The organism is Streptomyces sp. DSM 42067, assembly GCF_055792885.1.
In genome coordinates, this window is record NZ_CM147706.1 from 4,953,100 (window position 1) to 5,066,614 (window position 113,515).

Genomic DNA, 113,515 nt, shown 5'->3' on the forward strand with positions numbered 1-113,515 from the left:
TTCGCGCCGGGCGAGCCTGCCCTGAGGTGGTGGAGGAGGGCGGCGAGGCCGGCGGGTGTGGTGTGGAGGACGACGTCTGGGGTGTCGCTTTCGCGGAGGTGGATGGTGCTGTCGGGGGCAGCGGCGACGTATACGCAGTTCGCCTGGTCCTCGCTGAACGACGACTTTATCCAGGCGAGTTCGGGGCGCATGGTCAGTCCTCCTGAAGGCTGTAGAGCAGGTGTTGGATCAGGGCGAGGGAGTCGCGTGACTCATGTGAGGAAGCGGGCACTCCCGGGTCCACGGGGGGTAGGGATGCGGCGCGAAGGCGGTCGAAGCGCGTGCGGTATCTGAGTACCGCGTCGCGTTCGTGGACGTAGTGCGAGGCCGCTGGGTTTTCCACGAGGACCGTCTCGAGTGCCGATTTGTGGGAGACGGCGAACAGGAACGGGGTGCTGAAGGCCGACAGCCCTTCGGCAGTGAAGGGCAGCACCTGAATCGTGACGTGCGGTAGCTCCGCCATGCGGATCAGGTGCAGCAGTTGCCTGCGCATGACGGCTGCACCGCCGAACCGCACATGGAGCGCGGCCTCGTGGATGACGGCGTGCAACGTTGGGGGCTGCTCCTGGGCGAGGATCCGTTGCCGTTCCATCCGGAACCGGACAGCCTTGTCAAGGTCGTACTCGGAGCGCTCACTCTGACTGGAGCGGAAGATGGACCGCGTGTAGTCCGCGATCTGAAGGATTCCCGGGATGAACAGGGATTCGTAAGAGAGCAGGGCATCGGCAGCTGCTTCAAGTTCGGCGAGATCCAGGGCAGCTGGCGCGACTACGTGCCGGTAATCGGTCCACCAGCCCTTCCCGCTGTCCTCGCCCATGGCTACCAGGGCCTCGATGAGCGGTTCCCGTGTGCACCCATATGCCCGGCACAGGGTGCGTAGCTTTTCCGGCGGGATGGCGGTGCGGCCGGCCTCGACGTGACCAAGGTGGGCGCGCGCCATGCCGATGAACTCACCGCCCTCCGTCACGGAGTAGCCCGCCTCTTCACGCAGCTTCCGCAATTCCGCGCCGAGGCGGCGCTGCCGTTCTGTGGTGCTGGTGCGGAGTGCCAACGTGCGTCCTCTTCCGGCTGGGTTGGCGTCAGTGTGCCCCGACTGAGCTGCGCGGTCTACTCAATCTGACGAACGGGTTGCACGCGGTAACCCTTCTTCCCTACTGTGAGTGTGGCGCCGATAACGCTACGGAGCCGCTCAACTCCCCTTGCCTGTAAGCCGACAGAGCACCCGCTCCTCTCGCCAGGAGTGTGCGGGCAACGCCATCGCTCGGCACGGGAAGGCCCTGCTCACGCCTGTCGATGGGAGTCGTCATTCATGCACCCCGCCCGAAGCGCTCCGCACCGCCCCGTCCAACCCTCGTACGAGTACAGCCTCTTCGCCCCCGGCGACGCCACCGCCCCCAAGGTGTGCCGCGACTTCGTACGCGGCGTCCTGCTCGCCCTCGGTAGAGACCCGTTCGCCGACGCGGCAACGCTCTGCACGTCGGAACTCGTCACGAACGTCCACCTGCATACCAAGGGCTCCGCGATGGTGAGGGTCTGGCTCACCCCGGCGCGCCTCCGGGTCAGCGTCTTCGACGAGAGCCCGGACCCGCCGGTGGTGACGCGCCCCGCCGCAGGGGCCGCCGCCTGCTGGGGCCGCGGACTCGCGCTCGTCGCCGAGGTCGCGGACACCTGGGGCGTCGCGGACGAACGCGCGGGGCGGTACGCGAAGGGCGTTTGGTTCGAGCTCGGCCCCGGTTAGTTGTTTCTGCTTGCCCGGTTCGGGTGAACCGGGGACATTTCCGCAGGTGAGGCCGTGTGCCGCCTATCGTGGCGGCGTTGCTTGTGCCCCACGGACGCCAAGCCCACACTGGAAAGGAGGTGCGCCACCGTGACCGCTCTTGCTGCTGAGAGGCCAAGGACCATCACCGGTCCCGCACGAGCCTGACCTCGTACGGGCCTGCGGGAGCGCCCCGAACCCATGGACCCGTGGCGGAGGCGCCCCCACCCGCCCTCACGCCACCCGCGTGAACTCCACCAACACCTCCGGCGGACCACCCGCCACTCCCCGGTACACCCCCTTGTGCGGCGTCACGTCGTCGTAGTCCCGGCCCCGGCCCACGATCACGTGGGACTCGCCCGCGCGGGTGCGGTTCGTCGGGTCGTAGCCGGACCAGTCGCCCGCCCAGTACTCGACCCAGGCGTGGCTCTGACCCGCGACCGGGCGGTGGAGTTCCGCGTCGCGTTCCGGGTGGAGGTAGCCGGAGACATAGCGGGTGGGGAGGCCGAGGGCGCGGAGCAGGCCCGCCGTGAGGTGGGCGATGTCCTGGCAGACGCCGGCGCCCTGCTCCCACGCCTCGGTGGCGACGGTCTGGACGCCCGTCGCGCCGGGGACGTACGCGACCCGGTCCGCCACGAGGTCCGACACGGCGACCGCCGTCTCGTGCGCGTCCAGGCCGTGGGCCGCAGCGCGGGCCAGGTCGGTCAGCTCCTCTGTCACGGCGGTACGCCGGGTGGCAACCGCGTACTCCAACAGGCGCGAGTCAGCGCTCCGTTCGGCCACCTCCGCCCAGGTGGGCGGGGACGCGAGGGGTTCCGGAGGGGCGGTCTCCACCAGGCTCAGCGCCGTGATCGTCAGGTCCTCGTGCGGCTCCATCAGATCGAAGCCGGTGACCTGGGTGCCCCAGTAGTCCCAGTACGCCCATGTCGCCGTCGCCGGGCTGATGGTCACGCGCGCGTCCAGCGTGGTCTGGCCCGGCAGGGTCAGCGGGGTCATCCGGACCTCGTTGTGCGAGGAGACCGCCGCCTGCGCGTACGAGACACGCGTCTCGTGCCTGATCCGGAGCCTGCTCGTCTGCCGCATCGTGCTCACTGTGTCCACGGTCGTCGTCCTTCTTGTCATCCCGCTCACGCGCCTTCCTGGGCCCACTCGACCGGGCCTTGGTACGGAAAGAACCTCTCCGCCACCGCCTCCGCGGAGGCCATGCAGGCCTGCTGCAGATCGCGCAGCAGGTGCGGCAGTCCGTCCTCCAGCGCGGCCGAGTCCAGGTATTCCAGGCGCGTCCGCGTCCGGCCTATCGGTCGGCGCGCCGGGTCCTGGCGCGGACGGCCGAGCGCGGCCAGGCACTCCTCCGCAGTCGTGAGCGCATGCAGCGCCGAGCGCGGGAAGTCCCTGTCCAGCAACAGGAATTCGGCTACCCGCGGGGTGTCGCCGAAACCGCCGTACACGCGCGCGTACGCCTCGTCCGCACCGCTCGCGCTCAGCAGCGTCGGCCAGTCGGGGGCGTGGGCGGCGTCCAGCACACGCACGGACAGCAGGCGGACCGTCATGTCCACCCGCTCGAGGCTGCGGCCGAGCACCACGAACCGCCAGCTGTCGTCCCGGCTCATCGTTGAGTCCGCGAGCCCGAAGAAGAGCGCTGCCCGGCGGCGTACCAGCTCCAGATACGCGTACGGGCCGGTGCGGCGTGCCGCCGTGCGCTGGTCGGCGAGCGCGTGCCAGGTGGAGTTGAGGCACTCCCACATCTCGGAGGAGACGGCCTCGCGGGCGCTGCGGGCGTTGAGCCGGGCGGCGCCGAGCGCGCCCTCGATGGCGCCGGTGGAACGTGCGTCGAAGGCCAGCTGGTCGAGCACCTGCTGCATGTCGACGGGCTCGCCGCCCGCGTCCAGGCCGAGGATCGCGTACAGCGAGCGGCACGCGGTGTCCTCGTCGCGCCACGGGTCCTCCAGCAGGCGGTGCAGATACGCGTCGAGGATGCGGGCGGTCGCGTCGGCCCGTTCGACGTAGCGGCCGGTCCAGGTGAGGGCTTCGGCGATGCGGGAGAGGATCACGTCGTTCACAGCGGTACCTCCTGCGCCGGAGGGCTGTCCGGAAGTCTGTCCCGGCTGGCTTGGCTGGCCTGGGTGTCCTGGCTGTGCTTGCTGTCCTTGCTGTCCTGCAGGGGTGGTCCTCACTGCTGCTGCGCTCCTTCCTGTACGCCCTGGAGGGTGGCACCGTCGGGGCCCAGCTGGCGCGGCGCGACCGGCGGCGGGGTACCGGCCGGTTCGTCCGCCACGGCGGACGCAGGCTGGCCGTTCGTGAGGACCCAGGTGTCCTTGGAGCCGCCGCCCTGGCTGGAGTTCACGATGAGGTTCCCCTCCTGCAGGGCCACCCGGGTGAGTCCGCCGGGCAGCACCCACACCTCGTCGCCGTCGTTCACGGCGAACGGGCGGAGGTCTATATGGCGCGGCGCCATGCCGTCGCCCGCCAGTGTGGGCGAGGTCGACAGGGCGACGGGACGCTGGGCGATCCACCCGCGCGGATCGGCCACGACCTCCTTGCGGACCCGGTCCAGCGTGGCCTTGTCGGCGTGCGGACCTATGACGATGCCCTGGCCGCCGGCCCCGTCCACGGGCTTGATGACCAGCCGGTCGAGCTGGTCGAGCACGGCTTCCAGCTGCCCCGGCTCGTCCGGACGGAACGACTCCACGTTCGGCAGAATCGGTTCCTCAGAAAGGTAGTAGCGGATCAGATCCGGCACATACGTGTAGAGGAGCTTGTCGTCCGCGATGCCGTTGCCGACCGCGTTCGCCAGCGTGACCGTGCCCGCCTGCGCGGCGCCGAGGATGCCCGGGCAGCCGATCACCGAGTCCGGCCGGAAGTGCAGCGGATCGAGGAAGTCGTCGTCGAGCCGCCGGTATACGACATGGACCGGCATCTCACCGCGCGTCGTACGCATCCACACCCGGTTGTTCCGGCAGACCAGATCGTGCCCCTCGACCAGCTGCACACCCATCAGCCGGGCGAGCAGAGCGTGTTCGAAGTAGGCGGCGTTGCTCGGGCCCGGCGTCAGCACGACCACGCGCGGGTCTGCGACTCCGTCCGGCGCGGCGGCCCGTAGCGCGGCCAGCAGCCGCTGGCAGTAGCCGTCGACTGGCAGCACATGCTGCTCGGCGAAGAGCGACGGGAAGATCCGCGTCATCGCGCGCCGGTTCTCGATGACGTACGAAACGCCGGACGGCACCCGCACGTTGTCCTCGAGCACCCGGAAATCGCCCTGCACATCCCGTACGAGATCGATCCCGGCGACGTGGATACGCACCCCGCCCGGTGGCTCGACGGGCCCCGCCGCTCTGTGGAAGTGCGGCGAGTTCAGCAGCAGCCGCCAAGGCACCACACCGTCCTCGAAGGCCCGGCACGGCCCGTAGGCATCGGCGAGATACGCCTCCAGCGCCTTCACGCGCTGGGCGACCCCGCGCGAGATCAGGTCCCACTCGAGCGCGTCGAGTATCCGCGGCACGAGATCCAGCGGCCAGGGCCGCTCCTCGCCCGCGAAGGCGTAGGTCACACCCCGGTCCGTGAACGACCTCGCCATCTGGTCCGCCCTGAACCGCAGTTCGGCCGGATCCATGGGCTGCAGCGCCGCCAGCACCGGCTCATAGGCGGTCCTGACTTCACCCGGCCGCTCAAACATTTCGTCCCATGCATCGGCCAACGCGTATGCGTCGAATATGTCCGCCATGGCGCGACGTTAGATGCGATACGTAACATCCCGGTCTCCCGGTGGTTTCCGGCAGCTCACGGGGGTTCGGGCCGGCCGCTGACGGCTCAGTGGTCCTGTTCCAGGATCCCCGACTGGGCGATGAGGTAGCCGAGTTGTGCGCGGCTGCCGCTGCCGAGGGCGGCGGCGAGTTTCGCGATGTGGGCGCGGCAGGTGCGTACGTTCATGCCGAGGCGGCGGGCTATGGCCTCGTCGACGTGGCCCTCGACGAGGAGCTTGGCTATGGAGCGCTGGACGCCGCTGATGCCGTCCGTGGCGGGGGCGTAGGGAGGCTCGTCGAGCAGGGGGACCGCGCGGCGCCAGAGTTGTTCGAAGACCTTCACGAGATATTCGACCAGGCCGGGGTGGCGCAGCTCCAGGGCGACGCGGCGGTCATCGCGGGCCGGTATGAAGGCGACGGTCCGGTCGAAGATCATGAGGCGCTCTATGAGTTCCTCGAGGGTGCGTATCTCCACCTTGCCCTTGGCCATGATCTCGGCGTAGGCGAGGGTTCCCTGGCTGTGCCGCACGGTGTGCTGGTAGAGCGTGCGCATCGAGATGCCGCGCTCTATGACGGCCTGGCCGCGCTTCAGCGCCGCGCCGAGCACGTTCTCGCTGCGTCCGCCGCCGGGCTGCACGGTGAGCACCTCGGAGTGGCATTCGGCCGTGGCGAGGTCGATGGCCGCGTTGATCCGCTCGATGCCCTCAAGCACCGTCACCGCATGGTTGGCCTGGAGGTTCTGAGCGCTGATGCCCATGAATGGCTCAAAGGAGTCGGTCAGTTCGATGGCGAAGGCCCTGCGCTCCTGGATCTCGCGCTCTATGGGATGGAGTCGCTGCGCCAGCGCCGCCGTCGGCGGAACAGGGTGAAGCCAGCTGGGGTCGTCCGGGTCGGGGTGCAGGAGCGCGAACTCGAGGAGGCAGGGAGCGGGTGCCACCTCCGCGCGCCCTATGCGCCCCAGGCGCAAAGCGTCGGCGTACAAACGCTTCCCTGCATCGCACAGTTCGGTCACACCGTGGGGATGCGTCCGTTGTGTATTTGTTTGAGGCAAATCTCCACCCCCCAGGGTCCTGAACGTGCAGGAACATGATGCATCGCTTCTGTGGCTTTGACGTGGCTTGATGAGCCATCGTCTTGAAAGCGGGGGAGAGACATCTGGGAAGTGAGGACGAAGCCCACTATGTGCAAGAAAATGCTTCGCACGGTGCTTGCCGTTGCCTTCTCCGCCGGGTTGGTCTTCGGCGCAGTGAGCCCTCTGGATCTCGGTTGGGACAGCGTGCCGGGCTCGAGTGTCGCCAGTGCACCGCCGGACCTCGGCTGGGACACGGCCCCGGTGGGCGCGGACGCATGACCATCCCACCCGACGACCGGTCCTTCCGTCGCGAAATGGCGACCGCCTATCGATCGGGCTGGCACTTCATCGATCTCGTCACGGCGATCCCCCACCGCGGTGACTCGTTGATGGTGACGCTGGTCGGTGAACCGATCGTCGTGGTGCGCGAGGAGGACGAGGACGTACGGGCCTACCGGTGCCTGCGCCGGCCGAGGGGCGCCCCACAGCCCGTGCGGTGTGCGGTCCGGTACGGAATGATCTTTGTGAACCTCGACCAGCGTGACCATCAGCCGGCCGAGCAGGAAGCTCCAGAAACTTTTTCCGCCACCCCCCGCAGTGCCTGACGCGATTCCCCCGTCGTAACAGATCGCTCAGGTGCTTCCCCCACAGCGGCGCCACCGTGACCTGAACACGGTGGCGCCGCTGCAGTTTGCGCCGGCGCGCGGCCCCGCAGTGTTGTGGGCAGTCGTTCCGCCCCTAGCGGAACGTATGCCCGCAGGGGTGCGGCGGCCAGCCGCAGCGGGTTCAGCCGCGCCCCATTGCCGCCGTAAGCGCGATCTCGATCGCCACGCGGTTCGGGTTCGGGGACGGTACGCGGCCGTACCGCTCCGCGTACCGCCGCTCGGCCTCCGCTATCCGCTCCGGCTCCGTGCACACGGTCGCGCGGCCCTCGAGGGTCGCCCAGCGGCGGCCGTCGACCTGGCAGACCGCGACCCGCGCCCCCTCGGGCCCGGCGGCCAGCACGTGCCCGACCTTCGCGCTCGACTTGTTCGTGATCACGCGTGCGAGGCCCGCCTCCGGGTCGTACGTCACCCCCACCGGTACCACGTGCGGCGTGCCGTCGGACCGGAGCGTCGTCAACGTGCACAGATGCCGCTCGCGCCAGAAGCTGAGGTAGACGGGGTCGGGTCGGAGCGGATCGACGGGGTACGCAGCCATGGGTGCGAATCTACTTCCCCGGGCGCCCTTGAGTGGAATAGACTCAACTTTGTGTACGTTGGCCAGGTCAGCTTGAGGATGGCCTGACGCAAGGAGGAGACAGCGAACGTGGACGCCGAGCTGACGAACAGGAGCCGGGACGCGCTCGGCGCGGCGAGCAACCGGGCCGTGACCGAGGGGCATCCGGATCTGACCCCCGCCCACCTGCTTCTCGCGCTGCTCGAGGGGCAGGACAACGAGAACATCACCGACCTGCTCGCGGCGGTCGAGGCCGACATGGCCGCCGTGCGCGCGGGTACCGAACGCCTGCTCTCCGCGCTGCCCAGCGTCACCGGCTCCACCGTCGCACCGCCGCAGCCCAACCGCGATCTGCTGGCCGTCATCGCCGACGCCACGGAGCGCGCGAAGGAGCTGGGCGACGACTACATCTCCACGGAGCACCTGCTCATCGGCATCGCCGCCAAGGGCGGCCAGGCCGGGGACGTACTCTCCCAGCAGGGCGCAAGCGCCAAGAAACTGCTGGACGCGTTCCAGAAGACCAGGGGAGGGCGCCGCGTGACCACACCGGACCCGGAGGGCCAGTACAAGGCCCTGGAGAAGTTCGGCACCGACTTCACCGCGGCCGCGCGCGAGGGCAAGCTCGACCCCGTCATCGGGCGGGACCAGGAGATCCGGCGCGTGGTGCAGGTGCTGTCCCGCCGTACGAAGAACAACCCCGTGCTCATCGGCGAGCCCGGCGTCGGCAAGACGGCCGTCGTCGAGGGGCTGGCCCAGCGCATCGTGAAGGGCGACGTGCCGGAGTCCCTCAAGAACAAGCGGCTCGTCGCGCTCGACCTCGGCGCCATGGTGGCCGGGGCGAAGTACCGCGGCGAGTTCGAGGAACGCCTGAAGACCGTCCTCGCCGAGATCAAGGACTCCGACGGGCAGATCATCACGTTCATCGACGAGCTGCACACCGTCGTGGGCGCGGGCGCCGGAGGCGACTCGTCCATGGACGCGGGCAACATGCTCAAGCCCATGCTGGCGCGCGGCGAGCTGCGCATGGTGGGCGCCACGACGCTCGACGAGTACCGCGAACGCATCGAGAAGGACCCGGCCCTGGAACGCCGCTTCCAGCAGGTCCTGGTCGCCGAGCCCACCGTCGAGGACACCATCGCGATCCTCCGCGGCCTCAAGGGGCGGTACGAGGCCCACCACAAGGTGCAGATCGCGGACAGCGCCCTCGTGGCCGCCGCGACCCTGTCCGACCGGTACATCACCTCGCGGTACCTGCCCGACAAGGCCATCGACCTGGTCGACGAGTCCGCGTCCCGGCTGCGTATGGAGATCGACTCCTCACCCGTCGAGATCGACGAGCTTCAGCGCGCCGTCGACCGGCTGAAAATGGAGGAGCTCGCGCTGGAGAAGGAGACCGATCCGGCCTCCCGCGAGCGCCTCGAGAAGCTGCGCCGCGACCTCGCCGACAAGGAGGAGGAGCTGCGCGGGCTGACCGCACGCTGGGAGAAGGAGAAGCAGTCCCTCAACCGCGTCGGCGAGCTGAAGGAGAAGCTCGACGAGCTGCGCGGCCAGGCCGAACGCGCCCAGCGCGACGGCGACTTCGACACCGCGTCCAAGCTGCTGTACGGCGAGATCCCCGCCCTCGAGCGCGACCTGGAGGCGGCATCCGCCGCCGAGGAGGAGGTCGCCAAGGACACGATGGTCAAGGAGGAGGTCGGTCCCGACGACATCGCGGACGTGGTCGCCGCCTGGACCGGCATCCCCGCGGGCCGTCTCCTCGAGGGCGAGACGCAGAAGCTGCTGCGCATGGAGGAGGAGATCGGCAAGCGCCTCATCGGCCAGACCGAGGCCGTCCGGGCGGTCTCCGACGCTGTACGCCGCACCCGCGCCGGCATCGCCGACCCGGACCGGCCCACGGGCTCGTTCCTCTTCCTCGGCCCGACGGGCGTCGGCAAGACGGAGCTGGCCAAGGCGCTCGCGGACTTCCTGTTCGACGACGAGCGGGCCATGGTCCGCATCGACATGAGCGAGTACGGCGAGAAGCACAGCGTCGCCCGGCTCGTCGGCGCGCCTCCCGGCTACGTCGGCTACGAGGAGGGCGGCCAGCTCACCGAGGCGGTGCGCCGACGCCCGTACTCGGTGATCCTCCTGGACGAGGTCGAGAAGGCGCACCCCGAGGTCTTCGACATCCTGCTGCAGGTACTCGACGACGGACGGCTGACCGACGGCCAGGGGCGGACGGTGGACTTCCGCAACACCATCCTCGTCCTGACCTCGAACCTCGGCAGCCAGTTCCTCGTCGATCCGACGACCGGCGAGCAGGAGAAGAAAGAGCAGGTCCTGGAGATCGTCCGCGCGTCCTTCAAGCCGGAGTTCCTCAACCGGCTCGACGACATCGTGGTCTTCTCCGCCCTGGACAAGGACGAGCTGCAGCGCATCGCCAGGCTCCAGATCGACCGGCTCGCCAAGCGGCTCGCGGAACGGCGCCTCACGCTGGAGGTCACCCCCGAGGCACTGGCCTGGCTCGCGGACGAGGGCAACGACCCGGCGTACGGAGCACGGCCGCTGCGCCGCCTCGTGCAGACCGCCATCGGCGACCGGCTCGCGAAGGAGATCCTCGCCGGCGAGGTCAAGGACGGCGACACGGTCCGCGTGGACACTTTCGGCGACGGGCTGCTGGTCGGCCCGGCCACCGGCAAGACCCTCTGAGCGCAGGTCCGGCCGCCGCCCGGACGGTCTGAACACGGGTCCGGGCCACCGGCGGGACGCTCTCAGCGGAATCCGGCCACAGAACCCGAACCACCGGGGGCGGGGCTTGCCATGCCCCGCCCCTCCTGAGGGAGGATGGCGGGATCCGTACGAAGGGAAAAACACGGTGAGCATCGACCCGTCCTCGATTCCGAACTTCGGGGGCCAGCCAGAGCCGCAGCCCCAAGGGCCGGCCGGCCCCGTCGTCCCGGATCAGGACCTCGTGAAGCAGCTCCTCGAGCAGATGGAGCTGAAGTACGTCGTCGACGACGAGGGTGACCTCGCGGCGCCGTGGGAGCAGTTCCGTACGTATTTCATGTTCCGCGGCGAGGGTGACCAGCAGATCTTCTCTGTGCGTACGTTCTACGACCGTCCGCACCAGATCGACGAGAAGCCGCAGCTGCTCGAGTCCATCGACGACTGGAACCGCCGCACCCTGTGGCCCAAGGTGTACAGCCACACGCACGACGACGGCTCGGTCCGTCTCATCGGCGAGGCGCAGATGCTGGTCGGCACCGGCGTCAGCCTGGAGCACTTCGTGTCGTCGACCGTCAGCTGGGTGCGGGCCGCCATCGAGTTCGACCGCTGGCTCGTAGAGCAGCTCGGGCTCGAGAAGGAGATCGACAACACCGAGAAGCCCGAGGACGACGAGTAGGGCCAGCAGTCACAGAGGCGTATCCGCGATCGCTACCAGATACGTGCCGTACGCCATGGAGAGCCCGGCCAGGGCGCCGACCACCAGGACGGCGTGCAGAGGCCGGGCTCTCGCCGTTCGTGTGAGCGCGCACGCGAGCGGCAGCAGCAGCGGGAACGCCGGCAGCAGAAAGCGCGGCTTGGACTCGAAGAAGCCCGATCCTGCGACCGTGATGAGCAGCAGGGTGCCGCTGTGGACGAGCAGCGGAAGCGGCGCGTGGTCGGCGATCAGCAGCGCGTACAGGAGTACGGCGGCCGCGACGATCACCATCGTCATGGGGAAGACCATGCGGTCGCCTTCGAGCAGCACATGTCTGACGAAGTCGAGCGAGTCCGCGCCGAAGTCGAAGCGCGAGCCCCAGCCGCGCTGCACCGCGAAGTAGCCGTCGAGCGGATCGCCCTTGCGAAACCCCACCCACAGGACGAAGGCGCACCAGCCGAGCGGCGCGAGCGCGGCGCCCGTCCACAGGGTGTGGGGAACGCGCCCGCGGCGCTTCCAGGCCTCGCACCCGGCCGCGGCGATGACAGCGGCGGCCACCGCGAACCCGTTCGGCCGTGAGGCCCCGGCGAGCGCCGCCAGAGTCCCCGCCCACAGCCAGCGCCCGGTGAGCACCGCGTACAGCGACCAGGCGGCGAAGGCGGTGAGCACCGGTTCGGTGTACGCCATGGAGAGGACGACCGAGTGGGGGAGCAGGCCCCACAGAAGGACCAGCATGGTGGCCACGCCGTGTCCGTGGAGCAGCACCCCGACCCGGTACATGCCCCATGCGGCGGCCATGGCGGCCGCCCATGAGACCAGCAGTCCGGCGGCGCCTCCGCTCAGCGGGACGACGGCGGTGACGGTCCGTACGAGGGCGGGATAGAGCGGGAAGAACGCCAGGTCGCTGTGGATGACACCCGGCTCGAAGTGCAGGGTCCGGCCGTACCCGTGGGTGGCGATCCCGAGGTACCACAGGGAGTCCCAGGAGCGCCCCAGCAGCGCGAACGTGCTCTTTCCGGTGAGGTGCGCGGTGGCGGCGAGGACGAGCACGCCGCACAGCCGGGCCGCGACGAACAGCCCGAGAGCCGTGGCCGCCGTCGCCATGAGGCGTTCCGTCCGGGGCCCCACCAGGCGCTTGAGGCGCTGGGGGACGAACGGTTGGGCACAACTCGCGGTACCGGCCGCCTCGAGCGGAGCAGGGGCAACAGTGCGCGGGAAGGTCACATCCGCACCCTCCGTCGACCGACACGCCAGCGCGAGCGGAAATCCCCCAATAGGGTGCGCGGCCGCCTACGACCTCAGGCGCTTCACGGCCTCCTCGAGAACCTCCCTCTGCTTGCAGAACGCGAAGCGGACGAAGGGCGCTCCCGCGGCCCTGTGGTCGTAGAACACGGCATTCGGGATGGCGACGACCCCGGCGCGCTCAGGCAGCGCCCGGCAGAACGCGAAGCCGTCGGACTCGCCCAGCGGCCGGATGTCGGTCGTCACGAAGTACGTGCCGGCCGGCTGGTAGACGGCGAATCCCGCCTCCCTGAGCCCCTCGCTGAGCAGGTCGCGCTTGGCCTGCATGTCCTGACGGAAGCTCTCGAAGTACGTGTCGGGAAGCGCGAGCGCCTCGGCGACCGCGTACTGGAACGGGCCCGACGAGACGTACGTCAGGAACTGCTTGGCCGAGCGGACCGCCCCGACCAGCTCTGGCGACCCCGTCACCCAGCCGACCTTCCAGCCCGTGAACGAGAACGTCTTGCCCGCGGAACCGATGGTGACCGTGCGCTCACGCATCCCCGGGAACGTGGCGAGCGGGATGTGCTCCGCGTCGTCGAAGACCAGATGCTCGTAGACCTCGTCCGTGACCACGAGGAGATCGCGCTCCACGGCCAGCTCCGCGATCGCGGTGAGCTCCTCGCGGGTGAGGACCGTGCCGGTCGGGTTGTGAGGGGTGTTGATCAGCAGCACGCGCGTACGCTCCGTGATCGCGTCACGCAGCTCGTCGAGATCCAGCCGGAAGCTTCGGGCAGCGTCGCCCACGTCCCCGTCAGGGCCCTCGGGCGCCTCCTCGTGCGGGCGCAGCGTCACGGGCACGCGGGTGCCGCCCGCCATCGCGATGCACGCGGCGTACGAGTCGTAGTAGGGCTCGAGCGCCACCACCTCGTCGCCCGGCTCGAGGAGCGCCAGCAGCGAGGCCGCGATGGCCTCGGTCGCGCCAGCCGTGACGAGGACCTCGGTGTCGGGGTCGTACGACAGCCCGTACCGCCGCTGCTGGTGCGCGGCGACGGCCTGGCGGAGCTCCGGCACGCCCGGGCCCGGCGGGTACTGGTTGCCGCGCCCGTCGCGCAGCGCCCTGACCGCGGCCTCGCGGACCTCCTCCGGGCCGTCGGTGTCGGGGAAGCCCTGGCCGAGGTTGATCGAGCCGGTCCGTACGGCGAGAGCGGACATCTCAGCGAAGATCGTCGTACCGAACTCGGCAAGACGGCGGTTGAGCAGCGGGCGTCGTTCCGTGCCGGAAGCGGCGGGGGAGCCGGAAGAGGAGGTCATGGCGGCCATCCTGCGCCGAAGCTCTGGACTTGCTCAATTCTGCTTTGGCTTCGAGAGGCCCGGGGCATCCCCATGCCACGCAGAAAGCGGGGACCCACGGGGGCCTGCTTCGGGGGAATGAGAGGAGGGGTGAAGCCATGGCAGTAGGCATCATCCTGGTGGCAGTGATCGCGGTCGTGATCGTCCTCATGATCGGGGCGGCGAAACTGGGCGGCAGCAGCACGCACGTCCGGAAGGGTTCACGTTCGCGGGGTTCGTCGGACACCGCCTCGTGGGCCGGTGATTCCGGCGGGTCGTCGTCCTGCAGCAGCGGTTCGTCCTGCGGGGGCGGGTCCTCGTGCGGCGGTGGAGGCGGCTGCGGAGGCGGCAGCTGAGGCCGGTCGCTCATGGGGTCGTCTGACACGGGAGTGACCGGAACGCGCTACACAGCGTTGCGAACCCCCGGGTCGCGAAGGGGCGGTTCCCGGCGCGAATCGGGGCTGCCGGCGCGCGATACATCCGTACGTGACACACCCGTACGTGCGACGCCGGTTCGCCGTGTGAAGCGGTCCGGCCGTGGAGTGCAGAGCAGCGCCCGCAGGGCAAGTCCCCTGCGGGCGCTGCGCAGTTGAACAGGTGAACAGTGGAGCCCTCGCGCGGATGGAAAGCTTTCGAAGTTGGGTAAAAGCGCTGTGACACCGCTGTTGTTCATGATTTCCTTTTAACCGTCAACATAGTCGCTCTTAACCGTCAACACAGCTTTCCGTGACCGTCAACGCAGCCCTCGGGGGACCTTCTCGTGGGCACGAGCCGGCTCACCGGTCGCCCGGTTCCCGACCGGGCCGATCTCCTGATGCCTCCGGGGCGCGCCGGCCTCCCCCTCATTGCGTGTTATGCGGAGCCCCCATGCTCACCACCCTCAACACCGCCTATACCGACACGCGCGCGGCCGACCTGGCCTGGGCCCTCGGAAGGGAGCCGCTCCCCGCGCTCGCCACTCTCGACGTCGAACTTCCCGGCGCCGGCCTGCAGTTGCGGCTCCTCGGTGCCTCCCATCAAGTGCTTCTGGAGGAGGAGCACGGCACCTGCTCGGAGACGGTCGCCTGCATCCCCGGCAGCAGGACACCGCTTCCGCTGGGAGTCGCCAAGCGCGTCGGCGACTGGGAGTACGAGTTCGCGGCGCGCGTCGAGACGCTCTCACCCGGCTCGTTCGCCGGGCGCGCACAGGAGCTCCTGGCGCTGGTCGCCGATCATCCGAACGGCCTGGCAGGCGTCTTTCCCGGCAGTCCTTACGCGTTCACCGCGATGCTGGCGCAGCGCCACGAGGGGCAGGTGCACTGGCGTACGTGGCATGCGTATCCGCAGGAAGGGCAGCTTGTGGCGACGCGTACGCGCGTGGGTGTCAGGGTGCCGGTCGCGTTGTGACGGGCCGCGTCGAGGCCGCCCTGTTGTGAGCGCTTGTCCTCTCGTTCGGCGGCTCCCTCTGCCACGCAGGTCGTGACATTCGGCCTTTTGTGTCCGCTATGCCTTGTCGGCCTGTTGTGTCCTCGTATGGTGAACGCCCTTGTGAGGCTGCGGTGTTGAGGTGTTCCCGAGTATGCGTTCGCCGCACCAGTTTCCACGCGTGTGGGTGACTGGACGCGGCTGTGCGGTGACGTAGCGTTCGCAGGGTGGTCGAAACGTCAGCGCGCGCCGCACCGACGGGCGCCCCACCCTCCCGGAGAAGACGGAGACAGGCTCCCCTGCCCGTGCGGTCCGGGGCGGGCAGGTCCCTCGTTCTCCTCGGCGCCTTCATCTGCGCGGCCTGTGGTCTTGTATACGAACTCGAACTGGTCGCCATCGCGACCTACTTGACAGGCGACTCCGTCACCCAGACCTCCGTCGTCCTGTCCGTGATGGTCTTCGCCATGGGCATCGGCTCGCTCGCCGCCAAGCGGCTGCGATGCCGGGCGGCCGCCGGATTCGGCGCGATCGAGGCGCTCCTCGCGCTGGTCGGCGGGTGCAGCGCGATGGCGTTGTATGCGGTCTTCGTCTGGACCGGAGGCCTCGGGGGAGCCTGGGCCGGCGGGCCCCGCTATCTGCTGGTGGCGTTCGCGCTGCTGATCGGTGTGCTCATCGGCGCCGAAGTGCCGCTGCTGATGGTGCTGATCCAGCGCATCCGGCGGCAGGACGCGGGGGGCGCGGTCGCCGATCTCTTCGCCGCCGACTATGTGGGTGCGCTGATCGGGGGGCTCGCCTTCCCCTTTCTTCTCCTGCCGCTCTGCGGCCAGTTGACGGGTGCGCTGGTCACCGGCGCTGTCAACGCACTCACCGGCACCGCGCTGGTGTTCGGCCTCTTCCGGCGGGACCTCTCGGCGCGCAGCCGACGCGGGTTGATCGCCGTCAATGCGGCCGTGCTCGGTGTGCTCGCCACGGGCGTCGTCCTCGTCGACGACTTCGAGCAGGCGGCACGGGAGGCGCTGTACGGTCCGGACGTGCGGGCCGTCGTCCGGACCGACGAACAGGAGATCGTTCTCACCGGTGGCAGTAACGGTTCTCTGGATCTTTACTTCGACGGGCGCCTGCAGATGAGCAGCCGCGACGAGCGCCGCTATCACGAGGCGCTCGTCCACCCCGCGATGAACGGGCCGCACGCGCGCGTGCTCATCCTCGGCGGTGGCGACGGCCTCGCAGCCCGCGAAGTGCTCCGGCATCCAGGGGTGCAGCGGGTCGACGTGGTGGAACTCGACTCGGGCGTCGTGCGGTTGGCGCGCACCGACGCGGGGCTCAGCGCGCTGAACGGGCATGTGTACCGGGATCCGCGGGTGCATGTCATCGACGGCGGCGCCTTCCGCCGGCTGCGCGGCATGGACCGTACGTACGACGTGGTGATCTCGGACCTCCCCGACCCCGCGCTCACGAGGAGCGCGAAGCTCTACTCCCAGGAGTTCTACGGGCTGGCCTCCCGGCTGCTGGCCGAGGACGGACGGCTCGTGGTCCACGCGGGCTCGGCCGACTCCCGCCCGCGTGTCTTCTGGACGGTCGAGACGACCGTCCGCGCCGCCGGGCTGCGGACCGCGCCGTACCGCGTGGAGGGGCGGCTCACCCGCTCCGCGTCCGCGTTCGAGAGTGCGTCGGGCGGTTCGCCCGCGCCGCACGACTGGTCGTTCGTGCTGGCCGGGCGTACGCGGCCGGGCCTGGCGCTCGACCCGTCGGGGCCGCGGCCCGACTCGCTCACCCAGGCCGTGCTGGACGCGGGCGCGCGGGAGCTCGGCCGTACGCGGGTGGACGGACTGCGGCCTTCCACGTTGGTGCATCCGCGGTATGGGGCGGGGAGCTGAGGGGCTGAGTTCGGCGGGGTTGTGGGGGCCGAGGGCGGTGGGGCTGGCGTGGGCTCGGTGGGGGCCGGGTCGCTTGTGCCCTGGGTGAGTGCTTGGGTTCGGTGGGGGCCGGGTCGTTGTGCCGTGGGTGGTGCCTGGGTTCGGTGGGGGCCGGGGTGGGTGGGTTGCTGGGGTAGGTGAGTTGCTGGGTGGGCGGGCCGCCGGGTTCGCAATGTGCGGGACTTCTGCGCGGACGCAGGTACAGGGGGCGGTTGTCATGAGTAGGCTCGGCGGCATGGAGCATGAGGTGTTCGTTCCGGTTCCGGTAGAGCCTCTGCGGGAGGTGCTGGGAGACCCCGCGCGGGTCGCCCGCGCGGTCCCCGGGCTCCAACAGGACGCGGGGGAGCCGCCCGTGTCCGGCCGCCTCAAGGTCCGCATCGGCGGCCATACGATCACGTACCGCGGTGCCCTGCGGCTCAGCGGGCAGGCCGACGGTTCGTACGCGGTCGAGGGCGAGGCCACGGAGGCCCGTGGCACCGGCGGTGTCAAACTCGCGCTGATGCTCCGCCTCACCCCCACGGACGGGGGCACGACGCTCACCTTCACCACGAACGCGACCGTGGACGGCCGCGCCGCCGAACTCACTCCCGAGTCGGTGGAGTCGGCGGCGCGACGGCTGCTGAACCGGTTCGGGGAGGGATTGGGGGCCGGCGCCGCTGCCGGGGCGGGGGCCGCGGGGGCGGCTGGAGCCGCTTCAGAGGTGCCAGGGGCGTCAGAGGGTGCTGAGGGCGCCGACGACTCCGCGGGCGCGGAGTCCGCCGGGGCGCCCGGCCCCGCGGGTGGACTGCCCGAGGAGGCCCAGGAGCCCGAAGTCTCTGTCTTCGAGCCCGAGGTGCCGCCGTCGTCGCTGGATCCCTTCGTGGAGGACGAGGAGGTGGCGGGGGAGGAGCCTCCGGCGGAGGCCGCGCATGCGCGTCGGACGATGATCGGCCGCAGCGCGGAGGAGGTCGACCACGCTCCGCCGCGTGGTCGGTACGCGCCGGTGCCGGCGCCGGAGTCGGTCTCCACCACCGCCACACTGCGGTGGGTGGCCCCGGCCGCGGCGCTCGTCGTCGCCTCAGCGATCGTCGTGACCCGAGCCCTTCGCCGGCGCCGCTGACTCCGGCTCTCTTCCGGCCGGTGGCCTTTGGCCGGTTCCGCTGTACGGCTGGGGCCGCTGACCGTTGTGGGCAGTCGTTCCTCCCCCAGCCACCGCTGGGGGTGCCCCCAGCAGGTGCCCCCAGGCGCTGGGGGTACCTCCTGCGCGGACCTGCCCGCGGGGCGGCCCCCGGCCCGGGGGACCCGGGCGGCACAGACCCCCACGACGCGTAGGGTCGGCAACGTGAGTAGTGGAGACATCACGCTGACCGCGGGCAACGCGGAGGTGACCGTGCAGCCCTCCAACGGCTGCCGACTCGGAAGTCTGCGGACCGACGGCATCGAACTGCTGCGCCAGGGCAACCGCTACGGCTGCTTCCCCATGGTCCCGTGGTGCGGCCGGATCAGGAACGGCCGCTTCCGGGACGGCGCCGTCGTGCACCAGATGCCGCTCAACGCCCCGCCGCACGCCATCCACGGCACGGCCCGCGACGGCAAGTGGCGAGCGGCGCGAGTGGAGAAGTCGTCGGCCGTGTTCACATACGACCTCACGGACCCCTGGCCGTACCAGGGACGCGTCAGCCAGGTCGTCGAGCTGACCGAGGACGCGCTGACGCTGACCATGTCCATCGAGACGTACGAGTCCTCCTTCCCGGCCCAGGCCGGCTGGCACCCCTGGTTCAACCGCAACCTGGGCGGCGAGGACGTACGACTCGATTTCGCCGCGGAGTGGCAGGAGGAGCGTGGGAGTGATCATCTGCCGACCGGGCGGCGTATCGCGCCGCGGCCCGGTCCCTGGGACGACTGCTTCGGGATGCCCGACGGCGTCGATGTCACCCTGACCTGGCCCGGGCAGCTGGAGCTGAACGTCAAGAGCCGCGAGCAGTGGGTGGTCGTGTACGACGAGCAGAACGAGGCCGTGTGCGTGGAGCCGCAGACCGGGCCCCCCGACGGCCTCAACTCCACCCCGCGCTTCGTCACCCCTCTGGAGCCGCTGGAGACCGCGACGACCTGGAGCTGGCGGCGCCTCTAGCCGACAGCCTGCCCTGCTTTGGCGTGCCTTTAAGCTGACAGACATGAGTGACGTACGCGGCGCGCTGCTGCAGCAGATCAAGGACAAGGCCGTGGTGCACGGCAAGGTGACCCTCTCCTCGGGTCTGGAGGCCGACTACTACGTGGACCTGCGCCGGGTCACCCTTGACGGCGTCGCCGCACCCCTGGTCGGTCAGGTCATGCTCGACCTGACCGCCGAGCTCGACTACGACGCGGTCGGCGGCCTCACCATGGGCGCCGACCCGGTCGCCGCGTCGATGCTGCACGCGGCCGCCGCCCGCGGAAAGTCCCTCGACGCGTTCGTCGTACGCAAGGCCGCCAAGGCCCACGGCCTGCAGCGACAGGTCGAGGGTCCGGAGATCAAGGGCCGCCGTGTCCTCGTCGTCGAGGACACGTCGACGACCGGTGGCTCGCCGCTCACCGCCGTCGAGGCGGTCCGGGCGGCCGGTGCCGAGGTGGTCGCCGTGGCGACGATCGTCGACCGCGCGACCGGGGCCGCCGAGAAGATCACCGAGGGCGCCGGTGTGCCGTATCTCTTCGCCTTCTCCAAGGACGAGCTGGGGCTGGACTGAGGGCCGACCGAGCGGTGCTCACTGAGCGCATGCGGTCGACGTCAACTCGTGACGTGTCGCCATGGGGCGGTCACCAGGCTTCTGACCTGGGGTTTTAGTAGAGGGCGGAAGGTTTCACGTGGAACCTTCCGCCCTTTGCGCGTAGAAGGTCCCATCCGTGGCTGGAGGATTCCGCCAGGTCTGGAAAGATGTGGCACGACGATGACGTCGCCCCCTAGGTCAGGGCCAAGAAGACACCCGCACATCACAAGGAGCGGACAGATGCCCATCGCAACCCCCGAGGTCTACAACGAGATGCTCGACCGGGCGAAGGCAGGCAAGTTCGCCTACCCGGCCATCAACGTGACGTCCTCGCAGACCCTGCACGCGGCGCTGCGCGGCTTCGCGGAGGCGGAGAGCGACGGCATCATCCAGATCTCCACCGGTGGCGCGGAGTTCCTGGGCGGCCAGTACAAGAAGGACATGGTCACTGGCGCCGTGGCGCTCGCCGAGTTCGCGCACATCGTCGCCGCGAAGTACGACATCACCGTCGCGCTGCACACCGACCACTGCCCGAAGGACAAGCTCGACGGCTACGTCCGCCCGCTGCTCGACATCTCCGCCGAGCGCGTCAGGGCCGGTCAGAACCCTCTCTTCCAGTCGCACATGTGGGACGGCTCCGCCGAGACCCTCGCCGACAACCTGGCCATCGGCCAGGAGCTCCTCGCCAAGGCCGCGGCTGCCAAGATCATCCTCGAGGTGGAGATCACCCCGACCGGCGGCGAGGAGGACGGCGTCAGCCACGAGATCAACGACGAGCTGTACACCACCGTCGAGGACGCGATCCGCACCGCCGAGGCGCTCGGCCTGGGCGAGAAGGGCCGCTACCTGCTGGCCGCCTCCTTCGGCAACGTCCACGGCGTCTACAAGCCGGGCAACGTCGTGCTCCGCCCCGAGCTGCTCAAGGACCTGCAGGCCGGTGTCGCGGCGAAGTACGGCAAGGCCGACCCGTTCGACTTCGTCTTCCACGGCGGTTCCGGCTCCACGGCCGAGGAGATCGCCACCGCCCTGGAGAACGGCGTCGTGAAGATGAACCTCGACACCGACACCCAGTACGCCTTCACGCGGCCCGTCGCGGACCACATGTTCAAGAACTACGACGGTGTCCTGAAGGTCGACGGCGAGGTCGGCTCCAAGAAGACCTACGACCCGCGCACCTGGGGCAAGTCTGCCGAGGCCGGCATGGCCAAGCGCGTCAGCGAGGCCTGCGCCAACCTGCGCTCCGCCGGCACCAAGCTGAAGTAACAGCCTGCATGACCGGCTGATTCGTCGGCCGCCTGTGCGTATCCGGGCCCGGCACCCCCCAGGGGTGCCGGGCCCGTCTGCGCGGCAAGGCAGACTGGGGCCATGGCCATTCACGAGAACCTGCTCGGGGGACCGCCCCCGACCCATCTGCCCGACGACCCGGAGCCCCGTGAGCTCCTGGCGAGCGGTACCGCGCCGGCCGACGTCGCCGCGAAGCACCCGACATCGTCGCTGGCCTGGGCCCAGCTGGCCGACGACGCGTTCCAGGGCGGTCGTGTCGTCGAGTCGTACGCGTACGCACGCACCGGCTACCACCGGGGCCTGGACGCATTGCGCCGCAGCGGCTGGAAGGGCCACGGCCCCGTGCCGTGGGAGCACGAGCCGAACCGCGGCTTCCTGCGCGCCCTGCACGCCCTCGCCCGCGCCGCGCAGGCGATCGGCGAGCAGGAGGAGTACGAGCGCTGCAGCCAGTTCCTGAAGGACTCCTCGCCGACGGCGGCCCAGACGCTGAGCTGAGCCCCGCGGTGACCCTGAGACCCGCCTGGCCCCTGTGACCAGGCGGGCCTTGCCGTCTCCGGGGACGATTGCGTAAGAATGCGCGGTGGGGACCGGGGCCCCCGTGCCGTCACGGCAGGGGCGGACCGCTACCCGGAGTACGTAGGAGACAGCAATGTCCCACGAGGTCTTCGACGGGGCTCAGGAGCAGCCCGAGACCCCGAACCTCGACTTCGAAGGAACCACCCCTTACGAGGACTACGTCCAGGCGGACGTCCTCACCCACCTCCAGCACCCGCTCTCGGACGATCCGGGAGAGATGGTCTTCCTGGTGACCACCCAGGTCATGGAGCTGTGGTTCACGGTCATCGTCCACGAGTGGGAGACGGCGTCGCGGGCGCTGCGCGAGGACGACCTGCCGGTGGCGCTGGCGGCGCTCAAGAGGTCCGTACGCGAGCTGGAGGCGCTCAACGCCTCCTGGACGCCGCTCGCCGGGCTGACCCCCGCACAGTTCAACTCGTACCGGTCCGCTCTCGGCGAGGGCTCCGGTTTCCAGTCCGCGATGTACCGGCGGATGGAGTTCCTGCTCGGCGAGAAGTCCGCGTCCATGCTGGTCCCGCACCGGGGTGCGCCGCGCGTGCACGCCGAGCTGGAGAAGGCGCTGCAGCAGCCGAGCCTCTACGACGAGGTGCTGCGGCTGCTGGCACGTCGCGGGTACGCGATCCCGGCGGAGGTCCTTCAGCGGGACCTGGCGCTGCGCTACGAGCCGTCGGCCAGGGTCGAGGCCGTGTGGACGGAGCTGTACTGCGGCGACCAGGACGCCGAGCTCGTACGGCTCGGCGAGGCGCTCACCGACGTCGCCGAACTGGTGTGGCGCTGGCGCAACGACCATCTCGTCGCCACCCGCAGGGCGATGGGCGCCAAGACCGGCACCGGCGGCTCGGCGGGCGTGGCCTGGCTGGAGAAGCGCGCTTCGAAGAACGTGTTCCCCGAGCTGTGGACGGCGCGCAGCCATGTCTGAGACGTACGAGTTCGCGGAGAAGTACGAGGAGAAGGCGGCGCAGGCCGCGAAGCTGGATGCCGCCGACGGACTGGCGGCCCTGCGCGACCGGTTCGTGCTCGACACTGCGTCTGATCATGCGGGCGGCGCCGCGGGCGTCTATCTGGACGGCAACTCGCTGGGTGCGCTGCCGCGCGCGGTTCCCGGGCGCGTCGAGGACGTCGTACGCCGGCAGTGGGGCGAGCTGCGCATCCGGTCCTGGGACGAGAGCGGCTGGTGGACGGCGCCGGAGCGGATCGGCGACCGTATCGCGCCGCTGGTCGGGGCCGCGCCCGGGCAGATCGTGGTCGGCGACTCCACCAGCGTCAATGTGTTCAAGGCGCTGGTGGCCGCTGTGCGTATGGCGGGGGAGGGCGGTTCTGCCGGTGCCGCTCCGCGCGACGAGATCGTCGTGGACGCCTCGACGTTCCCGACGGACGGGTACATCGCGGAGTCCGCGGCACGGATGACGGGGTGCCGGATCGTTCCGGTCCTCCCCGCCGACGTGCCGGGCGCGCTCGGTCCGCGTACGGCCGCCGTGCTGCTCAACCACGTCGACTACCGGACGGGCCGCCTGCACGACCTGCCCGGGCTCACCGCCGCCGTGCACGCCGCGGGCGCCCTGGCCGTGTGGGACCTGTGCCACAGCGCGGGCGCGCTGCCCGTGGAACTCGACGCACACGGTGTGGACCTGGCGGTCGGCTGCACCTACAAGTACCTCAACGGCGGGCCGGGTTCACCTGCGTATCTGTACGTGCGCCGGGAGCTCCAGCCGCGCTTCGACTCGCCGCTGCCGGGCTGGAACTCGCACGCCGAGCCGTTCGGGATGCGTCCCGAGTACGAGGCCGGATCGGGCGCGGTACGGGGCCGGGTCGGCACGCCGGACATCCTGTCCATGCTCGCCCTGGAGGCGGCGCTCGAGGTCTGGGACGGCGTCTCGATCGAGGCGGTGCGGGCCAAGTCGCTCGCGCTGACGGACTTCTTCCTGGAGTGCGTGGACGCGTATGTCCCTCGGGGGCTCGTCGAGTCGGTCACGCCCTCGGCTCATGCGGAACGCGGCAGCCAGGTCGCGCTGCGCTGTGAGGGCGCGGGTGATGTGATGCGGCGTCTCATCGAGCGCGGAGTCGTCGGTGACTACCGTGCGCCGGACATCCTGCGTTTCGGCTTCACACCGCTGTACGTGAGCTTCACCGAGGCGGAGAGGGCGGCTCGGGTGCTGGGGGACGTGCTGGCCTGACCGGCGCCCGTTGTGGGCAGGCGTTCCGGCAGGGCGCCTGCACACAACGGGGGTGCCGCGGTTGTGTGCCGTGGCGCTGATAATGTCCCGGCCAACCGCCGGAGCGCTGAGAGGTTGGATCATGTCGGAGGACGCCGCGCGTAGCGCCGCCGAGGAAGAGTCGGCCTTCTCGCACCCCGCCGTCCCGCCGGACGCCACCGTCACCTACGGCGACCATCCCGACCAGGTGATCGACCTCTATGCGCCCCGCGACGGCGCCCAGTCGGCACCCCTCGTCGTCGTGCTGCACGGCGGCGCCTGGCGTGCCGCGTACGACCGGGCGCACATCACGCCGTTCGCGGACTTCCTGGGCCGCCGGGGCTTCGCCGTCGCCAACGTCGAGTACCGGCGGGGCAGTCTGATTCCGGCGCAGGGCGGCGAAGGGCCCGTCGCCGGGCGCTGGCCGGACACCTTCGACGACGTCGCCGCCGCGCTCGACGCGCTGCCCGCGCTCGTACGCGAGGCGCTGCCGCAGGCGGACCCGCGCCGCACCGTCGTCACGGGGCACTCCGCGGGCGGGCATCTCGCGCTGTGGGCGGCCGCGCGCCATCTCCTCCCCGAGGACGCGCCGTGGCACATCGCGCGGCCCGGGCCGCTGCGCGGTGTCGTCGCGCTCGCGCCGATCGCCGACTTCGCGGTCGCCCGCAAGCTCGACGTGTGCTCGGGCGCGGTGGAGCAACTCCTCGGTGGAGAGGAGACGTTCGCGGAGCGGCTGCCGTATGCCGATCCCGCCGCGCTGCTGCCCACGGGTATCGCCACCACGCTCGTCCAGGGCCGGGGCGACATCGACGTGCCGCAGCAGGTCGCCGAGGCGTACGCGGACGCGGCGGCGAAGGCGGGCGAAGTGGTGGGGCTGACGCTGCTTGAGGACGTGGGGCACTTCCCGCTCATCGATCCGGCGGCGGACGCGTGCGCGGTGGTGGCGGAGGAGATCGCGCAGCTCGCGTGGTGAACGCGCCTCCGGATGCCGCCGGTTGTGGGCGCGCGCCGTTCCCGAAACGCCTCCGTAGTACCTGAGACGGACCCTGCAGGACCCTTCTTTCTGCTGACGACTCCGGACGGGCGCGGCCCTACCTTGCTGTACGTGACCGAGACCCGTACCCAGCCCCTCACGGCGGCCAAGCCGAAGTCCCGCAGTCCCGAGTACCACCTCGCCGTCGGGGTGCTCAGTGGGCTGCGCACGGACCTGTTCCACGACGTGTTCGCGTATCGCCTGCTGCCTCCCATGAGCGCCGACGGCACGCTGTTGCGCCGGTTCCCGCGCCGGCTGCGCGGGTACACGCCCTGGACGCCGCACGCGTTCGTGGTGGCGAGCGCACTGCTGACGCTGCTGATCGGGGTCGAGACCACCCGGTACTACACCAGCGATTTCGTGGCCCTGCTGATCGGCCTCATACCCGTGGGCGCGCTTCTGATGACCCTGGTCCGGCCGGTCGCCGCGTTCTGGATGTCCCTCGCGGTGACGCCGTTCGTCAGCATCCTCGCCGGCAGGGGCGAATGGCCGTGGGCACCCAGCACGTTCGTCGCGCACCTCGTGGTGCTGACGGTCGTCGCGGCCCGGACGCGGCCGCGTACCGCCGGCTGGATGTGGGTGCTGACCGCGCTGTACGGGCTGCTGGCCGAGGCCGCGCTGCCGCCGAGTTACTACGGCGGCGACACCGTGCCGTTCCTCTTCGTCTCCGCGCTGGCCCTGCTGGTCGTCACCGTCCGGCACGTCCGCCGTGAGGCGGCGAGGGAGGTCACCGCGCAGCAGACCGTCACCGCACACGAACGCTCCAAGCGCACCCTCCTCGAGGAGCGCACCACCATCGCCCGCGAGCTGCACGACGTCGTCGCCCACCACATGTCGGTGGTCGCGATCCAGGCGGAGGCCGCACCGTACCGAGTCGAGAACCCGCCGCCCGAGCTGGCGCAGGCCTTCGCGACGATCCGCGAGAACGCGGTGGCCGCGCTCACCGAACTGCGCCGCGTCCTCGGTGTCGTACGGGCCGAGGACTACGAGGCGCCCGACGCGCCGCAGCCGACGCTTGCGGACCTCGACGGGCTGCTCGCCAATGTGCGGGATGCGGGGCTGCCCGTGGAGAAGGCGGTCACCGGAGCGGTCCGTGAACTGCCGCAGGGTGTCGAGCTGTCCGCGTACCGCATCGTGCAGGAAGCGCTCAGCAACGCGCTGCGGCATGCGCCGGGCTCGACCGCCCGCGTCGAGATCGGTTACGTCATCGGCGGCCTCGGACTGCGTATCGTCAACGGTCCCGCGTCCGCGCCTGTCATGGTGAAGTCCACGCACGGGGCGGGTCACGGCATCACCGGCATGCGGGAGCGCGTCGCGATGCTGGGCGGTGAGATGACGGCGGAGCCGGCGGCCGACGGGGGCTATGAGGTGACGGTGTTCCTTCCGGTTCCGGTGGTGGAGGAGCCCGCGTCGGAGAGGGGCGACCGGTGACCATCCGGGTCCTGATCGCCGACGACCAGATGATGGTGCGCGAGGGCTTCTCGGTCCTGCTGAACGCAATGCCGGACATCGAGGTCGCAGGAGAGGCCGTGAACGGCCGTGAAGCCGTCCAGCGGGTACGGGAGCTCGCGCCCGACGTCGTCCTGATGGACATCCGTATGCCGGAGATGAACGGCATCGAGGCGACGCGCGAGATCGTGGCGGCGGACGGCGCCGCCAAGGTGCTCGTGCTGACGACGTTCGACCTCGACGAGTACGTCTACCAGGCACTGCGCGCCGGGGCCTCCGGCTTTCTGCTCAAGGACGCCTCGGCCCGGCAGCTCGCCGACGGCGTACGCGTCGTGGCGGCCGGAGAGGCGCTGCTCGCGCCGAGCGTCACCAAGCGGCTGATCACCGAGTTCTCGAAGCTCGCGGACGCACCGACCCTGCCGGCGGTGAGCCGCGGCGCGTACGGGGAGCTCACCGAGCGTGAGACGGAGGTGCTGGTGCTGATCGCGCAGGGGCTCTCCAACGCGGAGATCGCCGAGCGGCTCGTGGTGGCCGAGTCGACGATCAAGACGCATGTGAGCAGGGTGCTGGTGAAACTGGGGCTGCGGGATCGTACGCAGGCAGCGGTCTTCGCATACGAGGCGCGGTTGGTCACCCCTGGGTGACGGGGGCTCTGCTTCTCGGCGCTTTCCACCTCGTGGGCAAGCGGCTAGCGTCCCCGCATGGACGCACTGTTCGACCCCTGGTCGCCCGCCTTCGTCGCCGACCCCTATCCCGCCTACGCGGAGCTGCGCGCCCGTGGCCGAGTGCACTACTACGAGCCCACCAACCAGTGGCTCGTCCCGCGCCACGCCGACGTCTCCGCTCTGCTGCGCGACCGGCGGCTCGGGCGCACGTACCAGCACCGCTTCTCGCACGAGGAGTTCGGCCGCCAGGCCCCGCCGGCCGAGCACGAGCCGTTCCACGTGCTCAACGACCACGGGATGCTCGATCTCGAGCCGCCGGACCACACCCGGATCCGCCGCCTGGTGTCGAAGGCGTTCACGCCGCGTACCGTCGAGCAGTTGCGTCCGTATGTGCACCGGCTGGCGTCCGAGCTGGTCGGCGGGCTGGTCGCGGAGGGCGGCGGTGATCTGCTGACCGCCGTCGCCGAACCGTTGCCGGTCGCCGTCATCGCGGAGATGCTCGGCATTCCGGAGGCGGACCGGCCGCTGCTGCGGCCCTGGTCGGCGGACATCTGCGGGATGTACGAGCTGAACCCGCCCGAGGAGACGGCCCGCCGCGCGGTGCAGGCGTCGGTCGAGTTCTCCGCGTATCTGAGGGACCTGATCGAGGCGCGGCGCAAGGAGCCGGATGAGGATCTGATCTCCGGGCTGATCGCCGCGTACGACGAGGGCGAAAGGCTCACCGAGCAGGAGATGATCTCTACCTGCGTGCTGCTGCTGAACGCGGGGCACGAGGCCACGGTCAACGCCACCGTCAACGGCTGGTGGGCCCTCTTCCGCCACCCCGACCAGCTCGCCGCCCTCCGCGCCGACCGCTCCCTGCTGCCCACGGCCGTGGAGGAGCTGCTGCGTTACGACACCCCGCTCCAGCTCTTCGAGCGCTGGGTGCTCGACGACATCGAGATAGGCGGTACGACGATCCCGCGCGGCTCCGAGATCGCCATGCTCTTCGGCTCCGCCAACCGCGACGCGGACGCCTTCGCCGCCCCCGACACCCTGGACCTGTCCCGCACGGACAACCCGCACATCTCCTTCAGCGCGGGCATCCACTACTGCATCGGCGCCCCGCTCGCCCGTATCGAACTGGCCGCGTCCATGGCGGCGTTGCTGGACCAGGCCCCGACGCTGGGCCCGGCCGCCGAACCGGAGCAGAAGCCGAACTTCGTGATCCGGGGGCTGAAGGAGCTGCGGGTCGAGCTCGGCTGATCACCTGATGGGCTGATCACATGCGGAATTCGGTCTGCGGTCTGCCGGGCCTCGGCAAGCTGGTGCCTGCCTGAAAAGGAGGGCACCATGACGGTCATGGCAGAGCGCACGCCGCAGACGTTGCAGATGTCGGTGGAGGACTTCGAGAGGATCGCCATCTTCGCGGCCAAGGAAACCGAAGACGCCGTCAGGTTCGAGTTCATCAACGGACGGATCGGGGTCAAGAGGGTGGCGGACGGAGATCACGACACCATCGTGATGTGGCTGGCCAGGCGATGCATGCAGGCCCGGCCGGATCTCGACCTGTATCAGGGACGGGGTCTCAGGGTGGAGAAGTATCGCGAGGGCCGGGCGCGTCCAGATGCGACCCTCGTGCCCGAGGCGCATTTCGCGGGGCACGGCGAGTGGGCTGACCCCGAGGGTGCGCTGATGGTCGTCGAGGTCACCTCGTACGACTCCGACACCAACCAGCGGGATCGGCACGAGAAGCCTGCTGCATACGGCGAGGCAGGGATCCCGGTGTTCCTGCTCATCGACCGGGACGCCTGCACGGTCACCGTGTACAGCCACCCGGACGGGAGCGTCGGTGGCTACCGTGACACCCACACGGTGAAGTTCGGCGAGAAGGTCACCATCCCCGACCCCGTGGGCATCGAGCTCGACACGGAGACCCTCAAGAACTACGTGCGCTGACGGGACGGCACCGTGTCCCGGCCCGTGAGGGACCGGGACACATTGCGGACACGGCGCCGGCCGTCAAGTCGACAGGTCCCTGCGTCGCAGCCCCGCCAGGCCCGCCGCTGCCAGCGCCACCGCGATCAAGGTCAGCACCACCACCGGCGTCCACGCCATCTCCGGCCCCGGCAGCTTCGGCAGATGGCCGAACGGCGACAGGTTCATCACCGACTGGGGGATGTCGAGCGCCGGGCCGATCCAGCCGAGGGCCAGGGCCAGGCCCGCGGCCGCCCAGCCCGCCACCGCCGCCCTCGGGAAGATGCCGTAGAGGAACAGGGCCAGCGCACCGAGTGTCCAGATCGCCGGGACCTGGACCAGAGAGGCGCCCAGTACGGGGCCGAACTCCTTGCCGTAGCCGAGCGCCAGGCCGAGGCCGCCGATCAGCGTGATCAGCGCCGCGCCGCCGAAGGCGATCAGCAGGTGGCCGCTCGCCCAGCGCAGTCGGCCGACCGCGTTCGCCAGTACCGGTTCGGCGCGCCCTGAGGTCTCCTCGGCGCTCAGCCGCAGCACAGACTGCACCACGTACAGCGCGGCGACCATGCCGAGCATGCCGACCATCGCGGCGAGGAACGCGTCGGTCAGGCCCGCCTGGCCGCCCATGCGCTCGAAGATCTGACGGGCGTCCTCGTTGTCGCCGACCAGATCGGCCGCGCCCTCCGTCATTCCGCCGAATACGAGCCCGGCGAGCAGGAAGCCGGTGCTCCAGCCGACGACGCTGCCGCGCTGCAGCCGCCAGGCCAGTCCGGTCGCGGTGGTGATCCGGCCCTCGGCCGGGCCCGGGCGGGTCGGCAGGAAGCTCATCCCGGCGTCGCGCCGCTCGGTGAGGACGTATCCGATGCCCAGCTGGACCACGACCGCCGCCGCGAGGAGCAGCAGGGCCCACCAGCGTTCGTCCGCGTACGGCCGGGCGTTCTCGGCCCAGCCGAGCGGCGAGAGCCAGGTCAGCACGGACGAACCGTCGTCATCCGCCGAGTCGCCCGTCGCCCTCAGCAGGAAGGCGGCGCCGAGCACCGCGGCCGTGAGGCCCCTGGCGAACCGGGCGCTCTCGGTGAGCTGCGCCATGATCGCCGCCATACCCGCGAAGAGCATGCCGATGCCGCCGATGGCGAGGCCGAGCGCGAGCGCACCGCCGATGCCCTGACCCGACAGTCCCGCGGCGATGAGCAGAGCCACCGCCGTGTTGGCGACCAGCGCCGCGAGCAGCGCAGCCGTCAGCGGTGCCCTGCGGCCCACCACGGCGGAGGCCAGCAGTTCGTGGCGGCCGGTCTCCTCTTCCTCCCGGGTGTGCCGGATGACGATCATCAGGCTCATCACCGCTGCCAGGACGGCCGCGAAGCCGCCGAACCGCCAGGCGACGATCGCCCCGAGCGAATCCCCGAACACCGGCCCGTACATCGCGCGCATCGAGCCGTTGGCGCTCATGTCCGCGGCAAGCTCCGCGCGCTTGGCGGTCGTGTCGTAGAGCTGCCCGATGGACGAGACGCCGCTGACGACCATCAGGACGACCACGGCCACCCACACCGGCATCATGACCCGGTCGCGGCGCAGCGCGAGCCTCAGCAGGGTGCCCGTGCCGGCCAGCGGACGCGTCCCGCCCGCGCGAGTCGCGAACCGTGGTGCGGTCACGGCGGTCATCGGGCCATCGCCCCTTCCGCGTCGGACCGTACGTCGTCCTGGTAGTGGCGCAGGAACAGCTCCTCCAGCGTGGGCGGCGTCGAGGTCAGCGACCGTACGCCCGACTCCGTCAGCGACCGCAGCACGGCGTCGAGCTTGTCGGTCTCGACCTGCAGCCTGACCCGATGGCCCTGGACGTCGAGGTCGTGCACGCCCGGCAGGTGCGAGAGCCCGTTCGGTGGACCGGCGAGTTCGGCCGTCACGCTCGTACGGGTCAGATGCCGCAGTTCGGCGAGCGAGCCCGACTCGACGGTCTGGCCCTTGCGGATGATGCTCACGCGGTCGCAGAGCGCCTCGACCTCGCTGAGCACATGGCTGGAGAGCAGGACGGTACGCCCGCGCTCGCGCTCCTCGGCGACGCAGTTCTGGAAGACCTCCTCCATGAGCGGGTCGAGCCCGGAGGTCGGCTCGTCCAGGATCAGCAGGTCCACGTCGGAGGCGAAGGCGGCGACCAGGGCGACCTTCTGCCGGTTGCCCTTGGAGTAGGTGCGGCCCTTCTTCGTCGGGTCGAGCTCGAACCGCTCGATGAGGTTCGCGCGCCGCGCCTTGTCGAGTCCTCCGCGCAGCCGCCCGTAGAGGTCGATGACCTCGCCACCGCTGAGGTTCCGCCACAGGGTGACATCGCCCGGGACGTAGGCGACGCGGCGGTGGAGCTCGACCGCGTCGGCCCAGGGGTCCATGCCGAGCATCTGCGCGGCGCCGGAGTCGGCGCGCAGCAGCCCGAGGAGGACGCGGATGGTGGTGGACTTCCCCGCGCCGTTGGGACCGAGGAAGCCGTGGACCTCACCGGTCTCGACCTCCAGGTCGAGGCCGTCCAGCGCGCGGGTCCTGCCGAACGCCTTGTGCAGGCCCGAGACAGTGATCGCCTTCGTCATGCTTCGAAGCTACGGTACTTTCACAAAGTTGTGAAGTTAAGAAACCGTATAAACTTCCGACGGGTGCGGGGAGCCAGGGAGATGATCAGGACATGACGGATACGGCTGGCGTGGAACGGGACCCGGAGACCGTCTCGCGGTTCGTGGAGCACTTCGCGGCGCAGCTCGTCGAGGCGGGCGTACCGCGCATGCCGGCCCGGGTCTTCGCCGCGCTGCTCGCCTCCGACACGGGCACGCTCACCTCCGCCGGGCTGGGCGAACGGCTGAAGGTCTCCCCGGCCGCGGTCTCCGGCGCGGTGCGCTACCTCGCGCAGGTGCACCTGGTGTCCCGCGAGCGCGAGCCCGGCTCCCGGCGGGAGCGGTACCGGGTGCACAGCGACCAGTGGTACGAGGCCCTCACCAATCGTGAAGCGCTCATCAAGCGCTGGGAGGACGCCCTGCGCGAGGGCGTCTCCAGCCTGGGTGCCGACACCCCGGCGGGCCGCCGCCTCGCCGAGACCCTCGCCTTCTTCGAGTTCATGGAGGGGGAGGTGGACGCCATGATGGAGCGCTGGCGCCTGCATCGCGACAGGACCTTCGGCAGCGGCTGATCCCGACAGGACCTTCGGCAGCGGCAGATCCCAGGACGGCTGATCCGGGACGACCCACCCTCACCTGGGCAACGCCTCACCCAGGCAACGTCAACCCCAGTGCCCCCGCCCGCACCGTCCACGTCCGGCTTCGTACCGGGCCCGAGACCAGGGCGTCCGCGCGGTAGCGGAAGTCCGTTCCCGAGACCGTCACGCTGTGGCCCGCTGCCCGCAGGGGGGCCGCCTCCGCGCCCACGGAGGACGGGTGGACCTCGACGTGGGCGGCGCCCGAGCCGTTCGGGGTCACGGACACCGCCTCCAGGGGCTGGTCCAGGTCGACCAGTGTCACGCCGTCCACCTCTACCCGCAGCCGGGCGGGCCGGGGCCCGGCGCCGGTGTCGGGCACGGCGACCCGGGACGGTCGCGCCGGCACCAGCGTCCGCACGAGCGACCGGCAGGTGTGCAGCCAGGGGCGTACCCTCGGCACCACTGTCGCCGCCGTCGCCCCCGCCTGGCCGTCATGCGCGGCGGCCTCCCGCAAGGTCAGCGGGGGGATCCGCAGCGCCCCGAGCACCACCCCGTCACTATCGTCGACCAGCAGATCCAGCCGCCGCTCGACGCCCTCCAGTACGGCCCGTGCCGCCGCCACCGTCCCCGTGGGCACCCCGAGCGCTTCCGCCAGCGACAGCGAGGCCCCCACCGGCACCAGCGAGAGCACGGCCGATGCCAGCTCCCGCTCCCGGTGCAGCAGGGCGACCGCGCTCGCCAGGGCCCGGTCGTCGCCGATCACCACGGGTCTCCGGGACCCTCTCCGGGCAAGAGCCCTGGCAAATTCCTCGGGCCCGTCCGGGAGGCAGATTTTCGTCGCCGCACCCGCGCTGAGCACGTCTTTCGCAATCCGTACCGACTCGCCATCGCTGCGCCGGGCCACTGGATCGATCACCACCAGCAGCTGGTCGGAAGCCGCCACCTCGGTCCTGCCTCGCTTCCTCGGGTAGCATCTTGGTGCAAGAGCCCCTTGCGCTATTGCGCCAGGGGCTTCGTCTATTCCGGGGCACACCGGTACGGGCGGCTTCGGCCCCCTGACCCTGGACATGCCCCGCCCGGAAGGGGTGTACGCCTGTGCCCGCACTTGTGCTGCTCGGTGCTCAGTGGGGTGACGAAGGCAAGGGAAAGGCCACCGACCTGCTCGGTGGATCCGTGGATTATGTGGTGCGCTACCAGGGTGGTAACAACGCCGGCCACACGGTGGTCGTCGGCGACCAGAAGTATGCACTCCACCTCCTCCCTTCCGGAATCCTCTCCCCGGGATGCGTCCCGGTCATCGGCAACGGCGTCGTCGTCGACCCGTCGGTCCTGCTCTCCGAGCTGAGCGGTCTGAACGAGCGCGGCGTGGACACGTCGAAGCTGCTGATCAGCGGCAACGCGCACATCATCACGCCGTACAACGTCACCGTCGACAAGGTGACGGAACGCTTCCTCGGGAAGCGGAAGATCGGCACCACCGGCCGCGGCATCGGCCCGACGTACGCCGACAAGATCAACCGTGTCGGCATCCGCGTCCAGGACCTGTACGACGAGTCGATCCTGCAGCAGAAGGTCGAGGCTGCCCTCGACGTCAAGAACCAGCTGCTCACCAAGCTCTACAACCGCCGCGCGATCTCCGCGGACCAGGTCGTCGAGGAGCTGCTCGGCTACGCCGCCCAGATCGAGAGCTACGTCGCCGACACGACCCTGATCCTCAACGACGCCCTCGACCAGGACAAGGTCGTCCTCTTCGAAGGCGGCCAGGGCACGCTGCTCGACATCGACCACGGCACCTATCCCTTCGTCACCTCCTCGAACCCGACCGCGGGCGGCGCCTGCACGGGCACGGGTGTGGGCCCGACGAAGATCAGCCGCGTCATCGGCATCCTCAAGGCCTACACGACGCGCGTCGGCGCTGGCCCCTTCCCGACCGAGCTCTTCGACGCGGACGGCGAGGCGCTGCGCCGCATCGGCGGCGAGCGGGGCGTGACCACCGGCCGCGACCGCCGCTGCGGCTGGTTCGACGCGGTGATCGCGCGTTACGCGACCCGCGTGAACGGCCTGACCGACTTCTTCCTCACCAAGCTGGACGTCCTGACCGGCTGGGAGGAGATCCCGGTCTGCGTCGCGTACGAGATCGACGGCAAGCGCGTCGAGGAGCTCCCGTACTCCCAGTCCGACTTCCACCACGCGAAGCCGGTCTACGAGACGCTCCCGGGCTGGTCCGAGGACATCACGGGCGCCAAGTCGTTCTCCGACCTCCCGAAGAACGCCCAGGCGTACGTCAAGGCGCTGGAGGAGATGTCCGGCGCCCCGATCTCCGCGATCGGGGTGGGCCCCGGCCGCGACGAGACGATCCAGATCAACTCGTTCCTCTAGGACAACCCCCAGTACGCGTCCGGCGGTCGGCCTTCCCCGAGAGCCGGCCGCCGGACGCGTACAAGGGCCGCGCATCCGACCCGCAGACCCGGCGGCGTGACTAATCTTTCCGCCATGAAGGAGCCAGGATGCTGCTGAGATTCCGGGTGGCGAACGTCCGGTCGCTGCGCGACGAGCAGGAATTGTCGTTCGTCGCGCCTGAGGAGGCCGAGGCGGAGCGCACCGTCGCCCGCGAGACGGTGCTCTCCGACGGCCGTCGGCTCCCCGTCCACACCGTGCTCGGTGTCTTCGGCGCCAACGCGTCCGGCAAGTCCAACGTCGTGGCCGCCCTGAAGAACATGCGCCACGCGGTGCTGCGCTCCTACGCCGACTGGACCTCCTACGACGGCATTCCGCGCGACGAGTTCGCCCTCGACCCGAAGGCCGCGTCGGAGACATCCCATTACGAGGCGGACATCCTCCTTGGAGACGGCGTCCGCTGGACCTACGGCTTCGAACTGGGTTCCCGCCGGGTTGAGGCGGAATGGCTCTACGCCTACCCCAAGGGCCGCCGTCAGGTCTGGTACGAGCGGGACGCGACCCGCGAGAACCCCTTCGATTTCCCTGGTGACCGGGTCCACGACCGCACCCGCCTGGCCCGCACCATGGCCCCGGACGCACTGCTGCTCACGCGTGCCGGAAACTCCGGCCACGAACAGCTCATGCCCGTCTTCGACTGGTTCAGAGAGAACCTCTGGGACGTTACCCCGGAGACGGAGCGCACCCAGCGCGAGGACTACACGGCCCTGCGTCTGCTGCGCAACCAGGACTTCCGGCGGCGGGCCGAGGAACTGCTGCGCGTGGCCGATCTCGGCATCGCCGGGGTGGAGGTCGAACAGACCTCGTCCGGTCGGCCACTGGTCCGGCTGGAGCATGCCGGAGGCGGCGGGAAGACCCTCATGGACTGGGAGGCGGAGTCCTGGGGCACCCGCTCGTGGTTCGCCCTGATCGGCCCGTTGCTGCTGGCCCTCGACACCGGCGCGGTGCTCCTGGTCGACGAGCTCGACTCCAGCCTGCATCCGCGCTTCGCGGCCGAGGTCGTGCGTCTCTTCCAGTCGTCCCGGGTGAACCGCAAGGGCGCGCAACTCGTCTTCACCGGTCATGATCCCTCCCTGCTGCGCGCGCCGGGCGGCGGCCGGCTGCTGCAACCGGGCCAGATCTGGCTCACGGAGAAGGACGAGCGCGGCGCCACCGCTCTGTCCTCCGTCGCCGACTGGGAGCCGACGGAGGAGGAGGACTTGATGACCTCCTACCTCGCGGGTTCGTTCGGAGCGGTGCCGAACGTGTCGGAGGGGCAGATCGGACGGCGGCTGCTGCGGGCGGACGAGTTGGCGCGGACGGAGGCGGAAGAGGGCTGATGGCGAGGACAAGGGGCGGGGACGGCATCAACCGGAGGAAGAGCGGAGGCGGGACGAAGGGCCGATCCAGCAGGCCCCGCCAGGTCTACGTCTTCACCGAGGGCGAGGTCACCGAGCCCGAGTACGTCGACATCATCGTGAAGAACGGCACCCCGGCCAAGGCAGGGGAGACCGTCCAGCACCACATCGGCAACCCCAACGCCGAGAGCAAGCTGCGCAAGCCCTTACGCCTGGTCCAGGAGGCCGTTCGCACCCTGCGCAGGGTGGAGCGGGAGGCGAAGGACGCCGGGCTGAAGCAGGAGAAGGACTGGAACTGGCCGCAGGTGTGGGTGCTCTTCGACCGCGACGACCACCCGTCCATTGCGGAGGCCAGACGCCTCGCCGACAAGGAGGGGGTCAAGATCGCATACTCGCACCCCTGCTTCGAACTGTGGCGGCTGCTCCACTACACGAACTACACCAGCAGCTTCGGCGGCGTCTGCGGTGACGCCAGCAGCCGCCTGCGGTCGCGTCCCGGTTTCGCGGCGACGTACGGGCGCAATGTGCGCGCCGTGAGCGAGGCGCAGGCCAAGCACGTGCGCGAGGAGCAGGTGCTCAGCGCGGACGGCAGCCGCTACCGCGACGCCAAGAGGTACGCGCAGGCGATCAACAAGCGCTGCGATTCGCCGAATCCGAACGACTGGGACCCCTATACCGACGTCTGGCGCTTCGTGGAGGAAGGACTGCTCCTCGGCGGCTACTAGGCTGAGGGGTCGTACTACTCCGTGGCGGAGCGGTGCACCGCTCTGCCCGCCCGCCTGCTCATACCTTTGGGAGCCCGTACGTGGCCAAGCTCACGCTCGACCAACTGGAGCGCCACCTCTTCGCGGCGGCGGACATCCTGCGCGGCACGATGGACGCCGCCGAGTACCGCGACTTCCTCCTGGTCCTGCTCTTCCTCAAGCGCGCCAACGACGAGTTCGAGGCCGCGCGCGAGGAGATCATCGAGAAGGAGATGGCTGCCGGAGCCTCGCGCGCGGAGGCGGAGGAGGAGGCCGACGAGCCGGCCAACTACACGGCCCGCCGGATCATGTACGTCCCGCCGGAGGCGCGTTGGCAAGGACTGGCCGACGCGGTGGACGACGTAGCCACGAAGCACCTCCAACCCGCGCTCGACGCGATGGAGGGTCAGAAGGGCAACGAGCGGCTGCGCGGACTGTTCAACCACATCAACTTCAACCGCATCGGCGGGGGCGGTGGCACCGGGGCGGCGGCCGCCAAGCTGGCGGACAAGCGGCTGGCCGCGCTCATCGGGCACTTCGGCACCCTGGGGCTGCGCGGCGACGACTTCGAGTTCCCCGACGTCATCGGTGCTGCGTACGAGTACCTGCTGAAGGACTTCGCCGACTCGGCGGGCGCCAAGGGCGGTGAGTTCTATACCCCGCGCGCGGTGGTGCGGATGATGGTCGAACTGGCCCGGCCCCGCCCCGGCCACAGCGTGTACGACCCGTGCGTCGGATCGGGCGGCATGCTCATCCACGCCAAGGAGTACGTCGAGGAGCACGGCGGCAACACCGAGGATCTGGCCCTGGCCGGGCAGGACGCCAACAACGGCTCCTGGGTCATGGCCACCATGAACATGCTGTTCCACGGCGCCCACGACTTCGACCTGAAGACCGGCGACACCCTGACGCAGCCGCTCCATCTGGACCGCTCGTTCGACGTGGTGCTCAGCAACCCGCCCTTCTCCATGGACTACCGGGCCGCGGACATCGACGACATCGACGACCGCATGCAGTACGGCCAGACGTCCGAGAAGGGCAAGGCCGACCTGATGTTCCTCCAGCACATGCTGCACATGGTGAAGGGGCGTGGCGGCTCCGTCTTCACCGTCATGCCGCACGGCGTGCTGTTCCGCGGCGGCGCCGAGGAGAAGATCCGGGCGAAGATCATCGAGGACGACCTGCTGGAGGCCGTGATCGGCTTGCCCTCCAACGTCTTCTACGGCACCGGCATCCCGGCCTGCGTACTGGTGCTGCGCTCGCGGGGCCGGAAGCGGGACGGCCGGGACGACAAGGTCCTCTTCATCAACGCGGACCGCGAGTTCCACTCCGAGCGGGCCCAGAACGTGCTGCTGCCCGAACACGTGGAGAAGATCGTCTCCACCTTCCACGCCAAGGCGGGAACGGACGTGCCGCGCTTCGCGCGGTGGGTGAAGCGGGACGAGATCCGGAAGAACAAGTACAACCTCAACATCCGCCGCTACGTCGACAACACCCCGCCGCCCGAGCCGCAGGACGTGCGGGCGCACCTGACGGGTGGCGTGCCGAGGGCGGAGATCGAGGCGCCGGAGAAGGCAGCGGTGCTGTCGGCGTACGAGGTCGAGCTCACGGACCTGTTCGCCGAGCGCGACGGTGACTCGTCCGAGTACGTCGACTTCCTGCCGGAAGACCGGCGCCCCGACGCCGACCGGCTGTCCGCACTGGCGGAGGACCGGGAACGGGAACTCCGGGAGACGTTCGCCAAGTGGTGGGCCACGGAGACGGAGAAGATCGCCAAGCTGGCGCCGTACGAGGGCGATGACCGCACGGAGTCCGAGAAGCGTGCACAACTCGCCCGGCTCCGCGCCGACTTGATCGATTCCTTCCGCGAACAGTTGCTGAACGTCGGCCTGCTGGACCAGTACGCGCTCGCCGGCGCGGTCGCCGGGTGGTGGCAGGAGGCCCGGAACGAACTGAAGGCGCTTGCGGAGAACGGCTTCAAGGGCGTCGTCGAGGGCTGGGTCGACACGGTCGAGACCCTGCTGGAGCCGGAACCCAACCCATGGACGGGTGGCGCGCGAAAGCGGACCGCTGCCGAGCGGCGACAGGCGTACGGGCACAAGGTCGTCGCCCGCATCGCGCCCAAGTTCCTGAAGGATCTGGCTGACGCTGACGCGGAGAAGGCGCGGCTGGACGCGAAGGTGAAGGCGGCCGAGGAGGCGGAGGCAGCGCGGGCGGCTGCGGCGCTGGGGGTCGCGGAGGACGACGAGTCCTCCGACTCCACCGAGGGCGCACCCGTACTTGACCCGGCGGTTGCCGAAGCGCTGCTCACCGAGGCCGACTTGAAGAGGGCGAAGCGGGATCGCACATCTGCGGGCAAGGCCGTGAAGGCGCTGGAGGAGGCGTTTTATCCGCTGGACGGCCTGGGCGCGGGGGCTGCGTCGAAGGCCGCTAAGTCGTCCAAGGCCGCTGAGTCCGCCGCCACCTCCGACGACGCGGCCGGCCAGACGACCCTCGACGTGACGCTCCCCGCCGAGCCCGACCGCCCCACGCCCGGTCTGCACGAGGCCCGCGACGCACTTGACGAGGCGGGCGCCCGCGACATCGTCCTCGGCATCCTCCGCGACGACCTGGCATCGAAGCTGGAGGGCCATGTCGTCCGCAGACGGCGCGAGTTGATCGACACGTACCTGGGCTGGGAGCGCAAATACCTGGTCTCGCTGCGCGACATCGAGGCGCGGCGCGAGGCTGCCGCCGAGCGGTTGAACGGGTTCCTGAAGGAGCTGGGCTATGCCGGATGAGCAGGCCGCATTGGTGCCTCTGGAGTATTACCTGGCCAGCCCGCCTCGAAATGGTTATTCGCCGGTTGAAAGCGCGGATTGGACCGGAGTGCAAATGCTCGGTCTTGGGTGCCTGACGCCGGATGGATTCGTCCCCAGGCAGCTCAAAAATGCGCCTAGTGGAATCACGGCGACACATCCGGCGATTCTCCGGGATGGTGACCTCTTGATGAGTCGGGCCAACACGCGGCAGTTGGTCGGGCTTGTCGGCAGGTACCGTGATGTGGGTTCAATCTGCATCTACCCCGACCTCATGATGCGGCTAGAGACGGCCGGAAATTGCATCCCTGAATTCATGGAGATCGTACTGCGCTCACCTGCTGTCCGCCGATCCTTGTCAGGTAAGGCTCAAGGAACATCGGAAAGCATGGTGAAGATCTCCGCAGAAGCTGTTCGATCTTTGCGCGTGCCGCTACTTTCGATGGCAGAGCAACGATGGATCGTTGAGACCTTGGATGCGGTTGCCCAAAGGGAGCGGGCTTCGGAGGTAGCGATCTCCAAGCTACGCTCTGTCCGGCTCGGTGTTGTGCTGAGTGGTATGAAAGCGATCGAGGCTACTGCCGTACCAGGAGGTTGGGAACGCGTTCCGCTGAAGGACGTCGTTCCGTCAGCCGACTACGGCATCTCTGTCGCCCTGAATGGTGACCCGAGCGGAATCCCTACTCTCCGCATGAACAACCTCCGTGACGGTCGACCCGATCTCAAGGAGTTGCGCTACTCGCCGCAAGAGGTGGAATCTCGTTATCTTCTGCGAGTAGGTGACGTGTTGTTCAACAGGACCAACAGTATCGAGCATGTAGGCCGCGCAGGGATCTGGCGAGGGGAACTCGAAAGGGCCACCTTCGCATCCTATTTGGTTCGCTTGAATCCTGATGTCAGGCGACTCGACCCGCGCTACCTGGTGGAATGGCTCCAGCATCCAGTGATCCGTCAACGAGTGCGTTCGATTGCAACGATCGCAGTCCAGCAGGTCAACGTGAACCCTTCACGACTCCGCGAGTTGGAAATCGACCTACCCGTCGACTTGTCGGACCAGGCCAAGCTGGTTTCCACCCTGGATACTTGCGATCAGCAAATCGCTGCGGAGATCGACAACCTTGAGAAGATTCGCACGATGAAGCAAGGCCTGGCTTCCCAGTTGCTCAGTGGAGAGCTCACCTCAGCAGCCGCGTAAGAACGGCGTCGGCGCGTACTACCGGGAGGCCCTTCGTGCCCGTCAGAAAGCCGTCTACCGAGCGCCAGCGCCGCCTCGGTGCCGAGCTACGCAGGATGCGCGAGCACATCGGGATGACGATCAACGAGGCGGCCACGCTGCACCGAACGGACCGGACGACGGTGAGCAACACGGAGTCGGCCCGCTCAGGGGTCAGCAGTGACCGGGTGAGGGTCTGGGCAGCCAACTACCGTTGTCCTGACTCACAGTACGTCGACGCCCTGGCCGACATGGCCAGGGAGCGTGGGCCGTACTGGTGGGATGAGTATCGGGAGTCGCTTCCCACGGGCCTGTTGGATATCGCCGAGTTGGAGCACTACGCGGCTCGGCTGCGGTCGGCTCAGATCATGCACATGCCTGGCATCCTCCAGATCCCCGACTACATGCGCGGTATCTTCGCCGAAGCGGTGCCGGCCATGAACCCAGCGGATCTGGAGCGGCACATCGAGTTCCGGGTCAGGCGTGCGGCGCTGCTCGACCGCCCCCAGCCGCCCTCGTGCGAGTTCCTGATCCATGAGACGGCGTTGCGTATGAGGTTCGGCGATCCGAAGGTTCTGCGCAGGCAGATCGACCACCTGCTGAAGCAGGCGGAGCGGCCCAACATCACTACCCGGGTCGTACCGTTCAGCGCCGGTGGCTTCGCGAACGCCGGCAGTTCGACGCTCTACGCGTGCGGGCCAGTGCCGCAACTGGACACGGTCCAGATCGATGTGCCGACCGGTGTCACCTTCCTCCATGCCGAGACCTACCTTGTGAACTACCGTGCGGTTCTTGACCGTATGAGGGAGCGGGCGCTTGAACCGCAGGCGTCGCTCGACTTCATTCGGCAGGCGGCCAGAGAGATTTGAGGGTTGGGGACCGGTGGAACTTCGCTGGCGTAAGTCGTCCTTCTCGGCGGATACCGGGGCCTGCATCGAGGTTGCGGAAGACGACGGCGTCGTTTTTCTCCGCGAGAGTGACGATCCTGACGTGATCGTCCGCACTACCCGCCGGAAGCTGCGCGCCTTCCTCGAAGGTGCCAAGGCTGGGGAGTTCGACGACTTCACGTAAGGCGCCCCCTGGGTGACCGTGACGGCATATGCCAATCTTTGTGAGACGAGACAACATGTTGTCTCGCGCATTCTGTGAGTCGTACTGTGTGTAGTGGAAGCGGCGCGCTGAGTGAGGGTGGCGTGCCGTCACGCAAAGCGCCCCGGCGGTGTGCGACCACCCCGGGGCATGGCCAACGCCTCGTAGGAGCGTCAGCATGTCCCACCGTATCCGGCCCGGTCTCGCGCGAACACTCGTGCGTGCGGCCGTCCTCGTCCTCGCGTGCCTTTTGCGCGTGCTCGTCCCTGTCCCTGCGCCCTTGCCGCATGGGGTCCGGCAACCGCCCGGGTACTGGGCCTTCGCCGTCGATGCGGAGATCCCCGTACTGCCGCCGTACCTTCTGCGGTACCGCAGGAGGACCACGACACCCACACCCAGCCCCGCCTCCCGCATCCGCCCCTACTTTGTCGCGCACGAGCAGCGCATGCGCTGCAGGGCACTGGTCCTCGCGACGTACGGGATCGATGTGGGGCCCCGGGTGATCCACGGGCACCGCATCGGCCGACCAGTCGCGCGCAAGATTGCTGCGCCCATGGGGGTGGCCGCCTGATGAGCGCACCCCAGTTGCAGATCAAGCGCGTGCCCAGCAAGCCCGTACGGCGAGGAGAGGACGGCGAACTCACGATCGACCTCTGGTTGACAAGGGACGGTGGGTTCGAGACAGACCTCGCTCTGCGCCTCACACCCGCCGAGGCGGAGGTCCTGCACGCTCAGCTCTGCTACGCGCTGGACGACGAGACGGCCTCGGTGATCACGCCGGTGTCCAAGCTCCCTGACTGCCGCAGGCCCGCCGTGGGCAGCCAGGGAGTCCACTGGCCGTAGGAACGCATTCTCCGCGTGGGGGCGGCACGCACATCACCGTGTCGCCCCCACGGGGCGTAGTCGACTCGTACCCTTCGGATGGCCGACGCCTGCGGGTACCGTCGAGAACACAGCGAACGTCCACCGACCGGGAGCACACCGTGACCGCCCTGCCCGCAGACCCGCAGGCCGACGAGCCGCTCATCCCGATGCCCGCGCTCACCCCTGGCGCCCTGCGTACCGCCGTCGAAAGCCTGACGCCGAGCCGGATGCCGACGTTCGTAAGCGATCTTGTCGACGCGACTACCAAAGCCCAGCAGCTCCAGTCGTTCGCACCGCTGCGTACGTTTGTCCATACGTGGGGTGTGTTCGTAGCGATCCAGAGGTATCCCTCGCGGGCTGCCCGCTTGCGCCATCTGGAGGAGATGGTGAGTACCGGGGTGGGGGACCCGACGGCCGCCATCGCCGAGATCAGGAAGATCCACGCGGATGCCGAGGCCGAGGCCGGGCTGTGACCGACTGGAAGTGGGACTACAACCCGAGCGAGGAGTATCTGACCGACGGACTTCCCGTCGGAGTGATCGCCGAGGTGGAACGGATCGCCACGGAACTCGCCGCGCTCGGGCGTGACGCCGAGACGGCGGGCAGCAGGCCTGAGGACAAGCCCGGAGGGCTGAGGAACTTTCCCCTCTTCAGTGGACGTGGCTTCATCCAGTTCCTCGCCGTTCCCCGGCATGAGTGCGTCTACATCTGCAACATCGTCTGGAACGGATGAAAGTGATCAGGACAGTGTCGAGGCCCCCTCCGCCTTGACCTGATCAAGTTACGGTAGGGCAGCCGGGCGGGCGTATGGACTTCGCTCTCGGGGTCTACGAACGGCGCTCGGCGCTGGGGCTGAGCAGCGCGGAACTCGTTGAATGGGCCGGGCTGACCGCAGAGGAGATCGAACGCATTGAGGAGAGTGGTGTCGACCCGACCCTCGAACTGATCGAGAGCCTGGCCGAGGCACTGCACTCCGGTGATCTCATCGATCCTCGCGCGACACCAGAGTTCCGCTTCGAGAGCCGCGCCGCGTAGTCGCACCTCGGAATCACGTGACCGGCTCGTCGAACGCGTCGCTGAGCAGCTCTGTCAGGAGCCCCAACCGGAACACTTCGTGCTTTGCGATCAGTTGCCTGTGAGCCTCAATCTGCGTGCTGATGTCGTTCATCGCGCCAGCGATGGCCCGCTGCCGTTCGAGCGGCGGGACGAAGATCGGTGCCGTGACCAGTGCCTGGGACGGGAGTGTCTCCACGGTCTTGCTGGGGTTCGACTGCGAGGTGATCCATTCATGGACGAGTGGATGCCCGAGGTAGTGGAGAAGGTAGTCGGGCAGGATCACATCTGCTCTGGGCCTGATCCGCAGGCATGCGGCGCCAAAGAGCCACGTCGCCTCCGATGGACCGACGACAGCCCGCCGCCCGAGCGTCCCCTGGCGTACATACACCAGGTCTCCCGTGCGCAACCGGAACCGCTCCAGACCTGCCGCGGTCCCGAAGCCGACGCGCTTGATGTTGCGCGGGTCGACCTTGTGCTCGGTCGTCAGGTCGGGGGGCGAGATGACGGGGACGCCCTCCAGGTTCGCCGAGAGCCCTTCCAATTGTTGCCCTGAGGGTCCGGAGGCGATATCGCAGAGGTCCGCAAGTCGGTGTGTATGGGTCGGGGGCATTTCGCTGGTCCTCACTGTTGCCTTTCCGGGGGCACACTCCTCGACGGAACCGGGTCCGTTCCGCAAACGGCCAGGGACCGACGGCAGCGACCGCCGGCCCCTGGACACGGAGCGTTGAAGTGGTCCGTCGATCGACCGGACGGGTCCTAGACGCGGACGATCTCACGGATCTGTCGCAGCCGGTCCTCCCGGGCCTCGGAGTCGCCCACGCCACGGAGGATCTCGTCACCCTTGGGGCTCGGGTCGAGGATCGCGTCGACGGCGTCCGCGATCGGGGTCCCGAGGAGGTAGAGGCGGACCGGGCTGTTCTGGTTGTTGGGCAGTAGCGCGGGGACGTGACCCATCCCGTGGGATCCCAGCCGCTGAGAGATCTTCCCGGGCACCTGGCTGCCGATCCGGCTCACCCCCTCGACGTCGCGCAAGTCGCGCATGGTCACGACGCGAAGCCCGCCGTCGGCCTCGACCTTCGCACGGAGTTCCTGGTAACTCTCGTCCATTCCAGCCCCCTTGAGTGTGTCTGCGCACAGCTATGCACGGAGCGGCAGGAACTCTGATTCCTGACCTCTCCCTTCCATCGTAGCGCTCAACTCTCTTCATAGGCCGCTATGGAGAGATTCTCTCGGAGTGGAGTGCAGCCGATCCGCGCGAGTTGACGGCGTGTCACTGCGCAGTGCCGAGGAGGCGACAGCGTCCCCCATTCGACCAGGGGCGCGCGAACCGCCCACGCGCCCTCCTTCGTGGACCACAATGGACCCTCACACGTTCACCGTGACGCAGGGGAGGGCTCGGGCGCATGGCTGCCGGAGTGGTCAGGGAAACCGGCGAGCAGGTCGAGGCGGAGCGGCCGTTATTGGAGCACCTCAAGGCGATGGGCTGGCAGCACATCGAGGGCGCCCGCCTGAAGGAGTTGGGGGAGCGCGGTGACTACCGGGAGGTGCTGCTGGAGCGGCGCCTGCGGGCTGCCCTGCGCCGCACCTCGGCCTGGATGCAGAGCGACGCGCACACGGATCCCGCTGTCTCCCAACTGCGTGCCGTCGCCCGCCATGTGTCCGCCCAGTCCCTGCCGGGGGCCAACCGTGACGCCACCACGCTTCTGCTGCACGGCGTCATGCAGCCGGGACCGGACGAGAAGGACGTGAAGACGCCGTTCTTCGACTGGTCGCGCGAGGCGCTGGAGGGGAGCCGCGAGGAGATCCTGACCCGCAACGACTACCTCGTTGTCGACCAGTTGCGCGTGTGTGACGCTGACGGGCGGCCGTCCGTGCTGGACCTCGTCCTGTTCGTGAACGGCGTTCCGCTGGTCGTCGTCGAGTGCAAGTCACCGGACGTACGCGACCCGCTCGGCAAGGCCATCAGCGACCTGCGCGCCTACACGGGGCGGCCGCTGAACGACGACACCCGGCACGGCGCGGGCGCCCCGCGCGGCATACCGCACCTGTTCGCCCCGGCGCAGTTGCTGGTGGCCGCCGACGGAACGCAGGCCGCGCTCGGTACGTACTCCTCGGCCGAGCAGCACTACGCGCTGTGGCGCAGCGTCAGCCCGGACTACGGAGATCCGGCGCGGCCGGGCGACGACGGTGTGGAGGAGCTGCGCCGTGAGCTGCGCGGCTGGGGGCTGCTCGGTCCGGAGGAGGCTCCCACCCTCCAGCAGAAGCTGACCGCGATCGTCCTCAGGCCTGGCAACCTGCTCAACATCATCAGGCACTACGTCTTCGAGAAGCCCGTCGACGAGGACAGTGGCGACGATACGGGTCGTCGTGCCCGCGCCGCCGGGCCGAAGACGGTCAAGGTGGTCTGCCGCCACCAGCAGTACCGCGCCACCGAAAAGATCATGGCCCGGCTGCGCACCCGCCCAAGTCGCCGCGTCACCGGCGGGGAGCGGGACGAAAGAGGCGGCGTCATCTGGCACACGCAGGGCGCGGGCAAGAGCTTCACCATGCAATTCCTGGCCCGGCGGCTGCACATGAGCCGGGACCCCGAGCTGAACGGGATCACACTGGTCGCGGTCACCGACCGCACCGATCTCCAGCGGCAGTTGCGGCGGGCCGTGGCCCTCAGTGACTCCGAGATCCGGCAGGCCACCTCCCGTACGGACCTGGAGAGCCTGCTCCGCCGGGCGGGCCGTTCCGGCGGGCGGGCGGTGATCTTCGCGACGATCCAGAAGTTCCTCGGCGACCTGGCGCCCGGCACGGGGGAGGGGAACGACACGGCCGACGGCGAGGACCGGGCGCTGGCCGAGGACTTCGAGCAGGCCCGGCGGCGGGTCGAGGCGGGCGAGAGCGCCGAGGAGGTCGCCGACCCCGCGCCGGACGACCGCACGCTTAGCCGGGCCGAGCGCATATTCCCCGAGTGCAGCGACTCTGACCGGGTCCTGGTGCTCGTCGACGAGGCGCACCGCTCGCACACCTCCGTCCTCCACGCCTGTCTGCGCAAGGCCCTGCCCAACGCGGCCCGGATCGGCTTCACCGGCACCCCGCTGATGCAGGGCCGACTCACCGACACCGGGCGCATCTTCGGCCTGGAGCCGAGCACCGAATCCGGCGGGAACCCCGAGTTCCTCGACACATACCGCATGACCGAGGCCGAACGCGACAGGGTCGTCGTGCCCGTCCGTTACGAAGGCCGCGCCACCACCGCCGAGGTGCGCGACAAGGAGCGAATGGACGAGTGCTTCGAGGACCTCATCGAGCCGCTGGACGAGGACCAGCAGGAGTGGGTGCGGAAGAAGTACGGCGCGCCTTCCGCGCGGGCCGTGGCCGAGTCGGCGCCGCTGATCCGGCGAAAAGCGATCGACATGCTGGAGCACTACGTCACCGGGCCGCTCACCGGCGGATTCAAGGCCCAGGTCGCCGCGGTGAGCCGGCGGGCAGCGGTCACCTACCGCAGTGCCCTGCGGGACGCCCGGGCCGATCTGCTGCGTCGCGTCGCGGCGTTCGACCGCAGCGGGCGGCGCGAAGCACTGCGAGGCAAGGCCCCTGAGACGTACACCGCTGAGGAATCGCTCCTGCTGCGCGCCTGGCAGTTCCAGGAGCTGCTACGCCGCATCGACTTCGTACCGGTGATCTCCGCGGGGGCCGAGCAGAAAGAGGGTGTGTGGCGCGAGTGGACGGACAGCGACAAGCAGGGTGAGCACATCGCGCGCTTCCTCCGGCCGTTCCCGCAGCTGCCGCCCGACAACCCTTGGGTGACCAGGCCAGCTGCCGAGCCCGACCCGGTGCCGGCCGGAGCCGTGGGCGGCATGAACCCGTGGAGCGACCTGGTCTTCGGCGGTGGTGCTCGCGGCGGCGACAGCCGAGGGGAGGAGGCTGAGCAGCCCATTGCGTTCCTCATCGTCAAGTCAATGCTGCTCACCGGCTTCGACGCGCCCATCGAGCAGGCGCTGTATCTGGACCGGCCCATCCGCGACGCCGAACTGCTCCAGGCGATCGCCCGCGTCAACCGTCCCGCCCGCCGTAAAAGGGAGGGGCTGGTTGTCGACTACTACGGCGTCCTGAACAACCTCGGCGTGACACTGGCCGCGTACCGGGGCAACCCGCCCGCGCTTGACTCGCTGCGCAGCATGGCAGCCGAGATTCCTGAGATGAAGCGGACGGCTGACGAGGTGCGGGAGTTCCTCGCGGGGGCGGGCGTCGACCCGGACGGGCTCATGACGCGCGCCGGGCTCGGCAGCGCCGTACTCGCGCTCGCGGACCCCACGGTACGAGCCGTTTTCGACACCAGGCTGAACGAGTTCCTGGGAGCCGTGGACCGGGTGCTGCCGCACGAGAAGGCGCTGGACCACCTGCACGACGTACGGGCTTGGAGCGTGCTCCAGATGCGTGTGCGTCGCCACTACCGCGACGACACCGGCGGCGGCTTCGTGATGCGTGGATACGGGCGGAAGGTACGCGCGCTGATCGCCGACCACCTTCAGGCACAGGAAGTCGAGCAGCGGATCCCACCCGTCTCCATCCTCGCTCCGGACTTCGACGAAGTGGTCGGCACCCTCCCCGTGCGTGAGGCCGCGGCCGAGCAGGTGCAGGCACTGCGCTACCACCTGGAGGAACGCCTGGCGGTGGAGGAGCGTCCGGTGTACCGGCAGCTCTCCGTCGAACTGGAACGGGTGCTGGAGGAGTTTGCCGGGAACTGGGAGGACATCTCCCGGGAGCTCAGGCCACTGGTCGACAGGGCCCGGCGCGCCGAGCAGGCCCATCCCACCGTCGCTGATCTGTCGCCGATGGAGCAGCGGCTGTACGTGCTCATCGACGAGAAGCTGACAGTGAGCGAGATCCTGGACGATGCGCCTTCGGAGCGGCTGCGTCATCTCGTCGCCGAGACGTACGACGAGATCACCAGCCAGGTGCGGCTGGCGTCGTTCGGCGGCCGGGAGCGTCATGTGACGCTGCTGGAAGCGCGGCTTTACGATCGGCTGAAGGCGGCCGGACTGAGGCGCGGGGGCCCGGGGCGGGAAGAGGTCAAGCGACTTGCCTCGGCACTCGCCGGGTACGCGGTGGAGCACCTGGAGGAGTTCCGGGCTGAGGCACGGAGAGAATAGGTCCATGCCTGCGCAGCCCGCTCACCCTAAGTCCCGCTCCGATGAGCCCGTGCTCACCGAGAGCGGGACGCTGGTCGTCGACGGGCGGGAACTGAAGGTGCGGATCAGCCCTCGCCGACGTCGGCTGGGGCTGACGGTCGAGCGGGACCGGTCTCTCACCCTGCACGCTCCCAAAGGTTGCGCGGTCGGGAGGGTAGAGGCCTTCGTGCGGGACAGCGAGGCCTGGATCGCCGCCAAGACCCGCCTCAGCGACGAGCGGCGCCAACTCCATCCCCTCCGTACCCTCCGGGACGGCGAGATTCACCGTTACCTGGGGCGGGACTACCGGCTCCTCGTCGTCGGCAAAGAGCCGGACGAGGGCTCCGCTTCGGTCGGCGTGGCCGCGGTACCCCCTGTTCGGCTTGTCGCGGGACGGCTGCGTCTAGACAGCTCGGTTGCTGCCGATCCAGCGCTCGCACGGAAGGCTCTGGCGGACTGGTACAGCCTTGCCGGACAGCGCTGGATGCGGGGGCGGCTCCAGCCGTGGGCTGCCCGGATGGATGTCCCCGAACCAGCCGTTCGGGTCCGTGACTTGGGACATCGGTGGGGAAGCTATCGCTCCTCAGGAGCCGACGCCGGAGTGATCTCACTGCACTGGGCCACCTTCCAATTGCCGATTCATCTTGTCGACTACGTCGTCGCACATGAGTTGGCGCATGTGCGCGTGTCCGGGCACGGACCTGAGTACTGGCGGCTGCTAGGCAGGTCGCTCCCGGAATGCCGTCGTCTGAAGGTCGAGCTGGACGAGCTGGGCCGAGGGGTATGGATGGGAGACCTGTTCTACTGATCGGTTTCAAGGAGCTGGGCTCGTCCGAATGAACGCCATTGGCTTCCATGGAGCAGGTCTCGGTCATCTGCGGCACGGGGAGCACCGGGCCGCGGGCTGCGGCTGCACAGGCACAGGCATGGGCTACGCCCGCCGCAGATCAGCAGCCCGGTCGTCAGGTGTCCTCGCCGCAGATCCGCAGGCCCTCCGGTGTCGCGCACGGCAGGTGGCCGTGGGTGCGGATGACGTCCTGGCCGCTGCCTCGGCGCATATAGGTCAGGAAGCTGGAGGCGAGGGAGTCGGCGGGGGGCTGGCCGTAGGTGTAGGCGTACTCGATCTCTCGGTACGGGTAGCCGTCGCGGTCGCCGTGTTCGAGGGCGTCCAGGGACGGCTGCCTGTTGTCGAGGTTCAGGCGGTGCAGGCCCTTGAGGCTGGTGGCGGCGCGGAGTTCGCTGTAGCCGATGGCGCCGGGGACCTTGGCCACGGTCTTGAGCACCTGTTCGGTGCTGTCGAGTTCGCAGCGGACCACCGGGGCGTCCGGGGTGTCCTTGTTGAGGCAGTCGAGCGAGGTGTTGGCGAGCTCGCCGGCCTCGAGTACGCGGCGCTGGAAGACCTGCCGGGTGCCGGAGTTGGCGTCGCGGCTGACCAGGCGTACGGGCAGGTCGGGGCCGCCGAGCTCGTTCCAGTTGCGGATCTCGCCGCGGTAGAGGCGGCGTACGTCGGAGAGTTCGAGGTTCTTCAGGGGCACCTCGTCGTTCAGGACGAGAGCAAAGAGGGAGACGGCGACCCGGCTTTCGCGCAGCTGCGCATAGCCGCTCGGCTTCGGGCCGTCGGAGAGCGTGATGACCGCCGGGGAGCCGCCCTGCGCGTCCGCGCCCGCCTCGGCCAGGGCGCGGATTCCCGCGGTGCTGCCGTGGGTGTCCACCGTGACGGTGGAACCCTCGCAGTCCTCCTCGTACTTGTCGGCGAGCTCCTCGACGACCGGGGCGAAGGCCGTGGATCCCGTGATCGTCAGCTCACCTTTGGCGCAGCCCATCGGGGGGCGTGAGTCGTCGCGTACGACGATGATGCCGGCCAGGACGACGACGCAGACGGTGAGCAGCACGGTGATCACGCGGGCGGCGCGGCTGAAGAGCGGCGGCTTGTCGTCCGGCGTGGTGGACCGGTTGGGCTTGATCTCGCCCTCCTTGATGCCGCCCTCGATCCTGACCTCGCGGCCGACGCGCCCACCCGAGAGCACGACGAGCAGTTTGTAGTGCTGGCCCCTGTTCAGCGGGACGCGGGGGATGCAGAGGGTCCCGCCGTGGTAGCGCAGGCCCGCGGTCTCCGTGAAATGGCCCATCAGATAGGCGGCGGCCCGGGGCACGCTGACGACGACGCCCCGGATGGTCCGGTCACTGAAGACGGCCTCCAGACCGTGCACTTCGCGGCGGGTGTAGTCACTCTCGTCGATGCTCTGTGAGCCGTCGTTCTCTATCCGCAGGAGGACGAGCGTGGCGTCCTCCATGCCGGGGGCCTCGGCGAACCAGCCGAGACGTACGTTCGCCCGCCCGCCGTGGCCGTCCCGGCCGATGGGGGTGTCGAGCTGCACCCGGTAGCCGATGCGTTTGCGGCGGGGCACGCGACGCTCGTACCAGAGCACGCCGGCCGAGGTCAGGATGCCGAGCACGGCGGTGCAGACGGCCACGACGTTCTCGGCGCTGAGCCACTCCACGACGTTCCCCCGCCCCCTCGCTGCCCGGTCACCGGCCCTCCGGTCCGGTCACCGTACGGCCCGCGGGCAGGGGGTGGAACGGTTCACCTGAATGGTCGTCAGATGTTCGTCCGGAGTTCAACGAGCGTGGTCAGTCGGCCTTCGTGTACGTCAACTGCTCGCCCGTTTCCGTGTTCACGCGCCGGAGGCGGCCGTCCGGCAGGACCGTGAGGGTGGTGGCGGCGCCCGGGGTGCAGGAGGACGCCGGTTCGCCGACCGTCACCGTCGACGGGCCGATACGGAGAGGTCCGTCGCCGGACGGGGCGGACGCGAGCTCGGCCCGGAACACGCAGTGATACGTTCCGCCTCCCTGGGCGGGCCCGTCCGCGGTCAGGGACAGCACGGTGTCACCGACCTCGCCCTGCTGGATGACCAGGCGGCGGGTGCTGTGGCCGGCGTCGCTGTCGATGCTGCCGGTCCAGGTGCCGAGGTACTTCTCCGGCACCCCGCCGCCGGCGGAGGCGGCCGGGGACGTCTGCGACGTCCCGGGGCTCCCGGACCCGGGCGTCCCGCTCGTCCCGGGCGCCTGCGAGCCCGGCTCCGCGGGGGCGCTGGAGGAAGCCGACGGCTTGGCGTCGCCCCCGGCGAGCGGTTCGCTGTCGCCCTTCATCACCGCATAGACGGACCCACCCGCACCGACCGCCACGACGAGCGCGGCGGCGACCAGGGCGATGGTCGAACGACGACTCCTGGGCGGGGGCTCGTACCCGATCGCCGCGGCGCCGACGACCGGGCCGTACGGGGGCGGGGTGCTGCCCGGTCCGTACGGGGGAGTGGGGCCGCCCGGATCGTACGGGGATGTGGCGTCGCCCGGTCCGTACGGGGGAGTGGCGCCGCCCGGCTCGTACGGGGATGTGGCGTCGCCCGGTCGGTACGGGGGAGTGGCGCCGCTCGGTTCGTACGGGGATGTGGCGTCGCCCGGTCCGTACGGGGGAGTGGCGCCGCTCGGTTCGTACGGGGATGTGGCGTCGCCCGGTCCGTACGGGGAGGTGGCGCCCGGCCCGTGCGGGGTCGGGGGTGTGGAGCCGCCGTACACGTCCGGCTGCGGGTAACCGTAGGCCGAGGGGTGGGGCTGGGCGTGGCCCTGTGGATAGCCGTAACCGGGCGCACCGGGGTGGCTCGCCGGCCGCGGGGCGGGGACCGGCGCGGAGCCGGAGATCTGCGTGGGGAGGTGGTCGACGGCCGTGGGGAGGTGGTCCACGGCCGCCTGCCCGGGCTCGCCGGGCGGCGGTGGGGTGTCCTCTCCGGCGACCTCGGACGGGCCACAGGCGTGGCCTGCAGGGCCGGAGCCGTCTTGGGCTCCGGGGGGTGTTGGCCCTTGTGCGCTGACGGGTCCGGCATTGTGCGCCGCTGCCGGGGCGGGCCCTCGTTGTCCGGCGGCGCCGTGTGGCTCGGCGGCGCCGTGTGGCTCGGCGGCGCCGTGTGGCCCGGCGGTGCCGTGTGGTCCGGCGGCTCCGGGACTGTGCGCGCTTGCGGGCGTAGAGGCCGGCTCTCGGGTGGGGCCGGGGCCCTTGTCTCCCGTCGGCGCGGCGCCCTGCGCCGCGGAGGGGCCACGCCCGTCCGCGGCTGCCGCCGCAGCGGTGCCGGGCGCCGCTGCGGAACCGTATCCTCGCGCCTCCGCGGCACCCGACCTCGGTGCCCCCGCCGAGTTCGCTCCGGGAGCCCCGTCGGGCCGCGCGGGCCCGATCGCCCCGGCCGTGGGGGCGGTGGACGCCCCGCCCGGTCCCCCGGCGGACGCCCCGCCCGCACCCGCGTGGGCGGCCGCGCCCGCGGCGGATGTTCCGGCCACGCCCGCGGCGGGTGTCCCGGCTGCGCCCGCGTGGGGTGCTCCGGCTGCGCCTGCGTGGGGTGCTCCGGCTGCGCCTGCGTGGGGTGCTCCGGCTGCGCCTGCGTGGGGTGCTCCGGCTGCGCCTGCGTGGGGTGCTCCGGCTGCGCCCGCGGCGGTTGCTCCGGCCGCGCCCGCGGCGGTGGACGCCCCGCCCGCGTGGGGTGCTCCGGCCGCGCCCGCGGCGGATGTTCCGGCCACGCCCGCGGCGGGTGTCCCGGCCGCACCCGCGTGGGGCGCTCCGGCAGTCCCGGCCGCACCCGCGGCGGGCGCTCCGGCCCCGCCAGAGCCGGTGGACGCCGCGCCCGGCGCGGTGGCCGCCGCGCTCACACCCGCGGCGGCCGCTCCCGCCCCGCCCCCGCCAGCGGCCCCCGCCCCCGCCACGCCCCCACCATCCGGATTCTCCGTATCCAGCAACCGCACCGCATGCCGCCCCAGTTGGGCGACCAGCGTGCTCGGCAGCCACGGATCGCGGGCGCGGCCGTCGCTGACCGTGTCGTTCGCGCCCGTGCGTTGCAGGATGTCGTCGAGCGAGGGGCGGGCGGCGGGGTCCTTGCGGAGGCAGTCGCGGACCAGGTCGGTGAGGCTTTCGGGGAGCCGGTCCAGGTCCGGTTCCTCCTGGGCGATACGGAACATCAGCGCGTGCACACCGCTGTTGGCCGTACCGAAGGGAAGCCGGCCCGTCGCCGCGTAGGCCAGCACCGAGCCGAGGCAGAACACGTCGCACGCCGGCGTGATCCGGTCGCCCCGCACCTGCTCGGGCGCCATGAAGCCGGGGGAACCGACCAGCGCGCCGGTCCGCGTCAGGCCTCCGTCCGTCACGGTCTCCAGCGCCCGCGCGATGCCGAAGTCGATGACGCGCGGCCCGTCGATGGTCACCAGGACGTTGGACGGTTTGAGGTCCCGGTGGATGAGGCCCGCCGCGTGAATGTCCTTCAGCGCGTGCGCCAGCCCGGCCGCGAGAATCCGAACGGAACGTTCCGGCAGCGCCCCGTGGTCCTGCGACACGACGGCCCCGAGGGACGGCCCGGCTACATACCCCGTGGCCACCCACGGAATCGCCGCCTCGGTGTCCGCGTCGAGCACCGGCGCCGTCCACTGCCCGCCGACCCGCCGCGCGGCCTGCACCTCGAGCCGGAAGCGGTTCCTGAACTCCTCCTGCTCGGCGAGCTCTTGGCGGACCAGCTTGACCGCGACCGTGCGCCCGCGGTCGGAGCGGGCCAGATAGACCTGCCCCATCCCGCCCGCACCGAGCCGCGCCAGCAGCCGGTACGCCCCGATTCCCCGCGGATCCCCCGACCCCAGTTTCTCCAGCGCCACGGCGCCCTCCCCCCGGGTACGTTCCCCCGTACCTGCACCAGACCGAGAATAGTGCGGCCCCGGGACAAGAGCGGACAAGCCGCTTCTACGGTTCCGTAACAGCGTCGAGCGCCGCCGAGAGCCGCCCCAGCACCCGTACGGTCTCGGCGAAAGCCTCCTCGCCGAGCTCGTCCGCGAGCCGGTCGGCCAGCTGGGCGTGGCGCGGCCCGATCCTTGCGACGGCGGCGCGGCCCTCATCCGTGGGGGCGAGGAGCTTGGCGCGGCGGTGGGCGGGGTTGGGGGCGTACGCGGCGAGGCCCTTGCCGACGAGCAGATCCGCGATGCGCTGCACGCTCTGCCGGGTGATGCCCATCGCGCGGGCGATCCCGGCGACGGGCAGCGGCTCGCGCAGCACCGCGCCGAGCACCTGCCACCAGGCGGCCGTCAGCCCGGCGGGGCGAGCCAACTCATCCGCGACTGCGAGGAGTTGGCCGTTGAGCCGGAAAGCGGTGAGCGCGGTGCTGCTGAGCAGGTCCTGATGGTGCCGGGTGGCCTCTTCCTCGTGCCGCCTGGCCGTCGGATTCGCGCTCACTTCCCGGCCTCCGCCGCTTGGAGCGTCTCGTACGCCGCAGGGTCCGAGTCGTGGAACAGCCGGTACCAGGCGTCCAGCACCTCGCCCTCGTAGACCCCGAGCAGTTTGAACACCTCGCGGGCGAACGCGACCGGTTCGGTGGGGCCGGCGGTGACCAGGTTCCCGTCGGTCACCGCGTCGGCTTCGACGTAGTGCTTGCCGCCCTGGTAGCCGGTGGCGGCGAGGTAGAAGGAGACCGCGCTGGTGTGGGCACGCTCGTCGAGCAGTCCCTCGCGGGCGAGTCCGGCCGTGGCGCCGCAGATCGCGGCGACGGGCACGTCGGCGTCGAGGAAGGCGCGGGCCTTGCGGGCGAAGGGTGCGAGGTCGTCGCCCAAGTCCCAGAGGTCGGCGCCGGTGAGGATCAGCAACGAGCTGTCCTCGGGGCGGATTTCGTCGAGTGCCAGATCGGGCAGGATGCGGAGGCCGCCGATGGTGGTCACCGGCTCGGTGGAGGGGCCGACGGTGCGGATCTCGTGGCCGGCCCGGGCGAGATACGCCGTGGTGTGGCCGGTCTCCCAGTCGGCGAAGGTGTCGTAGACGGCGAGATGAACGGGCTTGCGGACGGTTCCCTGGCTGGTCGTGCCGGTCATGGTGGCCTCCGGGAGGGATGGGGCTGGATGCCGTTCTCCAGCTGTGAGCATGCTGTCAAAACGACAGCTTGCTGTCAATGCTTCCCGGCGGCCCGGGCACGCGACACACTGTCGCGGAAAGCAGCGGACCGCAGACAGGACGCCCATACCGGGTAGCTGCCGGCCACACCTACGCTCGCCCGCATGACCTCTCAGCCCCTTTCCCAGGCCGGCGCCGCCGTGAAGGCCGCGGACCGCGCGCACGTCTTCCACTCCTGGTCCGCGCAGGACCTCATCGACCCGCTTGCCGTCGCCGGTGCCGAGGGGTCGTATTTCTGGGACTACGAAGGCAACCGCTACCTGGACTTCACCAGCGGCCTCGTCTTCACGAACATCGGGTACCAGCACCCGAAGGTCGTCGCGGCCATCCAGGAGCAGGCCGGGAAGCTCGTCACCTTCGCGCCCGGCTTCGCCGTCGAGGCCCGCTCGGAGGCCGCGCGCCTCATCGCCGAGCGGACCCCCGGCGATCTGGACAAGATCTTCTTCACCAACGGCGGCGCGGAGGCCGTCGAGAACGCCGTCCGTATGGCGCGGCTGCACACGGGCCGCCACAAGGTCCTCAGCGCGTACCGCTCGTACCACGGCGCCACCTCGACGGCGATCAACGTCACGGGCGACCCGCGCCGCTGGCCGTCCGACAACGGGTCGGCGGGCGTCGTGCACTTCTGGGCGCCGTTCCTCTACCGGTCGCCGTTCCACGCGGAGACCGAGGAGCAGGAATGCCAGCGCGCGCTGCAGCACCTCGAGGACACGATCGCCTTCGAGGGCCCGGCGACGATCGCCGCGATCATCCTCGAAACGGTGCCCGGCACGGCCGGGATCATGGTGCCGCCGCCGGGCTATCTCGCGGGCGTGCGCGAGATCTGCGACCGGTACGGCATCGTCTTCGTCCTGGACGAGGTGATGGCGGGCTTCGGCCGTACGGGCAGGTGGTTCGCGGCCGAGCACTCGGGTGTGGTGCCCGACCTCATGACGTTCGCCAAGGGCGTCAACTCCGGATACGTGCCGCTCGGCGGCGTCGCCATCTCGGGCGCCATCGCCGAGACCTTCGCGCGCCGGCCGTACCCGGGCGGGCTCACGTACTCCGGGCACCCACTGGCCTGCGCTGCCGCCGTCGCGACGATCAACGTCATGGCGGAGGAGGGCGTCGTGGAGCACGCGGCGCACCTCGGGGAGACGGTACTCGGACTCGGCCTGCGCGAGCTCGCCGAGCGCCACCCGAGCGTCGGGGAGGTGCGCGGTCTGGGTGCGTTCTGGGCCGTGGAGCTGGTACGGGACCGGGAGACGCGGGAGCCGCTGGTGCCGTACAACGCGGCGGGTGAGGCCAACGCGCCCATGGCGGCGTTCGCCGCCGCCGCGAAGAAGAACGGTCTGTGGCCCTTCGTGAACATGAACCGCACCCATGTCGTGCCTGCGTGCACCATTTCGGAGGCCGAGGCGAAGGAGGGGCTGGCGGCGCTGGACGAGGCGCTGTCTGTTGCCGACGAGCACACCGTCTGAGCTGCCGGCGGCTGCCGGGGCCCACCGACGGTGAGCCCCGGCAGCCGCCGAGCGGCCCCAGGCCGCCACAACCCACGACGGCGGGCGCGTTCGCGTACGGCCTGTGCGCAGCTTCCGAAGGCCTGCGGTCGGCACCGTTGTGGACAATCGTTCCTCCCTCAGCTACCGCTGGGAGGTGGGTGCGCGGCCCCGACCCGCCCACCGGCAGGTGGCGATCATCCACCCGACGGAGAGGTGCGCGCCCTCCGGCAAGGGGGCGCGGTCGCCGCAGGCGGCACAGGTCGCGTGGTCTGAACCACAAGTGGTCTGCACCACAACCGGTGCACACCGCACCGATCCGCGTAGGCTGGCGTGCCCGTAAAGCAACACCGAGAGGGACCTCACCATGCGCGGCAGCGCCGTCACCCGCAGCACTCTGCGACAGCAGATCGCCGATGCGCTCCGTGACGAGGTGCTGGCCGGACGTCTCGAGCCGGGGCAGGAGTTCACGGTCAAGGAGATCGCCGAGCAGTACGGCGTCTCGGCGACCCCTGTCCGCGAGGCCCTCGTCGACCTCTCCGCGCAGGGCATGCTGGACTCCGTCCAGCACCGCGGATTCTGCGTCCACGAGTTCTCGGCAGCGGACTACCGCAGCCTCGTCGAAGCCCGCCGCCTCATCGCGGAGGCGATGTTCCGGGACATCGACGCCCTCCGCCGCCGGCGCGAGACGCCCGCACCGCCCACGGCCAAGTCCGAGTCCGAGGCCACCGGGCACGGGCAGGCTCCCGGGGAAGGGCAGGCTCCCGGGGAAGGGCAGGCTCCCGGGCAAGGGCAGGCTCCCGGGCAAGGGCAGGCTCCCGGGCAAGGGCAGGCCCCCGGGCAAGGGCAGGCCGCCACCATCGCCGCCACGCTGCTCGCCGTACGCCGCCGAGGAGAGGAGGCCCGGCGCGCCGCGGTCGCCGGTGACCTGATCGTCCTCATCGGCTACGACATCCGCTTCTGGCGCGAGCTCGCCGTGCTCTTCGGCAACCCGTATCTCTCCGACTTCCTGCACCGCCTGCTCGTCCAGTCCTGGGCCTGCGCGGTCCGCTATCTGCGCCGTGTCGACGATCTCAAAGGCGTGCTGTGGTCCGGCCACACCGAACTCGTCGACGCATTCGTGCGCCGGGACAGAAACGCCGCGTTCTCGATCATCGCCGGGTACCACGCGCACTCCCTCGAGCTCATCGAGCGACTGGCTGCGGAATGACCGCTGCGTGTCTGGATATGGGATCTGCAGCAGGGCAGCTGAGGGACCGGCTCCGGCACTACGCTGCCCTGACCACCGTGAAGTGCTACGCGAGGAGCTCCCTTGGCATGTGACCTCTGGCTGGTCCCGCTCGTCGACGTGCTGTGCCACAGCCCCGACAATCCGTTCGCCGAGGAACTCGCGCTCTACGACAAGGCACTGGGAGAGGCCGGACTGCCGCCGGTCCCCGTCTACGCGTACATGCCCGGCCTGTCCGGGGACGTGGCGCCCGTGGCCGGCTTCGACTACGACGCGCTGCACTTTCTGCGCCGCGCGTATCTGCTGCAGATCTGCGGGCTGGCCGTCACGCCCGTCGACGAGCTGGGCGGCGACTACGAACAGCTCCTGGAGATGTTCGAGTCGACGGCCCAGCAGTCCCACCTGGTCTGGCACTACGACCACGCGGGGGCGTACGTCCCGGTGGACTTCCCGACGCCGCTCACCAACGACGAGCTCCTGGCCGGGGGCGGCCCGCTGGGCTCCTCACAGGCGCTCCTGCGGGAACTGGAGTACGTGGCCCCCTCGATAGGCATCGACCCGGCCAACCCTCCGGCGGCCCCCGCCCCGCCCGCGGCGCCCACGGCCCTGGAGGAACCGGCGGCGCAGCCTCCCCACGAAGACAGTCCCTTCGCGCGGGAACGCCATGTGTGGCTGGGGCTTCACGCGGCCGCGACCCGGAGCCTCGCCCAAGGCTCCATGATCATCTTTAGCTGATCCCCACAGGGGGAGCCCTCACCTCGGCTCCGGCGGCCGCTGCCGCGGCATATTGGGCCGAGCCCCCGGCGCGACGGGCGGCCCGAGGAGCCGCCCCGGCGGCGGCCCCTCGGGCATCCGCGCCCCGCCGTCCGCGCACCCGGCCCGCATCCCCAGCGGCACAGCCCCCGACCGGAACTGCACCATCCAGTCCGCGGTCTCGGCCCGGACCAGCTCTGTCAGATCCTCCGAGAACCGCCGCAGCACCCCAAGGCACCGCTCGGCGGCCTCACCGGCCGTGCCCTCGGTGGGCCCCAGCACCTCCCGTACGCACTCCGAAGCCCAGTCGAACTGCAGAACCTGTAGCCGCCGCTGCACGGCCTGCGCCGTGGCCACGTCGCGCATCCACCCGGCGGTCAGCCCGAAGTACCGGTCGCCCACGGCGCAGGCCACCGCGAGCAGCAGTGCCAGGCACCCCCAGGGCGCCACACCGCCGACCACCCGTGTCAGATCGAGTACGGGCAGTGCGGCCCCCACGACCGCGCCCAGCGCCGTCCCGGCCCGCAGCGCACGTGCACCCCGCCGCTTCCAGGTCCGGTCCCTCAGATACCACTCGGCGGTGGTCAGCGCGCCCCGCTCCACCCAGCGGTACAGCTCGTCGAGCCGCTCGGCCGGCTCGCCCCAGTCCCCGAGGGGGAACGGCCGCCCCGCCAGGTCGTCGTCCCGCCCGGCCCCTCCACGCTCGCCCCGCCCCACCTGGGGCGGCCCCTCGGGCTGCATCTCCGGCTGGCTCACCCGGCACTCCCTACCTGCTGCACCTGCTGCGGTACGTGATGAACGTGCGATGAATGTGCGGCGCCTGATGCTGAAGCGCGGCACCCTTCCTACCGCCCAATGGGTGGGCATGAGGGCTGTTTCGAGGTCTTTCCGCCCGGAAGGGGGTCTTGATCAGATATAGGGGTCCCCGCCGCGTCACTCGAAAGAGTGCTGGAGCGCGCGCCACCCTGACCACGTAGGCTCGTGCCAGGTGAAGAACCGCAGAAACACGGCGAGAATCCAGCCCCGGCGAGAACCCGGCCGGTCGGGAATCCAGCCGTACTTCCCAGTCCCAGCCAGTCCCAGGAGCTGATCGTGATCCCCGGTGGTGGCCAGCCCAACATGCAGCAGCTGCTGCAGCAGGCCCAGAAGATGCAGCAGGACCTCGCCCAGGCGCAGGAGGAGCTCGCGGCGACGGAGGTCGACGGCCAGGCGGGCGGCGGCCTCGTGAAGGCGACGGTGAACGGCTCAGGCGAGCTGCTCGCCCTGCAGATCGACCCGAAGGCCGTGGACCCGGAGGACACCGAGACCCTCGCCGACCTGATCGTCGCGGCGGTCCAGGCGGCGAACGAGAACGCACAGGCGCTGCAGCAGCAGAAGCTGGGCCCGCTCGCCCAGGGACTCGGCGGCGGCAGCGGCATTCCGGGCCTTCCCTTCTAGGAACAGGCGCGGCCAACTACCGTACGTGCCAAGGACGAAGAAGCACGGTACGTACCGAAGCAGCAGAAGGAAGGCAGTCCGTTGTACGAAGGCGTGGTCCAGGACCTCATCGACGAGTTGGGCAGGCTGCCCGGCGTCGGTCCCAAGAGCGCGCAGCGGATCGCCTTCCACATCCTGCAGGCGGAGCCCACGGATGTGCGCCGGCTGGCCCAGGCGCTCCTCGAGGTGAAGGCCAAGGTCCGCTTCTGCGCGGTCTGCGGCAACGTCGCCCAGGAGGAGAACTGCGGCATCTGCCGCGACCCGCGCCGCGACCCCGCGGTGATCTGCGTGGTCGAGGAGCCCAAGGACGTCGTGGCGATCGAGCGGACCCGGGAGTTCCGCGGCCGCTACCACGTCCTGGGCGGCGCGATCAGCCCGATCGAGGGCGTGGGCCCCGACGATCTCCGGATACGGGAACTGCTGGCCCGTCTCGCCGACGGCACGGTCACCGAGCTGATCCTGGCCACGGACCCGAATCTGGAGGGCGAGGCCACGGCCACGTACCTCGCGCGCATGATCAAGCCCATGGGCCTCAAGGTCACCCGTCTGGCCAGCGGACTCCCGGTGGGAGGCGATCTGGAATACGCGGACGAGGTCACTCTGGGCCGCGCTTTCGAGGGGAGACGACTCCTAGATGTCTGACGCCACGCTGAACACGGTCACGAACGATCCGGGCGACTTCGCCGTCCAGATCTCCGACCAGGTCGGCAGCTTCCTCGTCGCCGTCGAGGAGGTCGCGAAGGGCGACGAGCCGGACTCGGCCGTGCCCTTCCTGCTCCTCGAGGTGTCGCAGCTGCTGCTGGCGGGAGGCAGGCTGGGCGCGCACGAGGACTTCGTGCCGGAGGAGCGCTACGAGCCGGACCTGGGCCCCGAGCAGGACGTGGACGAGCTGCGCGAGCGCCTCGCCGTCATCCTCGACCCGGTCGACGTCTACTCCGAGGTCTTCGACCCGTACGAGCCGCGGAAGGCGCCGGTCGCCTGCCGGATCTCGGACGACCTGGCCGATGTCGTCGCGGACCTGCGCCACGGCATGGCCCACTACCGCGAGGGCCGCACCGTCGAGGCCCTGTGGTGGTGGCAGTTCTCGTACTTCTCCAACTGGGGCTCCACGGCCTCGGCCGCCCTGCGCGCGCTGCAGTCCCTGGTCGCCCATGTCCGCCTGAACCAGCCCCTGGAGGAGCTGGACGGTCTCGACACGGACCAGGACCTCGGCGACGAGGCGCTCGCGGAGGAGGCGGGGAAGGTCATGGCCCGGGAGATCGCGGGGCCGCTGGGGATGCGGGAGCGAACGGTCAAGTAATCACCGGAGTCCGGCCAGAGCTTCTTCCGGAGCTGCCGGAATTTTCGTACGCATGTGTGATTGGTCCGTCGTGAGCGTGGCCCGTACCGGCTGTCATCATGTCGCCGTCAACCCTGCGTGACACGCTGTCAATATATGTCCGAAAAGTCACTGAATGGCCGCATGGGGTATTGAAACCTCTTCCATACCCCATTCACCTCTGCAGGGGACGGGACATATTGATCAGGTACCAAGACCGCGTGCTCCGGCTGTGCCGGTCGCTCGCGAAGACGGCCATGCGTACGGTGGTCTTTGGTGTGGCTGGCGTGCTCGTAGCCCTGGCCAACTCCACGGCCGCGTTTGCGGAGTTCCAGCCCACCCCCGTGTTCAACGATCCGGCGGGCCTGTTCACGGAGGCCACGATCACCGGTGTCGGCAGCGGGTCCACCGTCAACGGCTCCACGGCGCCCGACAGTTTCGACCCGCTCGACGGATACCCGGCCACCATCCCCGACGGATCAACCGTGCACGCCGCGGCGTTCGCCGGGGCGATCGTGATCGAGGACCCGGTCAGCGGGCGAACCGGCCTTACGTACTGCATCGACCTGCACACCGACACCGAGGTCGGGGTGCACTATGAGCTCGGTGAGTGGAGCGAGGCGCACGTCACGAACCTCGGCTACGTCGAGTACATCCTGCAGAACTACTACCCGACCACCGGCGAACCCGCGGGCATCACCGCAGCCCAGCGAGCGGCCGCAGTGCAGGCGGCCATCTGGTTCTTCACGGACAACTACGTGCTGTCCCCCGCCGAGCTCGCCAATTCACCCATCCGACAGTCCACCGCGGCCATCGTCGCGGACGCACTGGCGAACGGGCCGAGCCCGGAGCCGCAGGAACCGGAGCTGTCCGTCACTCCCGAGCAGATGCCGGCGCCGGCAACCGGCGAGATCGTAGGCCCGTTCACGGTCACCGCTGACGGCCCGTCGACGATCCAGATCACCGGGGTCGAGGTGTTCACCGACGCCGCGGGCGAGAACCAGCTCCAGGACGGCAACACCGTGCAGCCCGGCGCGCGACTGTGGGCCCGCAGCGTTTCGGACGACGACCCGCAGGGCTTCGTCCTCGAACGCGTCGCCAACGTGCTGGAGGGCAATGTCCTGCTCTATGACGGGACGAACCCCGCCCTGGAGGACGCCCAGACACTCGTACTGGCGCAGGAGACCGAACTGGTGGTGCGGGCCGGCGCCGTGCTCCAGCCGTTCCCCGCCGGCGCCGTGCAGTTCGGGCTCGCGATCGGCGGTGAAGCGGCAGGGCTCCAGGCCGAGAAGGTGATCCAGGTCGACTGCGAGGACCCGGACTCGGACCTCGACCAGCAGCGCACGGTGACCTTCGCAGCGGGCACGCCCGCTGGTGACCACTCCCGGTCGCTCACCGGCATCCCGGCCGGCAGCGTGTGCACGATCACCGAGAGCTCGGACGGCGACAACGGCCTCGTCAGTGCCACGACCGTCATCGACCCCACCACCATCACGATCGCCTCCGAGGAGACCCAGCAGGTATCCATCACCAACACCTATGCGCGGGCGCTCGGTTCCCTGCAGGTCGTCAAGACCATCGCGGGTCCGCGAGCCGGCTTGCAGGGAATCGCGGTCATCGAACTCGACTGCGACGATCCGGACGGCACCTTCGACCGCCAGTTCGCCATCGCCGCGGGCGCGGCGGCCGGCACCTATCCGCAGCCGGTGGTCAACGGCATCCCGACTGGCACGCGGTGCACCGTGAGGGAGACCGCGACGGGCGAGAACGAGCGGGCCGTCCTCGGCGCCGATGTCGTGATCGACCCGGCTGTCACCACGATCAGTGAGGGGGTCACCAGTCGCGTCTCCGTGACGGACAGCTACAGATGCCCAGGCGCTGGTGGCACGGGCGGCGGTGGTGGCACTGGAGGTGCCGATGGGAACGGCGGCACCTGCCCCGGTGGCGCCCTGCCCGAAACCGGTGCGCCCGTTCCCGTGGCCAGGCTGGCCGCGACCAGCGTTGGGCTGGTGCTGGCGGGCGCCGCGATCACGGCAACCACCGGAATGCGAGTCCGGCGCCGGTACGCCGGCTAGTGCGGCACGAAGCCGCACGCAGCCTCCCCCGGCAGCGCCTTACGCGCAGCCGGGCGGGGAGGCTTCCCCGTACCACCGCAGCGGCTGCGGACGGGAAGGCCCGATGAGCCAGTACAGCAGCTGGGCAGAGGTCAAGCGCCGGATGCGGGAGAACCAACCCGAGGTGTCCGACGCCGAATGGGAGTCCCGCAAGCAGGCGGCGCGTACGGCGACCGAAGCGCACGTGGTGGGCTACCACCTGCGAGAGATCCGTGAGGAGCAGGGGCTGACGCAGGCTCAGGTCGCCGAGTCGCTGGGGATCTCCCAGGCCCGCGTCTCACAGATCGAGCGGGGTGATCATGGCCTGCGACACCTGCGACACCTGCGACGCGGACGAGCGGACGGCGGAGATCATCGACGGTCTGTGCCGCGAGTGCCGTGTGGAGCTCGGGCTGGAGACGCCGGACGGGACGCCGATTCGCCCGTGCCGGAGACCTTCCTGGCAGGCCCGCGACCTGACGTGGACGTGGTGGACGTCGCCCGCTGGGCGGCGGAGGTGCGTGCGGCGGGCGGCCTGCGGTCGAAGGCCGGGAGGAGGATGTGACCGGGCCGGATGAGGCTGGGGGCCTGTCCGTGGATCTCGGCGCCGATCTGGCCGCCCGCCTGACGGCATACGCCGCGGCTGACCGGCGACCGATCGATGCCGTGGTGGCGGACGCGGTGGAGGAGTACCTCGGCACGCATCCGAACCACGAGCAACTGCGCGCCGCCGGGCTCGCGGCCATGCGGGAGTACGAGGCGGAGTACGGGCCCTTCACCGAGGTGGAACGCGCGGAGGTCGATGCACGGATCGATCGGATCACGGGTCCCGCCGACGACGACCAGGGCGGTCCTCACGAGGGCGGCCCGCTGGACGGGAGCGACGTATGAGCGTGCAGGAGACGCCGGTCAGGGCACCATGGAGTCGAGGAGGCGACGCCATGACCCCCAGGACCGCAGACCGGCCCCAGATGTCCGTCGAGGAGTTCGAGGAGCTGAAGCGCCACGCGCCCGAAACCGTGTGGCTGGAGTTCGTCAACGGGAAGGTCGTGAACATCGACCGCGACGACTGCTCGGTCACCGTATTCACGAACCCGGAAGACGGCCGCTACCGCCGCCAGGTGAAGGAGTCCTACGGCGCGGCCGTCAAGATTCCGGACCCCGTGGGTCTCACCCTGGAGACCGAGGCACTCAAGGAGTTCGTGGACTGAGAAGCCGTATGTGGGCCGTCGCCTTTCGTGAATTGGACGAGGCTTGTACGAGGGCTGGACGTGCGCTGGACGGGCCCTAACCGGTGAAACGCGAGTCTGGAGTCACTTCCACCGCAGAGGAAAGCGGAGGGAGCAAACCCCCAGACCTGCAACGGAGACTGCGATGACCCGTCGTTCCATAAGCAAGCGTGCCGCCATCGTCACCGCCACCGCCCTCGTTGCCGCCGGCACCATCACCGCCGGTGTCGGCGTCGCAGGGGGCGAGTACTACGGGAAGCCCGGCAAGACCGAGATCGCCGGCCTGTTCGACGACTGGAACGCCGCGCTGGGGACCGGCGACGCCGAGAAGGTGGCGGACCTGTACGCGAGCGACGCCGTCCTCCTCCCCACGGTGTCCAACGAGGTCCGTGTCGACCGCGCCGGGATCGTCGACTACTTCGAGCACTTCCTGCAGAACAAGCCGGTCGGCACGAAGGTCAAGACGCACGTCGACGTCCTCGACTCGAACTCGGCGATCGACACCGGCGTGTACGAGTTCGCGCTCACCGACCACGAGACCGGCGAGAAGCGCACCGTCGAGGCCCGCTACACGTACGCGTACGAGAAGGTGGACGGGGAGTGGAAGATCGTCAACCACCACTCCTCTGCGATGCCCGAAGGCTGATCGCCACGCACAGGCCACCGCCGGGAGCGTCCCGCAGCGCCACGGTCCCGGCGTCGTCCGTCACCAACTGCTTGACGACGGCGAGGCCGAGGCCGGAGCCGGAGCGCCCGGTGAGGCCCTGGCCCCGCCAGAAGCGGTCGAAGGCGCGGCACTTCTCGGCGTCGGACATGCCGGGGCCCTCGTCGAGCACCGCCAGCTCCACCTCGTCGCCCCGCGGCTCCACCCGGACGGTGATCGTGGCGCCGTCCGGTGAGACCTCCAGGGCGTTGGACAGCACGTTGTCCAGGACCTGGTCCAGGTGGCCGGGGGTGGCCATCACCAGCAGCCGGCCGTCGGCAACCCCCCCGAGCGCGATGGTGACTCCGCGCTCCTCGGCGGCCGGCCTCCACACGTCGAGGCGTTCCTGCACGATGTCCCGCAGCGGTAGCGGCTCCGCCGCCGACACCTTCGCCTCCGCTCTGGCCAGTACCAGCAGGCCGTTGACGAGGCGGCTCATCCGCACCACCTCGGCGGTGGCCTGCTCCACGTCCTCGCGTACGAACTCGTCGTCGACGCCGTCCGCGATGTTGTCCAGGGACAGCCGGAGCGCCGTCAGCGGGGTGCGCAGCTGGTGCGAGGCGTCCGCGACGAAGATGCGCTGGGCGGCCATCAGGGTGTCGAGCCGCTCGGCGCCCTGGTTGAGGGTGCGGGCCAGCGTCTGGGTCTCCTGCGGTCCCGTCACCGGTGAACGCGCGGTCAGGTCGCCGTCGCTGAACCGGCTCGCCATGTCGTTCAGTTGGCGCAGCGGACGGGTCAGACGGCGTGCCGCGACGGCGCCGAGTCCGGCGGCGAAGGCCAGTACGGCGACGGCGAGGATCGCCCGGAAGCCCCAGATCGTCCACAGCCGCTCGGTGAGTTCGGACGTCTTGTAGCGGATGCGGACCGCGCCCACGGTCTCGTCCTCGTCCGTCCGCGAAACCGCCGGGACGGTGATCACCAGGTACGGCCCCCAGACGAACGAGGAGCCCCAGTCGACGGTGGGCCGGCCGTCCTCCAGAGCCCGGGTCACGGCGGGGTCGTCCAGGGAGAGCCGGGAGATCGTGCCCACGCCGGAGCCGTCGGCGGTGATCGCCTGGACGGTGCTGGGCGTCTGCAGCTCGTAGGCCTCGGCCATCTCGGCCAGCGCGTCACGCGAGGGATCGTTCTCGGCACCCAGCAGCAGGGCCATGGTTTTGGCCTCACGGCGTACGGACAGCTCGGTGTCCCCGCGCAGCTGGTCGGTGAGCGTGAAGGCGACCGGAACGGTGAAGGCCGCGACGGCGACGGCGACGAGCAGCACATAGCTGACGATCAGCTGCCGGATCATGCCGGCTGTCCGTCTTCGTTCACGACCAGGCGGAAGCCGACTCCGCGCACTGCCTCGATCGTGACCGCCCCCGCCAGCTTCCGCCGCAGCGCCGCCACATGGACGTCCAGCGTCTTGGTCGGCCCGAACCAGTTGGCGTCCCAGACGGCTTCCATGATCTGCTCGCGGGACATCAGCGCGCCCGGCTCCTCGGTGAGGAACGCCAGCAGGTCGTACTCCTTGGGCGTGAGCGTCACCTCGGTCCCGTCCAGATGGACGCGGGCGGCCTTGCGGTCGACGGTCAGCCGAGGACCGTAGCGGTCGGGCGCGGTCCCCGCCTGCTGCGCCCGCGGCTGTACGCGGCGCAGAACCGCTCGTATCCGTGCGATGACCTCGCGGACGCCGAAAGGCTTGGAGACGTAGTCGTCGGCGCCTATCTCGAGACCCACCACGCGGTCGGTCTCCTCGCTGCGGGCGCTGATCACGATGATCGGCACATCGCTGTCCGCCCGTAGCGCCTTGCACACGTCGAGCCCGTCGGTGTCGGGCAGTCCGAGATCGAGCAGCACGACGTCGTACGGGTCATGAGGGGCGCCGGCCGCTGTCAGGGCCGCCCGGCCCGTGGTGACCCACTCGACCTCGAAGCCGTAGCGCAGCAGGCCGCGCCGGAGCGACTCGGCGACCGGTTCGTCGTCTTCCACCAGGAGTACGCGCACGGGCGAACCCTAGTATTTGAACTTTAACGATTCACCCGCGGGGGTGTGACCCGCCCCACTTTCCGAGTGCTCGGTGCGGGATGGGGCATGCGCCAGTCCGAGCGGCCGGAGCGTCACCCCGCGATCGACTGTCGATACGCGCCGTGGGCGGGACATCTCACGATGCGATATCACAGGGGCTGATTTCGGCCGCTCGTTAAACTGAGTCGACCGCAGTCATGCGGATCGCCCGCACATGTGCGGAACGAAACGGATTGAGCGAGGAGCGCACGTGGGCCTTGTCGTGCAGAAGTACGGAGGCTCCTCCGTAGCCGATGCCGAAGGCATCAAGCGCGTCGCCAAGCGGATCGTGGAAGCGAAGAAGAACGGCAACCAGGTGGTTGTGGTCGTTTCCGCGATGGGCGACACGACGGACGAGCTGATCGATCTCGCCGAGCAGGTATCTCCGATGCCTACCGGGCGTGAATTCGACATGCTGCTGACCGCAGGAGAGCGGATCTCCATGGCCCTGCTGGCGATGGCGATCAAAAACCTGGGCCACGAGGCCCAGTCGTTCACCGGCAGCCAGGCAGGCGTCATCACCGACTCGGTCCACAACAAAGCGCGGATCATCGATGTCACGCCGGGCCGCATCAGGACGGCGCTCGACGAGGGCAACATCGCCATCGTCGCCGGCTTCCAGGGCGTGTCCCAGGACAGCAAGGACATCACCACGCTGGGCCGCGGCGGCTCGGACACGACCGCCGTCGCCCTGGCCGCCGCCCTCGATGCCGAGGTCTGCGAGATCTACACCGACGTGGACGGCGTCTTCACCGCCGACCCGCGCGTCGTGAAGAAGGCTCGCAAGATCGACTGGATCTCGTTCGAGGACATGCTGGAGCTCGCTGCCTCGGGCTCGAAGGTGCTGCTGCACCGCTGCGTCGAGTACGCACGCCGTTACAACATCCCGATCCACGTCCGCTCGTCCTTCTCCGGACTGCAGGGCACCTGGGTCAGCAACGAACCGCAAGGGGACCAGAAGGTGGAGCAGGCCATCATTTCCGGTGTCGCTCATGACACCTCCGAGGCCAAGGTCACGGTCGTCGGCGTGCCGGACAAGCCCGGTGAGGCGGCCTCGATCTTCCGCGCGATCGCCGACGCGGAGATCAACATCGACATGGTCGTGCAGAACGTGTCGGCCGCGGCCACGGGCCTGACCGACATCTCCTTCACGCTGCCGAAGACCGAGGGCCGCAAGGCCATCGACGCGCTGGAGAAGGCCAAGTCGGTCATCGGCTTCGAGTCCCTGCGCTACGACGACCAGATCGGCAAGATCTCCCTGGTCGGCGCGGGCATGAAGACCAACCCGGGTGTCACGGCCGCCTTCTTCGAGGCGCTCAGCGATGCGCGCGTCAACATCGAGCTGATCTCGACCTCCGAGATCCGCATCTCGGTCGTGACCCGCGCCGACGACGTCCCCGAGGCCGTGCGCGCGGTGCACACCGCGTTCGGGCTCGACTCCGACAGCGACGAGGCCGTCGTCTACGGCGGCACCGGTCGCTGACCGCGCCGTCTGCCACAGAGAGGCGTACGACGATGACCGCTGGTCAGGGAGGCGTACGGAGATGACCGGACGACCGACGCTCGCTGTCGTGGGAGCGACCGGGGCCGTCGGCACCGTCATGCTCCAGATCCTGTCCCAGCACGCGGACATCTGGGGCGAGATCCGACTCGTCGCCTCGCCGCGCTCGGCCGGCCGCAAGCTGACCGTGCGCGGCGAGGAGGTCGAGGTCGTGGCCCTGAGCGAGGAGGCCTTCGACGGCGTCGACATCGCCATGTTCGACGTACCCGACGAGGTCTCCGCGCAGTGGGCGCCCGTCGCCGCCGCCAAGGGCGCGGTCGTCGTGGACAACTCGGCCGCCTTCCGGATGGACCCGGACGTGCCCCTGGTGGTGCCCGAGGTCAATCCGCACGCCGCGCGCGTGCGCCCGCGCGGCATCATCGCCAACCCCAACTGCACGACGCTCTCGATGATCGTGGCCGTGGGCGCGCTGCACGCGGAGTTCGGGCTGCGCGAGCTGGTCGTCTCCTCGTACCAGGCGGTGAGCGGCGCCGGGCGCGCGGGCGTCGACACCCTGCGGGAGCAGCTGAAGCTCGTCGCCGGTACGGAACTCGGGACGTCACCCGGCGACGTACGGCGGGCCGTGGGGGACGCCACCGGACCGTTCCCCGAGCCGGTCGCGCTGAACGTCGTGCCGTGGGCGGGTTCCCTGCGGGACGACGGCTGGTCGTCGGAGGAGATGAAGGTGCGGGACGAGTCCCGCAAGATCCTCGGACTGCCGGAGCTGAAGGTCGCCGCGACCTGCGTGCGCGTCCCCGTCGTCACCACGCACTCCCTGACCGTCCACGCCCGCTTCGAGGGCGAGGTCACCGTCGACCGGGCGCGCGAGATCCTCGCGACGGCGCCCGGCGTCGTCCTCTTCGACGACCCGGCCGCCGGTGAGTTCCCCACGCCCGCCGATGTGGTGGGGACCGATCCGACGTGGGTGGGCCGGGTGCGGCGTGCGCTCGACGATCCGACGGCTCTCGAACTCTTTGTCTGCGGCGACAACCTGCGCAAGGGCGCGGCGCTGAACACGGCACAGATCGCCGAGCTCGTGGCTGCCGAGTTCATGGCGGCGTGAGGGCCGGTTGCCCTGTGTGCGGGGGTGCCGACGGTTTGCCGGCTCGTCACCTTCCCGTCCGGTATCCGGAAACGGCCTGGCCATAGTCGGGATCCTTTGTAGAATCCGTGAAGGTTCAACGGTCTGTGAAAAAAGTCCAGACCACTTGAACTGAGCCCTGCCGACGTTCGAAGATTTCGCTCCCCGCCCCGTGCAACCGCGCACGGGGCGGGGAGCGTCTTTAGCGGTCGCCCGTCAGGGCCCCTGGATGCTGTGACAAGTGGGGCATAAAGGAAGAGCTGGTACCCATGAGGGCAAGTGACGCACCGCCAAAAGTGGTGCCCCGGGCAAATGTGATGCCCGACGCGTACAACCCTCTCAAGGGGAGCCGTGTCCAACTGGCGTGGCAGAGGTACTCGAATTCACAGCGGTACGGGCGAGGGGCGCGACCCTTCGGCCGCCCCGCCGCACCCGCATGCCCGGCCCGGCCGGCGGCGGCATGCCGGTGATCGCCCCCATGCCCCATGCGCGGCCCGCCCGCATTCCGTCTCAGCGCGAGGGCGCTGAGGAGACCCTGGCCGCGGGCACGACGGTCGACCATCTCACCGAGACCTATCGCGCCCACTACCGGTCGCTCCTCGGGCTGGCGGCGCTCCTCCTCGACGACACCGCCTCCTGCGAGGACGTCGTCCAGGAGGCCTTCATCCGCGTGCACTCCGCGCGGAAGCGCGTCCGGGATCCGGAGAAGACCCTCGCGTATCTGCGGCAGACGGTGGTCAACCTCTCGCGGTCCGCGCTGCGCCGCCGCATCCTCGGGCTGAAGCTGCTCTCCAAGCCGATGCCCGACATGGCGAGCGCCGAGGAGGGTGCGTACGACCAGCTGGAGCGCGACGCGCTGATCAAGGCCATGCGCGGCCTGCAGCGGCGCCAGCGCGAGGTGCTGGTCCTGCGTTACTTCGCGGACATGACCGAGGCACAGGTCGCCGAGACCCTCGGCATATCGCTCGGCTCGGTGAAGGCGTACGGCTCGCGCGGCATCGCGGCCCTGCGCGTCGCCATGGAGGCGCCCGCATGAGCGATCAGCACTGGGGGCCTGAACGGCCCGAGCGGCAGGGCGGCGGTGAGACCGGGCGGGGGCGGCCTGAGCGGCCCGAGTGGTACGAGCACGAACAGCAAGCTGGGAACGGAACTGTGAATCACGGCCCCGAAAGCTCCTACGACGGGCCCGACAGCTCCCCTTGGCCGGGTTCGGACGGGACGGGTTCTGACTGGCCGGGTTTGGACGGGACGGGTGCTGACGGGGCCGGTCCTGATGGGGCCCATCCGGGCGAGCTGGGCTCCGACGAACTGGCCCTGCGCAGGATGCTGCACCAGGCGGTCGATGACATCGAGCCGACCGACGGTGCCCTCAACCATCTGCGGCGTGCCGTGCCCGCGCGCCGTGCGCGCAAGCACCAGGCCGCCGTCGGCATGGCCGCCGCCGCGCTCTTCGTCGGCACCGCCATCCCGGCGCTCGTCCATGTCTCGAACTCCACAGGTTCCGCGGACACGTCCTCCGTCGTCGGACACGCCGGACAGGCTCAGGGCGGCCAGGACGCCAAGAGCACGGACGGCGGCGAGAAGAGCGACAGCAGCACCTCGAGCGCATCCAAGTCCACGGGCAAGGACAGCGGCAAGGGCAAGAAGAACGACCAGGGGAAGGGCGCGACCGGCAGCCCCACCGGCGGCCCGAACCCTGAGGGCACGGCGGCCGCGAGCTCGCCCCCCTGCGGCGTGAACGAACTGGGCAACGCCACGCCGAGCGTCGAACCGGCGGACGCCGAGGGCAAGGTCTACGGGACCTTCACGATCTCGAACGTCTCCAGCGCCAACTGCACGGTCGAAGCCGCCGGAAGCATGGCCTTCGCGGCGCAGGGCGCGGCCGACGCCACGAAGATCAACCTCGTGGACCACACCGCCGGGGACGACTCCGGGCTTCCCGATCCGTCCCAGGAGGCAAGCCAGCTGATCCTCAAGCCGGGCATGTCGTACCAGGTGCGGTTCGCCTGGGTGCCGTCGGAGACCTGTCCGACGACGGGTGGCCCAGAGGAACCCTCACCAGACCCGACGCCTTCGGCGGACAGCGCCAGCGGTGGTACCGGTGGCACGTCCGAGCAGAGCGGGACGACGACCCAGCTCGTCACGGAGGACGGCGGCACGGCCGACGGCAGCGTGCTCGTCACCCTCACCGCGGAACCCGGCACCCCGACGGTGTCGGCGACGATCTCGAACGCGTGCGCAGGGACGATCTACCACACGGGAGTGCTCCCGGCGCAGTAGGACCGGCGGTCGGACCGAGCGGTCGCCAGGGGCCTCGCCACAGACCTCGGGTGGGGGAGGAGAGGCCGGGGCGGGCTGGGTACTGCTGCCCCTTTCAGGCAACGGCACCGCGGCCCGCCCCGGCGGGATCCGCGTTCAGGTGGTGGGGACCCGGCCCGCCCCGGTGGGGTCCGCGTTCAGGCGGTGGGACCGGGCCGCTCCGGCGTGGGCCGCGTTCAGGCGGTGGGGACCCGGCCCGCCCCGGCGGGGTCCGCGTCAGCGGTGCCGCTGCCGTCCGGGTTCTGATCGGCGTTCGGGCCCTTGTCCTCGTCCTTGGGGTTCAGCTCGTTGCCCTCGGGGGCCAGCCCGAGGGCGGCGTCCCTGGCGAACTCCGCCTCCCGGCGCAGCAGCCGGAACCACATGAAGACGACGAACCCCGCGAAGACGAACCACTCCCCGGTGTAGCCGAGGTTCTGGAACGCCTTGAGGTCGAGCCCGCCTCCCTGCGGTTCCGTCGCGGGCACCGCCTTCATGCCCGCGTCGGCCTTGTCGAGGGTGATCCACGCGTCGTACACGTCGTACGGCACGAGGTTCACCAGCGATGCGGCGCTGATCATGCCTAGCTGTCCCGCGGGCAGCCCGCCCGTCGCGCTCACCCCGTCGGAGTCCGCGTTCTCCGAGGCCTGCAGGGCGCCGGTCACGGTGACCTCGCCGGCGGGCGCCGCCGGCGCCTTCGCGGCGGACGCATCGCCGGGCAGCCACCCACGTAGGACGGGCAGGGCCTTGCCGCTGTCCGTGCGCAGCATCGTCACCACGTAGAAACCGCGCTTGCCGTCCAGCTCCCGGTCCGGGACGAGGAGCTGTTTGCCGTACCGGCCGGTCGCCGTGGCGCGGTCGCCCGACGTCTCCTTGTCGACGGGCAGGAGCGAGTCGAGCGGCCGGGCCGCGGCGTGCTTGTCCTGAGTGGACTGCTCGGCGGCGGACCGGTGGTCCTGCATACGGTCCTCGAACCGGCCCAGCTGCCACGACCCCATGAAAACGCAGAAGGGGATGGACAGCAGGACGAAGACGTTGATCCCCCACCAGCGAGGGGTCAGCAGGAACCGGTACACACCTCCACGGTACGGGGGCCGCGCGGGCGGCCCGGCGTGGGGGTGCCCACCGTTCCGCTTCACCGTCGCGAGCAGCCCCCTCAGCCGTCGGGCATCACGGATGCATCAGCTGTCGGGCGTCATGGTCGCCTCAGTCGTTGAGGTGCCGCTCCGCGAAGTCCAGCTCCAGCCGCACCTGCTTGATCCGCTCGTCCACCACCAGCGACCCGTGCCCCGCGTCGTAGCGATAGACCTCGTGGACCGCACCACGGGCCGCGAGCCGGTCCACATAGTTGTCGATCTGGCGGATCGGGCAGCGCGGGTCGTTGACGCCGGCCGAGATGTACACGGGCGCCTTCACCGCGTCCACATAGGTCAGCGGGGACGACGCCTCGAAGCGCTCCGGCACCTCCTCCGGCGTACCGCCCAGAAGGGTGCGGTCCATCGCCTTCAGGGCCTCCATCTCGTCGTGGTACGCCGTGACGTAGTCCGCGACCGGGACCGCCGCCAGCCCTATCGCCCAGGCATCGGGCTGGGTGCCGAGGCCCAGCAGGGTCAGATAGCCGCCCCACGAACCGCCGGCGAGCACGAGCTTCGCCGGGTCCGCGAGGCCGGACGCCACCGCCCACTCCCGGACCGCCGCGATGTCCTCGAGCTCGATCAGGCCCACCCGGTGCTTGAGCGCGTCCGTCCACTCCCGCCCGTACCCCGTCGAGCCGCGGTAGTTCACCCGGACCACCGCATAGCCGTGATCCACCCAGGCCGCCGGGCCCGCCGCGAAGGAGTCGCTGTCGTGCCAGGTCGGGCCGCCGTGGATCTCGAACACGGTGGGAAGCGGGCCGGTCGCACCGGCGGGCTTCTGGACGAGGGCGTGAATACGGCCCCCCGGGCCCTCCACCCACACGTCCTCGACGGGCACCGAACCCGGCGACTTCGTCCCGGGCGGATCCAGCACCACATCACCGGACGTCGACCGCACCACCGGGGGCTCCGCCGCGGAGGACCACAGGAACTCGACGTTGCCGTCGGGCCGCGCCGTCGCTCCGGACACCGAACCGGCGGGCGTGTCCAGACGGACAAGCGCGCGCGTGGCCGGCTCGAAGCGCCACAGCTCGCTGCGTGCCTCGAAGCTGTGCGCGATCAGGAGCGCCGATCCATCCGGATACCACTCCGCCGAGACATCGCCGGGCAGCTCCAGCGCCAGATCCGTCTCCTCTCCCGAGTCGACGTCCCACACCATCGGCTCCCAGCGCCCGCGCCGCTGATGCCCGACGAGCAGCCGCGTGTCCCCGTCGACCGGTGCGAACCCGAGCACCTCGAGGCCGAGCTCGACCGTGCCGCCCTTGGTGTCGTCCAGCTCGGCGACCACCGAGCCGTCCGGCCGGAGCACCCGGATCGCGGAGTGCATGGCGTCACCGTGCTCCGTGTGCTCGATCGCGATCAGCGAGCCGTCGTGGGAGAGGTCTCCGACGCCCGCCGACTCGGGGTGCCGATAGACCTCGGACGGCCCGCCCGCCCCCAGTACGACATGGATCGTCGAGCCCTCCTCGTCGGTCGAACGGCCGACGACCACCGTGCGCCCGTCCCGGCCGATGGCCAGGCCTGCCGGATACGACGCCTTGAGGCCCGGCACCGCGGCTTCGTCGGGACCGCCGTGAAAGGGCTGCCGCTGCCAGACGCCGAACTCGTCGCCGTCCGTGTCGTCGAACCACCAGATCCACTCGCCGTCCGGTGAGAGCACGCCGTCCGTGGTGCCGTTCGGCCGGTCGGTGACCTGGCGCTGCTCGCCCGTGGCCCGGTCCCACGCATACAGCTCGTACGTCCCCGAAGCGTTCGACACGAACAGCGACCGCTCCGGCGCGTCCTGTGCCCAGTCCGGCAGGGACACTCTCGGCGCACGGAAGCGCTTCTCCCAGTCGGGCATGTCCGCGCCGTCGGGTGCGGTCGCGACACGTGGGACGGCCGCCGCATCGCGCGGGACAACTGTGCTGTCCGGGGTGGCCCCGTTGGTCTCAGTCATGGCCCCATAGTGCCTGGACGCGCCGACAACGCGCCGACGGGCTCCTCAGCCTGTGGATAACTTTCTGTGGACAACGCCCGGGCGAGGGATGCCGGGCGATGAGTTCCATACCGCCGACCCGTCTACACAAGTGCCGGTATCCACAAGTGGGGGACAAGCAGCGACCCGCCCGGAGGCGATCATGTTCGGCACGACGAAGGCGTACAGCGGTTTCTCGGTGGACGACATCGACGCGGCCAGGAAGTTCTACGGCGAGACGCTCGGACTCAGGGTGTCGGAGGAGAACGGGCTGCTGACGCTGCACATCGCGGGTGACCGGGACATCCTGGTCTACCCCAAGCCGGACCACACGCCGGCGACGTACACGATCCTCAACTTCCCCGTGGACGACATCGACGCGGCGGTCGACGAACTGAGCAGAAGGGGTGTGAAGTTCGAGCGCTACGACCATATCGAGACGGACGAGAAGGGCGTCTTCCGCGGTGATGGCCCGGTGATCGCGTGGTTCACCGACCCTGCCGGGAACGTGCTGTCCGTCATCGAGGAACCTTCGTGATCCCAGAGCGATGCACCGATGCACGGGACCGGTCAGATATCAGATGGCTGACCGGTCCCGTGGAGGCCGAGCAGAACAAGGCCGAGCAGAACAAGGCCAAGCAGAACAAGGCCAAGCAGAACAAGGCCAAGCAGAACAAGGCCAAGCAGAAGCCGAGCAGAAAACGTCCTCAGGCAGTCGGATACGGAAGCAACTCCGCAGCCGTCGTCTCCCAGGCCCCCTTGAGCTCCGCGAGCAGCTCCGGCCGGTCGGGGGCCAGGTCGGCCTGCTCGCGGGAGTCCTGGGCGAGGTTGTACAGATGGTCCTTGCCCGCGGCGTCCCGGTAGTACTTCCAGCCGCCACGCCGCAGCGCCCTGTTGGCCCGTACGCGCCAGAACAGGTCGCGTTCGGGCATCTCCTCGCCGCGCAGCAGGTAGCCGGCGAGGCTGGTGCCGTCCAGCGGGTACGCGGGGTCGGGCCGGGCGCCGCCCAGCTCCAGAAGGGTGGCGGTCCAGTCGGGCGAGAAGGCGGGCTCGTGGCTGACCTGGTGCCCGTCGATCCGGGCCGGCCAGCGCACGATGGTCGGCACGCGGATGCCGCCCTCCAGCAGCTGGGACTTGTTCCCGCTGAGTGGCCAGTTGTAGGAGAAGCGCTCGCCTCCGTTGTCGCTGGCGAACAACACCAGCGTGTTGTCCTCCTGTCCGGAACGCCGCAGCGCCGCCAGCACTTCGCCGACCGCGGCATCGAGGCTCTCGACCATCTCCGTGTACTTCTCGACCGAACCGCCGTCGTTGTGGAGCAGCGCGCTGAGGACCTGCCCCTGGTTGCTCGCCGCGCGTACCTTCGCGGCGATCTCGGCCCCGGTCTCCGCGTCGTCCTCGGCGAGCCAGGGCCAGTGCGGGGTGGTGAAGTTGAGGTTGAGCAGCCAGGGCTTGTCGTGGTCCCGGCTGACGTACTCGACGGCCCGCTCGGTCAGCACCGTCGTGTAGTAGCGCAGATCCTGGTAGGTCGCGTCGCCTTCGTAGAGGTCGTACTCGCCGAGCTGGCCGAGCTTGGAGAAGTACTCCAGTACGCCACCGAAGTTGCCGAAGAACTCGTCCCAACCGGACTTGGTGGGGCTGTAGTCGGGCAGCCAGCCGCAGTGCCACTTGCCGATGAGCGCGGTCGAGTAGCCCACGCCCTTCAACAGGGAGGCGAGCGTGGGGTGATTGGGGCCGAGCCCCTGGCTCTTGTCGCCGACGGGTTCGGCGAGCCCGCCCTTCGTACGGCCCGGATACCGGCCGGTGTACAGGCTGAACCGGGTCGGAGAGCAGGTCGCCGAACCGGAGTACGCGTCGGTGAAACGGACGCCCTCACGGGCGAGGCGGTCCAGGTTGGGCGTCTTGATGTGCGGTGCGCCGTAGGACGACAGGTCGGCCCAGCCGAGGTCGTCGCCGAGGATGACGAGCAGGTTCGGACGCCGGCCGCTACGGGCGCCGGGGCGGGCACGGAAGGGCTTCTCCACGGTTCTGTCCGCCGCGGTCGTGCCGGACGTGTTCGTTGCTGATGTGTTCGTGTCTGATGTGGTCGCGTCTGACGCGGCGGCAGCCGGCCCGGCCACAGCTGTCAGGGCGCCGCCGCCGATCAGCCCGCCGAACAGCCGCCGGGAGATGCCGTCACGGGCGTCGGCGGTCGGCGCGGGCTCGGAGGGCACAGAAGAGTCATCGGACATGCGTGGCATACGTCTTCCTTAGGGCCAAGGAGGAGCGCGCGCGGAACCAAGGCGGTGCGCGCGCGGGAGTGCAGGGAGAAGGCGCGCGAGAGCGCGACGAAGGGAGAAGGAAAGAGAAAGAAAGAGAAGCAGGGCGACCCGTGGGATCAGCGACAGATGGCGCTGGACTGCCGGCACAGATCGACATGGCGCCGCTCCACCAGCGCGAGGGACGCGCACAGGTGATCAGCAGAAGCCTTCATGATCGCGACAGTGCCAGCGCCGCACTCCGAGCGTCAAGGGGGCGTCCACAGGCTGAACGCGGGCTAAGCGGTGCCGGGGAAGTGCGGGTGCGTTCCCGGCACCGCTGAGTAGCGGGTCAGCGACCGGACACCTCAGCGATCGGGCCTCAGGCGATCGACCACCGTTGCACGTACGACAGAGGGCCTGGTCCAACTCCTGCACCAGGCCCTCCGCCGAGACATATCCCTTTGCGTACGCCTTTCACCCCGCGATGGCCTCCGCCTCCACCAGTCGGCGAGGGGATTCGGGGGCGGTGCCTGCGATACGGAACCGGGGGGCCAAGCGCAGGATCACCCACCCGTACAGCGGCCACACGATGGCTCCGGCCGCCAGCACAGGCCAGGGGGCGACCGCGGCGCCGGCGCCGCCGGCATCGCCGAGTCCGTCCGCGTAGGTGGCGGCGAGGAGGAAGAAGAAGAGGTTGTTGACCACATGGAGGGCGATGGCCGCCTCCAGGCCACCGGTACGGAGCACCAGCACGCCCAGGACGAGGCTGAACAGGAACAGCTCCGCGAAGCCCCATGGCGTGCCGAGCCCGTGGGCCAGGGCGAACAGCGCACCGCCGACGACGATCCCGACCCAAGGGGTACGCAGATAGCAGCCGAAGACCTGCGGGATCCAGCCGCGGAAGACGTACTCCTCTGCGGCGGCCTGGAACGGCACCAGCAACACGAGCACCGCGGCGGCGGTCAGGAATGTCGGCCAGTCCGCCCAGACGCCGGCCGGCAAGGCGAACATCCCGTCCCAGGGCACGTCCCCGGATGCGGCGGTGAAGACCGCTATCAGGTTGAACAGGAGCACCACCGCGGCAACGGCCGCCACCATGCAGACCAGCAGCCAACGCCAGCGCAGCCGACCGGTCACCGAGGACAGGGATCCGGCTGGTCGGCGTTGCACCAGGCGCGCCGCGATCAGCACCCCTGGGATCAGGAGCGCGAGTGTGAGCAGCAGAGCAGCGTTGTCCCAGAGGGGATCGGCGAAGATCAGGCCGCCCGTGCCCGGCTCGACCCCGGTCAGCCCGGCCGCCACGCCCAGTCCGATTCCCACGTTGAGCTGGAGCAGAAACCAGACGACCACGGCGACAAGCGTGGCCACCAGCGGACGCCACCAGCGGTGCAGGTCGGTTCGCGCCAACCGGTGGTAGGGCGTTCCGGCCGATGCGGCGATCACGCGTGATTTCGGTGGGGGTACTTGGCCGACATCACGGGGCGCTTCTATTACCGGTGCATGGTTGAGAGTGCTCATGGAATCCACCTCGACTCGATCTCAAAGACCTGACTGAGGACTGCACCCTTTTGATGCGGCCCTGAGGTCAGCAGACAGGATCGGAAGATGACCGTCATGCCCCAAAAAAACGGGACTTGACGTGGTGGGGTGATGTGGTTAAGCGAGTGAGGGAGTGAGGACAGCTCAACCCGCCGCTGCAATGAGTCGCTGCAATGAGCGGCGTCGTACGGCCTGGCCACCGGCGACGGCCACGGACGCCGCCGCCTGCACCGGGGTGACATGAGTCACAGAAAAAGTACGGACGTCGTGCGCAACGATCCTTGTCCGTCCGATTTATTCCGGTGAAGCCTCCAGGGGTAAACGGTGGAGCCGAAGAGGCGCTAAACGGCTCCTTTACGTGAGCTATACACTCATCGAAATTCAGGCTGCTGCATGCTTTTCGGTGGCCGTTCTCCTTTCTCTCTCATTAGGAAAGGTCCCCCCAGTGAAGCTTCGCCGTTCCCTCGCTGTGGCCGTCGCCGTCGCGGCAGCCACGCCCGTCGTGCTGTTCACCGCTACTCCCGCACTCGCCGTCGGGCCGTCCGCGGCACAGACACAGAACCAGCCGACGTACGCGGAGCTGGAAAAGGCTGCCGCCGACGCGAAGAAGGCATACGAGGAAGCCGTCATCGCCAAGGAAGAGGGGCAGAAGGAGCTCGAGGCCACCCTGGCCGCCCTGGACTCCGACGAGCACCCGCTCAAGGCGGCCACGATCGCGGCGGACAAGGCGGCCGAGGAAGCAGCCGACGCCGTTGCCGCTGCCGAGGAGGCCGTCGCGGACGCCAAGGCCCAGCTCGAAACGGCCGAGAGCGACGCCGAGAAGGCCGCGGCGCAGGAGGCCCTGGAAGCCGCCGAAGCCGATCTGGAGAAGGCGGTCACGGCCAAGAAGGAGGCCGACGCCGAGGCCAAGGAGGCCCACACCGCGCTGGACGACGCCAGGGTGGAGGCGTTCCGCAAGTACAGCCTGGTCCAGAACGCCCCCGAGAAGGCCCTCGAGGCCAAGGAGGCCGCCGAAGAGGCGCTCGCCGCCGCCAAGGAATGCGTCCGCGAGGACGGGCTGACCTCGCTCGCGGTAGGGCTGCCGTCGAAGGTCGTCGCGGGGACCACCGTCGACTTCACCCTGCGCGTGACCAACGGCACCGAGCGCACGCTGACGGTGGACCCGCTGGTGTTCCTCCACGCGGACGGCGAGAGCAGCGGTGAGAAGAGCCGGCTGAAGGTGGAGTGGTCCAACGGCTCTGACTGGCAGACCCTCAATGGCAACGAGCCCGAGCACATCGCGCACATCGACACCATGAAGCCGGGCGGCCACAGCGACGTGAAGTTGCGTATGAAGGTCGACTCCGCGGCCCAGGCCGCCGACGCCTTCGCCCTGTTCGCCAGTGACGCCGCCGACGCGTACAACCCCTGCATCCTGGGCCCGATGAAGCGCTACGACTTCGAGTTGCTGCCCGCGGGCAGCGATCCCGGTCCGGTCGACGACGCCGAGCCCGGCCAGCCCGGCGAGGACGACGACACGCGGCCAGGTGCCGCGAAGCCCGGCGCGGGTACGGGCCCGTCGGCGCAGGGCGGCACGTCCGAGCAGGCGACGGCCAGCGGGGACCTCGCCAAGACCGGTACGTCCTCCGCGACGATGCCACTCGCCCTCGCGGCCACCGCCACCGTCGTACTCGGCGCCGGAGCGGTTCTCGCCGTACGCCGCCGCCGGGCCGCAGACAACAACTGACGCGGGATCGCCGACGGCCCGCACCTCGCTGTGCGGGCCGTCCGCGGGCACCCGGTCCCGCGGTGCCCTCGTCGCCCGTCTTCGACGCACCGTGTTGCCTGACGTCGTCGCCTTCCGCAGGTGGGCAAGAACGGGTCCGCTCTGGCCCACCACGGAATGCCCGACTCCGGGCAGCAGGAGCACCGCTGCGTGCGGGATGGCACCGGCCAGGAGCACCACTGCGTGCGGGACGGCACCGGCCAGACGCCGAGCGGTGTCTCGCGAGTCGAGCATGGCGTCACGTTCGCCATTTCGGTCCGACGCCGTGTCAGACGGATGAAGTACCGTGCGAGGTGATCACCGGGACGATTGCGACCGTCGGCGCGGCAGCGCCGAACGGAGTCGGAGGTGGCGGTGCTGGAAATCGGCGGACTGACGTGGGGCCTCACGATCGGCCTGGTCGTCGCGCTGCTCGCACTGGACCTGGTCCTGGCGGCCGTGCGCCCGCACCGGGTCGGGTTCCGCGAGGCCACCTTCTGGTCGGTGTTCTACGTCCTCGTCGCGATCGCCTTCGGCGTGTGGTTCACCCTCCGGTACGGAGGCGAGTTCGGCACCGAGTACTTCGCGGGCTACATCATCGAAAAGAGCCTCTCGGTCGACAACCTGTTCGTCTTCGTGATCATCATGACGACCTTCGCGGTGCCGGAGGAATACCAGCACAAGGTGCTGACCTTCGGCATCATGCTCGCGCTCGTCTTGCGCGCGATCTTCATCGCACTCGGCGCCGCGTTGCTGTCGCTGTTCTCCTTCGTGTTCCTGCTGTTCGGGCTGTTGCTGATCTACACCGCCGTCCAGCTGTTCCGGCACCGCAACGAGGACCCCGACGTCGAGGACAACGCCGTGGTCAGGACGGCGCGCCGCATCCTGCCGATCACCGACCACTACGTGGACGGAAGGCTCCTCACCCGGATCGACGGCCGCCGGATGGTCACGCCGCTGTTCCTCGTCCTGCTCGCGATCGGCAGCGTCGACCTGCTGTTCGCGCTCGACTCCATCCCCGCGGTCTTCGGCGTCACCAGGGAGGCCTACATCGTCTTCGTGGCCAACGCGTTCGCGCTGCTCGGCCTGCGTGCGCTGTACTTCCTGGTCAAGGGGCTCCTGGACCGGCTGGTGTACCTCTCGACCGGGCTGTCGATCATTCTGGCGTTCATCGGTGTCAAGCTGATCCTGCACTGGGCCCACGTGGACATCGACGAGCGCGTCCCGGAGATTCCCACACCGGTCAGCCTCCTGGTGATCGCGGTGGTGCTGTTGGTCGTGACCATCGCGAGTCTGATCAAGACCCGACGCGATCCGTCGGCCAAGGCCCACGCGGGTTCCCTGCGCGCCCACGCCACCGTCTCCGAACACCGGGACCGTGAAGGCGGCCCAGGCCGGCCGGGCGTCAGGTGAGAGCAGCCGCAGCCGCCCTCGGGCCGCATTCGCGGGTGCCCCGCCCCGCGGCGCCTGGCACGCTCCCCCACTGCCTTAAGGGCGTGGGAGGTGCCCCCACCGCGTCGCCTCCCTCCTCCGCCTTGGTTATCCGGTGGGCGCCCTTGGTTACAGCCCGCAGGAGCCGCTGTCGACGTGGAGGTATCGGGCGTTGGCCCAGCGGCACAGCCGGATACCGACGACGACGCCGGCGATCGTGACCACGGCGGGCAGGTACCCGCTGGCGACCTGGATGATCGGGATTGCCGGGCATCCACCTGAGATCGCCCAGCCCGTACCGAACAACACCGCGCCGGGGATCACGCCGGCGTGGATGCGCCCATGGGTGCGGCGGACCCGCAGCAGAGCGAACACGCACACGATGATCACGACGGCGCCGGCGAAGGCGAGGAACATGCGCAGGTCCTGGAAGGTGAACATGCGGTTCAGTTCGGCATAGTCGCCGAAGCCGATGTTGGTGACGGTGTAGCCGAGAGCCAGTCCGGTGATGATGTTGGCCAGCAGAATTGCGCCTCGGGTACGCATCAGATCACCTTCCACAGGAGAAACGACACCGCGACGGCGGTGCCGAAGAACACGGCGGTCGCGACGATGCTGACCGGACTCAGCCTGCCGCAGCCGCTGAGTCCGTGGCCGGAGCTGCACCCGCCGGCCAGTCGAGTGCCAAAGCCGACCAGCACGCCCCCCACGAACAACAGGGCGATCATGGTCGTCGGATTGGCGGTGACCAGGTTCCGAAAACCCGGGCCCATATCGAAGCGGAGCTGGAACCGCCCGGAAGTGACCGCGGCGATCAGTCCGCCGAGGAAAATCGACACCAGCAGGGCAGCCTGGGTGACCACCGGAACCGGGCGCAGGGTCGTGACCGAGGGGCTCTCGGCCGCGGTCGGCTCGACGTTCGGATCCTGCGGCTGCGTCTGCTCATACGGACTGTGCGGCGAGGTGGGCGCGCTGGGGCTGGTTCCAAAGTGCTCGGCGGTGGCTGCGGCGAGCGCGTCGGCGAGAGCACGTTCGTCGGTGAACTCCTCCTCGAGCCGCTCGAGGTCGCGTTCTCTGCGCCAGTGCAACACGCGATCCCACGCCGACGACACCCCGAAAGACCGATCGGTGGCGAGGGTGTAGGCGATGGTGACCAGAGCGAGCCCTATAGCGCCCGCCCACCAGGGCCAGTAGGTACTCATGCGGGGCCTTTCATCCAATCGACGAGCCGAGCCCACCAGCCGCGCTTCGAGCTGGGTGCTTGCCGCCTGCGTCCAGCGAGGCGGTCTTGCGGCTGGGGAGTCTGTGTGAGTGGTGACGGCTGGTCATACCCGTCCAGTGTCGGCGGGGGAGCTGGTTCAAACCGGGCCGTGGTCTGCGGCGACCACGGATCGGGCCGTGACGGCGGGTCCTGCCCAGGTGCCTGCCCTGGGTCGGCCGCGCCGGACGAGCCCACGTCGGCCGGCTGTCCGAGGTGATGCGCGTGGTGTCCGTTGGGCAGCAGGCTGATCGGCACGCGCTCGCCGGTGAGTGACAACTTGTAGCGCGCACAGTCGCGCCACCGATCCTCGCTGTCGCAGTAGTAGTCGCGCCAACCCTGCAAGCTCGCCCTGAGTAGGGGGAACAGGGGACATCCTGCGGCGTGCGAGCAACCCACGTTGCTCCCTTCTGACCGGCGCACACTGTCCGTCCGGGATAGACGGTTGCCGTTCTCGGTTCTTGTTCTTGCCGCGCCTCGGGTCGACGATCTCAAAACGTCGACCACAGCACCGTGTTGTGACTCCCGTCACCGCCTTCATGCGTGATCCAATTCTTGGTTGGGAGCCGCGAGCAACCCTACGACCTCGTGCATGGTTGGCCGTGGCCGCCGCATGTGCATCAAGTGGAGGACTTGCGGACAGAGTTAGTCGAGTTCGCGGCGGATGTGTTCGCCTCGGTGTCACGGCGGGATCAGCGGGCGAAGGGGGACTGCTACCTGCGGGGACTGATGCCTGGGCGGCCGGCGCAAGCCGATCCTTGACTCCCGGGATCGTGGTCCGGAGTTCGACCTTGCGGGAAAAGGGGGCGTGGGCCGGTCCGGTCGTCCCGTGACGCCACCGTGCCGGGCCTCCGAGGGCCGCTGCCGTCCGCCGCCGTTGCCGTCAACATTGCCGTCACCGCCGCCCACAGCAGTGAACACCAGAGCCCGGTGTGCCGGTCGAGCGCAGTCTCCGTCGGCACGGCATCACCCGGATGGATTGTTGAGGTCGCAGCGTGAAGAGAGCCAGGCGAGGCTGAGGATCGCAGGAGAGCGCGGCCTTGGCGGTCCTGTGGTCGACGATGTCCGCGCTGTTTCAGGAGGGTGACGGCCATGGCAGAGAATCGCAGCGGTACGGGACGGGTCGGCACCAGCAGAGAGACGGCCGCCAACGTCTCCTTCTTTGCCGGCGTTGCTTTGCTGCTGAGCGGCGTCCTTAGCGTCCTCCTGGGCGTCACAGGCATCGCACGTGATGCTCTGTTCGGCACCCCTCCGCACTACGAGTACCGATTCGGCCTGACCGCCTGGGGCTGGATCCATCTGGTGATCGGGCTGGCGCTGCTGGCCGCATCCGTGGGGATCCTGACCACCAGGAGCTGGGGCCGTGGCGCCGGTGTGGCACTGGGCGCCTGCAGCCTGGTCACCCAGTTCATGTTCATCCCGTACTACCCCGTGTGGTCCATCAGCGTGATGGTGCTCGATCTGCTGGCCATCTGGGCGCTGGCCAGAATCGCACCTGACCTCGCGTGACACACCAGGCGCGCCACCCCGGCGCCCTAGTCGAAGAAGTGACGCGCCGGGTCTCTGACCTGCGGTCGCCTAACCGATCAACGCGCTGTGACCTGTGGCTGAGCCGTCAACGGTTGTCAGCGTTGGTCGCCGTTGAGCACCCTCGCACGGCCCAGAGACGGCCCGAGCGGGGGTGCTGTCAGACGAAACAGGTCAGGCACCTACTCACGTGAGTAGGTGCCTGACCTGCTGTTTCTCTGTCGGGGTGGCGGGATTTGAACCCACGACCTCTTCGTCCCGAACGAAGCGCGCTGCCAAGCTGCGCCACACCCCGATGTCGCTGTTGCAACGTTCACGTCGCGGCGACATCGATTACTTTAGCGGACCGGCGGCCGGAGACGAAATCCGGTTTTCCGACGCCTGCGGGGCCGGCTGACCTGGGGCGCGTCCTGCCGCCGGCACGCGCCCTCGCAAGCCCGGCGTCCCAGACCCTGCGTCTCGGCCCCGGCGGCTCAGGACCTGCGACCCAGACCCTGCGCCTTGGACCCTGCGTCCCAGACCCTGAGCCTAAGACCGTGCGTCCCAGACCCTGCGGCTCAGACCTGCGGCGTCAAGGTCAGCAACGTAGCCTCCGGCGGGCAAGCGAACCGTACCGGTGTGTAGCGGTTGGTGCCGCAGCCTGCTGAGACGTGGAGGTAGGAGACGTTGCCGGCCGCCGAGTGCGTGGAGAGGCCCTTCACGCGGTCCGTGTCCAGGTCGCAGTTGGTGACCAGCGCGCCGTAGAAGGGGATGCACAGCTGGCCGCCGTGGGTGTGGCCCGCGAGGATCAGCGGATAGCCGTCCTCGGTGAAGGCGTCGAGGCTGCGCAGATACGGGGCGTGCACGATGCCCATCGCGAAGTCGGCGCCCGCCGGGGGGCCGCCCGCCACGCGCGCGTACCGGTCCCGTTTGATGTGCGGGTCGTCCACGCCCGTCAGTGCGATCTCGAAGCCGTCTATCTTCAGCGAACCGCGGGTGTTGGTCAGGTTCACCCAGCCCGCCTCGTCGAAGCCGTCGCGCAGGTCCTCCCACGGGTTGTGGACGGCGCCGACGGCGGGCGGGTTGCCGTTGAGCCCGTGCCGGCCGCGCACCTTGTCGACCAGGTAGCGGGCAGGGTTGCGCAGCTTGGGGCCGTAGTAGTCGTTCGAGCCGAAGACGTACGCGCCCGGGTACTCCATCAGCGGGCCCAGCGCGTCCAGTACCTCCGGTACGCCCTCCGGGTCGGAGAGGTTGTCCCCGGTGTTGATCACGAAGTCGGGGCGCAGCCCGGCCAGGGCGCGCAGCCAGCGCTGCTTCTTGCGCTGGCCGGAGACCATGTGGATGTCGGAGACCTGGAGGACTCGCAGGGGACGCATGCCCTGCGGCAGTACGGGCACGGTGACCCGTCGGAGCCGGAAGGAGCGGGCCTCGAAGCCCGCCGCGTAGACGAGTCCCGCCGCCGCGGTCGCCGTGATGCCCAGGGGTACTCCGTATCGCGCGCGCATACGCCCATCGTGTCAGACCCTTGGGACGCCGGAAATCAGCGGGCGTCCGGCTGGACGTACCTGCGAGAATCACTGCATGACCACGCTCAAGTCGAAGCTGCAGGAAGACCTCACCGCGGCGATCAAGGAGCGCGATGAGCTGCGCTCCTCGACGCTCCGGCTCACCTTGGCCGCCATCACGAAGGAGGAGGTCGCGGGCAAGACGGCCCGTGAGCTCTCCGACGACGACGTGCTGAAGGTGATCACCAAGGAGGCGAAGAAGCGGCGTGAGGCCGCGGACGCCTTCGCGCAGGGCGGCCGTCCCGAGCAGGCCGAGCGGGAGAAGGCGGAGGGCGAGGTCCTCGCCGCGTACCTCCCGAAGCAGCTGTCCGACGACGAGCTCCAGCAGATCGTCGCGCAGGCGGTCGAGGAGGCGAAGGCGGCCGGCGCCGAGGGGCCGCGGGCCATGGGGCAGGTCATGAAGATCGTGAACCCCAAGGTCGCGGGTCAGGCGGAGGGCGGTCGCGTCGCGGCCGTCGTCAAGAAGCTCCTCGCGGGCTGACCGCGTCTGCAGCACCCATTCGCACATCCGCATACGTCGGTGAGGGCGCCCCCTTCCTCAGGGGGCGCCCTCACCACGTAACAGCCTCGGTCACCGACACGACGAGGTCGGGCTCGGGCACAGCGTCAGGCCCAGGGGGCCTCAGGGCCAGTTGCCGCCGTTGCCGTTCCCATTGGTCGTCCCGCCGTTGCCCGTGCCGCCGAGGAAGTCCGGCGGGATGGAGATGCTGGGCAGGGGGGTCTGGGTGGCGCCGCCGTTGTCCCCCTTGTCGTCGCGGTTCTTGCCCTTGTCCTTGTCCTTGACCGGGTCGGGGATGTGGATGAGGTTGAAGTCCGGCGCGGGCTTGCCCGCGAGCGCTCCGGTCATCGCGTCCTTCCAGATCGGTCCGGGGACCTGCCCGCCGTAGACCTTGTCGTGGTAGACGCCGCCGATGGTGATGTCGACCATCCGCCGCTTGTGCTGCGGGTCGCCGACCCAGACGGCGCCCGACATGTTCGGCGTGTAGCCGACGAACCAGGCGGCGTAGCGGGAGTCCGTCGTACCGGTCTTGCCCGCGCTCGGACGGCTGTCCAGGCCGGCCTGCTGGCCCGTACCGTCCTCGACGACGCCCCTCAGTATCGTGTTGATCGTGTCGGCGGTCTTCTCCGACATCGCGCGCGTGCAGGTCGACTTCGGCACGGCCAGCGGCTTCTCCTCCTCGCCGCCGAGCTTCTGCGTGATCGACTCGATCGCGATCGGCGTGCAGTACGTGCCGCGCGAGGCGAACGTCGCGTACGCGTTCGCCATCGTCAGCGGCGACATCTCCTGCGTGCCCAGGGCGATCGACGGCACCTGGGAGATCTTGCCGCCGTCGGCGCGCTCGACGCCCATGTTCTTCGCCATCTGCGTCACCGGGCAGATGCCGATGTCGCTGATCAGCTGTACGTAATAGGTGTTGACCGACTTGGCGGTCGCCTCCTTCATGGCGTACGGGCCCTTCTCGGACTCGTTCTCGTTGGTGAGCTTGGCACCATCCGTGTTCACCCAGGTCTTGCCGTCGCACTGTGCGACCGGGCTCGGATACGCCATCTCGTACGGCGACGAGTACGACTGCGTCGCCGGCTTGCCGCCCTCGATGGCCGCCGCCGCGACGATCGGCTTGAAGGTCGATCCCGGCTGGTAACCGGCGCCGCCGTTCATCGACTTGTCCACGGACAGGTTGATCGCGCTCTCGCTCTTCCCGAAGCCGTACGGCCGGGACTGGCCCATCGCGAGGATCTTGCCGGTGCCGGGCTCGACGATGGTCGCGGCCGTTGCCACGTCGTCGCTCTGCTTCACGTGCTGCTTTATCGACGCCTGCACCGACTTCTGCGCCTGCGGGTCGAGCGTCGTACGGATCGTCAGGCCGCCCCGGTTCCAGATCTTCGCCCGGTCTTTCTTGGTCTTGCCGAAGACGGGGTCGCTCATGAACACCTCTTCCACGTAGTCGCAGAAGAAGCCGGCGCCCTTGACCGCCGTGATGCAGCCGTTCTTGGGCCTGCTGACGTTCAGGCCGAGGGGCTTGTCCTTGGCCTTGTCGGCCTCCTCCTGGGAGATGTCGCCGGTGGCGGCCATGCGCTGGAGCACGACGTTGCGCCGCGTGGTGGCCTCGGCCTCGTCGTTGATCGGGTCGTAGCGGCTGGGCGACTGGACGATGCCGGCGAGCAGCGCTGCCTCTTCCAGGTCCAGGTCCTTGGCCGACTTGGAGAAGTACCGCCGGGAGGCCGCCTCGACGCCGTACGCCTGCTGCCCGAAGAACGTGATGTTCAGGTAGTTCTCGAGGATGCGCTTCTTGCCCAGCTTCTCCTCGACCTGGATCGCGTACTTCAGCTCGCGGATCTTGCGGCCGATGGTCTGCTGGGTGGCCTGGGCGACCTTCGTCGGGTCGTCGCCGGCCTCCTCGACGAAGACGTTCTTGACGTACTGCTGGGTCAGCGTGGAAGCGCCCTGGGCCACCCCGCCGCTCTGCGCGTTCTCGTTGAGCGCGCGCAGGATGCCCTTGAGGTCCACCGCGCCGTGCTCGTAGAAGCGGGCATCCTCGATCGCGACGATCGCCTTCTGCATGTACGGCGAGATGTCCTTGAGCTCGACCACCGTACGGTCACGCGAGTAGACCGTGGCGATGGTGCCGCCCTTGCTGTCCAGGATCGTGGTGCGCTGGCTCAGGGGCGGACGCTTCAGATTCGCCGGGATCTCGTCGAAGCTGTCGACCGACCCCTTGGCCGCAAGTCCCAGCGCGCCCACGGCGGGCAGCGCGATACCGGCCAGCACGGCTCCAGCGAGCACACTAACACCGAGGAACTTGGCCGCCTGCTGCGTGGGCGACAGACCACCACCCGAGCGCTTGTTTGCCATGGGGGGAAGCCTACGTTCTGATTCGCCGGACAGCCGTATATCCCTTGGCCTAAGCTGCTCTCGATTGTCACGGCAGTGTCGGTCATACCCGGTCGTTCAGGGACTTTTGGGGCAGCCCTCAACTGGTCCCCTCGACGGCCCCACCGCAAGTCACGGCGTAGCGTCCCGCGAACCCGAATCGTTACTGGATGTCAACCTTCCCCTGTGGTGGGGGCGTGTCCGAATCTGCCTTATGTGTCATCGGTCGTCCGTTGTGACTCAACTGAACTGCCCCGGTTTGCCGGGTTCCTTACGCATGTCGCCAGCTCACTCCGTTGGGTGATCTGCCGCGTACGCATAGTCCGTTCGGGCCATTCAAGATTGGGCCCGAAGGGGGTGTTGCGCTGTGCCCACCTTCCGTAACGTCCTCAACTGGCGGCGGTGAATATGCCGCTGCCGCCGTGGGGGAGCCTCGATTCGGGAGAGGACGGCGCCGGTATGGGCTGGGTAACCGACTGGAGTGCGCAGGCGGCCTGCCGCACTACTGATCCGGACGAACTGTTCGTACAAGGAGCAGCGCAGAACAGGGCCAAGGCGGTCTGCACCGGGTGTCCGGTGCGCACCGAGTGCCTGGCCGACGCGCTGGACAACCGCGTCGAGTTCGGCGTGTGGGGCGGCATGACCGAGCGGGAGCGCCGTGCGCTTCTGCGCAGGCGGCCCACCGTCACCTCGTGGCGCAGGCTGCTCGAGACCGCGCGCACGGAATACGAGCGCGGAGCGGGTCTGCTGCCGATGGACGCTGAAGAAGAGGTGTACGAGAGCTACGCGGCGGTGGGCTGACCGCCCGACGCTGTCGGCGCGGAAAGCCCCTCTGCAGCAACAAAGCCCTCTGCGGCAGCGGGGTGACAAACCCCTCTGCGGATACGGGGTTCAGGCAGCTCCGGTCGGACCTTCTCCGTCCGCGAGCCGGTCTCCGATGGCCCGCAGTCCTGCGATGTCGTGCACATCACCGGGCAGAGCGGCCACTTCGGTCACGGCCACCTCCGGGTGGAGCGCGGTGAAGCGATCGCGCGTGCGCTGCTCACGGGCGAGCAGCTGCATCCGCTCGGCGTGCAGCCTCAGCAGGCCTGCGGTCAGAGTGGTCAGTTGTTCCGCTGGTTGCTCGGCTGGCCTGTTGGTGCCGTCGGTGCCGTCGGTTCGGTCCGAGGCGGGGGAGCCTTCATCGGGAGATTCCGAACCGGCGGATGGGCCGGGATTGTGCGAACTCCTGTCGGAGGCAGCAGACTTGGCAGAGTCGGCCGGTGTTTCGGGGGAGTTACGAACTCCAGCCTTCCCGCCGTCCTGATCCACAATGCGGCTCTCGTCAAGATTTTCTGCATCGAGATTTTCCGCCGCTGCGAGCGCCCGCTCCGCCGACAGCCGGGCTGCTCCGCTGCCGTGCACCCGGTTCAGTACGAGACCGGCCAGCGGCATGTCCTCCGCGGCCAGCCGCTCCACGAAGTACGCCGCCTCGCGCAGCGCGTCCCGCTCCGGGGCCGCCACCACGAGGAACGCCGTGCCGGGCGCCTGCAGCAGCCGGTACGTGGCGTCGGCGCGGGTGCGGAAGCCGCCGAACATGGTGTCCATCGCGGCCACGAACGTCTGTACGTCCTGCAGGAGTTGCCCGCCGAGGAGCTTGCCCAGGGCGCCCGTCATCATCGACATGCCGACGTTCAGGAACTTCATCCCGGCCCGGCCGCCCATCTTCGCCGGCGCCATCAGGACCCGGATCAGCTTGCCGTCCAGGAACGAGCCGAGGCGCTTGGGTGCGTCCAGGAAGTCCAGCGCGGAGCGCGACGGCGGGGTGTCGACGACGATCAGGTCCCACTGGTCGCGGGAGCGCAACTGGCCCAGCTTCTCCATCGCCATGTACTCCTGCGTACCGGCGAAACCGGCCGACAGGGACTGGTAGAAGGGGTTGTCCAGGATCTGGCGGGCCCGGTCGCCGTTCGCGTGTGCCTCGACGATCTCGTCGAAGGTGCGCTTCATGTCGAGCATCATGGCGTGCAGTTCGCCGCCCGCGGACTCATCGATGCCCTTCACCTGGCGAGGGGTGTTGTCGAGGGTGTCGATGCCCATGGACTGGGCGAGCCTGCGGGCCGGGTCGATCGTGAGCACGACCACCTTCCGGCCGCGCTCGGCGGCGCGCAGCCCGAGAGCCGCGGCCGTGGTCGTCTTGCCGACACCGCCCGAGCCGCAGCAGACCACGATGCGGGTCTTCGGGTCGTCGAGCAGGGGGTCGACGTCGAGCGTGCGCACCGCGTCCAGCGTCATGAGATCCCTTGCTTCCGCAGTTCCGTGGAGAGCCGGTAGAGGCCTGCCAGGTCCATTCCCTCGGTGAGCAGCGGCAGTTCGTGCAGCGGTAGCCCGAGCTCGGCCAGTACGGCGCGCTGGTCGCGCTCCAACGCGTACCGCTCGGCGTACTCCTCGGCCTGTTCGAGCAACGGGTCCACGAGACGCTCAGCGAGACCGCCGCGGCGCGCGCCGCCGAGACCGGCCGACGACAGCGTCTTGGCGAGGGCGGTCCGCGGCACGCTCTGCGCGAGCTCCAGAGAGGCCTCGTCGAGGAGGGCGGGCCGCACCATGTTCACCATGACCCGCCCCACCGGCAGCTGCGCGGCACGCAGCTCGCCGATGCCGTCCGCCGTCTCCTGGACCGGCATCTCCTCGAGCAGCGTCACCAGATGCACCTCGGTCTCGGGCGACTTGATGACCCGCATGACGGCCTGCGCCTGATTGTGTATGGGGCCGATCTTCGCCAGGCCCGCGACCTCGTCGTTCACGTTGAGGAAGCGGGTGATGCGGCCGGTCGGCGGCGCGTCCATCACCACGTAGTCGTACACGAAGCGGCCGCGCTTGTCCTTGCGGCGGACCGCCTCGCAGGCCTTGCCGGTGAGGAGCACGTCGCGCAGGCCTGGTGCGATGGTGGTCGCGAAGTCGATGGCGCCGAGCTTCTTCAGCGCGCGGCCGGCGCCGCCCATCTTGTAGAACATCTGGAGGTAGTCGAGCAGCGCCAGCTCGGGGTCGATGGCCAGGGCGTACACCTCCCCGCCCCCGGGAGCCACCGCGATCTTGCGCTCCTCGTACGGAAGGGCCTCCGTCTCGAAGAGCTGCGCGATGCCCTGTCTGCCCTCGACCTCCACCAGAAGGGTGCGCTTTCCCTCGGTCGCGAGGGCGAGCGCGAGGGCGGCGGCCACCGTGGTCTTGCCGGTACCGCCCTTGCCGCTGACGACCTGGAGCCTGCTCACGTCTTCGAGCCTAACCAGTGACGGACCGGGCTACGCAGGAGGCCACCGTTCAGGGCGGCTACAGTCGGCCTCATGACCAAGTGGGAATACGCGACCGTGCCTCTTCTCGTGCACGCGACAAAGCAGATTCTGGACACCTGGGGCGAGGACGGCTGGGAGCTCGTCCAGGTCGTGCCCGGGCCGAACCCCGAGCAGCTGGTGGCTTATCTGAAGCGCGAGAAGACCGCGTGAGCGGGGCCGTCGAGGCGCGGATCGCCGAGCTCGGGATGACCCTGCCCGAGGTCGTGCCGCCGCTCGCCGCGTACCAGCCCGCCGTCAGGACCGGCGCCTACGTCTACACCGCGGGCCAGCTCCCGATGGTGCAGGGCAAGCTTCCGGTCACCGGGAAGGTCGGCGCGGAGGTCACACCCGAGGAGGCCAGGGACCTGGCCCGTACGTGTGCGCTGAACGCCCTGGCCGCGGTCAAGTCGGTGACCGGCGACCTCGACCGGATCGCACGCGTCGTGAAGGTGGTCGGCTTCGTCGCCTCCGCCCCCGACTTCACGGGCCAGCCCGCCGTGCTCAACGGCGCCAGCGAGCTGCTCGGCGAGGTCCTCGGCGAGAAGGGCGTGCATGCGCGCAGCGCTGTCGGTGTCGCGGTGCTGCCGCTGGACGCTCCGGTGGAGGTCGAGATCCAGGTGGAGCTCACGGACGAGGGCTGAGACCTGACGGCTTTACGGGCCGTACGGACGAGGGCTGAGACGTTGTGGCGTGTGCCGCCCGGCGGCGCGGCGCGGCGGATCATGCCCCTCGAACATTCGCCCGCCACGGGTTAGCCTCCGGCCATGGCAAATGGTCAGTGGTACCCACCGGAGTGGCCCGACCTCATCCGCGCCCTGGCGAGCGGCGAGCTCACCCCGGCGACCCCGCGCCGGGCCGCCACCGTCATGCTGCTGAGGGACGGCGACGGCGGCCCTGCCGTCCATATGCTGCGCAGACGCGCCTCCATGGCCTTCGCCGGAGGCGCGTACGCATATCCGGGCGGCGGTGTCGACTCGCGCGACGACGACCGCCTGGTCCGCTGGGCCGGCCCCACTCGCGCGGAGTGGGCGGCCCGCCTCGGCGTGGACGAGGCGTCCGCGCAGGCCATCGTGTGCGCGGCGGTGCGCGAGACGTACGAGGAGGCGGGCGTCCTGCTCGCCGGGCCGACCGCGGACACCGTCGTGGGGGACATCACCGGCGAGGACTGGGAGGCGGACCGCGTCGCGCTGATCGGCCGTGAACTGTCCTTCGCCGAGTTCCTGGACCGCCGCGGCCTGGTCCTGCGCTCGGATCTGCTCGGCGCCTGGGGCCGCTGGGTCACGCCTGAGTTCGAACCGCGCCGCTACGACACGTGGTTCTTCGTGGCCGCGCTCCCCGAGGGCCAGCGCACCCTCCACGCCTCCCTGGAGGCCGACCGTACCGTGTGGATCCGCCCCGTCGAGGCAGCCGCCCGCTATGACGCGGGCGAACTGCTGATGATGCCGCCGACCATCGCGATGCTGCGCCGGCTCGCCGCGTACGACTCGGCAGCCGAGGCGCTGGCCGCCGCGCCCTCCTGCGACATGACGCCGGTGCTGGCCCAGGCCCGTCTGGAGGACGGCAACGTGGTCCTGACCTGGCCGGGGCACGACGAGTTCACCAAGTCCATCCCGATCCCGACCCGGGGACCCGCCACATGACCGACGCCACCGCTCTCCCGGGCCAGCCCCGCGGCGGGGTCCTCTCCGGCCCCGCGACCGAACGTGCCGTCAACGTCCTCGCTCCCAACGCCTCGGCGATGACGCTCGACGGGACGAACACCTGGATCGTCTCCGAACCGGACTCCGCGCTCGCCGTGGTCATCGACCCGGGGCCGCTGGACGACACGCACCTGCGCCATGTGATCGAGACAGCCGAGCAGGCCGGCAAGCGGGTCGCGCTGACGCTGCTCACGCACGGACATCCGGACCACGCGGAGGGCGCGGCGCGCTTCGCGGAGCTGACGGGCACGAAGGTACGCGCCCTCGACCCCGCCCTGCGGCTCGGCGACGAGGGCTTGGCCGCGGGCGACGTGGTGCGCCTCGACGGGCTGGAGATGCGCGTCGTACCGACCCCTGGGCACACCGCCGACTCGCTCTGCTTCCATCTGCCGGCCGACCGCGCGGTGCTCACGGGGGACACGATCCTGGGCCGCGGCACGACCGTGGTGGCTCACCCGGACGGGCGGCTGGGCGACTATCTGGACTCCCTGCGCCGGCTGCGCTCCCTTACCGTCGACGACGGCGTGCACACGGTGCTGCCCGGCCACGGGCCGGTGCTCGAGGACGCCCAGGGCGCCGTCGAGTTCTACCTCGCCCACCGCGCCCACCGGCTCGCGCAGGTCGAGACGGCTGTCGAAGACGGCCATCGCACGGCTTCCGAGATCGTGGCCCACGTGTACGCAGACGTGGACCGCTCCCTTTGGCCGGCCGCCGAACTGTCGGTCAGGGCGCAGCTGGACTATCTGCGGGAGCACGGGCTGATCTAGCCGGTCCGGGGACCCGTGGCACGTCGGTACGCGCGGCGTGCCTGGTCCCTGGTGCCTGGTTCCGGCACGCACGACGGGGTCCCGCCCACGGTTGGGCGGGACCCCGTCGCCGTAACGTCGAGAGACGACCGCGCGTCAGCGCGAGCGCTTGGCGAGCCGCTCCACGTCCAGCAGGATCACGGCGCGGGCCTCCAGGCGGAGCCAGCCGCGGCCCGCGAAGTCCGCGAGCGCCTTGTTGACCGTCTCGCGGGAGGCGCCGACCAGCTGGGCGAGCTCCTCCTGCGTCAGGTCGTGCACGACGTGGATGCCCTCCTCGGACTGCACACCGAAGCGGCGCGACAGGTCCAGGAGCGCTCGGGCCACACGGCCCGGGACATCCGAGAAGACCAGGTCGGACATCTGGTCGTTGGTCTTGCGCAGGCGCCGGGCGACGGCGCGCAGCAGGGCGGCGGCCACCTCCGGGCGTGCGTTCAGCCACGGCTGGAGGTCGCCGTGGCCGAGGCCCAGCAGCTTGACCTCGGTGAGGGCGGTGGCGGTCGCCGTACGCGGGCCCGGGTCGAACAGCGACAGCTCGCCGATGAGCTCGCCGGGGCCCAGGACGGCCAGCATGTTCTCGCGGCCGTCGGGGGACGTGCGGTGGAGCTTGACCTTGCCTTCCATGACCACGTAGAGGCGGTCACCGGGGTCGCCCTCGTGGAAGAGCGAGTCACCTCGGGCGAGGGTCACCTCACTCATGGAGGCGCGGAGCTCCGCGGCCTGCTCGTCATCGAGCGCCGCGAAGAGCGGGGCGCGCCGCAGAACGTCGTCCACGAGTTCTCTCCTTGTCGACCTGCATCAGGGGACCGTGCTCCCCATTTTGCCGGACGGTCCAAACAGTGTGATCAGTCACAAGTCTGCCGCACCCGCGTCGCAAGCTGTGCGGGAGGGGGCCAATCGGGGGCCGGTCCGCCGGGTCCAAGGCGGATGTCAGTTGCTGGCTTTAGGCTGGTCGGGTGTCCAAAACGCCAGTGAGAGCACGGGCAGAGGGGGCTGGGCTGGTGGTGGTACGCCGTAATTCCGCTATGGGCGAACAGGTCGCCGCCGAGCCAGAGAATGGGACAAAAGCGACAAATCTGACGCCGGATGGGGCGGCCGGGCAGCCGGCGCCGACCAAGGCCGCGGCGAAGAAGGCGACAGGCGCCGCGGTGAAGAAGGTCGCGGTTGCGAAGAAGGTGACGGCCGCGAAGAAAGCGACGGCAGCGAAGAAGGCGGCCGCCGGGAAGGGAACGGCCGCCGGGAAGGGAACTGTGGCTGCGAAGAAGGGCACGGCCGTGAAGAAGACGGCTGCCGCGAAGGGGCCGGTAGTCGCCAAAGGAACGGTGGCCGCCAGGGGAGCGGCGGCCGTGAAGAAGGCCGTAGCCAAGAAGGCGGCAGCCAAGAAGGCGGCGCCCGGCAAGAGCGCCCCCGCGAGTACCGCCGCCCCTGCCAAGAGCGCCCCGGCGACCAAGGCCGCCAAGCCCGAGTCCCGTGCCGCGCTCGTCCGCCGCGCCCGCCGTATCAACCGCGAGCTCGCCGACGTCTATCCGTACGCCCACCCCGAGCTCGACTTCGAAAACCCCTTCCAGCTCCTGCTCGCGACCGTCCTCTCCGCCCAGACCACGGACCTGCGGGTGAACCAGACGACGCCCGCGCTCTTCGCCAAGTACCCGACCCCGGAGGACCTGGCCGCGGCCAACCCCGAAGAGGTCGAGGAGCTCATCCGGCCTACGGGCTTCTTCCGCGCCAAGACCAAGTCGATCATGGGCATCGCAACCGCCCTGCGGGATGAGTTCGGAGGCGAAGTCCCGGGTCGGCTCGAGGACTTGGTGAAGCTCCCCGGAGTGGGCCGCAAGACCGCCTTCGTCGTGCTCGGCAACGCCTTCGGCGTCCCGGGGCTCACCGTCGACACCCACTTCGGCCGGCTCGTCCGCCGCTGGAAGTGGACCGACGAGACGGACCCGGACAAGGTCGAGGCGGCCGTCGGAGCGCTGTTCCCGAAGAGCGAGTGGACGATGCTCTCGCACCGCGTGATCTTCCACGGCCGGCGCATCTGCCACTCCCGCAGGCCGGCCTGCGGCGCCTGCCCCATCGCCCCGCTCTGCCCGGCGTACGGAGAGGGCGAGACGGACCCGGAGAAGGCGAAGAAGCTGCTGAAGTACGAAAAGGGCGGCATGCCGGGCCAGCGCCTCAAGCCGCCCCCGGACTATCCGGGCCGGCCCGCGCCACCGCTGGGGGCCGAATGAGGAGGCCGACGGCACCGTCCGCGACCCGCCCGGTGGAACCATCCGCATGGCCGCCGGCGTTGTGTTCAGAGGGACGGGGGTGGCGATGACGCACGCGAGCCACATGGACACCAGCAGGGCCTGGGATCAGGACGGCCCGCCGGCGGTGAGTGCCGAGGGCCTGCCCGAGTGGCTGGCGCCCGTGGTGAGCGCCGCCGAGTCGGTGCAGCCGCGGCAGCTCAGCCGCTTTCTGCCGCCTGAGGACGGCGCGGGCCGCCAGTCGGCCGTACTGATCCTGTTCGGCGAGGGCGAGCGCGGCCCCGAGCTGCTGCTGATGGAGCGCGCCGGCTCCCTCAGGTCGCATGCCGGGCAGCCGTCCTTCCCCGGGGGCGCCCTGGACCCGGAGGACGGCGATCCGGCGACCGTGGGGCCGCTGCGCGCCGCCCTGCGCGAGGCCGAGGAGGAGACCGGACTCGACCCGCGCGGCGTCCAGCTCTTCGGCGTCCTGCCGAAGCTGTACATCCCGGTGAGCCGCTTCGTCGTCACACCCGTGCTGGGCTGGTGGCGCGAGCCGTCACCGGTCGGCGTCGTCGATCCGGCCGAGACGGCCCGTGTCTTCACGGTCCCCGTGGCGGATCTCACGGATCCGGACAACCGTGCGACGACAGTGCACCCGAGCGGTCACCGAGGTCCAGCGTTCCTGGTCGCATCGGCTCTGGTCTGGGGTTTTACGGCCGGAGTGATCGACCGGATCCTTCACTACTCGGGCTGGGAGCGCCCTTGGGACACCAATAAGCAGGTCCCGCTCGACTGGCGTGCGTGACAGGCTGGCGTACGTGATGTGTGATCTCGGGGACCTGACATCGGCCGCTGAAGCCGCGGGCCCTCGGGGCCCCGGCCAGGAGACGGCGGCCGCAATGCGAGGCGAGGCTTGAATCGGTGAACGTGCTGGACATCCTGTTGCTGATCGCCGCGGTGTGGTTCGCGGTCGTGGGCTACCGCCAGGGGTTCGTCGTCGGCATCCTGTCGGTGGTCGGCTTCCTCGGCGGCGGTCTCGTCGCGGTCTACCTCCTGCCCGTCATCTGGAACGAGGTGACGGAAGGTGCACAGGTGACGACCACGGCCGCCGTCGTCGCGGTCGTCGTGGTCATCGTCTGTGCCTCCGTCGGCCAGGCGTTCACCACGCATCTCGGCAACAAGCTCCGCCGGTACATCACGTGGTCCCCTGCCCGCGCCCTGGACGCCACGGGCGGGGCCCTGGTCAACGTGGTGGCGATGCTGCTGGTGGCCTGGCTCATCGGCTCGGCACTCGCGGGCACGACATTGCCGACGCTCGGCAAGGAAGTGCGCAACTCCAAGGTGCTGCAGGGAGTTTCCCGGGCGCTGCCCGATCAGGCGGACACCTGGTTCGCGGACTTCTCCTCGGTCCTCGCGCAGAACGGCTTCCCGCAGGTCTTCAGCCCGTTCTCGAACGAGCCGATCAACGAGGTGCAGGCGCCTGACCCGGCCCTCGCCAACAGCCCGGTGGCGGCCCGCGCACAGCGCTCCATTGTCAAGGTCCTCGGCACCGCGGAGAGCTGCGGCAAGGTCCTCGAAGGAACCGGCTTCGTCTTCTCCGACCGCCGCGTCATGACCAACGCCCATGTGGTCGGCGGCGTGGACGAGCCCACGGTGCAGATAGGCGGCAAGGGCAAGCTCTACGACGCCACGGTCGTTCTCTACGACTGGCAGCGGGACATCGCCGTACTGGACGTCCCGAACTTGAACGCGCCCGCACTGAAGTTCACGTCCACCGACGCGACCAGCGGCAGCAGCGCGATCGTCGCCGGCTTCCCGGAGAACGGCTCGTACGACGTGCGTCCCGCGCGCGTGCGCGCCCGCATCCCGGCCAACGGCCCGGACATCTACCACCGCGGCACGGTGAGCCGCGATGTGTACTCGCTCTACGCGACGGTGCGCCAGGGTAACTCCGGCGGCCCGCTGCTCACCCCGGACGGCAAGGTCTACGGCGTGGTCTTCGCCAAGTCGCTCGACGACCCCGACACGGGCTATGCGCTCACCGCGGCCGAGGTTCGCCAGGACGTCAACCGGGGCCGCACCGCGAACCAGCAGGTCGACAGCCAGGAGTGCGCGCTGTAGCAGGCGTCTCTCCCGTAGCAGGGTGCGTCTGTAGCGAGGTGCGCCCTGTGCACGGGTGTGCCTGGAGGAGGCATGCGCCCTGTGCAGGGGCGTGCCTGGAGCAGGCGTGTGCCCTGCAGAGGAAGCCCGTACGTCCGGGATGCCGGAGAAGCCGCAGGCCGCCGCGCGTATGCCGCCGCGGCTAGCCGCGCGTGTGTCGCAGGCGCGCCGAGACCCAGCGGGCCCTGCGGCGGAGGATGCGGGGAATGCCGATCACCTGGGAGGAATCGTCGGGACCCGCATGTCGCGGGCCGCCCTCCTGATGACTGTTCAGCCCCGCGGCCGAGCGGCGGTTTCGTGCTGCGTCACTGTAGTCGTGCGTCCAGCCCATACCCCGAGGTCTGCCCGTGCCTCAAGGTCGGTAACCTCGCGCTAGGCCCCCAATTGGCCTATGCGGCAGGCATTTGGCGTTCGAAGGACTGGCGTTCACGTCCGATTAACGGTCACTTGGACGGCCGCCCGGAGAAGTCCCCGAAGAAGCCCGAAGCAGCCCGACGGAGGCCGATCAGCGGTCCGGCTCCGGGTCCTTCAGCCAGTTGACCAGCTCGGCCGAGAACGCCACCGGGTCCTCCTCGTGAGGGAAGTGCCCCAGGCCGTCGAACAGCCGCCAGCGGTACGGGGCTTCCACGTACTCGCCCGAGCCCGCCGCGCTGCGCGTGCGCATCACCGGATCGAGGGAGCCGTGCAGATGCAGCGTCGGCACCCGCACCGGCCGCTTCATACGGCGGTTGAACTGGATGCCGTCGGGCCGTGCCATGGAGCGGACCATCCACCGGTACGGCTCGATCGAGCAGTGCGCCGTCGAGGGGATGCAGATCGCCCGCTGGTACGTCTCCACCGCCTCGTCATCCGGAAGCCGCGGCCCCGACCACTCCCGGATCAGCCGGCCCGTCAGTGCGCCGCCGTCCGCGACGAGCCGGCGCTCGGGCAGCCACGGCCGCTGGAAGCCCCAGATGTAGGAGCCCGCGGCGGTCTGCCGGACGTCGGAGAGCATCGCCGAACGCCAGCGCCGGGGATGCGGCATCGAGGACACGGCGAGCCGGCGCACCAACTTGGGCCGCATCACGGCCGCCGTCCACGCGAGATAGCCGCCGAGGTCATGGCCGACCAGCGCCGCGTCGGGCTCGCCGAGGGACCGTACGACTCCTGTGATGTCGAGCGCGAGGTTCGCGGGGTCGTAGCCCCGGGGGGTCCGGTCGCTGCCGCCCACGCCGCGCAGGTCCATCGCGACCGCGCGGAAGCCCGCGTCGGCGAGCGCGACAAGCTGGTGGCGCCAGGTCCACCAGAACTGCGGGAATCCGTGCAGCAGCAGGACGAGAGGCCCGTCACCCAGTTCGGCGATGTGGAAGCGCGCGCCGTTGGCGGCGACGTCCCGGTGCGTCACCTTTCTGCCGCCGGGGATGTCGATGCGTACGGCTGAGGCAGGTTGCGCGGAGTGGGCCGAAGGGGTGGAGGGGTCCGTCATGAGGACGAGCGTGCCACAGCGTCGGCCTTGCCGCCGACGCCTTCCGGCAGGCCGAGCCGGGAGGAGGCGGGCGCGGCGACACGCGGATGCGGCTTGGCCTTCTGCAGGACGGCGGCCGTCTCCTTGGCGGAGGCGACGGTCTTCTGCGGGCCGCCGCCCTTCCTGGCCTTCTTCGCGAACACGGTGCCGATCAGTGCCAGCAACCCGGCCAGCAGCACGTTCGCGGCGAAGGACAGCAGGAAGCAGACCGACAGATGCCAGCCGCTCCACGCGTTGATGCCGTACGCCAGGGCGAAGCTCAGCATGGGCAGGGAGAAGATCAGCACCGCGCCCGCCACCGCGAACGCGCCACCGCCGACCGCACCGCGCTTGACGTCCTGGCGCAGCTGGGCCTTGGCCAGCGCGATCTCGTCGTGCACCAGCGCGGACATCTCGCTGGACGCCGAGGCGAACAGCTGGCCGATGCTGCGGTCGGCGCCGACAGGGCCGTCGGGTGCGCTCATCGCGGTCTCCCTCTTCTCTTCTGCGGGTGTGACACCTGGGGGTGCCCCCAGCGGTAGCCGGGTGAGTGCGCCCTGCATGTGCGTACTCGCCCCTGGTGTCAGATCATGCCGGACCGTCGCCCTGTCCGCCTGCCCCGGATGCCACTTCGGCACGCCTGCGGTGTTCGGCCGCCTTGGCCTCGTAGATCCGGGCCATGCGGAGGTGGTACTCGGGCTTGCCGAGCTCGTAGACGTCCGGAATGCCGTCGAGGTCCTCGTCGCGCTCCTCGTCCTCGCACAGCCTGCGGTACTTGGCGTTGCGGATCTTCAGCAGCACTCCTGAGAGCACGGCCGCGATGACGGAGCCCATGAGGACAGCCGCCTTGACCACGTCCGACAGCACCGGGTCATCGGCGAAGGCGAGCTCGTCGATCAGCAGCGAGACGGTGAAGCCGATGCCCGCGAGAGAGGCAACCGCGAAGACGTCGGGCCATGCGAGGTCCTCGCTGAGCGACGCCCTGGTGAACCGGGCCGTCAGCCAGGTGCCGCCGAAGATGCCCACCGCCTTGCCGACGACGAGGCCCAGCACCACTCCCAGCGCCTCGGGCCGCGTGAACACCTCGCCCAGTGCTCCGCCGGAGATCACGACCCCGGCGCTGAACAGCGCGAACAGCGGCACGGCGAGACCCGCGGAGAGGGGGCGTACGAGGTGTTCGATGCGCTCACCGGGGGACTGCTCCTCGCCCTCATGGCGTGTGCAGCGCAGCATCAGACCCATGGCGACGCCCGCGATGGTGGCGTGGACGCCGCTGTTGTACATCAGCCCCCAGATGATCAGTGCGAGCGGCACGTAGACGTACCAGCCGCGCACGCCTTTGCGCAGCAGCAGCCAGAAGACGGCGAGGCCGACGACGGCGCCGCCGAGCGCCGCGAAGTTCAGGTCGCTCGTGAAGAACACGGCGATGATCAGGATCGCGAAGAGGTCGTCGACGACGGCGAGCGTCAGCAGGAAGGCGCGCAGTGCGGACGGCAGTGACGTGCCGATGACCGCGAGTACGGCGAGGGCGAAGGCGATGTCGGTCGCCGTCGGCACCGCCCACCCTGCGAGTGAACCCCTGCCGACCGTGTTGACGAGGGTGTAGACGAGCGCGGGTACGGCCATGCCGCAGATCGCGGCGACGACCGGGAGCACCGCGGCTCTGGGATCGCGCAGATCGCCGGCCACGAGCTCGCGCTTGAGCTCGATGCCGGCGACGAAGAAGAAGACGGCGAGCAGCCCGTCGGCGGCCCAGTGCTCGAGGGAGAGGTCCAGGCCGAGTGTGGTAGGTCCGATGTGGAAGTCGCGGACGGCCTCGTAGATACCGTGGAGCGGGGTGTTCGCCAAGATCAGCGCGGTGACGGCGGCGACGAGGAGGAGGACTCCGCCGAGGGTTTCGGTACGCAGGGCGTCCGCGACGTAGTTCCGCTCCGGCAGGGACAGACGGCCCAGTACCTTGCGGTTCTTCGGGGGTGCGGGTGCGGGCGCGGCCACGGGCGGGACCTCCTGGTCATGATCGGCAAGACAGCTGGCTGTACTGCGTTGCCGACCAGACTTCCCGGCGCACCCTGACGCGATCGTTACGCGATCGCTTACGCGTTCCTGACGCGAGAACCACCCTACCGGGTGACCGCAAGACCTACCTGATGATCTTTGCCGCCGCTGTGGGCAGGCGTTCCTCCTCCAGCGCGTCAGCTGGGGGAGGACCCCGCGACGCCGTGCAGCGAAAGGGCACCCGGCGCGCTGCCAGGTGCCCTTCCCAGACCTTTGCGGGGCCTCAGTCCTCGCTCGCCGCAGCCGGCAGCTTCGACTGGATCAGCTCCATGACGGACGAGTCCGTCAGCGTCGTGACGTCGCCCAGCTGGCGGTTCTCGGCGACATCGCGCAGCAGGCGCCGCATGATCTTGCCGGAGCGGGTCTTCGGCAGCTCGGCCACCGGCAGGATCCGCTTCGGCTTGGCGATCGGGCCCAGCGTGGAGCCGACGTGGTTCCGCAGCTCGCCGACCAGGTCGGCGGTCTCGGCGGCCGTCCCCCGCAGGATCACGAACGCGACGATGGCCTGGCCGGTCGTCTCGTCCGCCGCGCCCACGACCGCCGCCTCGGCGACCGACGGGTGCGAGACCAGCGCCGACTCCACCTCGGTGGTCGAGATGTTGTGGCCGGACACCAGCATCACGTCGTCGACCCGGCCCAGCAGCCAGATGTCGCCGTCCTCGTCCTTCTTGGCGCCGTCGCCCGCGAAGTACTTGCCCTCGAAGCGGGACCAGTAGGTGTCGATGAACCGCTGGTCGTCGCCCCAGATGGTGCGCAGCATCGACGGCCACGGCTCGGTCAGGACGAGATAGCCGCCCCCGCCGTTGGGCACCTCGCGCGCCTCGTCGTCGACGACGGTGGCGGAGATACCGGGCAGCGGCGTCTGGGCCGAGCCCGGCTTGGTCTCGGTGACGCCCGGCAGCGGCGAGATCATCATCGCGCCGGTCTCGGTCTGCCACCAGGTGTCCACGATCGGCGTCCGGTCGGCCCCGATGTGCTTGCGGTACCAGATCCACGCCTCGGGGTTGATCGGCTCACCGACCGACCCCAGGATGCGCAGGCTGCTCAGGTCGAACTTCGCGGGGATGTCGTCGCCCCACTTCATGAACGTACGAATGGCCGTCGGAGCCGTGTACAGGATGGTCACCCCGTACTTCTGGACGATCTCCCAGAAGCGCCCCTGGTGCGGGGTGTCGGGCGTTCCCTCGTACATGACCTGCGTCGCGCCGTTCGCCAGCGGCCCGTACACGATGTACGAGTGGCCGGTGACCCAGCCGACGTCGGCGGTGCACCAGTAGACGTCCGTCTCGGGCTTGAGGTCGAAGACCGCGTGGTGCGTGTACGCGGCCTGGGTGAGGTAGCCGCCGGAGGTGTGCAGGATGCCCTTCGGCTTACCCGTCGTACCGGACGTGTACAGGATGAACAGCGGGTGCTCGGCGTCGAAGGCCTCCGGGGTGTGCTCGGCCGACTGCTGTTCGACCAGCTCGTGCCACCACACGTCGCGGCCCTCGGTCCAGGCGACGTCCTGCCCGGTGCGGCGTACCACGAGGACGTGCTCGACACGGTCCACGCGCGCGATGGCATCGTCCACGGCGGGCTTGAGCGCGGCCGGCTTGCCGCGGCGGTAGCCGCCGTCGGAGGTGATGACGACCTTGGCGTCGGCGTCCTCGATACGGGTGGCCAGCGCGTCGGCAGAGAAGCCGCCGAAGACCACGGAGTGCGCGGCGCCGATGCGGGCGCAGGCCAGCATGGCGATCGCGGTCTCCGGGATCATGGGCATGTAGACGGCGACCCGGTCGCCCTTCTGCACACCGAGCGAGGTCAGCGCGTTCGCGGCCTTGGAGACCTCGTCCTTCAGTTCGGCGTAGGTGATGGCCCGGCTGTCGCCCGGCTCACCCTCGAAGTGGATCGCGATACGGTCGCCGAGGCCCGCCTCGACATGGCGGTCCACGCAGTTGTACGCGACGTTGAGCTTGCCGTCCGCGAACCACTTGGCGAACGGCGGGTTCGACCAGTCCAGCGTCTCGGTCGGCTCGGTGGCCCAGGTCAGCCGACGCGCCTGCTCGGCCCAGAAACCGAGCCGGTCAGCCTTGGCCTGTTCATACGCCTCCGCGGTGACGTTGGCGTGCGCGGCCAGGTCGGCGGGCGGCGCGAACCTCCGCTCCTCACGAAGCAGGTTGGCCAGGCTTTCGTTGCTCACGACATCTCCCTTTCCCAGGGTGTCCGTTGTGTCCCAGGCCATAGCTCATCAGTCCGAGGCCACGGGTGCAAGGGTCTGCCGAACACTGGTTTAGACCTTTACGCCGATATGACCCCGCGCACCGGCACGGGGTCATACCTATTCACGGACGGGATCAGGGAAGGGTTCAGGCGCGCGAGTCCTCCAGGGGCGCGCCACTGACCTGGTCGAAGGACGCCTTGCCGACGTCGTGGAGGGGCGCGTCGCCGACCTGGTCGAAGACCATGCCGTCCGGCGTGGCGTCGGACAGCAGATACGCCTGGGCCTCGCCCACATGGAAGTACATGCCATGCAGCTCGAGCGTGCCGTCCGCGAGCCGCCGAGCCACCGACTCGTGCGCCCGCAGATGCTCCAACTGCTGCACCACATTGGTCAGACAGAGCCTCTCGACGTCATCGGCCGGCCCCCGTCTGTCCAGCCGCGCCCCGGGCTGCTCCGCGTCGGCCATGCGCCGCAGGCTGGGCAGCCCGTGCCGCAGCCAGCGCCTGAGCGGCGTCTGCACACCGTCGGGCTCCTCCGGGCGCGAGGCCGTGGCCTGTCGCCCGGCCTGGTCGTCGGACTGCCAGCCGGACTGCAGAAGTGCCTGCATCGCACCGCATCCGGAGTGCCCGCACACGGTGATCGACTGCACCTTCAGGACGTCCACGGCGTACTCGATGGCTGCCGCAACCGAGTCGTCACCGCTCTCCTCGCCGGGCAACGGCACCAGATTGCCCACATTCCGTACGACGAAGAGGTCGCCCGGACCGCTGGAGGTGATCATCGAGGTGACGAGCCGGGAGTCGGCGCAGGTCAGGAACAGCTGGGTGGGCCGCTGCCCTTCGCGCGCCAGCCGGGCGAGCTCACCGCGCACCAGGGGAGCGGTGTCGCGTTGGAACGCGCTGATCCCGCTGGCCAGTTGGTGCCCGCTGGGCAGACCGTCCTCCGGCGTGTGCCCGGGCCGGTCGCAGTGGTGGTTGTGCCACGGCGTCCATGGGCGGCAGCAGGAGTGCGAGGCGACCGTGGGCTCACCGAGTCTTCCCCAGGCTCGCGCCTTCTCCATGACTCTCGACCTCCTTCGAGTGGGGACATCTTCCTGAGCGGCCTTGCCGCCTTGAGTGGCCCCATGGGCAGGGGAGGCCGCGATCCCGGCGCGCCCGGTCATCTCGACCGATCCGCCGTGTGCGCGGTGGGCGTCCTGCCAGTCCTGCAGCGATTCGTACGCCGCATGGTCCATGAATGAGCCGTCCAGCTCGACGACGACTCGGGCTCCATGGGGCACCAGGTGCAGGGCGCGGCTGAGCCGGGGCACGGCGAGGAACGTCAGCTGCCCGCGGACGCGGACGTGGTGGATGCCGTAGGCGTCCTCCTCGTGCGTGATGCGGGTGTGGGTCAGCCGGTGCAGTGCGACGGCGACCGCGACGGCGATACCGACGCCCACGCCCTCCAGGACGCCGAGGAACACCACGCCCACCGTCGTCACCACATAGACCAGCACCTCGCGGTGGCGGGTGACCGAACGGATGTGGGTGATGCTCACCATCTGGATGCCGACGGCCATGACCAGCGCGGCAAGCGCGGCCAGCGGGATCAGGTCGAGCACCGGCACCAGAAGCAGCGAAGCCACCACGACCCACAGGCCGTGCAGCATCGCGGAGTTGCGGCTGACGGCGCCCGCATGGACGTTCGCCGCGCTACGCACCGCGACGCCGGTGACGGGCAGGCCGCCGAGCGCGCCCGAGACGATGTTCGCCGTCCCCTGGCCGCGCAGCTCCCGGTCGAGGTCGGCCCGCGGCACGCGGGGCCCCTTGCGTCCTGCGGCCAGCTTGTCCACGGCCACCGCGGAGAGCAGCGATTCGACGCTGCCGACGAGCGTGATGGTCAGCACGGCGGCCGCCATGCCCAGCACGGGTCCATCGGGCAACTGCGGCAGCGCATGGCTGGACCAGGAGGGCAGATCCACCCTCGGCAGCCGCAGCCCGGCCAGCGCCGCCACCGCTGTGGCCAGCGCAACGGCCGCGAGGGCGGCGGGGATCTTCCGGGCGGCACGCCCTGCCCGCCCGGGAATCCGGGGCCAGGCCAGCAGAACGGCCAAGGTCAGCAGACTCACCGAGAGCGCCGCCGGATGCAGCTGGGCCAACTGGCCGGGCAGCGCCTTGAGGTTGTCGACCACGGAGCTCTGCGGGGTGCTGCCGAGCACGACATGCAGCTGGGCGACGGCGATGGTGACACCGATGCCGGCCAGCATGCCGTGCACGATGGCGGGGCTCACGGCGAGCGCCGAACGCGCCACCCGCAGGTAGGCCAGACCGAGCTGGGCGAGTCCGGCGAGGACGGTGATGGCGCAGGTCGTACGCCATCCGTACTGCTGGATGATCTCGGCGGTCACGACGGTGAGCCCGGCGGCAGGCCCGCTCACCTGGAGCGGTGCGCCGCCGAACCGGCCTGCCACGAGGCCGCCCACCGCGGCGGCGACGAGGCCTGCCTGGAGCGGTGCTCCGGTCGCGAGGGCGATGCCCAGCGACAGGGGCAGCGCGATCAGGAAGACGGCCACCGAGGCGGACAGGTCGGCGCCGGCGATCCGGAACCTTCCGTGCCGGTTCGGCGGCGGGCTGTGGGGTCCATGGGCGTCGGTCGTGAGCGAAGAGTCGTCGATGCGAGTGGGGACGCAGGCTGACATCTTTTTCCCGTCTCCTCCGGGGCGGCGCGGTCGCGGAACTGGGGGCCCGGCCATTGCCGGGTGGGTCGCGGCCGTGGGTCACGGCGTTGCAGCGGCGGGATTTCTCAACACTTGGTAAATGAACCGTAATGCAGAGTAAAGGCGAGTGCCTGATTATCGGGGCAAAAGGGTCATACATTCACCCCGGCGAGTGAATGCGGCTCCTTATCGGCTCGTCGGACTAATTCTTCCGCGGCGTCGTGCGAGGTTGGGCGCGCCGGTGTCATTCCCGGCAAAAAGGCCTCGATCGACGCACTGCCCGGGTTCGGCGCACTGCCCCGGCTGGGCGCACTGCCCCCCGACTCGACGCGTTGCCCGGACTCGAGGCACTGCCCCGACCCGAAGGAAGAAGGTGGGCGGAAGATGGCCGTCACCATGAGGATCGCCGCGGGGATCACGACTGCCGCGGCCTGCGCCGCCGTCCTCGCCGGCTGCTCCGGCAGCGCTACCGGCACCAAGGAGGGTGCCAAGGAAGGCGCCAAGGGCCCGAAGGGAGCTGTGGCTCCTGCTCCGGCGCCGAAGAGTGCGGTGCGCCTGATCGGTGACGGTTCGACGGCGTTCACCGGGGCGCAGCCGAATCTGGCGAAACCCCAGCGCCTGAAGTCCGGCCAGAAGCCCCCGCAGTTCGTGGTGTTCTCATGGGACGGCGCGGGCGAGGACAGCCAGAAACTGTTCTCGTACTTCCGCAAGGTGGCGAAGAAGAACAACGCCACCATGACGTACTTCCTCAGCGGCGTGTACGTGCTCCCCGAGGAGAAGGCCGACCTCTACCGGCCGCCGCACCACTCGCCCGGCCGCTCGGACATCGGCTTCAACGACCGCGAGGGAATCAAGGCGACCGTGGAACAGCTCCGCGGAGCCTGGCTCGAGGGCAACGAGATCGGCACGCACTTCAACGGCCACTTCTGCGGCAGCGGAGGGGGCGTCGGCGAGTGGTCGGTGGAGGACTGGAAGGACGAGGTCCGGCAGGCCAAGTCCTTTGTGAAGTCGTGGAAGACGAACGCGGGCCTGAAGACGACGGCGCCGCTGCCCTTCGACTACGACAAGGAGCTCATCGGCGCCCGCACGCCCTGCCTGGAGGGCAAGGAGAACTTCCGGCGGGCGGCCCGCGAGCTCGGTTTCCGTTACGACACCAGCGGCGTCGACAACCAGGTCTGGCCCGAGCGGAAGGGTGGCCTCTGGGACTTGTCGATGCAGCTCGTGCCGCTACCGGGACGGTCCTTCGAGACGCTGACCATGGACTACAACTTCATGGTCAACCAGTCCGGTACCTCGACCCAGGGCGACCCGTCCAAGCACGAGTACTGGGGCAACCAGATGCGCGACGGCCTGTTGCAGGGCTTCGACCGCGCCTACAACGGCAACCGGGCGCCGCTGATCATCGGCAACCACTTCGAGTCCTGGAACGGCGGCACCTATATGCGGGCCATCGAGGAGACCATCGAACGTGTCTGCAACAAGCGGGACGTGCGCTGTGTCTCCTTCCGTCAGCTCGCCGACTGGCTCGACGCCCAGGACCCGGCCGTCCTCGACAAGCTGCGGGAGCTGAAGGTCGGCGAGGCCCCGAAGGCGGGCTGGGCCCACTACCTCGCCGCCGAACCCTCGCCGGCCCCTAAGGGGGCACCAGGTGCTTCGACCTCCGGTGCTTCGGTGTCGGGGGCTTCGACGTCGGGGGCTTCGACGTCCAGGGAAGGCTAGGGAGTCTCGGGGTCGACGATGTCTCGCGGGTCGAGGGCATGTCGCGGGTCGTTCGGGGAGGCGCCGGCGACTGGCCGGGCTGCTGCCGACGACGCGACGGCAGCCCGGCGGTCATGCCGGCTGAGGGGCACTGACCTCCGAGCCGTCGAGGCTCTCCCGCAGCACAAAGCCGGGGTCCACCTGCGACGCCAGATCCTCGCCCGTCCGCGCGTTGCCCCAGCTCTGCGCGTTCTTCAGGTGGAAGTGCACCATCTGGCGCGTATAGCGGTCCCAGTCACGGACGTCGTACGTCGCGTCTGCGGCCGTCCGAAGGGCTTGCAGGGCGCGGTGGTTGACGTCCTCCAGGAGCTCGAACCGGGGCGGGCGGCCCTTCTCCATGGCGCGCACCCAGTCCGAGTGCCCGACCGTAACCAGCAGGTCCTCTCCCACCTCCGCTCGCAGAAAGTCGATGTCGTCCTGCCCCTGCACCTTGTTGCCGACGACTTTCAGCACCACGCCGAAGTCCCGCGCGTACTCCTTGTACTGGCGGTAGACGGACACTCCCTTACGGGTCGGCTCGGCCACCAGGAAGGTCATGTCGAAGCGGGTGAACATGCCGGACGCGAAGGAGTCCGAGCCTGCCGTCATGTCGACGACCACGTACTCGCCGCGGCCGTCCACCAGATGGTTCAGGCACAGTTCCACCGCGCCCGTCTTCGAGTGATAGCAGGCGACGCCGAGGTCGGCTTCGGTGAAGGGGCCGGTGACCATCAAACGGGCGGCGGCGCCGTCGAGTTCCACGGGGCGGGCGCACGCCTCGTAGACCGGATTGTCCTCGCACACCCGCAACAGCCGGGAACCCTCGCCGGGTGGTGTCGTCTTGATCATCGTCTCAGCGGAGGAGATCCGCGGGTTGGTGCCGCGCAGATAGTCCTTGATCAGCGGCAGCCGGTCGCCCATCGCGGGCAGCGCGGCGGCCTCCGCCTCCTCGAGACCTAGAGCGGCGCCCAGGTGCTGGTTGATGTCCGCGTCGACGGCGAGCACCGGAGCGCCGGTGGCGGCGAGATGACGGATGAAGAGGGAAGACAGTGTGGTCTTGCCACTGCCGCCCTTCCCTACGAAAGCGATCTTCATGTTCGCCAAGCGTAATGGCGTGATCTCGGAGCGTGGCAACACGGCATGAGGAAAGACCACCCCTTCGTGGGCGAAGGCGGTGTGGCGAGAAGCTCATCGGAGCAGTGGTCGTGGGAGATCGTCCGACGCGTAATGTCGTACTCATGAGTATGAAAGGTGCGCCCGCCGACCCGCTCGCGGCCCTGAGCTCCCTGCCCGGTGTCGCCGACTCCGTGGACTCGGTGCGCAGGGCGGTGGACCGGGTCTACGGCCACAGGATCATGCGGCGCCGCAGCAGTGAGATCACCTCTGAGGCGGCGCTGCGTGGCGCACGCGGATCCGCGGCGCTGTCGGGCGCCGACTGGGCGCTCGAGGAAGTACGCCGGCGCACCGACTTCAGCGGCGACGACGAGGCGCGCACCGTCGGCGCGGCCCTGCGGCTGACCGCCGAGGCGGGTCAACTGCTCTCCATCTGGCGGCAGTCGCCGCTCCGGGTGCTGGCGCGCCTCCATCTGGTGGCGGCCGCCGGGCGGTCCGAGGAGGTGGGACGCCCCCGGCGGGACGGCGAACCGGTCGACGAACCGCTGATCGACCTTCCGCTGCCCGGCGCGGACGAGGTGGCCGCCCGCCTGGACGGCCTGTCGCAGTTGATCATCGCGGGCAGCCAGGCCCCGGCGCTGGTGACCGCTGCCGTGGTGCACGGTGAGCTGCTGGCGCTGCGACCCTTCGGCTCGCACAACGGGCTGGTCGCGCGCGCGGCCGAGCGCATCGTGCTGATCGGCAGCGGCCTCGACCCGAAGTCCGTCTGCCCGGCCGAGGTCGGCCACGCGGAGCAGGGACGGGTGGCCTATGCGGCCGCGCTCGAGGGCTATGCGTCCGGTACGCCGGACGGGATGGCGGCCTGGATCGCCCACTGCGGGCGGGCAGTTGAGCTGGGCGTCAGGGAGTCGACGGCCGTCTGTGAGGCGCTCCAGCGCGGAGCGGCGTAAAGCGGGCGGGTCCCGGGCAGGGCTGCGGCGGTACGAGGATTCGTACCGCCGCTGGCATGTTCACCGCGTTACCAAGCGTCCTCGATATCTGCCCATCAGGCCGGGGACTCTGCCCGTCGCCTGGTGCGGCTGGCCCGTAATCGACGGGTCGACGTCGCGTGGGTGCCCGGTGTTCATGCATCGGTCCGTGGGCCTTCGTTGCGTTAAAGGTGATCCTTTCGGATATTGCCTTGGTCTCGCGGGCCGTTGAGTCCTTTGTACTCCAGGGTCAAGGGCAAGCGGAAGTGCTGGCTGAACTTCTTTTACTTTTAGGTTCAAACAAGGGTGATTCGGACGCTGTGCGCGGCGTCTGCGCTGGTGGCGGGGCGGGCGCGGCAGAGGTGCCCCGCGCCGGGTCTGAGGGTCATGCCGTCGTGGTGCGGCGGCGGCTCGCGTACCAGACGAGACCCGCGGTTGCAGCGGCGGCGCCGACGGCGGCCACGGCGACCAGTGCCGGGCGCGGGGGCACCTTGAACGCGGGGATCCGCTGCTTGAGCCGGACAGGTCGATGGAAGTCGAGAATCGGCCACTGGCGCGAGACGGCCTCGCGGCGCAGTGCGCGGTCGGGGTTGACCGCATATGGATGACCGACGGACTCCAGCATGGGCACGTCGGTCATCGAGTCGCTGTACGCATAACATCGCGCGAGGTCGTACCCCTCCGACGCCGCCAGCTCCTTGATCGCTTCCGCCTTGGTGGGTCCGTACGCGTAGTACTCCACCTCTCCCGTGAAGCAGCCG

104 protein-coding genes, 1 tRNA gene and 2 pseudogenes (2 of these 107 running past the window's edge) are annotated in these 113,515 nt (G+C 69.8%); 65 read left to right on the plus strand and 42 right to left on the minus strand.

Annotated elements, in window-relative coordinates; translation table 11 throughout:
* Window positions 1–191, minus strand: partial view of a DUF397 domain-containing protein gene (locus ACSMXV_RS22725; RefSeq protein WP_473173153.1) — the 5' portion only. 4 nt of this gene lie to the left of the window's left edge; the window shows 191 of its 195 coding nt (coding positions 1–191); its start codon is at window positions 189–191; the stop codon falls past the left edge of the window.
* A 2-nt stretch (window positions 192–193) separates the two neighbouring features.
* Entirely contained in the window at window positions 194–1,090 is an 897-nt protein-coding gene (locus ACSMXV_RS22730) for a helix-turn-helix domain-containing protein (protein ID WP_473173154.1), read from the minus strand.
* A gap of 258 nt (window positions 1,091–1,348) precedes the next feature.
* Between ACSMXV_RS22730 and ACSMXV_RS22735 the strand changes: the two genes are divergently transcribed.
* Complete coding sequence (locus ACSMXV_RS22735; protein WP_473173155.1) at window positions 1,349–1,777, plus strand: ATP-binding protein; 429 nt, start codon at window positions 1,349–1,351, stop codon at window positions 1,775–1,777.
* Between the two features lie 252 nt (window positions 1,778–2,029).
* Here ACSMXV_RS22735 and ACSMXV_RS22740 read toward each other — a convergent pair whose 3' ends face one another.
* The 4 genes from ACSMXV_RS22740 to ACSMXV_RS22755 form a co-directional block, all read right to left on the minus strand.
* Window positions 2,030–2,878, minus strand: coding sequence for a transglutaminase family protein (locus ACSMXV_RS22740; RefSeq protein ID WP_473179039.1), 849 nt, complete (start codon window positions 2,876–2,878; stop codon window positions 2,030–2,032).
* A gap of 44 nt (window positions 2,879–2,922) precedes the next feature.
* Window positions 2,923–3,855: an alpha-E domain-containing protein gene (locus ACSMXV_RS22745; protein WP_473173156.1), complete on the minus strand. Its 933-nt coding sequence runs from the start codon at window positions 3,853–3,855 to the stop codon at window positions 2,923–2,925.
* 110 nt (window positions 3,856–3,965) lie between these two features.
* Complete coding sequence (locus ACSMXV_RS22750) at window positions 3,966–5,516, minus strand: circularly permuted type 2 ATP-grasp protein (RefSeq protein WP_473173157.1); 1,551 nt, start codon at window positions 5,514–5,516, stop codon at window positions 3,966–3,968.
* 86 nt (window positions 5,517–5,602) lie between these two features.
* A complete protein-coding gene (locus ACSMXV_RS22755; protein ID WP_473173158.1) occupies window positions 5,603–6,586 on the minus strand; it encodes a helix-turn-helix transcriptional regulator in 984 nt (327 codons plus the stop codon).
* Window positions 6,587–6,882: 296 nt separating this feature from the next.
* On the opposite strand from ACSMXV_RS22755, the gene ACSMXV_RS22760 reads away from it, so the two are divergent.
* Window positions 6,883–7,212, plus strand: a complete 330-nt coding sequence (locus ACSMXV_RS22760; protein WP_473173159.1) for a (2Fe-2S)-binding protein — start codon at window positions 6,883–6,885, stop codon at window positions 7,210–7,212.
* A gap of 181 nt (window positions 7,213–7,393) precedes the next feature.
* On the opposite strand, the gene ACSMXV_RS22765 is transcribed toward ACSMXV_RS22760, so the two are convergent.
* Entirely contained in the window at window positions 7,394–7,807 is a 414-nt protein-coding gene (locus ACSMXV_RS22765) for a pyridoxamine 5'-phosphate oxidase family protein (protein ID WP_473173160.1), read from the minus strand.
* Between the two features lie 108 nt (window positions 7,808–7,915).
* Between ACSMXV_RS22765 and clpB the strand changes: the two genes are divergently transcribed.
* Both clpB and ACSMXV_RS22775 read left to right on the plus strand, forming a co-directional pair.
* Window positions 7,916–10,513, plus strand: coding sequence for an ATP-dependent chaperone ClpB (clpB, locus tag ACSMXV_RS22770; protein WP_473173161.1), 2,598 nt, complete (start codon window positions 7,916–7,918; stop codon window positions 10,511–10,513).
* A gap of 166 nt (window positions 10,514–10,679) precedes the next feature.
* Window positions 10,680–11,207, plus strand: coding sequence for a YbjN domain-containing protein (locus ACSMXV_RS22775; RefSeq protein WP_473173162.1), 528 nt, complete (start codon window positions 10,680–10,682; stop codon window positions 11,205–11,207).
* Window positions 11,208–11,216: 9 nt separating this feature from the next.
* On the opposite strand, the gene ACSMXV_RS22780 is transcribed toward ACSMXV_RS22775, so the two are convergent.
* On the minus strand, window positions 11,217–12,329 hold the full coding sequence (locus ACSMXV_RS22780; protein ID WP_473173163.1) for a hypothetical protein: 1,113 nt from the start codon (window positions 12,327–12,329) through the stop codon (window positions 11,217–11,219).
* Between the two features lie 186 nt (window positions 12,330–12,515).
* Window positions 12,516–13,769, minus strand: coding sequence for a pyridoxal phosphate-dependent aminotransferase (locus ACSMXV_RS22785; RefSeq protein ID WP_473173164.1), 1,254 nt, complete (start codon window positions 13,767–13,769; stop codon window positions 12,516–12,518).
* 128 nt (window positions 13,770–13,897) lie between these two features.
* On the opposite strand from ACSMXV_RS22785, the gene ACSMXV_RS22790 reads away from it, so the two are divergent.
* The 15 genes from ACSMXV_RS22790 to ACSMXV_RS22860 all read left to right on the plus strand — a co-directional run bounded on the left by ACSMXV_RS22790 (window position 13,898) and on the right by ACSMXV_RS22860 (window position 28,958).
* A complete protein-coding gene (locus tag ACSMXV_RS22790) occupies window positions 13,898–14,134 on the plus strand; it encodes a hypothetical protein (RefSeq protein WP_473173165.1) in 237 nt (78 codons plus the stop codon).
* Window positions 14,135–14,645: 511 nt separating this feature from the next.
* Window positions 14,646–15,164 (plus strand): DUF2617 family protein, encoded by a 519-nt coding sequence (locus ACSMXV_RS22795; protein WP_473173166.1) that lies wholly within the window; start codon window positions 14,646–14,648, stop codon window positions 15,162–15,164.
* 245 nt (window positions 15,165–15,409) lie between these two features.
* The gene (locus ACSMXV_RS22800; RefSeq protein WP_473173167.1) at window positions 15,410–17,059 is read left to right on the plus strand and encodes a polyamine aminopropyltransferase; all 1,650 of its coding nucleotides are present in this window, start codon (window positions 15,410–15,412) and stop codon (window positions 17,057–17,059) included.
* A gap of 274 nt (window positions 17,060–17,333) precedes the next feature.
* The gene (locus ACSMXV_RS22805; RefSeq protein WP_473173168.1) at window positions 17,334–18,197 is read left to right on the plus strand and encodes an SRPBCC domain-containing protein; all 864 of its coding nucleotides are present in this window, start codon (window positions 17,334–17,336) and stop codon (window positions 18,195–18,197) included.
* 222 nt (window positions 18,198–18,419) lie between these two features.
* Complete coding sequence (locus tag ACSMXV_RS22810; protein ID WP_473173169.1) at window positions 18,420–19,208, plus strand: aldose epimerase family protein; 789 nt, start codon at window positions 18,420–18,422, stop codon at window positions 19,206–19,208.
* A 43-nt stretch (window positions 19,209–19,251) separates the two neighbouring features.
* Window positions 19,252–19,800, plus strand: a complete 549-nt coding sequence (gene pyrE / locus ACSMXV_RS22815) for an orotate phosphoribosyltransferase (protein ID WP_473173170.1) — start codon at window positions 19,252–19,254, stop codon at window positions 19,798–19,800.
* A 261-nt stretch (window positions 19,801–20,061) separates the two neighbouring features.
* Entirely contained in the window at window positions 20,062–21,084 is a 1,023-nt protein-coding gene (gene fbaA / locus ACSMXV_RS22820) for a class II fructose-bisphosphate aldolase (protein ID WP_473173171.1), read from the plus strand.
* A gap of 102 nt (window positions 21,085–21,186) precedes the next feature.
* Window positions 21,187–21,600: a DUF3151 domain-containing protein gene (locus ACSMXV_RS22825; RefSeq protein ID WP_181862998.1), complete on the plus strand. Its 414-nt coding sequence runs from the start codon at window positions 21,187–21,189 to the stop codon at window positions 21,598–21,600.
* Window positions 21,601–21,754: 154 nt separating this feature from the next.
* Window positions 21,755–22,600, plus strand: coding sequence for a tryptophan 2,3-dioxygenase (locus ACSMXV_RS22830; RefSeq protein ID WP_473173172.1), 846 nt, complete (start codon window positions 21,755–21,757; stop codon window positions 22,598–22,600).
* Window positions 22,593–23,855, plus strand: a complete 1,263-nt coding sequence (kynU, locus tag ACSMXV_RS22835; protein ID WP_473173173.1) for a kynureninase — start codon at window positions 22,593–22,595, stop codon at window positions 23,853–23,855. Before ACSMXV_RS22830 ends, kynU begins: the two co-directional genes overlap by 8 nt.
* A gap of 121 nt (window positions 23,856–23,976) precedes the next feature.
* Window positions 23,977–24,846: an alpha/beta hydrolase gene (locus tag ACSMXV_RS22840; protein WP_473173174.1), complete on the plus strand. Its 870-nt coding sequence runs from the start codon at window positions 23,977–23,979 to the stop codon at window positions 24,844–24,846.
* Between the two features lie 123 nt (window positions 24,847–24,969).
* The gene (locus ACSMXV_RS22845) at window positions 24,970–26,337 is read left to right on the plus strand and encodes a sensor histidine kinase (RefSeq protein WP_473173175.1); all 1,368 of its coding nucleotides are present in this window, start codon (window positions 24,970–24,972) and stop codon (window positions 26,335–26,337) included.
* Window positions 26,334–26,999, plus strand: a complete 666-nt coding sequence (locus ACSMXV_RS22850; protein WP_473173176.1) for a response regulator — start codon at window positions 26,334–26,336, stop codon at window positions 26,997–26,999. Before ACSMXV_RS22845 ends, ACSMXV_RS22850 begins: the two co-directional genes overlap by 4 nt.
* A 57-nt stretch (window positions 27,000–27,056) precedes the next feature.
* Window positions 27,057–28,265, plus strand: a complete 1,209-nt coding sequence (locus ACSMXV_RS22855) for a cytochrome P450 (protein WP_473173177.1) — start codon at window positions 27,057–27,059, stop codon at window positions 28,263–28,265.
* Window positions 28,266–28,352: 87 nt separating this feature from the next.
* The gene (locus ACSMXV_RS22860; RefSeq protein ID WP_473173178.1) at window positions 28,353–28,958 is read left to right on the plus strand and encodes a Uma2 family endonuclease; all 606 of its coding nucleotides are present in this window, start codon (window positions 28,353–28,355) and stop codon (window positions 28,956–28,958) included.
* Window positions 28,959–29,021: 63 nt separating this feature from the next.
* Here the strand turns inward: ACSMXV_RS22860 and ACSMXV_RS22865 are convergent, their stop codons facing one another.
* Both ACSMXV_RS22865 and ACSMXV_RS22870 read right to left on the minus strand, forming a co-directional pair.
* Window positions 29,022–30,635 carry an ABC transporter permease gene (locus ACSMXV_RS22865; RefSeq protein WP_473173179.1) on the minus strand — a complete coding sequence of 538 codons (1,614 nt, stop codon included), beginning with the start codon at window positions 30,633–30,635 and terminating at the stop codon, window positions 29,022–29,024.
* Window positions 30,632–31,549, minus strand: coding sequence for an ABC transporter ATP-binding protein (locus ACSMXV_RS22870; RefSeq protein WP_473173180.1), 918 nt, complete (start codon window positions 31,547–31,549; stop codon window positions 30,632–30,634). Before ACSMXV_RS22870 ends, ACSMXV_RS22865 begins: the two co-directional genes overlap by 4 nt.
* A gap of 92 nt (window positions 31,550–31,641) precedes the next feature.
* Here ACSMXV_RS22870 and ACSMXV_RS22875 point away from each other — a divergent pair, with 92 nt between their 5' ends.
* Window positions 31,642–32,139, plus strand: a complete 498-nt coding sequence (locus ACSMXV_RS22875; RefSeq protein ID WP_473173181.1) for a GbsR/MarR family transcriptional regulator — start codon at window positions 31,642–31,644, stop codon at window positions 32,137–32,139.
* Between the two features lie 76 nt (window positions 32,140–32,215).
* Here the strand turns inward: ACSMXV_RS22875 and ACSMXV_RS22880 are convergent, their stop codons facing one another.
* A complete protein-coding gene (locus tag ACSMXV_RS22880) occupies window positions 32,216–33,088 on the minus strand; it encodes a diacylglycerol kinase family protein (RefSeq protein ID WP_473173182.1) in 873 nt (290 codons plus the stop codon).
* Window positions 33,089–33,240: 152 nt separating this feature from the next.
* Here ACSMXV_RS22880 and ACSMXV_RS22885 point away from each other — a divergent pair, with 152 nt between their 5' ends.
* The 12 genes from ACSMXV_RS22885 (at window position 33,241) to ACSMXV_RS22940 (ending at window position 43,681) form a co-directional block, all read left to right on the plus strand.
* On the plus strand, window positions 33,241–34,524 hold the full coding sequence (locus ACSMXV_RS22885; RefSeq protein WP_181868026.1) for an adenylosuccinate synthase: 1,284 nt from the start codon (window positions 33,241–33,243) through the stop codon (window positions 34,522–34,524).
* A 128-nt stretch (window positions 34,525–34,652) separates the two neighbouring features.
* Entirely contained in the window at window positions 34,653–35,921 is a 1,269-nt protein-coding gene (locus ACSMXV_RS22890; RefSeq protein WP_473173183.1) for an AAA family ATPase, read from the plus strand.
* On the plus strand, window positions 35,921–36,664 hold the full coding sequence (locus ACSMXV_RS22895) for an RloB family protein (protein ID WP_473173184.1): 744 nt from the start codon (window positions 35,921–35,923) through the stop codon (window positions 36,662–36,664). Before ACSMXV_RS22890 ends, ACSMXV_RS22895 begins: the two co-directional genes overlap by 1 nt.
* An 80-nt stretch (window positions 36,665–36,744) precedes the next feature.
* The gene (locus ACSMXV_RS22900; RefSeq protein WP_473173185.1) at window positions 36,745–39,462 is read left to right on the plus strand and encodes a type I restriction-modification system subunit M; all 2,718 of its coding nucleotides are present in this window, start codon (window positions 36,745–36,747) and stop codon (window positions 39,460–39,462) included.
* The gene (locus ACSMXV_RS22905; RefSeq protein WP_473173186.1) at window positions 39,452–40,675 is read left to right on the plus strand and encodes a restriction endonuclease subunit S; all 1,224 of its coding nucleotides are present in this window, start codon (window positions 39,452–39,454) and stop codon (window positions 40,673–40,675) included. Before ACSMXV_RS22900 ends, ACSMXV_RS22905 begins: the two co-directional genes overlap by 11 nt.
* 35 nt (window positions 40,676–40,710) lie before the next feature.
* Window positions 40,711–41,562, plus strand: coding sequence for a helix-turn-helix domain-containing protein (locus ACSMXV_RS22910; RefSeq protein ID WP_473173187.1), 852 nt, complete (start codon window positions 40,711–40,713; stop codon window positions 41,560–41,562).
* A gap of 13 nt (window positions 41,563–41,575) precedes the next feature.
* Window positions 41,576–41,764 (plus strand): DUF397 domain-containing protein, encoded by a 189-nt coding sequence (locus ACSMXV_RS22915; RefSeq protein WP_473173188.1) that lies wholly within the window; start codon window positions 41,576–41,578, stop codon window positions 41,762–41,764.
* Window positions 41,765–41,960: 196 nt separating this feature from the next.
* On the plus strand, window positions 41,961–42,353 hold the full coding sequence (locus ACSMXV_RS22920; RefSeq protein WP_473173189.1) for a hypothetical protein: 393 nt from the start codon (window positions 41,961–41,963) through the stop codon (window positions 42,351–42,353).
* Entirely contained in the window at window positions 42,353–42,625 is a 273-nt protein-coding gene (locus ACSMXV_RS22925; protein WP_473173190.1) for a hypothetical protein, read from the plus strand. Before ACSMXV_RS22920 ends, ACSMXV_RS22925 begins: the two co-directional genes overlap by 1 nt.
* A 140-nt stretch (window positions 42,626–42,765) precedes the next feature.
* Window positions 42,766–43,119 (plus strand): DUF6247 family protein, encoded by a 354-nt coding sequence (locus ACSMXV_RS22930; protein ID WP_473173191.1) that lies wholly within the window; start codon window positions 42,766–42,768, stop codon window positions 43,117–43,119.
* Entirely contained in the window at window positions 43,116–43,379 is a 264-nt protein-coding gene (locus ACSMXV_RS22935; protein ID WP_473173192.1) for a hypothetical protein, read from the plus strand. Before ACSMXV_RS22930 ends, ACSMXV_RS22935 begins: the two co-directional genes overlap by 4 nt.
* 74 nt (window positions 43,380–43,453) lie before the next feature.
* The gene (locus tag ACSMXV_RS22940) at window positions 43,454–43,681 is read left to right on the plus strand and encodes a helix-turn-helix domain-containing protein (protein ID WP_473173193.1); all 228 of its coding nucleotides are present in this window, start codon (window positions 43,454–43,456) and stop codon (window positions 43,679–43,681) included.
* Between the two features lie 13 nt (window positions 43,682–43,694).
* On the opposite strand, the gene ACSMXV_RS22945 is transcribed toward ACSMXV_RS22940, so the two are convergent.
* Both ACSMXV_RS22945 and ACSMXV_RS22950 read right to left on the minus strand, forming a co-directional pair.
* On the minus strand, window positions 43,695–44,243 hold the full coding sequence (locus ACSMXV_RS22945; protein ID WP_473173194.1) for a restriction endonuclease subunit S domain-containing protein: 549 nt from the start codon (window positions 44,241–44,243) through the stop codon (window positions 43,695–43,697).
* A gap of 215 nt (window positions 44,244–44,458) precedes the next feature.
* Window positions 44,459–44,809 carry a hypothetical protein gene (locus tag ACSMXV_RS22950; RefSeq protein ID WP_473173195.1) on the minus strand — a complete coding sequence of 117 codons (351 nt, stop codon included), beginning with the start codon at window positions 44,807–44,809 and terminating at the stop codon, window positions 44,459–44,461.
* Between the two features lie 296 nt (window positions 44,810–45,105).
* On the opposite strand from ACSMXV_RS22950, the gene ACSMXV_RS22955 reads away from it, so the two are divergent.
* Window positions 45,106–48,846 carry a type I restriction endonuclease subunit R gene (locus ACSMXV_RS22955; RefSeq protein ID WP_473173196.1) on the plus strand — a complete coding sequence of 1,247 codons (3,741 nt, stop codon included), beginning with the start codon at window positions 45,106–45,108 and terminating at the stop codon, window positions 48,844–48,846.
* Between the two features lie 4 nt (window positions 48,847–48,850).
* The gene (locus ACSMXV_RS22960; RefSeq protein ID WP_473173197.1) at window positions 48,851–49,672 is read left to right on the plus strand and encodes a M48 family metallopeptidase; all 822 of its coding nucleotides are present in this window, start codon (window positions 48,851–48,853) and stop codon (window positions 49,670–49,672) included.
* A 154-nt stretch (window positions 49,673–49,826) separates the two neighbouring features.
* Here ACSMXV_RS22960 and ACSMXV_RS22965 read toward each other — a convergent pair whose 3' ends face one another.
* The 4 genes and pseudogenes from ACSMXV_RS22965 to ACSMXV_RS22980 form a co-directional block, all read right to left on the minus strand.
* Window positions 49,827–51,365: a substrate-binding domain-containing protein gene (locus tag ACSMXV_RS22965; RefSeq protein WP_473173198.1), complete on the minus strand. Its 1,539-nt coding sequence runs from the start codon at window positions 51,363–51,365 to the stop codon at window positions 49,827–49,829.
* Between the two features lie 2,254 nt (window positions 51,366–53,619).
* Window positions 53,620–54,543 (minus strand): annotated as a pseudogene (locus ACSMXV_RS22970) (serine/threonine-protein kinase); the annotation flags it as partial.
* A 91-nt stretch (window positions 54,544–54,634) separates the two neighbouring features.
* Complete coding sequence (locus ACSMXV_RS22975; protein ID WP_473173199.1) at window positions 54,635–55,120, minus strand: MarR family winged helix-turn-helix transcriptional regulator; 486 nt, start codon at window positions 55,118–55,120, stop codon at window positions 54,635–54,637.
* On the minus strand, window positions 55,117–55,749 hold the full coding sequence (locus ACSMXV_RS22980; protein WP_473173200.1) for a type 1 glutamine amidotransferase family protein: 633 nt from the start codon (window positions 55,747–55,749) through the stop codon (window positions 55,117–55,119). Before ACSMXV_RS22980 ends, ACSMXV_RS22975 begins: the two co-directional genes overlap by 4 nt.
* Before the next feature lie 183 nt (window positions 55,750–55,932).
* Between ACSMXV_RS22980 and ACSMXV_RS22985 the strand changes: the two genes are divergently transcribed.
* The 3 genes from ACSMXV_RS22985 to ACSMXV_RS22995 all read left to right on the plus strand — a co-directional run bounded on the left by ACSMXV_RS22985 (window position 55,933) and on the right by ACSMXV_RS22995 (window position 59,269).
* Window positions 55,933–57,288 (plus strand): aminotransferase class III-fold pyridoxal phosphate-dependent enzyme, encoded by a 1,356-nt coding sequence (locus ACSMXV_RS22985; protein WP_473173201.1) that lies wholly within the window; start codon window positions 55,933–55,935, stop codon window positions 57,286–57,288.
* 385 nt (window positions 57,289–57,673) lie between these two features.
* Window positions 57,674–58,516 (plus strand): GntR family transcriptional regulator, encoded by an 843-nt coding sequence (locus tag ACSMXV_RS22990; RefSeq protein ID WP_473173202.1) that lies wholly within the window; start codon window positions 57,674–57,676, stop codon window positions 58,514–58,516.
* A 102-nt stretch (window positions 58,517–58,618) separates the two neighbouring features.
* Entirely contained in the window at window positions 58,619–59,269 is a 651-nt protein-coding gene (locus tag ACSMXV_RS22995; protein ID WP_473173203.1) for a hypothetical protein, read from the plus strand.
* A gap of 18 nt (window positions 59,270–59,287) precedes the next feature.
* On the opposite strand, the gene ACSMXV_RS23000 is transcribed toward ACSMXV_RS22995, so the two are convergent.
* Window positions 59,288–60,043, minus strand: coding sequence for an SLATT domain-containing protein (locus ACSMXV_RS23000; protein ID WP_473173204.1), 756 nt, complete (start codon window positions 60,041–60,043; stop codon window positions 59,288–59,290).
* 336 nt (window positions 60,044–60,379) lie between these two features.
* On the opposite strand from ACSMXV_RS23000, the gene ACSMXV_RS23005 reads away from it, so the two are divergent.
* The 8 genes from ACSMXV_RS23005 to ACSMXV_RS23040 all read left to right on the plus strand — a co-directional run bounded on the left by ACSMXV_RS23005 (window position 60,380) and on the right by ACSMXV_RS23040 (window position 66,049).
* A complete protein-coding gene (locus ACSMXV_RS23005; RefSeq protein WP_181656076.1) occupies window positions 60,380–60,724 on the plus strand; it encodes a YbaB/EbfC family nucleoid-associated protein in 345 nt (114 codons plus the stop codon).
* Window positions 60,725–60,805: 81 nt separating this feature from the next.
* Window positions 60,806–61,405 (plus strand): recombination mediator RecR, encoded by a 600-nt coding sequence (gene recR, locus ACSMXV_RS23010; protein ID WP_181868020.1) that lies wholly within the window; start codon window positions 60,806–60,808, stop codon window positions 61,403–61,405.
* Window positions 61,398–62,063 (plus strand): DUF5063 domain-containing protein, encoded by a 666-nt coding sequence (locus ACSMXV_RS23015; protein ID WP_473173205.1) that lies wholly within the window; start codon window positions 61,398–61,400, stop codon window positions 62,061–62,063. Before recR ends, ACSMXV_RS23015 begins: the two co-directional genes overlap by 8 nt.
* Window positions 62,064–62,359: 296 nt before the next feature.
* On the plus strand, window positions 62,360–64,156 hold the full coding sequence (locus ACSMXV_RS23020; protein WP_473173206.1) for a DUF5979 domain-containing protein: 1,797 nt from the start codon (window positions 62,360–62,362) through the stop codon (window positions 64,154–64,156).
* Window positions 64,157–64,259: 103 nt separating this feature from the next.
* Window positions 64,260–64,739 carry a helix-turn-helix transcriptional regulator gene (locus ACSMXV_RS23025; protein WP_473173207.1) on the plus strand — a complete coding sequence of 160 codons (480 nt, stop codon included), beginning with the start codon at window positions 64,260–64,262 and terminating at the stop codon, window positions 64,737–64,739.
* Window positions 64,736–65,065, plus strand: coding sequence for a hypothetical protein (locus ACSMXV_RS23030; protein WP_473173208.1), 330 nt, complete (start codon window positions 64,736–64,738; stop codon window positions 65,063–65,065). Before ACSMXV_RS23025 ends, ACSMXV_RS23030 begins: the two co-directional genes overlap by 4 nt.
* A 50-nt stretch (window positions 65,066–65,115) precedes the next feature.
* Window positions 65,116–65,385: a hypothetical protein gene (locus ACSMXV_RS23035; protein WP_473173209.1), complete on the plus strand. Its 270-nt coding sequence runs from the start codon at window positions 65,116–65,118 to the stop codon at window positions 65,383–65,385.
* Between the two features lie 163 nt (window positions 65,386–65,548).
* On the plus strand, window positions 65,549–66,049 hold the full coding sequence (locus ACSMXV_RS23040) for an SgcJ/EcaC family oxidoreductase (RefSeq protein ID WP_473173210.1): 501 nt from the start codon (window positions 65,549–65,551) through the stop codon (window positions 66,047–66,049).
* Here the strand turns inward: ACSMXV_RS23040 and ACSMXV_RS23045 are convergent.
* Both ACSMXV_RS23045 and ACSMXV_RS23050 read right to left on the minus strand, forming a co-directional pair.
* On the minus strand, window positions 66,015–67,394 hold the full coding sequence (locus tag ACSMXV_RS23045; RefSeq protein ID WP_473173211.1) for a sensor histidine kinase: 1,380 nt from the start codon (window positions 67,392–67,394) through the stop codon (window positions 66,015–66,017). The two genes, ACSMXV_RS23040 and ACSMXV_RS23045, sit on opposite strands and share 35 nt — an antisense overlap.
* Window positions 67,391–68,089 carry a response regulator transcription factor gene (locus ACSMXV_RS23050; protein ID WP_473173212.1) on the minus strand — a complete coding sequence of 233 codons (699 nt, stop codon included), beginning with the start codon at window positions 68,087–68,089 and terminating at the stop codon, window positions 67,391–67,393. Before ACSMXV_RS23050 ends, ACSMXV_RS23045 begins: the two co-directional genes overlap by 4 nt.
* Window positions 68,090–68,360: 271 nt before the next feature.
* Between ACSMXV_RS23050 and ACSMXV_RS23055 the strand changes: the two genes are divergently transcribed.
* From ACSMXV_RS23055 to ACSMXV_RS23070, 4 genes are all read left to right on the plus strand, one after another.
* A complete protein-coding gene (locus ACSMXV_RS23055) occupies window positions 68,361–69,632 on the plus strand; it encodes an aspartate kinase (protein ID WP_181656066.1) in 1,272 nt (423 codons plus the stop codon).
* Window positions 69,633–69,693: 61 nt separating this feature from the next.
* On the plus strand, window positions 69,694–70,752 hold the full coding sequence (locus ACSMXV_RS23060; protein ID WP_473173213.1) for an aspartate-semialdehyde dehydrogenase: 1,059 nt from the start codon (window positions 69,694–69,696) through the stop codon (window positions 70,750–70,752).
* A gap of 382 nt (window positions 70,753–71,134) precedes the next feature.
* Window positions 71,135–71,806: a SigE family RNA polymerase sigma factor gene (locus tag ACSMXV_RS23065; RefSeq protein WP_473173214.1), complete on the plus strand. Its 672-nt coding sequence runs from the start codon at window positions 71,135–71,137 to the stop codon at window positions 71,804–71,806.
* On the plus strand, window positions 71,803–73,050 hold the full coding sequence (locus ACSMXV_RS23070; protein WP_473173215.1) for a hypothetical protein: 1,248 nt from the start codon (window positions 71,803–71,805) through the stop codon (window positions 73,048–73,050). The genes ACSMXV_RS23065 and ACSMXV_RS23070 overlap by 4 nt, the downstream gene beginning before the upstream one ends.
* Window positions 73,051–73,265: 215 nt before the next feature.
* On the opposite strand, the gene ACSMXV_RS23075 is transcribed toward ACSMXV_RS23070, so the two are convergent.
* Together ACSMXV_RS23075 and ACSMXV_RS23080 are read right to left on the minus strand one after the other, a co-directional pair.
* Entirely contained in the window at window positions 73,266–74,141 is an 876-nt protein-coding gene (locus ACSMXV_RS23075) for an SURF1 family protein (RefSeq protein WP_473173216.1), read from the minus strand.
* A gap of 130 nt (window positions 74,142–74,271) precedes the next feature.
* Complete coding sequence (locus ACSMXV_RS23080) at window positions 74,272–76,140, minus strand: S9 family peptidase (protein ID WP_473173217.1); 1,869 nt, start codon at window positions 76,138–76,140, stop codon at window positions 74,272–74,274.
* Between the two features lie 181 nt (window positions 76,141–76,321).
* On the opposite strand from ACSMXV_RS23080, the gene ACSMXV_RS23085 reads away from it, so the two are divergent.
* Entirely contained in the window at window positions 76,322–76,696 is a 375-nt protein-coding gene (locus ACSMXV_RS23085; RefSeq protein ID WP_473173218.1) for a VOC family protein, read from the plus strand.
* A gap of 169 nt (window positions 76,697–76,865) precedes the next feature.
* On the opposite strand, the gene ACSMXV_RS23090 is transcribed toward ACSMXV_RS23085, so the two are convergent.
* The 3 genes from ACSMXV_RS23090 to ACSMXV_RS23100 form a co-directional block, all read right to left on the minus strand.
* Window positions 76,866–78,386: a sulfatase family protein gene (locus tag ACSMXV_RS23090; protein ID WP_473173219.1), complete on the minus strand. Its 1,521-nt coding sequence runs from the start codon at window positions 78,384–78,386 to the stop codon at window positions 76,866–76,868.
* A 146-nt stretch (window positions 78,387–78,532) separates the two neighbouring features.
* Entirely contained in the window at window positions 78,533–78,628 is a 96-nt protein-coding gene (locus ACSMXV_RS23095; protein WP_473173220.1) for a putative leader peptide, read from the minus strand.
* Between the two features lie 241 nt (window positions 78,629–78,869).
* Entirely contained in the window at window positions 78,870–79,838 is a 969-nt protein-coding gene (locus ACSMXV_RS23100; protein ID WP_473173221.1) for a lysostaphin resistance A-like protein, read from the minus strand.
* Window positions 79,839–80,379: 541 nt separating this feature from the next.
* Here ACSMXV_RS23100 and ACSMXV_RS23105 point away from each other — a divergent pair.
* Window positions 80,380–81,660, plus strand: coding sequence for an LPXTG cell wall anchor domain-containing protein (locus tag ACSMXV_RS23105; protein WP_473173222.1), 1,281 nt, complete (start codon window positions 80,380–80,382; stop codon window positions 81,658–81,660).
* A gap of 387 nt (window positions 81,661–82,047) precedes the next feature.
* Window positions 82,048–83,091 (plus strand): TerC/Alx family metal homeostasis membrane protein, encoded by a 1,044-nt coding sequence (locus tag ACSMXV_RS23110; RefSeq protein ID WP_473173223.1) that lies wholly within the window; start codon window positions 82,048–82,050, stop codon window positions 83,089–83,091.
* A gap of 147 nt (window positions 83,092–83,238) precedes the next feature.
* Here the strand turns inward: ACSMXV_RS23110 and ACSMXV_RS23115 are convergent, their stop codons facing one another.
* Together ACSMXV_RS23115 and ACSMXV_RS23120 are read right to left on the minus strand one after the other, a co-directional pair.
* On the minus strand, window positions 83,239–83,655 hold the full coding sequence (locus ACSMXV_RS23115; RefSeq protein ID WP_181656057.1) for a YeeE/YedE thiosulfate transporter family protein: 417 nt from the start codon (window positions 83,653–83,655) through the stop codon (window positions 83,239–83,241).
* Window positions 83,655–84,311, minus strand: a complete 657-nt coding sequence (locus ACSMXV_RS23120) for a YeeE/YedE family protein (RefSeq protein WP_473173224.1) — start codon at window positions 84,309–84,311, stop codon at window positions 83,655–83,657. The genes ACSMXV_RS23115 and ACSMXV_RS23120 overlap by 1 nt, the downstream gene beginning before the upstream one ends.
* Before the next feature lie 671 nt (window positions 84,312–84,982).
* On the opposite strand from ACSMXV_RS23120, the pseudogene ACSMXV_RS23125 reads away from it, so the two are divergent.
* Together ACSMXV_RS23125 and ACSMXV_RS23130 are read left to right on the plus strand one after the other, a co-directional pair.
* A pseudogene (locus ACSMXV_RS23125) lies at window positions 84,983–85,151 on the plus strand (IS701 family transposase); the annotation flags it as partial.
* A gap of 308 nt (window positions 85,152–85,459) precedes the next feature.
* Complete coding sequence (locus tag ACSMXV_RS23130) at window positions 85,460–85,876, plus strand: DUF7144 family membrane protein (RefSeq protein WP_473173225.1); 417 nt, start codon at window positions 85,460–85,462, stop codon at window positions 85,874–85,876.
* Between the two features lie 239 nt (window positions 85,877–86,115).
* Here ACSMXV_RS23130 and ACSMXV_RS23135 read toward each other — a convergent pair.
* Window positions 86,116–86,189: transfer RNA gene (locus ACSMXV_RS23135), tRNA-Pro, on the minus strand.
* Between the two features lie 262 nt (window positions 86,190–86,451).
* On the minus strand, window positions 86,452–87,378 hold the full coding sequence (locus tag ACSMXV_RS23140; RefSeq protein ID WP_181656037.1) for a metallophosphoesterase: 927 nt from the start codon (window positions 87,376–87,378) through the stop codon (window positions 86,452–86,454).
* Between the two features lie 76 nt (window positions 87,379–87,454).
* Here ACSMXV_RS23140 and ACSMXV_RS23145 point away from each other — a divergent pair, with 76 nt between their 5' ends.
* Window positions 87,455–87,919 carry a GatB/YqeY domain-containing protein gene (locus ACSMXV_RS23145; RefSeq protein ID WP_473173226.1) on the plus strand — a complete coding sequence of 155 codons (465 nt, stop codon included), beginning with the start codon at window positions 87,455–87,457 and terminating at the stop codon, window positions 87,917–87,919.
* Window positions 87,920–88,060: 141 nt separating this feature from the next.
* Here ACSMXV_RS23145 and ACSMXV_RS23150 read toward each other — a convergent pair whose 3' ends face one another.
* Window positions 88,061–90,292, minus strand: a complete 2,232-nt coding sequence (locus ACSMXV_RS23150; RefSeq protein WP_473173227.1) for a transglycosylase domain-containing protein — start codon at window positions 90,290–90,292, stop codon at window positions 88,061–88,063.
* A 477-nt stretch (window positions 90,293–90,769) separates the two neighbouring features.
* Here ACSMXV_RS23150 and ACSMXV_RS23155 point away from each other — a divergent pair, with 477 nt between their 5' ends.
* Window positions 90,770–91,111: a WhiB family transcriptional regulator gene (locus ACSMXV_RS23155; protein WP_181656034.1), complete on the plus strand. Its 342-nt coding sequence runs from the start codon at window positions 90,770–90,772 to the stop codon at window positions 91,109–91,111.
* A 90-nt stretch (window positions 91,112–91,201) separates the two neighbouring features.
* Here ACSMXV_RS23155 and bagB read toward each other — a convergent pair whose 3' ends face one another.
* Complete coding sequence (bagB, locus tag ACSMXV_RS23160; protein ID WP_473173228.1) at window positions 91,202–92,584, minus strand: ATPase BagB; 1,383 nt, start codon at window positions 92,582–92,584, stop codon at window positions 91,202–91,204.
* A complete protein-coding gene (gene bagA / locus ACSMXV_RS23165; protein ID WP_473173229.1) occupies window positions 92,581–93,558 on the minus strand; it encodes an ATPase BagA in 978 nt (325 codons plus the stop codon). The genes bagB and bagA overlap by 4 nt, the downstream gene beginning before the upstream one ends.
* 72 nt (window positions 93,559–93,630) lie before the next feature.
* On the opposite strand from bagA, the gene ACSMXV_RS23170 reads away from it, so the two are divergent.
* From ACSMXV_RS23170 to ACSMXV_RS23185, 4 genes are all read left to right on the plus strand, one after another.
* On the plus strand, window positions 93,631–93,789 hold the full coding sequence (locus ACSMXV_RS23170) for a DUF4177 domain-containing protein (RefSeq protein ID WP_157902902.1): 159 nt from the start codon (window positions 93,631–93,633) through the stop codon (window positions 93,787–93,789).
* The gene (locus ACSMXV_RS23175; protein WP_473173230.1) at window positions 93,786–94,259 is read left to right on the plus strand and encodes a RidA family protein; all 474 of its coding nucleotides are present in this window, start codon (window positions 93,786–93,788) and stop codon (window positions 94,257–94,259) included. Before ACSMXV_RS23170 ends, ACSMXV_RS23175 begins: the two co-directional genes overlap by 4 nt.
* A gap of 123 nt (window positions 94,260–94,382) precedes the next feature.
* Entirely contained in the window at window positions 94,383–95,258 is an 876-nt protein-coding gene (locus ACSMXV_RS23180) for an NUDIX hydrolase (RefSeq protein ID WP_473173231.1), read from the plus strand.
* Window positions 95,255–96,085 carry an MBL fold metallo-hydrolase gene (locus ACSMXV_RS23185; RefSeq protein WP_473173232.1) on the plus strand — a complete coding sequence of 277 codons (831 nt, stop codon included), beginning with the start codon at window positions 95,255–95,257 and terminating at the stop codon, window positions 96,083–96,085. The genes ACSMXV_RS23180 and ACSMXV_RS23185 overlap by 4 nt, the downstream gene beginning before the upstream one ends.
* A gap of 135 nt (window positions 96,086–96,220) precedes the next feature.
* Here ACSMXV_RS23185 and ACSMXV_RS23190 read toward each other — a convergent pair whose 3' ends face one another.
* Window positions 96,221–96,895, minus strand: coding sequence for a Crp/Fnr family transcriptional regulator (locus ACSMXV_RS23190; RefSeq protein ID WP_030573597.1), 675 nt, complete (start codon window positions 96,893–96,895; stop codon window positions 96,221–96,223).
* A gap of 251 nt (window positions 96,896–97,146) precedes the next feature.
* Between ACSMXV_RS23190 and nth the strand changes: the two genes are divergently transcribed.
* The 3 genes from nth to ACSMXV_RS23205 all read left to right on the plus strand — a co-directional run bounded on the left by nth (window position 97,147) and on the right by ACSMXV_RS23205 (window position 100,464).
* Entirely contained in the window at window positions 97,147–98,346 is a 1,200-nt protein-coding gene (gene nth / locus ACSMXV_RS23195) for an endonuclease III (RefSeq protein ID WP_473173233.1), read from the plus strand.
* 85 nt (window positions 98,347–98,431) lie between these two features.
* Window positions 98,432–99,148, plus strand: coding sequence for an NUDIX hydrolase (locus ACSMXV_RS23200; RefSeq protein ID WP_246460752.1), 717 nt, complete (start codon window positions 98,432–98,434; stop codon window positions 99,146–99,148).
* A gap of 116 nt (window positions 99,149–99,264) precedes the next feature.
* The gene (locus tag ACSMXV_RS23205) at window positions 99,265–100,464 is read left to right on the plus strand and encodes a MarP family serine protease (RefSeq protein WP_473173234.1); all 1,200 of its coding nucleotides are present in this window, start codon (window positions 99,265–99,267) and stop codon (window positions 100,462–100,464) included.
* A 181-nt stretch (window positions 100,465–100,645) separates the two neighbouring features.
* Here ACSMXV_RS23205 and ACSMXV_RS23210 read toward each other — a convergent pair whose 3' ends face one another.
* The 6 genes from ACSMXV_RS23210 to ACSMXV_RS23235 all read right to left on the minus strand — a co-directional run bounded on the left by ACSMXV_RS23210 (window position 100,646) and on the right by ACSMXV_RS23235 (window position 108,918).
* Window positions 100,646–100,834 (minus strand): hypothetical protein, encoded by a 189-nt coding sequence (locus ACSMXV_RS23210; RefSeq protein ID WP_473173235.1) that lies wholly within the window; start codon window positions 100,832–100,834, stop codon window positions 100,646–100,648.
* Between the two features lie 174 nt (window positions 100,835–101,008).
* Window positions 101,009–101,968: an alpha/beta fold hydrolase gene (locus ACSMXV_RS23215; RefSeq protein ID WP_181867962.1), complete on the minus strand. Its 960-nt coding sequence runs from the start codon at window positions 101,966–101,968 to the stop codon at window positions 101,009–101,011.
* Window positions 101,965–102,471: a phage holin family protein gene (locus ACSMXV_RS23220; protein WP_473173236.1), complete on the minus strand. Its 507-nt coding sequence runs from the start codon at window positions 102,469–102,471 to the stop codon at window positions 101,965–101,967. Before ACSMXV_RS23220 ends, ACSMXV_RS23215 begins: the two co-directional genes overlap by 4 nt.
* A 103-nt stretch (window positions 102,472–102,574) precedes the next feature.
* A complete protein-coding gene (gene nhaA, locus ACSMXV_RS23225) occupies window positions 102,575–103,981 on the minus strand; it encodes a Na+/H+ antiporter NhaA (protein ID WP_473173237.1) in 1,407 nt (468 codons plus the stop codon).
* 283 nt (window positions 103,982–104,264) lie between these two features.
* Window positions 104,265–106,262, minus strand: coding sequence for an acetate--CoA ligase (gene acs, locus ACSMXV_RS23230; protein ID WP_473173238.1), 1,998 nt, complete (start codon window positions 106,260–106,262; stop codon window positions 104,265–104,267).
* 124 nt (window positions 106,263–106,386) lie between these two features.
* Window positions 106,387–108,918, minus strand: coding sequence for a bifunctional SulP family inorganic anion transporter/carbonic anhydrase (locus ACSMXV_RS23235; RefSeq protein ID WP_473173239.1), 2,532 nt, complete (start codon window positions 108,916–108,918; stop codon window positions 106,387–106,389).
* Between the two features lie 402 nt (window positions 108,919–109,320).
* Here ACSMXV_RS23235 and ACSMXV_RS23240 point away from each other — a divergent pair, with 402 nt between their 5' ends.
* On the plus strand, window positions 109,321–110,655 hold the full coding sequence (locus ACSMXV_RS23240; RefSeq protein ID WP_473173240.1) for a polysaccharide deacetylase family protein: 1,335 nt from the start codon (window positions 109,321–109,323) through the stop codon (window positions 110,653–110,655).
* Between the two features lie 111 nt (window positions 110,656–110,766).
* Here the strand turns inward: ACSMXV_RS23240 and ACSMXV_RS23245 are convergent, their stop codons facing one another.
* Window positions 110,767–111,768 (minus strand): ATP-binding protein, encoded by a 1,002-nt coding sequence (locus ACSMXV_RS23245; RefSeq protein WP_473173241.1) that lies wholly within the window; start codon window positions 111,766–111,768, stop codon window positions 110,767–110,769.
* Window positions 111,769–111,911: 143 nt separating this feature from the next.
* Between ACSMXV_RS23245 and ACSMXV_RS23250 the strand changes: the two genes are divergently transcribed.
* Window positions 111,912–112,736 (plus strand): Fic family protein, encoded by an 825-nt coding sequence (locus tag ACSMXV_RS23250; RefSeq protein WP_473173242.1) that lies wholly within the window; start codon window positions 111,912–111,914, stop codon window positions 112,734–112,736.
* 403 nt (window positions 112,737–113,139) lie between these two features.
* On the opposite strand, the gene ACSMXV_RS23255 is transcribed toward ACSMXV_RS23250, so the two are convergent.
* Window positions 113,140–113,515: the 3' portion of an HAD family hydrolase gene (locus ACSMXV_RS23255; RefSeq protein ID WP_473173243.1), read on the minus strand. Its footprint extends 458 nt past the window's final position; only the last 376 of its 834 coding nucleotides appear in the window; its start codon lies beyond the right edge, outside the window — the gene reads right to left on this strand; it ends in the stop codon at window positions 113,140–113,142.

Excerpts from the sequence above, each read along its gene's own strand:
- ACSMXV_RS22735 (WP_473173155.1), top strand. The coding sequence starts at position 1,349 with ATGCACCCCGCCCGAAGCGCTCCGCACCGCCCCGTCCAACCCTCGTAC.
- ACSMXV_RS22740 (WP_473179039.1), bottom strand. The coding sequence starts at position 2,878 with ATGCGGCAGACGAGCAGGCTCCGGATCAGGCACGAGACGCGTGTCTCG.
- ACSMXV_RS22750 (WP_473173157.1), bottom strand. The coding sequence starts at position 5,516 with ATGGCGGACATATTCGACGCATACGCGTTGGCCGATGCATGGGACGAA.
- ACSMXV_RS22760 (WP_473173159.1), top strand. The coding sequence starts at position 6,883 with ATGACCATCCCACCCGACGACCGGTCCTTCCGTCGCGAAATGGCGACC.
- ACSMXV_RS22765 (WP_473173160.1), bottom strand. The coding sequence starts at position 7,807 with ATGGCTGCGTACCCCGTCGATCCGCTCCGACCCGACCCCGTCTACCTC.
- ACSMXV_RS22780 (WP_473173163.1), bottom strand. The coding sequence starts at position 12,329 with ATGGCGACGGCGGCCACGGCTCTCGGGCTGTTCGTCGCGGCCCGGCTG.
- ACSMXV_RS22785 (WP_473173164.1), bottom strand. The coding sequence starts at position 13,769 with ATGGCCGCCATGACCTCCTCTTCCGGCTCCCCCGCCGCTTCCGGCACG.
- ACSMXV_RS22790 (WP_473173165.1), top strand. The coding sequence starts at position 13,898 with ATGGCAGTAGGCATCATCCTGGTGGCAGTGATCGCGGTCGTGATCGTC.
- ACSMXV_RS22795 (WP_473173166.1), top strand. The coding sequence starts at position 14,646 with ATGCTCACCACCCTCAACACCGCCTATACCGACACGCGCGCGGCCGAC.
- ACSMXV_RS22805 (WP_473173168.1), top strand. The coding sequence starts at position 17,334 with ATGGAGCATGAGGTGTTCGTTCCGGTTCCGGTAGAGCCTCTGCGGGAG.
- pyrE (WP_473173170.1), top strand. The coding sequence starts at position 19,252 with ATGAGTGACGTACGCGGCGCGCTGCTGCAGCAGATCAAGGACAAGGCC.
- fbaA (WP_473173171.1), top strand. The coding sequence starts at position 20,062 with ATGCCCATCGCAACCCCCGAGGTCTACAACGAGATGCTCGACCGGGCG.
- ACSMXV_RS22825 (WP_181862998.1), top strand. The coding sequence starts at position 21,187 with ATGGCCATTCACGAGAACCTGCTCGGGGGACCGCCCCCGACCCATCTG.
- ACSMXV_RS22830 (WP_473173172.1), top strand. The coding sequence starts at position 21,755 with ATGTCCCACGAGGTCTTCGACGGGGCTCAGGAGCAGCCCGAGACCCCG.
- kynU (WP_473173173.1), top strand. The coding sequence starts at position 22,593 with ATGTCTGAGACGTACGAGTTCGCGGAGAAGTACGAGGAGAAGGCGGCG.
- ACSMXV_RS22840 (WP_473173174.1), top strand. The coding sequence starts at position 23,977 with ATGTCGGAGGACGCCGCGCGTAGCGCCGCCGAGGAAGAGTCGGCCTTC.
- ACSMXV_RS22855 (WP_473173177.1), top strand. The coding sequence starts at position 27,057 with ATGGACGCACTGTTCGACCCCTGGTCGCCCGCCTTCGTCGCCGACCCC.
- ACSMXV_RS22860 (WP_473173178.1), top strand. The coding sequence starts at position 28,353 with ATGACGGTCATGGCAGAGCGCACGCCGCAGACGTTGCAGATGTCGGTG.
- ACSMXV_RS22865 (WP_473173179.1), bottom strand. The coding sequence starts at position 30,635 with ATGACCGCCGTGACCGCACCACGGTTCGCGACTCGCGCGGGCGGGACG.
- ACSMXV_RS22870 (WP_473173180.1), bottom strand. The coding sequence starts at position 31,549 with ATGACGAAGGCGATCACTGTCTCGGGCCTGCACAAGGCGTTCGGCAGG.
- ACSMXV_RS22875 (WP_473173181.1), top strand. The coding sequence starts at position 31,642 with ATGACGGATACGGCTGGCGTGGAACGGGACCCGGAGACCGTCTCGCGG.
- ACSMXV_RS22890 (WP_473173183.1), top strand. The coding sequence starts at position 34,653 with ATGCTGCTGAGATTCCGGGTGGCGAACGTCCGGTCGCTGCGCGACGAG.
- ACSMXV_RS22895 (WP_473173184.1), top strand. The coding sequence starts at position 35,921 with ATGGCGAGGACAAGGGGCGGGGACGGCATCAACCGGAGGAAGAGCGGA.
- ACSMXV_RS22905 (WP_473173186.1), top strand. The coding sequence starts at position 39,452 with ATGCCGGATGAGCAGGCCGCATTGGTGCCTCTGGAGTATTACCTGGCC.
- ACSMXV_RS22920 (WP_473173189.1), top strand. The coding sequence starts at position 41,961 with ATGTCCCACCGTATCCGGCCCGGTCTCGCGCGAACACTCGTGCGTGCG.
- ACSMXV_RS22925 (WP_473173190.1), top strand. The coding sequence starts at position 42,353 with ATGAGCGCACCCCAGTTGCAGATCAAGCGCGTGCCCAGCAAGCCCGTA.
- ACSMXV_RS22940 (WP_473173193.1), top strand. The coding sequence starts at position 43,454 with ATGGACTTCGCTCTCGGGGTCTACGAACGGCGCTCGGCGCTGGGGCTG.
- ACSMXV_RS22950 (WP_473173195.1), bottom strand. The coding sequence starts at position 44,809 with ATGGACGAGAGTTACCAGGAACTCCGTGCGAAGGTCGAGGCCGACGGC.
- ACSMXV_RS22955 (WP_473173196.1), top strand. The coding sequence starts at position 45,106 with ATGGCTGCCGGAGTGGTCAGGGAAACCGGCGAGCAGGTCGAGGCGGAG.
- ACSMXV_RS22960 (WP_473173197.1), top strand. The coding sequence starts at position 48,851 with ATGCCTGCGCAGCCCGCTCACCCTAAGTCCCGCTCCGATGAGCCCGTG.
- ACSMXV_RS22980 (WP_473173200.1), bottom strand. The coding sequence starts at position 55,749 with ATGACCGGCACGACCAGCCAGGGAACCGTCCGCAAGCCCGTTCATCTC.
- ACSMXV_RS22985 (WP_473173201.1), top strand. The coding sequence starts at position 55,933 with ATGACCTCTCAGCCCCTTTCCCAGGCCGGCGCCGCCGTGAAGGCCGCG.
- ACSMXV_RS22990 (WP_473173202.1), top strand. The coding sequence starts at position 57,674 with ATGCGCGGCAGCGCCGTCACCCGCAGCACTCTGCGACAGCAGATCGCC.
- ACSMXV_RS23015 (WP_473173205.1), top strand. The coding sequence starts at position 61,398 with ATGTCTGACGCCACGCTGAACACGGTCACGAACGATCCGGGCGACTTC.
- ACSMXV_RS23025 (WP_473173207.1), top strand. The coding sequence starts at position 64,260 with ATGAGCCAGTACAGCAGCTGGGCAGAGGTCAAGCGCCGGATGCGGGAG.
- ACSMXV_RS23035 (WP_473173209.1), top strand. The coding sequence starts at position 65,116 with ATGACCCCCAGGACCGCAGACCGGCCCCAGATGTCCGTCGAGGAGTTC.
- ACSMXV_RS23040 (WP_473173210.1), top strand. The coding sequence starts at position 65,549 with ATGACCCGTCGTTCCATAAGCAAGCGTGCCGCCATCGTCACCGCCACC.
- ACSMXV_RS23045 (WP_473173211.1), bottom strand. The coding sequence starts at position 67,394 with ATGATCCGGCAGCTGATCGTCAGCTATGTGCTGCTCGTCGCCGTCGCC.
- ACSMXV_RS23060 (WP_473173213.1), top strand. The coding sequence starts at position 69,694 with ATGACCGGACGACCGACGCTCGCTGTCGTGGGAGCGACCGGGGCCGTC.
- ACSMXV_RS23070 (WP_473173215.1), top strand. The coding sequence starts at position 71,803 with ATGAGCGATCAGCACTGGGGGCCTGAACGGCCCGAGCGGCAGGGCGGC.
- ACSMXV_RS23080 (WP_473173217.1), bottom strand. The coding sequence starts at position 76,140 with ATGACTGAGACCAACGGGGCCACCCCGGACAGCACAGTTGTCCCGCGC.
- ACSMXV_RS23085 (WP_473173218.1), top strand. The coding sequence starts at position 76,322 with ATGTTCGGCACGACGAAGGCGTACAGCGGTTTCTCGGTGGACGACATC.
- ACSMXV_RS23090 (WP_473173219.1), bottom strand. The coding sequence starts at position 78,386 with ATGTCCGATGACTCTTCTGTGCCCTCCGAGCCCGCGCCGACCGCCGAC.
- ACSMXV_RS23095 (WP_473173220.1), bottom strand. The coding sequence starts at position 78,628 with ATGAAGGCTTCTGCTGATCACCTGTGCGCGTCCCTCGCGCTGGTGGAG.
- ACSMXV_RS23115 (WP_181656057.1), bottom strand. The coding sequence starts at position 83,655 with ATGCGTACCCGAGGCGCAATTCTGCTGGCCAACATCATCACCGGACTG.
- ACSMXV_RS23120 (WP_473173224.1), bottom strand. The coding sequence starts at position 84,311 with ATGAGTACCTACTGGCCCTGGTGGGCGGGCGCTATAGGGCTCGCTCTG.
- ACSMXV_RS23130 (WP_473173225.1), top strand. The coding sequence starts at position 85,460 with ATGGCAGAGAATCGCAGCGGTACGGGACGGGTCGGCACCAGCAGAGAG.
- ACSMXV_RS23140 (WP_181656037.1), bottom strand. The coding sequence starts at position 87,378 with ATGCGCGCGCGATACGGAGTACCCCTGGGCATCACGGCGACCGCGGCG.
- ACSMXV_RS23145 (WP_473173226.1), top strand. The coding sequence starts at position 87,455 with ATGACCACGCTCAAGTCGAAGCTGCAGGAAGACCTCACCGCGGCGATC.
- ACSMXV_RS23150 (WP_473173227.1), bottom strand. The coding sequence starts at position 90,292 with ATGGCAAACAAGCGCTCGGGTGGTGGTCTGTCGCCCACGCAGCAGGCG.
- ACSMXV_RS23155 (WP_181656034.1), top strand. The coding sequence starts at position 90,770 with ATGGGCTGGGTAACCGACTGGAGTGCGCAGGCGGCCTGCCGCACTACT.
- bagB (WP_473173228.1), bottom strand. The coding sequence starts at position 92,584 with ATGACGCTGGACGCGGTGCGCACGCTCGACGTCGACCCCCTGCTCGAC.
- ACSMXV_RS23170 (WP_157902902.1), top strand. The coding sequence starts at position 93,631 with ATGACCAAGTGGGAATACGCGACCGTGCCTCTTCTCGTGCACGCGACA.
- ACSMXV_RS23180 (WP_473173231.1), top strand. The coding sequence starts at position 94,383 with ATGGCAAATGGTCAGTGGTACCCACCGGAGTGGCCCGACCTCATCCGC.
- ACSMXV_RS23185 (WP_473173232.1), top strand. The coding sequence starts at position 95,255 with ATGACCGACGCCACCGCTCTCCCGGGCCAGCCCCGCGGCGGGGTCCTC.
- nth (WP_473173233.1), top strand. The coding sequence starts at position 97,147 with ATGGGCGAACAGGTCGCCGCCGAGCCAGAGAATGGGACAAAAGCGACA.
- ACSMXV_RS23200 (WP_246460752.1), top strand. The coding sequence starts at position 98,432 with ATGACGCACGCGAGCCACATGGACACCAGCAGGGCCTGGGATCAGGAC.
- ACSMXV_RS23210 (WP_473173235.1), bottom strand. The coding sequence starts at position 100,834 with ATGGGCTGGACGCACGACTACAGTGACGCAGCACGAAACCGCCGCTCG.
- ACSMXV_RS23215 (WP_181867962.1), bottom strand. The coding sequence starts at position 101,968 with ATGACGGACCCCTCCACCCCTTCGGCCCACTCCGCGCAACCTGCCTCA.
- ACSMXV_RS23220 (WP_473173236.1), bottom strand. The coding sequence starts at position 102,471 with ATGAGCGCACCCGACGGCCCTGTCGGCGCCGACCGCAGCATCGGCCAG.
- acs (WP_473173238.1), bottom strand. The coding sequence starts at position 106,262 with ATGGCCTGGGACACAACGGACACCCTGGGAAAGGGAGATGTCGTGAGC.
- ACSMXV_RS23235 (WP_473173239.1), bottom strand. The coding sequence starts at position 108,918 with ATGTCAGCCTGCGTCCCCACTCGCATCGACGACTCTTCGCTCACGACC.
- ACSMXV_RS23240 (WP_473173240.1), top strand. The coding sequence starts at position 109,321 with ATGGCCGTCACCATGAGGATCGCCGCGGGGATCACGACTGCCGCGGCC.
- ACSMXV_RS23245 (WP_473173241.1), bottom strand. The coding sequence starts at position 111,768 with ATGAAGATCGCTTTCGTAGGGAAGGGCGGCAGTGGCAAGACCACACTG.
- ACSMXV_RS23250 (WP_473173242.1), top strand. The coding sequence starts at position 111,912 with ATGAGTATGAAAGGTGCGCCCGCCGACCCGCTCGCGGCCCTGAGCTCC.